Origin of the sequence: Rhizorhabdus dicambivorans, assembly GCF_002355275.1 — a bacterium.
GTDB lineage: Bacteria > Pseudomonadota > Alphaproteobacteria > Sphingomonadales > Sphingomonadaceae > Rhizorhabdus > Rhizorhabdus dicambivorans.
On record NZ_CP023449.1, the window covers coordinates 173015 to 285966 of the forward strand.

The 112952-nt window shown below is 66.8% G+C and carries 112 protein-coding genes and 1 tRNA gene (2 of these 113 running past the window's edge); 37 read left to right on the forward strand and 76 right to left on the reverse strand.

The genetic code is table 11. The annotated features are described in order from the left end of the window. Positions 1-100: the 3' end of a CHASE2 domain-containing protein gene (locus tag CMV14_RS00720; RefSeq protein ID WP_066969078.1), read on the forward strand. Its footprint begins 1778 nt before the window's first position; only the last 100 of its 1878 coding nucleotides appear in the window; its start codon lies off the left edge, out of view; its stop codon occupies positions 98-100. 6 nt (positions 101-106) lie between these two features. Here the strand turns inward: CMV14_RS00720 and CMV14_RS00725 are convergent, their stop codons facing one another. Next, positions 107-433 carry a YciI family protein gene (locus tag CMV14_RS00725; protein WP_066969080.1) on the reverse strand — a complete coding sequence of 109 codons (327 nt, stop codon included), beginning with the start codon at positions 431-433 and terminating at the stop codon, positions 107-109. Positions 434-763: 330 nt separating this feature from the next. Between CMV14_RS00725 and CMV14_RS00730 the strand changes: the two genes are divergently transcribed. After that, the gene (locus CMV14_RS00730; RefSeq protein ID WP_066969082.1) at positions 764-982 is read left to right on the forward strand and encodes a hypothetical protein; all 219 of its coding nucleotides are present in this window, start codon (positions 764-766) and stop codon (positions 980-982) included. 126 nt (positions 983-1108) lie between these two features. Here the strand turns inward: CMV14_RS00730 and CMV14_RS00735 are convergent, their stop codons facing one another. Next, on the reverse strand, positions 1109-2407 hold the full coding sequence (locus tag CMV14_RS00735) for an O-acetylhomoserine aminocarboxypropyltransferase/cysteine synthase family protein (protein ID WP_066969140.1): 1299 nt from the start codon (positions 2405-2407) through the stop codon (positions 1109-1111). Here CMV14_RS00735 and CMV14_RS00740 point away from each other — a divergent pair. Continuing rightward, complete coding sequence (locus tag CMV14_RS00740) at positions 2406-3122, forward strand: glutathione S-transferase family protein (RefSeq protein ID WP_066969084.1); 717 nt, start codon at positions 2406-2408, stop codon at positions 3120-3122. The genes CMV14_RS00735 and CMV14_RS00740 overlap by 2 nt on opposite strands. A gap of 110 nt (positions 3123-3232) precedes the next feature. On the opposite strand, the gene glnT is transcribed toward CMV14_RS00740, so the two are convergent. The 9 genes from glnT to CMV14_RS00785 form a co-directional block, all read right to left on the reverse strand. After that, positions 3233-4531 carry a type III glutamate--ammonia ligase gene (gene glnT / locus CMV14_RS00745; RefSeq protein ID WP_066969086.1) on the reverse strand — a complete coding sequence of 433 codons (1299 nt, stop codon included), beginning with the start codon at positions 4529-4531 and terminating at the stop codon, positions 3233-3235. A gap of 74 nt (positions 4532-4605) precedes the next feature. Then, positions 4606-5934 (reverse strand): FMN-binding glutamate synthase family protein, encoded by a 1329-nt coding sequence (locus tag CMV14_RS00750; protein ID WP_096367654.1) that lies wholly within the window; start codon positions 5932-5934, stop codon positions 4606-4608. 11 nt (positions 5935-5945) lie between these two features. Then, a complete protein-coding gene (locus CMV14_RS00755) occupies positions 5946-6632 on the reverse strand; it encodes a GltB/FmdC/FwdC-like GXGXG domain-containing protein (protein WP_066969142.1) in 687 nt (228 codons plus the stop codon). Next, positions 6632-7507 carry a class II glutamine amidotransferase gene (locus CMV14_RS00760; protein WP_066969090.1) on the reverse strand — a complete coding sequence of 292 codons (876 nt, stop codon included), beginning with the start codon at positions 7505-7507 and terminating at the stop codon, positions 6632-6634. Before CMV14_RS00760 ends, CMV14_RS00755 begins: the two co-directional genes overlap by 1 nt. Before the next feature lie 195 nt (positions 7508-7702). Further along, positions 7703-8560 (reverse strand): formyltetrahydrofolate deformylase, encoded by an 858-nt coding sequence (gene purU / locus CMV14_RS00765; protein WP_066969092.1) that lies wholly within the window; start codon positions 8558-8560, stop codon positions 7703-7705. Between the two features lie 22 nt (positions 8561-8582). After that, complete coding sequence (locus tag CMV14_RS00770) at positions 8583-9095, reverse strand: sarcosine oxidase subunit gamma (protein ID WP_083216106.1); 513 nt, start codon at positions 9093-9095, stop codon at positions 8583-8585. Continuing rightward, positions 9088-12045 (reverse strand): sarcosine oxidase subunit alpha family protein, encoded by a 2958-nt coding sequence (locus tag CMV14_RS00775; protein ID WP_066969094.1) that lies wholly within the window; start codon positions 12043-12045, stop codon positions 9088-9090. Before CMV14_RS00775 ends, CMV14_RS00770 begins: the two co-directional genes overlap by 8 nt. After that, complete coding sequence (locus CMV14_RS00780; RefSeq protein WP_066969096.1) at positions 12042-12293, reverse strand: sarcosine oxidase subunit delta; 252 nt, start codon at positions 12291-12293, stop codon at positions 12042-12044. The genes CMV14_RS00775 and CMV14_RS00780 overlap by 4 nt, the downstream gene beginning before the upstream one ends. A gap of 11 nt (positions 12294-12304) precedes the next feature. Beyond that, positions 12305-13561: a sarcosine oxidase subunit beta family protein gene (locus CMV14_RS00785; RefSeq protein WP_066969099.1), complete on the reverse strand. Its 1257-nt coding sequence runs from the start codon at positions 13559-13561 to the stop codon at positions 12305-12307. A 115-nt stretch (positions 13562-13676) separates the two neighbouring features. Here CMV14_RS00785 and CMV14_RS00790 point away from each other — a divergent pair, with 115 nt between their 5' ends. Continuing rightward, positions 13677-14615, forward strand: a complete 939-nt coding sequence (locus CMV14_RS00790) for a GlxA family transcriptional regulator (protein WP_238147149.1) — start codon at positions 13677-13679, stop codon at positions 14613-14615. 219 nt (positions 14616-14834) lie between these two features. On the opposite strand, the gene CMV14_RS00795 is transcribed toward CMV14_RS00790, so the two are convergent. Both CMV14_RS00795 and CMV14_RS00800 read right to left on the reverse strand, forming a co-directional pair. Further along, positions 14835-15644 carry a trypsin-like peptidase domain-containing protein gene (locus CMV14_RS00795; protein WP_238147150.1) on the reverse strand — a complete coding sequence of 270 codons (810 nt, stop codon included), beginning with the start codon at positions 15642-15644 and terminating at the stop codon, positions 14835-14837. Positions 15645-15896: 252 nt separating this feature from the next. Then, on the reverse strand, positions 15897-16166 hold the full coding sequence (locus tag CMV14_RS00800; protein ID WP_066969102.1) for an usg protein: 270 nt from the start codon (positions 16164-16166) through the stop codon (positions 15897-15899). A gap of 474 nt (positions 16167-16640) precedes the next feature. On the opposite strand from CMV14_RS00800, the gene CMV14_RS00805 reads away from it, so the two are divergent. The 5 genes from CMV14_RS00805 to CMV14_RS00825 all read left to right on the forward strand — a co-directional run bounded on the left by CMV14_RS00805 (position 16641) and on the right by CMV14_RS00825 (position 22419). Then, the gene (locus tag CMV14_RS00805) at positions 16641-16955 is read left to right on the forward strand and encodes a co-chaperone GroES (protein ID WP_066969106.1); all 315 of its coding nucleotides are present in this window, start codon (positions 16641-16643) and stop codon (positions 16953-16955) included. A gap of 41 nt (positions 16956-16996) precedes the next feature. Further along, entirely contained in the window at positions 16997-18613 is a 1617-nt protein-coding gene (gene groL, locus CMV14_RS00810; RefSeq protein ID WP_066969108.1) for a chaperonin GroEL, read from the forward strand. A gap of 974 nt (positions 18614-19587) precedes the next feature. Beyond that, complete coding sequence (locus CMV14_RS00815; protein ID WP_066969110.1) at positions 19588-20583, forward strand: GlxA family transcriptional regulator; 996 nt, start codon at positions 19588-19590, stop codon at positions 20581-20583. A gap of 305 nt (positions 20584-20888) precedes the next feature. After that, positions 20889-21899, forward strand: coding sequence for a trypsin-like serine peptidase (locus CMV14_RS00820; RefSeq protein WP_066969112.1), 1011 nt, complete (start codon positions 20889-20891; stop codon positions 21897-21899). A 1-nt stretch (position 21900) separates the two neighbouring features. Further along, positions 21901-22419 carry a hypothetical protein gene (locus CMV14_RS00825; protein WP_139114787.1) on the forward strand — a complete coding sequence of 173 codons (519 nt, stop codon included), beginning with the start codon at positions 21901-21903 and terminating at the stop codon, positions 22417-22419. Between the two features lie 260 nt (positions 22420-22679). Here the strand turns inward: CMV14_RS00825 and CMV14_RS00830 are convergent. From CMV14_RS00830 to CMV14_RS00840, 3 genes are all read right to left on the reverse strand, one after another. Beyond that, positions 22680-22766 (reverse strand) — tRNA-Leu (locus CMV14_RS00830). A 91-nt stretch (positions 22767-22857) separates the two neighbouring features. Further along, positions 22858-23958, reverse strand: a complete 1101-nt coding sequence (locus CMV14_RS00835) for a 6-phosphofructokinase (protein ID WP_066969114.1) — start codon at positions 23956-23958, stop codon at positions 22858-22860. A gap of 153 nt (positions 23959-24111) precedes the next feature. Beyond that, positions 24112-24894 (reverse strand): zinc-ribbon domain-containing protein, encoded by a 783-nt coding sequence (locus CMV14_RS00840; RefSeq protein ID WP_066969115.1) that lies wholly within the window; start codon positions 24892-24894, stop codon positions 24112-24114. A gap of 139 nt (positions 24895-25033) precedes the next feature. On the opposite strand from CMV14_RS00840, the gene ftsE reads away from it, so the two are divergent. From ftsE to CMV14_RS00865, 5 genes are all read left to right on the forward strand, one after another. Beyond that, positions 25034-25729 carry a cell division ATP-binding protein FtsE gene (gene ftsE, locus CMV14_RS00845; RefSeq protein ID WP_066969150.1) on the forward strand — a complete coding sequence of 232 codons (696 nt, stop codon included), beginning with the start codon at positions 25034-25036 and terminating at the stop codon, positions 25727-25729. After that, a complete protein-coding gene (locus CMV14_RS00850) occupies positions 25729-26640 on the forward strand; it encodes a cell division protein FtsX (protein WP_066969117.1) in 912 nt (303 codons plus the stop codon). The genes ftsE and CMV14_RS00850 overlap by 1 nt, the downstream gene beginning before the upstream one ends. A 241-nt stretch (positions 26641-26881) precedes the next feature. Next, positions 26882-27415, forward strand: a complete 534-nt coding sequence (locus tag CMV14_RS00855) for a YdcF family protein (protein ID WP_066969119.1) — start codon at positions 26882-26884, stop codon at positions 27413-27415. Next, positions 27415-28119 carry a lysophospholipid acyltransferase family protein gene (locus CMV14_RS00860; RefSeq protein WP_066969121.1) on the forward strand — a complete coding sequence of 235 codons (705 nt, stop codon included), beginning with the start codon at positions 27415-27417 and terminating at the stop codon, positions 28117-28119. Before CMV14_RS00855 ends, CMV14_RS00860 begins: the two co-directional genes overlap by 1 nt. A 142-nt stretch (positions 28120-28261) precedes the next feature. Next, positions 28262-28531 carry a hypothetical protein gene (locus tag CMV14_RS00865; protein WP_066969123.1) on the forward strand — a complete coding sequence of 90 codons (270 nt, stop codon included), beginning with the start codon at positions 28262-28264 and terminating at the stop codon, positions 28529-28531. Positions 28532-28561: 30 nt separating this feature from the next. Here CMV14_RS00865 and CMV14_RS00870 read toward each other — a convergent pair whose 3' ends face one another. Both CMV14_RS00870 and hisC read right to left on the reverse strand, forming a co-directional pair. After that, complete coding sequence (locus tag CMV14_RS00870; RefSeq protein WP_066969126.1) at positions 28562-29467, reverse strand: prephenate/arogenate dehydrogenase family protein; 906 nt, start codon at positions 29465-29467, stop codon at positions 28562-28564. Then, entirely contained in the window at positions 29467-30570 is a 1104-nt protein-coding gene (gene hisC / locus CMV14_RS00875) for a histidinol-phosphate transaminase (protein ID WP_066969128.1), read from the reverse strand. Before hisC ends, CMV14_RS00870 begins: the two co-directional genes overlap by 1 nt. Before the next feature lie 210 nt (positions 30571-30780). On the opposite strand from hisC, the gene metX reads away from it, so the two are divergent. From metX to CMV14_RS00890, 3 genes are all read left to right on the forward strand, one after another. Beyond that, on the forward strand, positions 30781-31923 hold the full coding sequence (gene metX, locus CMV14_RS00880) for a homoserine O-acetyltransferase MetX (RefSeq protein ID WP_066969129.1): 1143 nt from the start codon (positions 30781-30783) through the stop codon (positions 31921-31923). Beyond that, entirely contained in the window at positions 31920-32507 is a 588-nt protein-coding gene (metW, locus tag CMV14_RS00885) for a methionine biosynthesis protein MetW (RefSeq protein WP_066969131.1), read from the forward strand. Before metX ends, metW begins: the two co-directional genes overlap by 4 nt. Positions 32508-32656: 149 nt before the next feature. Beyond that, on the forward strand, positions 32657-34309 hold the full coding sequence (locus CMV14_RS00890) for a M28 family metallopeptidase (protein WP_066969133.1): 1653 nt from the start codon (positions 32657-32659) through the stop codon (positions 34307-34309). Positions 34310-34345: 36 nt separating this feature from the next. On the opposite strand, the gene CMV14_RS00895 is transcribed toward CMV14_RS00890, so the two are convergent. The 26 genes from CMV14_RS00895 to CMV14_RS01010 form a co-directional block, all read right to left on the reverse strand. After that, a complete protein-coding gene (locus tag CMV14_RS00895; RefSeq protein ID WP_066969135.1) occupies positions 34346-34615 on the reverse strand; it encodes a DUF1467 family protein in 270 nt (89 codons plus the stop codon). Positions 34616-34756: 141 nt separating this feature from the next. After that, positions 34757-36358: a ribonuclease J gene (locus CMV14_RS00900; protein ID WP_066965531.1), complete on the reverse strand. Its 1602-nt coding sequence runs from the start codon at positions 36356-36358 to the stop codon at positions 34757-34759. Positions 36359-36541: 183 nt separating this feature from the next. After that, positions 36542-37348 carry a type III pantothenate kinase gene (locus tag CMV14_RS00905; RefSeq protein ID WP_066965315.1) on the reverse strand — a complete coding sequence of 269 codons (807 nt, stop codon included), beginning with the start codon at positions 37346-37348 and terminating at the stop codon, positions 36542-36544. Between the two features lie 106 nt (positions 37349-37454). Continuing rightward, complete coding sequence (locus CMV14_RS00910) at positions 37455-38156, reverse strand: biotin--[acetyl-CoA-carboxylase] ligase (RefSeq protein WP_066965318.1); 702 nt, start codon at positions 38154-38156, stop codon at positions 37455-37457. A gap of 157 nt (positions 38157-38313) precedes the next feature. Next, positions 38314-39753, reverse strand: coding sequence for an NADH-quinone oxidoreductase subunit NuoN (nuoN, locus tag CMV14_RS00915; RefSeq protein ID WP_066965321.1), 1440 nt, complete (start codon positions 39751-39753; stop codon positions 38314-38316). Then, positions 39753-41276, reverse strand: a complete 1524-nt coding sequence (locus CMV14_RS00920; protein ID WP_066965324.1) for an NADH-quinone oxidoreductase subunit M — start codon at positions 41274-41276, stop codon at positions 39753-39755. Before CMV14_RS00920 ends, nuoN begins: the two co-directional genes overlap by 1 nt. Position 41277: 1 nt before the next feature. Further along, positions 41278-43344 carry an NADH-quinone oxidoreductase subunit L gene (gene nuoL, locus CMV14_RS00925; protein WP_066965327.1) on the reverse strand — a complete coding sequence of 689 codons (2067 nt, stop codon included), beginning with the start codon at positions 43342-43344 and terminating at the stop codon, positions 41278-41280. Between the two features lie 121 nt (positions 43345-43465). Beyond that, positions 43466-43771, reverse strand: coding sequence for an NADH-quinone oxidoreductase subunit NuoK (gene nuoK / locus CMV14_RS00930; RefSeq protein WP_012049195.1), 306 nt, complete (start codon positions 43769-43771; stop codon positions 43466-43468). Between the two features lie 172 nt (positions 43772-43943). Further along, on the reverse strand, positions 43944-44555 hold the full coding sequence (locus CMV14_RS00935; protein WP_066965328.1) for an NADH-quinone oxidoreductase subunit J: 612 nt from the start codon (positions 44553-44555) through the stop codon (positions 43944-43946). Between the two features lie 32 nt (positions 44556-44587). Continuing rightward, positions 44588-45073, reverse strand: a complete 486-nt coding sequence (nuoI, locus tag CMV14_RS00940; protein WP_066965331.1) for an NADH-quinone oxidoreductase subunit NuoI — start codon at positions 45071-45073, stop codon at positions 44588-44590. A gap of 4 nt (positions 45074-45077) precedes the next feature. Beyond that, positions 45078-46124, reverse strand: a complete 1047-nt coding sequence (gene nuoH / locus CMV14_RS00945; protein WP_066965334.1) for an NADH-quinone oxidoreductase subunit NuoH — start codon at positions 46122-46124, stop codon at positions 45078-45080. A 121-nt stretch (positions 46125-46245) separates the two neighbouring features. Beyond that, a complete protein-coding gene (gene nuoG, locus CMV14_RS00950; RefSeq protein WP_066965337.1) occupies positions 46246-48249 on the reverse strand; it encodes an NADH-quinone oxidoreductase subunit NuoG in 2004 nt (667 codons plus the stop codon). After that, complete coding sequence (locus CMV14_RS00955) at positions 48249-48944, reverse strand: hypothetical protein (protein ID WP_066965340.1); 696 nt, start codon at positions 48942-48944, stop codon at positions 48249-48251. Before CMV14_RS00955 ends, nuoG begins: the two co-directional genes overlap by 1 nt. After that, complete coding sequence (gene nuoF / locus CMV14_RS00960; protein WP_096367655.1) at positions 48941-50260, reverse strand: NADH-quinone oxidoreductase subunit NuoF; 1320 nt, start codon at positions 50258-50260, stop codon at positions 48941-48943. The genes CMV14_RS00955 and nuoF overlap by 4 nt, the downstream gene beginning before the upstream one ends. A gap of 117 nt (positions 50261-50377) precedes the next feature. After that, positions 50378-50527, reverse strand: coding sequence for a hypothetical protein (locus CMV14_RS26650; protein ID WP_176488978.1), 150 nt, complete (start codon positions 50525-50527; stop codon positions 50378-50380). Then, on the reverse strand, positions 50524-51201 hold the full coding sequence (locus CMV14_RS00965) for a complex I 24 kDa subunit family protein (RefSeq protein WP_066965343.1): 678 nt from the start codon (positions 51199-51201) through the stop codon (positions 50524-50526). The genes CMV14_RS26650 and CMV14_RS00965 overlap by 4 nt, the downstream gene beginning before the upstream one ends. Further along, positions 51201-51506 carry a nuclear transport factor 2 family protein gene (locus CMV14_RS00970; RefSeq protein WP_066965346.1) on the reverse strand — a complete coding sequence of 102 codons (306 nt, stop codon included), beginning with the start codon at positions 51504-51506 and terminating at the stop codon, positions 51201-51203. The genes CMV14_RS00965 and CMV14_RS00970 overlap by 1 nt, the downstream gene beginning before the upstream one ends. 35 nt (positions 51507-51541) lie before the next feature. Then, the gene (locus CMV14_RS26655) at positions 51542-51709 is read right to left on the reverse strand and encodes a hypothetical protein (protein ID WP_176488979.1); all 168 of its coding nucleotides are present in this window, start codon (positions 51707-51709) and stop codon (positions 51542-51544) included. A gap of 44 nt (positions 51710-51753) precedes the next feature. Continuing rightward, positions 51754-52974, reverse strand: coding sequence for an NADH-quinone oxidoreductase subunit D (locus tag CMV14_RS00975; RefSeq protein ID WP_066965349.1), 1221 nt, complete (start codon positions 52972-52974; stop codon positions 51754-51756). Beyond that, a complete protein-coding gene (locus CMV14_RS00980) occupies positions 52974-53798 on the reverse strand; it encodes an NADH-quinone oxidoreductase subunit C (protein ID WP_066965351.1) in 825 nt (274 codons plus the stop codon). Before CMV14_RS00980 ends, CMV14_RS00975 begins: the two co-directional genes overlap by 1 nt. Before the next feature lie 10 nt (positions 53799-53808). After that, complete coding sequence (locus CMV14_RS00985; RefSeq protein ID WP_066965354.1) at positions 53809-54360, reverse strand: NuoB/complex I 20 kDa subunit family protein; 552 nt, start codon at positions 54358-54360, stop codon at positions 53809-53811. Further along, the gene (locus tag CMV14_RS00990) at positions 54351-54728 is read right to left on the reverse strand and encodes an NADH-quinone oxidoreductase subunit A (protein ID WP_066965357.1); all 378 of its coding nucleotides are present in this window, start codon (positions 54726-54728) and stop codon (positions 54351-54353) included. The genes CMV14_RS00985 and CMV14_RS00990 overlap by 10 nt, the downstream gene beginning before the upstream one ends. A gap of 255 nt (positions 54729-54983) precedes the next feature. Beyond that, complete coding sequence (locus CMV14_RS00995) at positions 54984-55805, reverse strand: inositol monophosphatase family protein (RefSeq protein WP_066965360.1); 822 nt, start codon at positions 55803-55805, stop codon at positions 54984-54986. A 156-nt stretch (positions 55806-55961) separates the two neighbouring features. Beyond that, positions 55962-56525 (reverse strand): elongation factor P, encoded by a 564-nt coding sequence (efp, locus tag CMV14_RS01000; protein WP_066965364.1) that lies wholly within the window; start codon positions 56523-56525, stop codon positions 55962-55964. Positions 56526-56688: 163 nt separating this feature from the next. Continuing rightward, positions 56689-58659, reverse strand: a complete 1971-nt coding sequence (locus tag CMV14_RS01005; RefSeq protein WP_066965367.1) for an OPT family oligopeptide transporter — start codon at positions 58657-58659, stop codon at positions 56689-56691. A gap of 588 nt (positions 58660-59247) precedes the next feature. Beyond that, on the reverse strand, positions 59248-60465 hold the full coding sequence (locus CMV14_RS01010) for a polyhydroxyalkanoate depolymerase (RefSeq protein WP_066965370.1): 1218 nt from the start codon (positions 60463-60465) through the stop codon (positions 59248-59250). 135 nt (positions 60466-60600) lie between these two features. Here CMV14_RS01010 and CMV14_RS01015 point away from each other — a divergent pair, with 135 nt between their 5' ends. After that, positions 60601-61257 carry a glutathione S-transferase gene (locus tag CMV14_RS01015; protein ID WP_066965537.1) on the forward strand — a complete coding sequence of 219 codons (657 nt, stop codon included), beginning with the start codon at positions 60601-60603 and terminating at the stop codon, positions 61255-61257. Between the two features lie 24 nt (positions 61258-61281). Here the strand turns inward: CMV14_RS01015 and galE are convergent, their stop codons facing one another. From galE to CMV14_RS01060, 9 genes are all read right to left on the reverse strand, one after another. Next, positions 61282-62286 carry a UDP-glucose 4-epimerase GalE gene (gene galE / locus CMV14_RS01020; RefSeq protein ID WP_066965373.1) on the reverse strand — a complete coding sequence of 335 codons (1005 nt, stop codon included), beginning with the start codon at positions 62284-62286 and terminating at the stop codon, positions 61282-61284. A gap of 92 nt (positions 62287-62378) precedes the next feature. Next, positions 62379-63005 (reverse strand): response regulator transcription factor, encoded by a 627-nt coding sequence (locus tag CMV14_RS01025; RefSeq protein ID WP_066965376.1) that lies wholly within the window; start codon positions 63003-63005, stop codon positions 62379-62381. Beyond that, entirely contained in the window at positions 63005-65068 is a 2064-nt protein-coding gene (locus CMV14_RS01030) for a PAS domain-containing sensor histidine kinase (protein ID WP_066965539.1), read from the reverse strand. The genes CMV14_RS01025 and CMV14_RS01030 overlap by 1 nt, the downstream gene beginning before the upstream one ends. A 129-nt stretch (positions 65069-65197) precedes the next feature. Next, positions 65198-66070, reverse strand: a complete 873-nt coding sequence (locus CMV14_RS01035) for an HpcH/HpaI aldolase/citrate lyase family protein (RefSeq protein WP_083215947.1) — start codon at positions 66068-66070, stop codon at positions 65198-65200. Positions 66071-66212: 142 nt separating this feature from the next. Beyond that, entirely contained in the window at positions 66213-67013 is an 801-nt protein-coding gene (locus CMV14_RS01040; protein ID WP_066965382.1) for a LytR/AlgR family response regulator transcription factor, read from the reverse strand. Continuing rightward, positions 67010-68119, reverse strand: coding sequence for a sensor histidine kinase (locus CMV14_RS01045; RefSeq protein ID WP_066965386.1), 1110 nt, complete (start codon positions 68117-68119; stop codon positions 67010-67012). The genes CMV14_RS01040 and CMV14_RS01045 overlap by 4 nt, the downstream gene beginning before the upstream one ends. Positions 68120-68275: 156 nt before the next feature. Next, a complete protein-coding gene (locus CMV14_RS01050; protein ID WP_066965389.1) occupies positions 68276-69553 on the reverse strand; it encodes a dicarboxylate/amino acid:cation symporter in 1278 nt (425 codons plus the stop codon). 171 nt (positions 69554-69724) lie between these two features. Then, the gene (locus CMV14_RS01055) at positions 69725-71749 is read right to left on the reverse strand and encodes a TonB-dependent receptor plug domain-containing protein (protein ID WP_066965392.1); all 2025 of its coding nucleotides are present in this window, start codon (positions 71747-71749) and stop codon (positions 69725-69727) included. Between the two features lie 113 nt (positions 71750-71862). After that, complete coding sequence (locus CMV14_RS01060; protein ID WP_066965394.1) at positions 71863-72648, reverse strand: GNAT family N-acetyltransferase; 786 nt, start codon at positions 72646-72648, stop codon at positions 71863-71865. A 194-nt stretch (positions 72649-72842) separates the two neighbouring features. Between CMV14_RS01060 and zwf the strand changes: the two genes are divergently transcribed. The 5 genes from zwf (at position 72843) to CMV14_RS01085 (ending at position 78761) form a co-directional block, all read left to right on the forward strand. Next, positions 72843-74240, forward strand: coding sequence for a glucose-6-phosphate dehydrogenase (gene zwf / locus CMV14_RS01065; RefSeq protein ID WP_408014384.1), 1398 nt, complete (start codon positions 72843-72845; stop codon positions 74238-74240). Positions 74241-74402: 162 nt separating this feature from the next. After that, on the forward strand, positions 74403-75107 hold the full coding sequence (gene pgl, locus CMV14_RS01070) for a 6-phosphogluconolactonase (protein WP_066965397.1): 705 nt from the start codon (positions 74403-74405) through the stop codon (positions 75105-75107). A gap of 120 nt (positions 75108-75227) precedes the next feature. Further along, complete coding sequence (gene edd / locus CMV14_RS01075; protein WP_066965402.1) at positions 75228-77048, forward strand: phosphogluconate dehydratase; 1821 nt, start codon at positions 75228-75230, stop codon at positions 77046-77048. Positions 77049-77163: 115 nt separating this feature from the next. Continuing rightward, positions 77164-78135: a glucokinase gene (locus CMV14_RS01080; RefSeq protein ID WP_408014360.1), complete on the forward strand. Its 972-nt coding sequence runs from the start codon at positions 77164-77166 to the stop codon at positions 78133-78135. Continuing rightward, entirely contained in the window at positions 78135-78761 is a 627-nt protein-coding gene (locus tag CMV14_RS01085) for a bifunctional 4-hydroxy-2-oxoglutarate aldolase/2-dehydro-3-deoxy-phosphogluconate aldolase (protein ID WP_202820899.1), read from the forward strand. Before CMV14_RS01080 ends, CMV14_RS01085 begins: the two co-directional genes overlap by 1 nt. Here the strand turns inward: CMV14_RS01085 and CMV14_RS01090 are convergent. Beyond that, positions 78751-79422: an MgtC/SapB family protein gene (locus CMV14_RS01090; protein ID WP_066965544.1), complete on the reverse strand. Its 672-nt coding sequence runs from the start codon at positions 79420-79422 to the stop codon at positions 78751-78753. The two genes, CMV14_RS01085 and CMV14_RS01090, sit on opposite strands and share 11 nt — an antisense overlap. A 231-nt stretch (positions 79423-79653) precedes the next feature. Between CMV14_RS01090 and CMV14_RS01095 the strand changes: the two genes are divergently transcribed. Continuing rightward, positions 79654-80205 (forward strand): opacity protein, encoded by a 552-nt coding sequence (locus tag CMV14_RS01095; RefSeq protein ID WP_066965408.1) that lies wholly within the window; start codon positions 79654-79656, stop codon positions 80203-80205. A gap of 86 nt (positions 80206-80291) precedes the next feature. Here the strand turns inward: CMV14_RS01095 and CMV14_RS01100 are convergent, their stop codons facing one another. The 6 genes from CMV14_RS01100 to CMV14_RS01125 form a co-directional block, all read right to left on the reverse strand. Further along, positions 80292-82274, reverse strand: coding sequence for an acetyl-CoA carboxylase biotin carboxylase subunit (locus tag CMV14_RS01100; protein WP_066965411.1), 1983 nt, complete (start codon positions 82272-82274; stop codon positions 80292-80294). A gap of 128 nt (positions 82275-82402) precedes the next feature. Continuing rightward, positions 82403-83419 carry a biotin synthase BioB gene (bioB, locus tag CMV14_RS01105; protein WP_066965414.1) on the reverse strand — a complete coding sequence of 339 codons (1017 nt, stop codon included), beginning with the start codon at positions 83417-83419 and terminating at the stop codon, positions 82403-82405. Then, positions 83419-85572, reverse strand: a complete 2154-nt coding sequence (scpA, locus tag CMV14_RS01110; RefSeq protein WP_066965417.1) for a methylmalonyl-CoA mutase — start codon at positions 85570-85572, stop codon at positions 83419-83421. The genes bioB and scpA overlap by 1 nt, the downstream gene beginning before the upstream one ends. Positions 85573-85582: 10 nt before the next feature. Further along, the gene (gene mce / locus CMV14_RS01115; RefSeq protein ID WP_066965547.1) at positions 85583-86002 is read right to left on the reverse strand and encodes a methylmalonyl-CoA epimerase; all 420 of its coding nucleotides are present in this window, start codon (positions 86000-86002) and stop codon (positions 85583-85585) included. A gap of 2 nt (positions 86003-86004) precedes the next feature. Continuing rightward, positions 86005-87183, reverse strand: a complete 1179-nt coding sequence (locus CMV14_RS01120) for a beta-ketothiolase BktB (protein ID WP_066965419.1) — start codon at positions 87181-87183, stop codon at positions 86005-86007. Between the two features lie 96 nt (positions 87184-87279). Continuing rightward, positions 87280-88812, reverse strand: coding sequence for an acyl-CoA carboxylase subunit beta (locus CMV14_RS01125; RefSeq protein WP_066965422.1), 1533 nt, complete (start codon positions 88810-88812; stop codon positions 87280-87282). Between the two features lie 267 nt (positions 88813-89079). Here CMV14_RS01125 and CMV14_RS01130 point away from each other — a divergent pair, with 267 nt between their 5' ends. Further along, positions 89080-90513, forward strand: coding sequence for a helix-turn-helix domain-containing protein (locus tag CMV14_RS01130; protein WP_066965425.1), 1434 nt, complete (start codon positions 89080-89082; stop codon positions 90511-90513). A 38-nt stretch (positions 90514-90551) separates the two neighbouring features. On the opposite strand, the gene CMV14_RS01135 is transcribed toward CMV14_RS01130, so the two are convergent. From CMV14_RS01135 to CMV14_RS01145, 3 genes are all read right to left on the reverse strand, one after another. Next, positions 90552-92612, reverse strand: coding sequence for a transglycosylase domain-containing protein (locus CMV14_RS01135; protein ID WP_238147151.1), 2061 nt, complete (start codon positions 92610-92612; stop codon positions 90552-90554). A 447-nt stretch (positions 92613-93059) separates the two neighbouring features. Next, positions 93060-93455 (reverse strand): peptide-methionine (R)-S-oxide reductase MsrB, encoded by a 396-nt coding sequence (gene msrB / locus CMV14_RS01140; protein ID WP_066965430.1) that lies wholly within the window; start codon positions 93453-93455, stop codon positions 93060-93062. 288 nt (positions 93456-93743) lie between these two features. Further along, positions 93744-94031 carry a hypothetical protein gene (locus CMV14_RS01145; protein ID WP_066965433.1) on the reverse strand — a complete coding sequence of 96 codons (288 nt, stop codon included), beginning with the start codon at positions 94029-94031 and terminating at the stop codon, positions 93744-93746. A gap of 94 nt (positions 94032-94125) precedes the next feature. On the opposite strand from CMV14_RS01145, the gene CMV14_RS01150 reads away from it, so the two are divergent. Then, positions 94126-94560, forward strand: coding sequence for a VOC family protein (locus CMV14_RS01150; RefSeq protein ID WP_066965550.1), 435 nt, complete (start codon positions 94126-94128; stop codon positions 94558-94560). A 55-nt stretch (positions 94561-94615) separates the two neighbouring features. Here CMV14_RS01150 and CMV14_RS01155 read toward each other — a convergent pair whose 3' ends face one another. Then, the gene (locus CMV14_RS01155) at positions 94616-94801 is read right to left on the reverse strand and encodes a YdcH family protein (RefSeq protein ID WP_066965436.1); all 186 of its coding nucleotides are present in this window, start codon (positions 94799-94801) and stop codon (positions 94616-94618) included. Further along, positions 94801-95016: a hypothetical protein gene (locus CMV14_RS01160; protein WP_066965439.1), complete on the reverse strand. Its 216-nt coding sequence runs from the start codon at positions 95014-95016 to the stop codon at positions 94801-94803. The genes CMV14_RS01155 and CMV14_RS01160 overlap by 1 nt, the downstream gene beginning before the upstream one ends. 246 nt (positions 95017-95262) lie before the next feature. Here CMV14_RS01160 and CMV14_RS01165 point away from each other — a divergent pair, with 246 nt between their 5' ends. After that, complete coding sequence (locus tag CMV14_RS01165; RefSeq protein WP_066965442.1) at positions 95263-95742, forward strand: Hsp20 family protein; 480 nt, start codon at positions 95263-95265, stop codon at positions 95740-95742. A 36-nt stretch (positions 95743-95778) separates the two neighbouring features. On the opposite strand, the gene CMV14_RS01170 is transcribed toward CMV14_RS01165, so the two are convergent. From CMV14_RS01170 to CMV14_RS01190, 5 genes are all read right to left on the reverse strand, one after another. After that, positions 95779-96321, reverse strand: a complete 543-nt coding sequence (locus CMV14_RS01170; RefSeq protein ID WP_066965445.1) for a DUF4199 domain-containing protein — start codon at positions 96319-96321, stop codon at positions 95779-95781. Positions 96322-96411: 90 nt separating this feature from the next. Continuing rightward, the gene (locus CMV14_RS01175) at positions 96412-96852 is read right to left on the reverse strand and encodes a response regulator transcription factor (protein WP_066965447.1); all 441 of its coding nucleotides are present in this window, start codon (positions 96850-96852) and stop codon (positions 96412-96414) included. Between the two features lie 48 nt (positions 96853-96900). Beyond that, positions 96901-97773, reverse strand: coding sequence for an aldose 1-epimerase family protein (locus CMV14_RS01180; RefSeq protein ID WP_066965451.1), 873 nt, complete (start codon positions 97771-97773; stop codon positions 96901-96903). 4 nt (positions 97774-97777) lie between these two features. Beyond that, positions 97778-98038, reverse strand: coding sequence for a DUF3297 family protein (locus CMV14_RS01185; protein WP_066965454.1), 261 nt, complete (start codon positions 98036-98038; stop codon positions 97778-97780). A gap of 147 nt (positions 98039-98185) precedes the next feature. Continuing rightward, the gene (locus CMV14_RS01190; protein WP_066965457.1) at positions 98186-99103 is read right to left on the reverse strand and encodes a LysR family transcriptional regulator; all 918 of its coding nucleotides are present in this window, start codon (positions 99101-99103) and stop codon (positions 98186-98188) included. Between the two features lie 116 nt (positions 99104-99219). Between CMV14_RS01190 and CMV14_RS01195 the strand changes: the two genes are divergently transcribed. The 4 genes from CMV14_RS01195 to CMV14_RS01210 all read left to right on the forward strand — a co-directional run bounded on the left by CMV14_RS01195 (position 99220) and on the right by CMV14_RS01210 (position 101626). Further along, positions 99220-99918 carry a pirin family protein gene (locus CMV14_RS01195; protein ID WP_066965554.1) on the forward strand — a complete coding sequence of 233 codons (699 nt, stop codon included), beginning with the start codon at positions 99220-99222 and terminating at the stop codon, positions 99916-99918. An 89-nt stretch (positions 99919-100007) separates the two neighbouring features. After that, on the forward strand, positions 100008-100622 hold the full coding sequence (wrbA, locus tag CMV14_RS01200) for an NAD(P)H:quinone oxidoreductase (RefSeq protein ID WP_066965460.1): 615 nt from the start codon (positions 100008-100010) through the stop codon (positions 100620-100622). 25 nt (positions 100623-100647) lie between these two features. Continuing rightward, the gene (locus CMV14_RS01205) at positions 100648-100974 is read left to right on the forward strand and encodes a hypothetical protein (RefSeq protein ID WP_066965462.1); all 327 of its coding nucleotides are present in this window, start codon (positions 100648-100650) and stop codon (positions 100972-100974) included. Positions 100975-101104: 130 nt separating this feature from the next. Next, positions 101105-101626, forward strand: a complete 522-nt coding sequence (locus tag CMV14_RS01210) for a DUF1993 domain-containing protein (RefSeq protein WP_238147153.1) — start codon at positions 101105-101107, stop codon at positions 101624-101626. A gap of 11 nt (positions 101627-101637) precedes the next feature. Here CMV14_RS01210 and CMV14_RS01215 read toward each other — a convergent pair whose 3' ends face one another. Both CMV14_RS01215 and CMV14_RS01220 read right to left on the reverse strand, forming a co-directional pair. Then, positions 101638-102108, reverse strand: a complete 471-nt coding sequence (locus CMV14_RS01215) for a hypothetical protein (protein WP_066965465.1) — start codon at positions 102106-102108, stop codon at positions 101638-101640. Next, positions 102108-102464: a DUF6152 family protein gene (locus tag CMV14_RS01220; protein WP_066965467.1), complete on the reverse strand. Its 357-nt coding sequence runs from the start codon at positions 102462-102464 to the stop codon at positions 102108-102110. Before CMV14_RS01220 ends, CMV14_RS01215 begins: the two co-directional genes overlap by 1 nt. Before the next feature lie 87 nt (positions 102465-102551). Between CMV14_RS01220 and CMV14_RS01225 the strand changes: the two genes are divergently transcribed. Then, a complete protein-coding gene (locus CMV14_RS01225) occupies positions 102552-103073 on the forward strand; it encodes an SRPBCC family protein (protein ID WP_238147155.1) in 522 nt (173 codons plus the stop codon). Between the two features lie 7 nt (positions 103074-103080). Here the strand turns inward: CMV14_RS01225 and CMV14_RS01230 are convergent, their stop codons facing one another. From CMV14_RS01230 to recF, 3 genes are all read right to left on the reverse strand, one after another. Further along, on the reverse strand, positions 103081-103539 hold the full coding sequence (locus tag CMV14_RS01230) for a YaiI/YqxD family protein (RefSeq protein WP_083215944.1): 459 nt from the start codon (positions 103537-103539) through the stop codon (positions 103081-103083). A 22-nt stretch (positions 103540-103561) separates the two neighbouring features. After that, positions 103562-106042 (reverse strand): DNA topoisomerase (ATP-hydrolyzing) subunit B, encoded by a 2481-nt coding sequence (gene gyrB, locus CMV14_RS01235; protein ID WP_066965469.1) that lies wholly within the window; start codon positions 106040-106042, stop codon positions 103562-103564. 146 nt (positions 106043-106188) lie between these two features. Next, positions 106189-107262 carry a DNA replication/repair protein RecF gene (gene recF, locus CMV14_RS01240; protein WP_066965472.1) on the reverse strand — a complete coding sequence of 358 codons (1074 nt, stop codon included), beginning with the start codon at positions 107260-107262 and terminating at the stop codon, positions 106189-106191. Positions 107263-107386: 124 nt separating this feature from the next. Between recF and CMV14_RS01245 the strand changes: the two genes are divergently transcribed. Further along, the gene (locus tag CMV14_RS01245; protein ID WP_066965474.1) at positions 107387-108124 is read left to right on the forward strand and encodes a hypothetical protein; all 738 of its coding nucleotides are present in this window, start codon (positions 107387-107389) and stop codon (positions 108122-108124) included. Positions 108125-108144: 20 nt separating this feature from the next. Here the strand turns inward: CMV14_RS01245 and CMV14_RS01250 are convergent, their stop codons facing one another. Continuing rightward, entirely contained in the window at positions 108145-108849 is a 705-nt protein-coding gene (locus tag CMV14_RS01250; protein WP_066965475.1) for a TetR/AcrR family transcriptional regulator, read from the reverse strand. Between the two features lie 126 nt (positions 108850-108975). On the opposite strand from CMV14_RS01250, the gene CMV14_RS01255 reads away from it, so the two are divergent. The 4 genes from CMV14_RS01255 to CMV14_RS01270 form a co-directional block, all read left to right on the forward strand. Next, entirely contained in the window at positions 108976-109452 is a 477-nt protein-coding gene (locus CMV14_RS01255; protein WP_066965477.1) for a nuclear transport factor 2 family protein, read from the forward strand. Continuing rightward, entirely contained in the window at positions 109449-110645 is a 1197-nt protein-coding gene (locus tag CMV14_RS01260) for an amidohydrolase family protein (RefSeq protein WP_066965480.1), read from the forward strand. The genes CMV14_RS01255 and CMV14_RS01260 overlap by 4 nt, the downstream gene beginning before the upstream one ends. A gap of 46 nt (positions 110646-110691) precedes the next feature. Continuing rightward, complete coding sequence (locus CMV14_RS01265) at positions 110692-111579, forward strand: phytanoyl-CoA dioxygenase family protein (protein ID WP_066965483.1); 888 nt, start codon at positions 110692-110694, stop codon at positions 111577-111579. Between the two features lie 145 nt (positions 111580-111724). Continuing rightward, positions 111725-112952: the 5' portion of a TonB-dependent receptor gene (locus CMV14_RS01270; RefSeq protein WP_066965486.1), read on the forward strand. Its footprint extends 1187 nt past the window's final position; 1228 of the gene's 2415 nt are visible here — the first part of the coding sequence; the start codon lies at positions 111725-111727; its stop codon lies off the right edge, out of view.

Consider the following 112952-nt stretch of genomic DNA (forward strand, 5'->3'; position numbering starts at 1 on the left):
CGCGATGGTCGAGGCGGTCCGCGACGCGGTGCGCGCCTTCGAGGACGGCACCGACCCGACCGACGACCTCACCGTGATGGCGGTTCGCTACCTCGGCTGAGCGGCCTCAGTCGAGCCGGCTCGCCGCGTCGGGCTCCAGCCTGGCCGGCATCACCCAGGGCGCGTGCTGTTCGATCTCCCGGATCGGGAAGGATTCGAACAGGTGGTTCTTCACCCAGGGTTCCTCATGGAGCCACGCCTCCGCCTCGGCCATGCTGTCCGCCTCGATGATGTAGAGCGTGCCGATCTGGCGGCCCCGATCGTCGACCAGCGCCGAGGCGAAGCGCAGGTGGGAGACATCCCTGACGATATAAGCGTGGTGCGCGTCGCGATGGCCCTCGCGAATCCGCGCGCCATCGGGAACGTCGAGACCATAAGCGGCATAAAAGGGCATGGATCGCCTTCCTCTCCTTCGCCGGCGCGGCGTGCGCGGGCATCGCGGCTGGCCTTCTCCGCCGCGCGGCGCGGCGAGCCCACTGCGGTTTAGGATAGGATCGCGGCCGGAAAGCGGGGCGGCAGCATCAGCGGCCCGTTCGTCCGTCACCGGCAAGGCTTCCACCTGGGACGATCAGGCTCTAGGATCGGACCATCGTCGGCATCCGTCCATAAGCGCCTTCGGCTGAGAGACCATCGTGCTCCCGCTTATCCGCAGGAGGCACATCTTGTGACCCAGCCATCTTCCCCACCTGGAACCGAGCGAACCAATTCAGCCAGCCGAGGCCAGGTGGCGGCCCGCCCCGGCATTCCGCGCCCGACCGAGGCATTGGCGGTGCGGATGGCCGCCGGCCTCCGGCGAAGCCATGGGGAAAGCTCGATCGCGCACGCCTATCGCCTGTTCGAGCGCGCAGCCGGCCGCCAGGATATCGCCCGTGCCGATCTCTATCATGCGGTCTGGTCGGCGCTTCGCTATGGCGAGAGGGCGCAGGAGCTTCGGCGCAATTGAAGGCGCGAACCGGGAGTTCGCGTAAATGAAGAGCCCCCGCCGAAGCGGAGGCTCGGGCATCGCGCCCATGGCCTGATGAGTGCGGCCGGGCGCCTCGGCTTTGATGGGCGATCCGGGAGAATTCCGCTATTCCCCGGCGCGATCCAGGGCCTGGCCGAGATCGTGCAATATGTCGTCGATATGCTCGAGCCCGATCGACAGGCGCACATAGCCCTCCGACGCGCCGGCGGCGGCCTTCTCTTCCGGCGAAAGCTGCGAATGGGTCGTCGATGCCGGATGGATAGCGAGGCTGCGCGCATCGCCGATATTGGCGACATGGTAGAACAGCTCGAGCGCATCGATGAAGCGCCGCCCCGCTTCGCGCCCACCCGCCAGTTCGAAGCCCAGGAGGCCGCCCTGTCCACCCTGGAGATAGCGGGCGGCGCGCTCGGCCTGCACGCCGGTCTGAAGCGAAGGATGGATGACGCGGGTGACGTCGGCGCGCCCGCTCAGGAAAGCGGCGACCCGCACCGCATTCTCGCAATGGCGCGGCATGCGCAGCGGCAGCGTTTCGAGCCCCTGCAGGATCTGGAAGGCATTGAACGGTGACAGCGCGGCGCCGAGATCGCGCAGCAGCACGGTGCGCACGCGCAACGCATAGGCGATCGGCCCGAGCGGCTTTGCCGCCTCGCTCCACACCGCGCCATGATAGCTGGGATCGGCGGTGTTGAGCAGGGGCTGGCGGGCGCCGGCGGCCTCCCAGTCGAAATTGCCGCCATCGACGAGGATTCCGCCGATCGAGGTACCGTGCCCGCCGATATATTTGGTGGTGGAATAAACCACGACCGCCGCCCCATGATCGAGCGGCCTCGCGATAAGCGGCGCCGCCGTGTTGTCGACGATCAGCGGAATGCCGAGCGGCCGCCCCAGCGCCGCGATCTCGCCGATCGGGCATATGACGAGCTTCGGATTGGGCAGCGTTTCGACATACCAGGCCCGGGTGCGATCGTCGCTGGCCCGCACGAAACCCTCCGGATCGGCGGGATCGACGAACCGGACCTCGATCCCCTGATCCCTGAGCGTGTTCGCGAACAGGTTCCAGGTACCGCCGTAGAGATCGGTGCCGCTGACGATGTTGTCGCCGGCCCGCGCCAGATTCTGCACGGCAAAGGCCGACGCGGCCTGCCCCGAGGCGACCGCCACCGCGGCGGCCCCACCCTCCAGCGCGGCGATGCGCTGCTCGAGGATCGCCGTCGTCGGATTGCCGATCCGGGTGTAGATGTTCCCCAGTTCCTTCAGCGCGAAAAGATCGGCCGCATGCTCCGCATCGCGAAACTGATAGGAGGTGGTCTGATAGATCGGCGGAGCCACCGCACCGGTCGCGGGATCCGCCCGCCAGCCGGCGTGCAGCGCAAGGGTCTCCGCGTGAAGCTTCCGTCCCGTCATGACCATCCTTTACGGCATGGGCAGCCCGAACGTCTCCAAGGTCGTCATCATGCTCGAGGAGCTCGGCTTCTCCTACGCGTTCCGGCGCGTCAACGTCTTCGCGTCCGAGCAGTTCGGTCCCGAGATCGACGCGTTGAATCCCAATCACAAGGTGCCCGTGCTGGTGGACGAGCAGGGCCCGGACGGCGGGCGCCATGTCCTGTTCGAATCGGCGGCGATCCTGATCTACCTGGCCCAAAAGGCCGGCCGGCTGCTTCCCCCGTCGGGAGCCGCCCGTTTCGAGACGTTCAAATGGCTGATGTTCCAGGTGGCGGGCGTCGGGCCGATGATCGGCCAGCTCAATCATTTTCGGCAGGGTGCGCCCGACGGAAACGACTATGCGATCCAGCGCTACACCAACGAAATGTACCGGCTCTACGATGTTCCCGACCGTCATTTGGCGGAGAATGCGTTTCTGGCCGGGGAATATTCGATAGCCGACATCAGCACCCATCCGTGGGTCAATGCCTATGAGCGCTATGGCCTCTACTGGTCCGACCGGCCCAACCTGTCGCGCTGGTGGCACGCCGTCAGCGCCCGTCCGGGGGTCGTGGCCGCCGCCGCGAAGATGGCCCCCTTGTGGGAAGCCGACCGGGAAGCCCGTGCCAACGCGACCCCGGACGATATGGACCGCTTCTACAATCGCAAGGCGAGCGCCACGTCCTCGCCGAAATGACGGCCGCCGTGCCGCGCTCGAACGACAGCCCCGGCATTTCCACGCCTACCCCGCCGCGATGATCTTCCGGGCCGGTATGGAGCGGCGTGGCCGCCCCATACCGGTGACGTTCAGCAATCCAGCGTGTGTTCGCGCTCCCATGCGCTCAGATGCCGGCCATGGTCGTTCCATTCGCCATATTTCAGCTTGGTGTAGGCCGGAACGAAATCGCCCAGCGCCTTCGTGAGGACCTCCGACCCCTCCAGCGCCCGCAGCGCATCGAGGAGGTTGAGCGGCAGCTTCTTGACGTTATCGACCTTATGCCCGTCGACATACATGTTGATATCCAGCCTCGGTCCCGGATCGCGGCCCTGCTCGACGCCATCCAGCCCCGCCGCCAGCACCGCGGCCGGCATCAGATAGGGATTGGCGGCGCCATCGGCCAGGCGAAGCTCGAAACGGTCGCCTTCCGGCACCCGGATCATGTGGGTGCGATTATTCCCGGTCCATGTGACCGAATTGGGCGCCCAGGTCGCGCCCGAGGTGGTACGCGGCGCATTGATGCGCTTGTAGCTGTTGATCGTGGGATTGAGGATCGCGGCCAACGCATCGGCCGAATGCACGATGCCGCCGATGAAGTTCAGCGCCAGCTTCGTCAGGCCGTCGCTGCTGCCTTCATCCGCGAACGCATTCTCGTCGCCCCGCCACATCGATATGTGCATGTGGCAGCCATTGCCGGTCAGATCGACGAATGGCTTGGGCATGAAGGTGGCGCGCAGGCCGTGCTTCTCGGCGATCGACTTCACCATGAACTTGAAGAAGGCCTGCCGGTCCGCGGTGACGAGCGCGTCATCATAATGCCAGTTCATCTCGAACTGGCCGTTCGCGTCCTCATGGTCGTTCTGATAGGGCTTCCAGCCCAGTTCCAGCATGCAGTCGCAGATTTCGGTGATGATGTCGTAGCGCCGCATCAGGGCCTGCTGGTCGTAGCAGGGCTTGGCCTGCGTATCGGCGCTGTCGGCGATCGACGATCCATCGGGCTGGATCAGGAAGAATTCGCATTCCACGCCGGTCTTCATCTGCAAACCCTGCTCGGCGGCGCGCGCCATCTGCTGCTTCAAAAGATTGCGGGGGCCGTGCGCGACAGGCTGGCCGTTCATCCAGAGATCGGCGGCCAGCCAGCCCACCTCCGGCCGCCAAGGCAGCTGGATCAGGCTGGCCGGATCGGGCCGCGCGAACAGATCGGGGTCGGCGGGCGTCATGTCCAGCCAGGTGGCGAAACCGGCGAAACCCGCTCCGGCCTTCTGCATGCCGCCGATCGCGGCGGCGGGAACCAGCTTCGCCCGCTGATTTCCGAAAAGGTCAGTATAAGAAATCAGGAAATATTTTATGGATTTTCTCTTGGCGATTTCCGCGAGATCCAGCGTCATAGGTAGTCCCCTTCGAATAAGCCATCAGCGGCCTTCCGCTAACCTTCCGCCTGCGAGATCATGTTTTATTCTTGTTAAAACCGTTGGCCGGGAATCCAGTCCGTTCCCGCCAGAGGAACCCGCGCCATCGCGGCCGCCTCTATCGTCAATGCAACGAGATCTTCCGGTTCAAGATTATGGAGGTGACTCTTTCCGCACGCCCGCGCGATCGTCTGCGCTTCCAGCGTGAGGACCGCGAGATAGTTGGCGAGGCGGCGCCCCGCCGCCACGGGATCCAGCCGCGCGGCAAGGACGGGATCCTGCGTCGTGATACCGGCCGGATCGCGGCCTTCCTGCCAATCGTCATAGGCCCCGGCGGTGGTGCCGAGCTTGCGATATTCCTCTTCCAGCGCCGGATCATTGTCACCCAACGCCACCAGCGCGGCCGTGCCGATCGCGACCGCGTCGGCACCCAGCGCCAGGGCCTTCGCCACATCGGCACCGTTCCGGATGCCGCCCGACACGATGAGCTGCACCTTGCGATGCATGCCGAGATCCTGAAGCGCCTGGACGGCGGGACGGATGGCCGCGAGGATCGGAATGCCGACATGCTCGATGAACACATCCTGCGTGGCCGCGGTGCCCCCCTGCATGCCGTCGAGCACGACCACGTCGGCGCCGGACTTCACCGCGAGGGCGACGTCATAATAGGGCCGGGTGGCCCCCACCTTGACGTAGATCGGCTTCTCCCAATCGGTGATTTCGCGCAGTTCCTCGATCTTGATCTCGAGATCGTCCGGACCGGTCCAGTCCGGATGCCTGCACGCCGAGCGCTGGTCGATCCCGAGCGGCAGGTTCCGCATCCTCGCCACGCGATCCGAAATCTTCTGGCCGAGCAGCATGCCGCCGCCGCCGGGTTTCGCCCCCTGGCCGACCACGACCTCGATCGCGTCCGCCTTGCGGATATCGTCGGGGTTCATGCCATAGCGCGACGGCAGATACTGATACACCAGCGTGCTCGACTGGCCGCGCTCCTCGGGCGTCATGCCGCCGTCGCCGGTCGTGGTGGAGGTTCCCGCCGCGCTCGCCCCACGGCCCAGGGCTTCCTTGGCCTGGGCGGACAGCGAACCGAAGCTCATCCCCGCGATGGTCACCGGAATCTTCAGATGGATCGGCTTCTTGGCGAAGCGCGTGCCGAGCCAGACATCGGTCGAGCATTTCTCGCGATACCCCTCGAGCGGATAGCGGGAGACCGACGCGCCGAGGAAAAGAAGATCGTCGAAATGGGGGAGCGCTCTTTTGGTGCCGGCGCCCCGGATGTCGTAGATCCCCGTTGCCGCCGCGCGGCGGATTTCCGACATCGTATAGGGATCGAATGTCGCCGATTGACGCGGCAACGTCTGCGGAATCTTGGTCACGTCCATGATGGACTTCCTCAGTAGGCCGCGGCGTTGTCGACGTGGAAATTGTAGAGCGTCCGGGCCGAGCCATAGCGCTTGAACGCCGCGATATCGGCGTCGTCGACGCCCGCCGCGGCGAGGAGCGACCTGAGTTCCTCGCGATGCTCGTCGCGCATTTCCTTTTCGATGCAGTCCGCCCCGAGGCTCTTCACCGCGCCCCGGACGAACAGCCGCGCCTCGTAGATCGAGTCCCCCAGCGCATCGCCCGCGTCGCCCAGCACGACGAGCGTACCGGATTGGGCCATGAACGCGCTCATCGGGCCGATCGAGCCCTTCACGACGATGTTGATGCCCTTCATCGAGATACCGCAGCGCGCGGAGGCGTTGCCGTCGATGACGAGCAATCCGCCATGGGCGGTAGCCCCCGCCGACTGGCTTGCGTCGCCCTTAACATGCACCGTTCCGGACATCATGTTTTCGCCGACGCCGACGCCGACATTGCCTTCGACGACGACTGTCGCCTGCTGGTTCATGCCCGCGCAATAATATCCCGCATGGCCGGCGATCTCGACCGTGATCGGCGCGTCCAGGCCCACCGCCAGCGAATGCTCGCCTTGCGGGTTTTCGACCCGCCAATGTGTCTCGTTGCTGTTCCGCGCCAGCCCGTGAAGCCGGCTGTTGAGGTCACGCCGGCTGGTTACGGCAAGATCGACCACGGGCATCAGTTGCGCTCCCATACATAGACGCGGGCGGGTTCGGGCTCGAACACCCGAGCCTTCTCGATCCCGGGCAGGCCCACCAGGGCCCTGTATTCGGAGCCGAAGGCGACATATTGGTCGGTTTCGGCCATCACCGCCGGCTTGCAGGAGATGGGATCGCGCAGCACGGCGAAGCCGCTCTCGGTACCGATGACGAAGGTGAAGAAGCCGTCCAGATCGGACAGGCTGTCCTGCAGGGCGGTCGCCAGGGTCGCGCCTTCCTGCAGCTTCCAGCTCAGATAGCCCGCCGCAACCTCGCTGTCATTGTCCGTCGCGAAGGCGATGCCCTTCGGCTCCAGCATCCGGCGCAGGCTGCGATGGTTGGAAAGCGAGCCGTTGTGGACAAGGCATTGGTCCGCCCCCGTCGAGAAGGGATGGGCGCCGTCGGTGGTCACCGCGCTTTCGGTCGCCATCCGGGTGTGGCCGATGCCATGCGTGCCGGACATCTTTTCCAGGCCGAATCGACGCGCCACATCGGCCGGAAGCCCGACCTCCTTGTAGAGCTCGATCCGCTCCCCGGCGCCGATGATCCGCAGATCCGGACGATGCGAGGCGAGCCATTCCCTGACGTGCGCCTCCTCGGTCGCCGGGATGGACAGCACCAGATGGGTATCCCGTACCTCGCCGCGAACATCCCCGCCGATATCGGCGGCGACGCTGTCGAGCGCCTGTCCGCGAACGGTGAGCTTCAGCCGGCCCGCTCCGCCCGATCCGTAGACGGCAAAGCCCGCGCTGTCGGGGCCACGGCCGGTCATCGTCTCAAGCATGTCGGCCAGCAGGCTTCCCAGCTGCGGCTCCAGCGAGCTGTCCTTCAGGAACAGCCCCACAATTCCACACATCGCGACAACTCCTGTTTCGATCGCCAGCAGGATTAGGGGTTTTGTAAAATTTTAGCAATTTGGAAGAATAAATTTTTCCTGTGAGGAATATGCGTCGCCGCACGCCCCCTTGCCTGCCGGGCGAGCCCTGACCGGCGGCGGCGGCGCGATGCGCGCGCCTCCGAACCGGAAGCGTCGTGCGGCCGGCGGCCGCGATCAGTCCCTGAAGACGATCGTCTTTGCCCCGCTCATGAAGGCGCGCCCTTCGAGATGGAAATTGACTGCGCGGGCCAGCACGCGGCGCTCGATATCGCGCCCCTTGCGGACCAGGTCGTCAGGGCTGTCCTGATGGCTGATGCGCTCGACATCCTGTTCGATGATCGGGCCCTCGTCGAGATCGGCGGTGACGTAGTGGGCGGTGGCGCCGATCAGCTTCACCCCGCGCGAATGCGCCTGGTGATAGGGTTTGGCGCCCTTGAAGCCCGGCAGGAAGCTGTGATGGATATTGATGCAGCGGCCGGACAGATAGGCGGCAAGGTCATCCGACAGGATCTGCATGTAGCGGGCAAGGACGACCAGCTCGGCCCCGGTCCGTTCGACGATCAGCTTGATCCGCGCCTCCTGCTCCGCCTTGGTATCCTTCGTGACGGGCAGGTGATGGAAGGGCACCGATCCGAAATCGGTGGTGCCATAGGTCTCGCGCGGATGGTTCGACACGATGCCGACCACGTCCATGGCCATTTCGCCGATCCGCCAGCGATAGAGAAGGTCGACCAGGCAATGATCGAATTTGGAGGCGAGGATCAGCACCCGTCGCCGCTCGTCACGGCGCCGGAGCGACCATTCCATCGAGAATTCCCGCGCGATCGCCCCGAAACCCTCGTTCAGTTCGCGAAACCCCGCTTCCGGCATGTCGAACCGGATGCGCGTGAAGAAGCGGTTCGTTTCCGTGTCGTCGAACTGATGGGCTTCGAGAATATTTCCGTTCTGCTCGAATATCTTCGCAGTAACGCGCGCAACGATGCCGGGTCGATTGGGGCAGGACAGGGTAAGAAGATAGACAGAGGCGGACATGCGGATTCCTGGTCGCTGAACTTCAGGCTTCGATGAGGTGGGCTGCCGTTGCCGTGGCCCACTGCCTGAAGCTGGTGGCAAAACTTCTGAAAATAGCGACATCGAAAGCATCCCTGGCGGCGCACCGCCACAGGATGACGCCGATATGCGCGATCATCGTCACCGCCACCCGATGGGGCGGGAAGACTTCGGGATCGAGATCCAGGGCGACACCTTGCTGCAGCAGCCGGCGTGCCCGCGCGCCGCCGAGGCGGAACACGACATAGGCACCGCTTTGATCGGACAGCGACGCCAGCCCATCCAGCTTCGCCGCAAGGCCGTCCGCCCAATCCTCCCCGGGCTTCTCGCACAGGGCCAGCCAGCTTCCGGGGCCGGTGCCGAGCAGCGACATATCGACGCCGGTGCTCTCGAACGGGCCATCGGGCATCGGCATGCCCAGGGCGCGCCCGATATCGGCAGCGGAGATATCCTTGCGGGCCATGACCGTCGCCAATCCCAGCGACGACCGCTCGACCAGGGCGAAATCATCAGCCACGGACGCGCGCCCCTTCCGGATCGATGAAGACGGGATGGCAAATCTCGACGGCGATATCCGCGCCGCGAACCGGATCGTGCATCACCATCTCCTCGCCGATCCGCTCGGGCCCGTTTCTCAGCAACGCCAGGCCGATCCAGTGGCCCAGCGAGGGAGACCAGGCCGCCGAGCTGACATGGCCCTGGTCGTTCGCGGCGACCGCCGCCGCGCCGGCCGGCAGGAGATGGGCGCCGGCCCGCACCTTGTCCCCCAGCGTCAGCGGACGCACGCCGACGAGCCTCGGCCGCGACGGATCGGAGAGAGCCGGGCGATTGCCCAGTACACGGCCGATGAAGTCCTTCTTCCTGGACATCATGCCGCCCATGCCCAGATCCCACGCCGTCGTCTGGCCATTCAGCTCGTTTCCGGCCGCATGCCCCTTTTCGATGCGCATCACGCCAAGCGCCTCGGTGCCATAGGGCGTGACGCCGAACGCCTCCCCCGCCTCGAAAAGCGCGTGGATCAGCAATTCGCCATGGGTGGCGGGAACCGCGATCTCATAGGCGAGCTCGCCCGAGAAGGAGAGCCGGAACAGCCGCGCCGTCACCCCGCGCCAGCGGAACTCGCGCGCGCCCATGAACGGCAAGGCTTCGTTCGAGATATCCTGATCGGGCAGGAGCCGCTGCAGCAGATCGCGCGACCGGGGGCCCGCCACTGCATAGGTCGCCCATTGCTCGGTCACAGAAGTCGCCTGCACATCCAGTTCCGGCCACAATATCTGCCGGGCATAATCGATATGCTGCATCACCTTGGCCGCGTTCACGGTGGTCGTGGTGACGAAGAAGCGGTCCTCGGCCAGGCGCGTGGTGGTGCCGTCGTCCATGACGAAACCGTCTTCGCGCAGCATCACGCCATAGCGCGCCTTCCCGATCGGCAAGGTCGAGAACATGTTGATGTAGAGCCGGTCGAGCAGCGTTCCAGCGTCACGGCCCTGCACGTCGATCTTGCCCAGCGTCGAAACGTCGCAGATGCCCACATTCTCGCGGGTCGCCCGGACTTCGCGGCTGACCGACTCGAGCCAGTCGCCTTCGCCGGGCAGGGGATACCATTGCGCGCGCTTCCACTGGCCGGCATCGACGAACACGGCGTTCCGCCTGGCGGCCCATTCATGGCTGGCGGTGCGGCGTTCGGGCCGGAAATGTTCATCGCGATGGTGCCCCGCCAGCACGCCGATCGCGACAGGCAGATAGGGCGGGCGCGACAGGATCGTCCCCGTCTCGGCCAATGAGCGGCCGGTGGCGGCGGCGAGCAGCGCGTGACCATTCAACTGGCTCGTCTTGCCCTGATCGGTCGCCATGCCCAGCGTCGTGTACCGCTTGAGATGCTCGATCGAGACGAAGCCCTCGCGCGCAGCCAGCGACACGTCGCTGTCCGTCACGTCATGCTGGAAATCTACGAACGCCTTTCCGCCATGTTCCCCGACATGCCAGAGCGGCGCGGCCCGGCCGCTATCGTCGCTCGTCGGGGGAATCGGGAAGGCCACAGCCTTGAAGCCCAGATCCTCCACGACGCCGCCGGCCTTGGCGACGCCATCGGCCAGTGCCGCCGCAAGGGACAGCTCCCCCGCCGCCGCGCCTGTCGCAGCCAGGCCGGGTGGAGCATCCTCCAGCAGGAAGCTGTCGATCCGATCGGACCAGACGGGGCGGGCGCCGAGATTGCTGCCGATGCCGATCGCCGGATTCCATCCGCCGGACATCGCCAGCAGATCGGCCTTAACGGTGACGGTGCCACCGTCGGACGTGCGGATGTCGACGGCCTTCAACGGCGCCCCGCGCGCGTTCGTGACCATTGCACCCTGCAGGATGCGGATCCCAGCCGCCCGGAGCCGATCGGCTGCGCCCCCCGCTTCGCCGCGCGGATTGACCACGGCGGCGATGTCAGCCCCCGCCAGCATCAGGTCCTCGGCCGTCCGCCAGCCGCTGTCGGTGGTGGTGAACAGGACGGCGCGGCGCCCCGGCAGCGCCGCGTGACGGTTGACATAGGTCGATACCGCCGATGCCATCATGACGCCGGGCCGATCATTGCCGCCGAACACCAGCGGGCGTTCGATCGCACCGGTCGCCAGAAGGGCGCGACGGGCCACGATCTTCCAGAGCCGCTGACGCGGCCCGCGCCTGTCCTGGTTCGGAAGATGGTCGGTCAGCCGCTCGACCGCGCCATATTCGCGGCCGTCATAGGCCCCGAAGACCGTGGTGCGATCGAGGACGGTGACGTTGGGCATGGAGGCAAGTTCGGCTGCCTGGTCCGCCGCCCATTCGGCCGCCGCAACACCGTCCACCTCGTGCCGTTCGGCCAGCAGCCGGCCGCCCAGCCTGGCATCCTCGTTCGCGATGATGACGCGCAGGCCGGCGCGGCCCGCGACGAGGGCGGCGGCAATGCCCGCGACCCCGCCGCCGATGACCAGCAGGTCGCAAAAGCCATGGTTGCGATCATAGCTCGACGGATCGGGCAGGCCCGACAGCGCGCCCAGGCCGGCCGCCCGGCGGATCAGCGGCTCATAAAGCTTCTCCCACAGCGCCGCCGGCCACATGAACGTCTTGTAGTAGAAGCCGGCGACGAAGATCGGCGCGGCCAGCTGGTTCACCGAAAGAAGGTCGAAGGACAGGCTCGGCCAGCGATTCTGGCTGGTCGCGCGCAGCCCGTCGAACAGGGTGATCGTCGTCGCCCGGCTGTTCGGTTCGGCCTCGGCGCCACTGCCGAGGGTGACGAGCGCGTTGGGCTCCTCGCTGCCCGCCGTCAGGATGCCGCGCGGCCGGTGATATTTGAAGGATCGCCCGACCAGCCGGACGTTGTTGGCGATCAGCGCGGAGGCCAGCGTATCCCCCGCGAAGCCCGAATAGCGCCGGCCGTCGAAGCTGAAATCGAGGGTGCGGGAGCGGTCGATGAGCCCGCCCGAGGCCAGCCGGCTCATGCGGTGCCTCCCCTGGCGAGCCGTGCTCCGGAAATGGCATGGCTGCAGCTGTCGCGATCGACCGTCAGCCAGTTGCGGCAGCCCTGGGCATGATACCAATGCTCGCGCATCGGCCCCGCGATATTGTCCCGCAGATAGACATAGTCCTCGAAACCGTCGTCGCCGGCCGGCCGCACGGGGGCCGCATCGCCGCGATAGACGAATTCCTGGGCGTCTCGTTCACCGCAATAGGGGCAGGGGATGCGCATGGCTGGATCTCTCAGTGGAGATTGGGTTGGGCGCCCTGGCCCTTTTCATCGATCACCTCGCCACGGGCGAAGCGATCGAGCCGGTAGGGCGCGGCAACATGGTGCGGCTGGCCGGTGGCGAGGAGATGGGCGAAGCACCAGCCGGAGGCGGGCGTCGCCTTGAAGCCGCCATAACACCAGCCGGCGTTGAGATAGAGGCCGTCGACCGGCGAGCGGTCGATGATCGGCGATCCGTCCATCGACATGTCGGCGACGCCGCCCCAGCTGCGCAGCAGCCGCGCGCGGCCGATCATCGGCATCAGGGCCATGCCGCCTTCGCAGACATCCTCGACGACGGGCAGGTTGCCGCGCTGCGCATAGCTGTTGTAGCCGTCGATATCCCCGCCGAACACCAGACCGCCCTTGTCGGACTGGCTGATGTAGAAATGACCGGCACCGAAGGTGATGACACCGGGCACGACCGGCTTGAGCGCTTCGGTCACGAACGCCTGCAGCACATGGCTCTCGATCGGCAGGCGCAGTCCCGCCATCGCCGCCAGGCGCGAGCTGTTGCCCGCCACCGCCAGCCCCACCTTCCTCGCCCGTATCTGCCCGCGGCTGGTATCCACGCCCGTCACCCGGCCGGTCGCGTCGCGCAGGAAACCCAGGACCTCGCAATTCTGGACGATATCGACCCCGCGGTCGGACGCGCCCCGCGCATATCCCCAGGCGACGGCATCATGGCGCGCCGTGCCGCCGCGCGGCTGAAGCAAGCCGCCCATGACCGGAAAGCGCGCATGATCGAAATTGAGGAAGGGCGCCATGCGCCGCACCGCCGCCGCGTCGAGCAGCTCGGCATCGATGCCGTGAAGCCGCATGGCATTGCCGCGCCGCGCAAAAGCATCGCGCTGGGCATCGCTGTGGAACAGGTTCAGCACCCCGCGCTGGCTGACCATCGCGTTATAGTTGAGGTCCTGCTCGAGCCCCTCCCACAACTTCATCGACCATTCGTAAAATGGCGCATTCCCGTCCAGGCCGTAGTTGGACCGGATGATGGTGGTATTGCGGCCGACATTGCCGCCGCCGATCCAGCCCTTCTCGATCACCGCGACATTGGTGATGCCGTGGACCTTGGCCAGATAATAGGCCGTCGCCAGGCCGTGGCCGCCGCCCCCGACGATGATCATGTCATAGTCGGTACGGGGAGCCGCATCGCGCCAGGTCGGCCGCCAGCGGCGATGGCCGGACAAGGCGTTCCTGGCCAGACCGAAGATCGAAAAGCGCGCCATGCGATTCCAGCCCCGTGGAGATTGCTCTCCACAGACGTACAGACTTCTGGGCGGCACGATGATACAAGGGCGACAAATGCCAGCAGAATTACGACATCGCAGCGAAAATCCGCCGGTGCGCACCGTGGGGCTGCTCCTGACCGACGGTTTCGCGCTGATGTCCTATGCCTCGATCGTCGAGCCCTACCGCGCCGCGAACGTCCTAGCGGGACGGGAACTGTACCGCTGGCGCCATATCTCGATCGACGGAAACCCGGTCCGCGCATCGAACGGTGCCAGCATCCTGGCGGATCAGGCGGTCGGCGAGGCGCTGTCCTGCGATATGCTGTTCGTCTTCGCCGGCGGCGAGCCGGCCCGGTTCACCCACCGGCCGACCTTCACATGGCTGCGGCGCATCGCGGCCATGGGCACGACGATCGCGGGAATTTCGGGGGGGCCGTTCCTGATGGCCCGGGCCGGACTACTCGATGGCTATCGGGCCACGATCCACTGGGATCATATGCCGTCGTTCATGGACAGCTTCCGTGACCTGACCATCGAGCCGGGCCTGTATGTGATCGACCGACGGCGCGTGACCTGTGCCGGGGGAACCGCGGGGCTCGACCTTGCGATAGAGTTCATCGCGCGGGAACAGGGCCATGCGCTGGCGTCCCAGGTGAGCGAATGGTTCATCCGCACCGAAGCGCGTGGGGCGGACAGGCCACAGCGGCTCAACCTGCGCGAACGCTATGGCGTGACGGACGACCGGGTGGTCCGCGCGCTCGCTCTGATGGAAAGTTCGGTGGAAGATCCGTTGACCGCCGGGACGCTGGCGAGCAGCGTGGGCGTGTCGCTGCGTCAGCTTGAACGGCTGTTCGCGACCCAGCTCCAGACCAATATCGGCCGATGCTACGCCGCCATCCGGCTGGAGGTCGCGCATGACCTGCTCCACAAGACCGGCATGTCCGTCACCGACGTCGCCGTCGCCACGGGCTTTCGCAGCGGAAGCTATTTCGCCCGTGCCTATCGAAGCCATTTCGGCGAGCCGCCGAGCGCAACGCGGAGATCGCGGTAAAAGAAGCCGCGTCAGCCCTGTCCGGTGAGCGGGCGCGAACGAGCGTCCGATGCACGGGGCCAGAACCGCCGTGGCGTGAAACGCCCGACGGCATTCCAGGGGGTCGGCAGCGCGCCAAACCCCCGGAAGAATTCTTTGCTCTCAAAGGATGATCGTGCAGTTGAGGAGACTCGAACAACTGCACGCGCGGAACTCAACGCTCGGACATCAGCTCCTCGATCAGATCGCCCTTTTCGCCTGGCGCAAGACTTGGCGTACGACGCTCGCCGGCACCGCGAAGCCAATGCCGATGTTGCCTTCTCCGCCCGGCGCGAGGATCGCTGTGTTGATGCCGATCACCTCACCGCGCATGTTGATCAGCGGTCCGCCCGAGTTACCGGGATTGATGGGCGCATCGGTCTGGATCAGCCCCATCCCGCTCTGCGGCGTCAGCCCGCGACCCAGTGCGCTGACGATGCCGGCGGTAACAGTTTGCCCAAGACCGAACGGATTGCCGATCGCTACCACATAATCACCGACCTCCGCGGTGTCGGAACTGGCCAGAGGAGCTGCTACCAGCCTCTCGGGCGGAATCCGCAAGACTGCCAAGTCCGTGCCTGGGCTCGTACCGACGAGCTCTGCCGTAAACTGCCGCTTGTCCTGAAGGACGACCAGAATAGCCGAGCCCTCACCCACGACGTGGTTGTTCGTCAGGACGAGCCCGCGGGTGGCATCTATGATCACGCCAGATCCGGCGGATAGCCGGGGCTGCATCGCGGCATCCGGTACCCCCATGAAGCGGCGGAAGTAAGGATCGCGGAGCAATGGATTTTGGGCGTACGGGGAGGGATAGGCGACAGCGATATTGACCACGGCTGGGGCAACCCGTCTTACCAGAGGCGCGACGCTCAATCGCTCCAGCGGTATCGGCTCGCCCGACGCGGCGACCGCCGCACCGTCGGCCAGGGAACGATCCGGTCGCTGCATCACGGCGGGGGCGAGAAGCAACGCTCCCATTAACAGCATAAGTGCCGCTACCTCTCGTCGCATAAAATCGGTCCTTTATGCGCTTGTCCCAAGCCCCCGTGCCAAGGCTCGGATCAACCGGGCAGAAAAGCTGCGCGGATCGGCCTCGAATGCGCGTGCTTCGGGGGCTGCTTCAGTGTCTGTTCCCATGGTGGAACTTCTCTCTCCCTGGTTCGCCGACTTTGAAATGGATCGCTGCCCCGGAGCTTTCAAGTTTGTGACGATCGTCGGTCGCGCCGCCTACCGACCCCCGCCAGAGCTGATCCAGCCCCCGGCTCAGTCGATCGAGATCACCCCGTTGACTGCGCGCCACTCGCTCGGTCGTATCAATTGATCGTGTGCGATGCGGACAGAGTGGAGCGCAGCGTCGATCTCGCTGCGCCAATGGTCGAGGAATTCGAACAGCACCGGAAAATCCGGAGCCAAGTCATATTCCTGCCAGACGAAAAGCTGGAGAAGCGACGGAGCGTCGGGACGATAATAATGGATTTCCGCAATCGTCAGCCCGTAGCCCTGCAGCTGCCGGATGAACGCCCTGTCGACCATTTCAGTGCAAGGTGGGCCTCGAGCCGGCAGGAATGCCGGCCACTCCCAGCATATGGATCCGTACGATCGTCGGCTGGAGCTGCTCGCCTTCGTGCCCGGGCGAGCCGGGACCGTGCCCATTTGCGGCCGCTTGTGCCGCTGCGATGGCGCGCTGAACCTCGGGTTCGTGCCGGGGTCCCACCCGCCGGGGGTGGATGAAGATTCGTCTGAAAATTGGCTGCGACAAGCCCGCCTCCCTTTCACGTGTCGCCACGCGGCCACAACCGGCCGCGGGCAAAAACTGGGTTCCCATCGGCGGTCCGTCAAGTCTCCCAAGACGCGGCTCCGACAAATTTTGGCACTCGACCGATCCGAGTGCCAAAATTTTTCGTTCCGCCTCTTGAACGGAAAAAACAAGCTTCCTAGCTCGGCGCCGCCTGTCGCTGGAAGCAGTGAGAGGAACGATACAAACGCTTTTGCAACCGGAGGTTATGCATGCATTTCCGTCCCTTGCACGACCGCGTGGTCGTCCGCCGCATCGAAGCCGAGGAAAGGACCTCGGGCGGCATCATCATTCCAGACTCCGCCAAGGAAAAACCGCAGGAAGGCGAGGTTGTGGCCGTTGGCCCCGGTGCCCGTGACGAGCGTGGCCAACTCGTTGAACTGACCGTCAAGCCGGGCGACCGCATTCTGTTCGGCAAATGGTCCGGGACCGAGGTTAAGATTGCCGCCGAGGATCTCCTCATCATGAAGGAGAGCGACATCCTCGGCGTGGTCGAAACCGTCACCGAACTCAAGCAGGCGGCCTGAGCCGCTTAACATCAGGAAGGAACAGAAAGGAGTATTCCATCATGGCTGCGAAGGAAGTCAGGTTCGCCTCGGATGCGCGCGACCGCATGCTGCGCGGCGTCGACACCCTCGCCAATGCGGTGAAGGTGACGCTGGGGCCGAAGGGTCGCAACGTCGTCATCGAGAAGAGCTTCGGCGCGCCGCGCATCACCAAGGACGGGGTGACGGTCGCCAAGGAAATCGAGCTCGCCGACAAGTTCGAGAATATGGGTGCGCAGATGCTGCGCGAGGTGGCGAACAAGCAGAATGACAAGGCGGGCGACGGCACGACGACCGCGACCGTGCTCGCCCAGGCGATCGTTCGGGAAGGCTCGAAGGCGGTTGCGGCCGGCATGAACCCGATGGACCTCAAGCGCGGGATCGCCCTCGCCGTGGGCGCCGTCGTCCAGGATCTGCAGGCGCATGCCAAGAAGGTCAGCGCCAATAGCGAAATCGCGCAGGTGGCGACGATCTCAGCCAATGGCGACGCCGAGGTCGGCCGCATCCTGGCGGAGGCCATGGAGAAGGTCGGCAATGAAGGCGTGATCACCGTCGAGGAGGCAAAAAGCCTCGAAACCGAACTCGAGACGGTCGACGGCATGCAGTTCGACCGCGGCTATCTCTCGCCCTATTTCATCACCAATGCCGAGAAGCTCAAGGTCGAGCTCGACGACCCATATATCCTCATCCATGAGAAGAAGCTTTCGAACCTGCAGGCGCTGGTGCCCCTGCTCGAGAAGGTCGTCCAGTCCGGCCGACCGCTGCTGATCATTGCGGAGGATGTCGAAGGCGAAGCGCTCGCGACGCTGGTGGTGAACAAGCTACGGGGCGGCCTGAAGGTCGCCGCCGTCAAGGCACCGGGCTTCGGCGATCGACGCAAGGCCATGCTCGAGGACATCGCGGTCCTGACCGGCGGCGAGGTAATCAGCGAAGAGCTCGGCACGAAGCTCGAGAACGTCACCATCGACATGCTCGGCCGCGCAAAGAAGGTGACGATCGACAAGGACAACACGACGATCGTCGACGGCGTCGGTGCGAAGCCCGACATCGAGGGCCGGGTGGCGCAGATTCGCCAGCAAATCGAGACCACGACGAGCGACTATGATCGCGAGAAGCTGCAAGAACGCTTGGCCAAGCTGGCAGGTGGCGTTGCGGTTATCCGCGTCGGCGGCGCGACCGAGGTCGAGGTTAAGGAGAAGAAGGACCGTGTCGACGACGCCCTGCATGCAACTCGCGCGGCGGTCGAGGAGGGTATCCTTCCAGGCGGCGGGATTGCGCTGCTACGTGCCTTGAAGGCTCTCGAAGGGCTGAAGCCTGCGAATGACGATCAGCAGTCCGGCATCGATATCATCCGCCGAGCCCTGCGCGCACCCGCTCGTCAGATCGCGGAAAATGCGGGTGAGGATGGATCGTACATCGTCGGCAAACTGCTCGAGCATCAGGATTATGCGTGGGGCTTCAACGCCGCCACCGGCGAATATCAAGATCTCGTCAAGGCCGGCGTGATCGATCCTGCCAAGGTCGTGCGGACGGCGCTGCAGGATGCCGCTTCGGTTGCATCGTTGCTCATCACCACCGAGGCCCTCGTTGCCGAGGCGCCCAAGGACGAGAAAGTAGCCGCCGCAACGTCCGATTATTGAGTTCGGGGGAGGGCGTCGCGTCCGCGCGCCCTCCCTTCGCCGGATCAGCCACAAACCATCCGCAATATGTCCGCACGTATATGGGCTTGAACTCCTCATCGAATGACCGGCGCCCCATGCCGCCTCCGTCCTGGCTAATTGCGCCGCATTTGCGGCGACCGGGGTCTGTGGCGGCCGCACGCACTTCGCAATCATTGGAGGCGTCGATGAAATTTGCGGCTGCTTGTCGCCATGCCACGGGAGCGCGCCGCCGAATACCGTTCCCGGACTGGCGAGCGGATGACGGCCGACCGCTTGCCATACTTCTTTCGCCGCAGGGTTGCGGGCAAAGGGAGGCACGCCTCCTCAGCTAAGTTGCACGTCAATGATCGTGGAGCCGGCGCGCCGAACACGATTTAGTGGGAGTGCTCATGCGGGTAAGGATTTGGATAGCCGGCACGGATAATTCTGGCCTGTCCCCGAAGGGAAACGCAGTTATTACAAGAATTTACGGACTGTTTGGTGCAGTCGACGAGACTCGAACTAGTCTCTCCAGCTCACCACAACCGCCAAAATCTGGGAAATTAATGGCGTAACTTCCGTAAGTTACATGTGTCGAATCTGCAAATTAGGATGGAGAGATAAGTTCGCTCGCGGACGGAAAGGTCGGCACGCTACTTTGCAATGGCGCTCGCGCCTTCCTACGGCCCCGTCCGCATAACAATGCACTCGCCTCTAGGGACATCTCCGCGGCCTAACAGCTGGAGGGCGTTTTGGGCGGGTAGCTCAACAGCTATCGATTGGCACCGCCACAGTCCGAACACTCACTCGGCGTTCCGGCGACAATCTGCGCTCTCCAGTTTCTCGAAGGGTCGGCGGCGACGGTATCGGGGATACCCCACGATCGTCTCCGATCACTCTAGGTAATCGGAACAAGGAGGCGTATTCTGGTGATCGATCCGGGGGTATCACGCCGCCGCTGAGCGAGACGAGCTGTGCTCATCACGATCTTTGCCCCCGCCAATGTACATTTGCTTGAGATCGCCGGGGTGCGCGATGCGCTTTTCGAAGCAAACTGCAAGATGCGATCGGGGGAGCCATATCGCGTTCGGTTGGTAACCGAGGACGGGACTCTTGCGGAGAGCTCGTGCGGCGTCAGGTTCATGCCCGATGTAGGTATGCGAGATGCGACTCAGCCATCCGATACGTTGATCGTTGTCGGGCCTTATGGGTCACCAGGTCGCTCAAGCGAAAAGGTTACGCGCTGGCTGCGGGAACAGGCCATGCAGTCGCGGCGCTACGGCTCGACTTGCACGGGCGCCTTTCTGTTGGCTCAGGCAGGACTATTGTCGGGGCGCCGCGTCACCACCCATTGGCAATATGCTGAACGGCTTGCCGCTGAATATCCCGAAATCCGGATCGAACCCGACCGAATCTTCGTTCGGGACGGACCAGTGTTCAGTTCCGCCGGGGTGACCGCGGCAATCGACCTCACCTTTTCGTTGATCGAGGAGGATCATGGAAGCGCTCTGGCCTTGTGGGTGGCACGCCGGCTCGTTGTTTTTTTAAAGCGACCAGGCGGACAATCGCAGTTCAGCGCAACGTTGACCGCACAGTCCGCCGTCACCAGTCCTATCGACAGGATCAGGCTTCAAGTCCTGGAAAATCCGCGTGCGGACCTGCGTCTCCCGGCAGTTGCCAAAGCGGCCGGCGTCAGCCCGCGACACCTTTCCCGGCTGTTCCACGCGGAACTCGGCATAAGCCTGGCCGCATATGTGGAAAAGACTCGCATCGAGATCGCCCGCGGCCTCCTGGAAGACAGCGCATCACCGATCAAGATGATCGCCTACGCCGCAGGCTTCGGTTCGACGGCGACCCTCCGACGAGCGTTCTCACGGAGGATCGGCGTTACGCCTCTGCAATATCGCCTGCGCTTTCAAACCGTTTCGGAAGATGCGGGCAATGACGAAAGTGACGCTGATTTGTCCTGAACCGTCGCTTGGCCGAACTTGTGATGGCCGGCGTGCCGCCGCATGTTGGCACCATGGAGGTCATATCATGCGACTCACTCCTACCCCGGCCATGCTGCCCACTGCTCCAAACGTGCATCGCGTCGCCCCGACGTACAGAGCTGATGAACAGCTCGACAGATACCATCATCCGCCGGTCTCCAGCGCGGCGTAACGTCCAGGCGAACGCGGCGGCAGCGCGCCAGGTGCGCGAACGCTGATATCATTCAAATAAGAGCCGGTGCCATGCGGGTTTGACGCAGGGCTACCGGAACCCTGCATCGGACATGACCATGGCTTTTCGATCTCTATCGAACGGCGGGGCGCTGTACGCCCTTGCCCGGCGCCCCCTGCTCGTCCCGGCGATGGCGATGATCCTATCGAGTGGCACGGCCGCCAATGCCATCATCCTCAGCGGAAATAACCCGACCGGTGGCCCGGTCATAATGTCCGCCGACGACATGGGCTGGTTAGCGGGTGTCGGTCGAGTTGAATGCCACGATCCTCGAACGCCCGGCATCGCCAATATGGCCACGGGCTGGGTGCTGGGCAGCGCCGACACGGTGGTGACGGCCGCCCATATATTTTTCCGTGGCCCCCGATCGGTTAAAGCGACCGGTGCCACCGACCCGACCAACTGCACTTTCGCTCTATATGACCCGAACGAGCAGATCCGGGAGAAAACCCACATTCGATATGCCCTGTCTCCCTGGGCAGACATTAGCGTCCGCAATGACAGCTCGTATGACGTCGCGATCCTGAAACTCGATCGGCCGGTCAAGATCGGTGCCCTTCCAGTGGCGATGCCTTTGAAAGGTTCCGAAAAGACGCTGGTGAATCTTATCGCTTTCCATTCTGGTGTCAGCGCGATCCAGCGCGCCTTAGTCACCAGAGGCCGGTTGCGCGACTTCCCGGCGAGCCAGTTGCGCGATGACACGACCGGCTTGCGCGTCACCAATCCGCAGCGGCTATTTTCGACATCGGCGGACTCGAGTCCGGGGTCATCGGGCGGCATGTATTATGACGAGCGCCTGCACGTCGCGATCGGCGTGCATCTGGGCGCTGTCTGCGATCAGGCCCGACCTCGATACGATCCCAATCTGTGCTTCAACTACGGGCTGCGTTTCACACCGGCGATCGTAGCGATGGTCGATATGGTCGTGCGTGATCAGCCAGTGCTCAGCAGACTGATAAAAGCTGATGGCAAGCCGGCTAGCATCGTCCCGGCACGCCATGGGCTCCTCGCGAATGACCAGGGCGAGCACCAATCCGACTCTCACGCGCTGAGTGGAGATTGAAGTGACTGAGAAGACGGAATTTGCGTGGGTCGAAGCACCGGATTGCGCGGACAGATTTTCGCTGGGCACCACCACCTTCCTGACCGGCCGTCCACCGGTCGCCGGTAGTGTCCCGGTTGAGATAACAGCCGAGGAGCTGACGGGCTTATGGTCTTTACGGTTCGGTATGTTCGGTTGCACCGAGAGTGAAACGCGAGGCGGCGTAATCCATCTCGGAGAGGGACTGCTCGGTGGCGGTGATGGCACATTTGCCTATTTGGGCCGCTGGACGCTTACCGGTATCGAATTGCGCGCCACACTCGATGTGGCCCGGCACCGGTGGAACGACATCTCGACAAGCATCTTCGGCATCCACGAAGATGTTTATCATGCCAACTGCATCGCGCATGCGATCACCGCCGACCTGTTCGAAGGCCGCATCCGACGCCTGGGTCATCCCGATGCACGGTTGACCATGCGCCGGATAGCGGTCCGTCAGGGACGGATACTGAACGCTGCATGTGTCCCGCAACTGGGTTGAAAGCGGACCTTCCGCTTTTAGCGAGTCAAATCCTTTAGCGCTGAGTCCAGAACGGAATCTCTGACCATAGCATGACCATCTTGCAGTCACCTTTTTGTCGACCGGAGACGGAGGCGAGAAGGGCCCAGAATTGAGGCGACGATCAGAGACCAAACCGACTTCAAGACCACCCGCACAAGCGCGAAAACGGCGCGGAACTGCGCCATTCCAGCCGGACCCCGAAGGGAAAATTGAGCTATTACAATGGCTTAAGGACTGTTTGGTGCGGTCGAGAAGACTCGAACTTCCACGGCCTTTCGGCCACAACGACCTCAACGTTGCGCGTCTACCAGTTCCGCCACGACCGCACATCGAGTAGGATCCCGGCGGGCCGGGATGCTGGCAGGCCCGCGCCACTAGCAAAGCGATGGGCGGGGCGCAACGGCTATTTCCCGCTGCTCAATAGAGAAACATCGGCATGCCTTCGACATGGGTGAGCTTGGGCCGGTAGCGCGCGGGATCGTAGAGCTTGTCGACATCGACCGTCTTGGTGCCACCGAGCAGCGTGTCGATCGGGACATGGCAGTAATTGCCGTCGCGCAGCGCCAGCATCCGCCCGGTCTCGCCCGCCTCGATCTTCTGGATCGCCATGCCGCCGAAGGCGAAGCCGACCATCCGGTCGAGCGCGTCGGGATCGCCGGAGCGCATCAGATAGGCGAGCTGCTGGACAATCGTCCCTTCCTTCGCATGATCCTCGATCATCAGCGCCAGCCGCCGGCTGACCGCCGTCTCGCTTCGCTTGGTGTTGGAGAGCTTGCGCTGCTCGTCGCCGGCCTCGTCGCCGAGCAGCTTCGCCCCCTCGGAGATCACGCACATCGCATAGGCGCCCGGCCGGCTCCTGCGGTCCGCCACCAACAGCGGCAGCAGCACGTCGGGATCGGCCGGCACCTCGGCAATCACGGTGCGGTCGACCTGGGCAAGGAAGCCGGCGAGCAGGGCCGTCTCGCCCGAACGCCGTCCGAACAGCTCGACGATCGCGATCCGCTCATGGCTCTCGGCGGTGGTGCGCAGCGCGTTGATCGCATCGACGGAGCGGGTGATCGCGGTCGAGAAGCCGATGCAATAATCGGTGCCGAACACGTCATTGTCCATCGTCTTGGGGATCGAGACGACCGGAAAGCCTTGCGCCGAGAGATGCGCCGAGAAACGCAGCGTGCCGTCCCCGCCCAGGGTGATCAGCGCGTCCACCCCCAGCCTGTCCAGGACATGGAGGACGTGATTCGTCCGGTCGCCGCCCTCGACGGTGCGCGGATCGGTGCGCGAGGTGTGGAGCATGGTGCCACCGGCCCGGTCGATCCCGCGCACCGCCTCGCGATCGAGCCGGATGCTGTGCGCGGAGACGCTGTCCGGATCGGCCGGATCGATCTCGAGGAAGCCCTGCCAGCCGCGCTTGAAGCCGATCGCCTCCCAGCCGCGATCGAGCGCCGACAGCGCGATCGATCGGATGCAGGGATTGAGCCCGGGAACATCGCCCCCGCCGGTCAGCACGCCGATGCGCATGAATCCTTGCCTCCGCTTATCCGTCACCCCAGCGAAGGCTGGGGTCCATGTCTCTCATCATTCGAGATGGCATCTGAGAAGACAACAGACATGGATGCCAGCCTTCGCTGGCATGACGTTCAAAAGGGTCGTTCGATCCCTCTGCTGGGCCGATCAGCTCCCCGTCGGCCCGATGAATGCCAGATGGAGGTTCTTCGCCCCGCGCGGGATATCCACCGCCGCGCTGTCGAACTCGGCCGATCCGCCGGGGGCGAGCATCGGCACCGGCCGGGTGATCGTCCAGCTGTAGACGGTACGGCCCGAGGTGTCGCGCAGCTCGGCGCGGATGTCGCGGACGGTCTGCGGCTGGTCGGTCGGGTTGACGATCCGGCCCGTCACCGCGAGCAGTTCGTTGCCGCTCGCGGTCTCACGCCGCTCGGGCTTGCTGGTCATCTCTATCACCAGCGGCACCGGGGCCGGGACGAGGTCGAGCCGCTCGGCGAGCTTGTCGGGGCCGACCGCGACGACCGCCCCGATCGTGGCGAGCACGACCAGCGCGGCGATCACCAGCACGATCGTCAGCAGCCGGCCGATGCGGCGGCGCGGGCGCGGATGGGCGGGCAGCAGACGATGGTCGTGAACCGGCGCCACCTCGCCCGGCGCGTCGTAGCGCGCCTGGACATCGGCTTCGGGCGCCTCGCTGTCGGCGGCGGCAGGCGGCGGAACCGGCTCCACCGTCTGCGGCGGGGGAGGCGGCCATGCGCCGGCGGGGGGCGGCGCGGCCGGCGCCTGGACCTGAGCCGGCGCAGGCACAGGGGCAGGCTCGGCCGTCTCGGCCACGCCCTCCTGGAACCAGCTATGCTTGCAGCTCGCGCAGCGCACCTGCCGGCCGGAGGCTCCGATCGCGGCGTCGGGGATCAGGTAGCGGGTCTGGCAGGCGGGGCAGATCAGTATCATTGGCACCCATCAGTAGCGCCGAGACGAGTCCGGCTGCAAGCAGGCTTTTGGGCATCAGCGGCGTTCCGCCCTTTGCGGGAGGCCCATTGCTGTGCCATGGCTCGGCCATGATCGGCGCCATGACGGGGAAATGGATCGGATGAGGCCGGGTGCCGCCAACATCGTCCAGTTCGAGAATGTCGGCCTGCGCTACGGATCCGGCGCGGAAACGCTGAGCGATCTGAGCTTCGGGCTGGAGGCGGGCGCCTTCTATTTCCTCACCGGCCCGTCGGGCGCGGGCAAGAGTTCGCTGCTGCGGCTGATCTATCTGGCGCAGCGGCCGAGCCGCGGGCTGATCCGCATGTTCGGCGAGGATGTCGTCACCCTGCCGCGCGGGCGCATGCCCGGCTTCCGCCGCCGGATCGGCACCGTCTTCCAGGATTTCCGGCTGATCCCGCATCTGTCGGCCTATGAGAATATCGCGCTGCCGCTGCGCGTGAACGGCGTGACCGAGGCCGACATCGACACGCCGGTACGCGAGATGCTGGAGTGGGTCGGCCTGTCGGGCCGCGCCTATGCCAAGCCCGCGACGCTGTCAGGCGGGGAGCAGCAGCGCGTCGCCATCGCCCGCGCGGTGATCGGCCGGCCCGAGATCCTCGTCGCCGACGAGCCGACCGGAAACGTCGATCCGGAGATGGCCGGCCGGCTGCTCTACCTGTTCGAGGCGCTGAACAAGCTTGGGACCACGATCCTGGTCGCGACCCACGATCTCCACCTGATCCCCCGCGTCCACCACGCCCAGACCATCACCCTCGACAAGGGGCGGCTCGTCACCCCCATGGCGGGCGCGCACTGATGGCGCTGTTCGGACGCGGATCGGGCAACTGGCTGACCAGCGCGGCGGGCCGGCGGCTGCTGCCCGAGGGCTGGCTGTCGGGGCCGATGCCCTGGGTGATAGCGATCATGATGTTCCTGATGGTGCTGGCGGCGGCGGCCGGGCTGGCGCTGGGCTTCGCGGCGCGGGGACTGGACAGCCATATGTCGAGCCAGATCACCATCCAGATCGTCGATGCCGATCAGCCGCGCCGCGATGCCACCGCCGACAAGATCGTCGCGGCGGCCTCCGCGCTGCCGGGCGTCGCGTCGGTGCGGCGGATCGGCGACCGCGAGATCGCCGAGCTGCTCCAGCCCTGGCTGGGGGCGGGCCTGGCCGAGAACGACCTGCCGGTGCCGGCGATGATCGACGTCGCCTTCCTGCCCGGATCGGAAGGCGGCATCGCCGCCGCCGAGGCAGCGGTGCGCGCGATCAGCACGCGGGCGCGGGTCGACGCGCACGCCCAATGGCTGGCCCCGCTCGCCGGGCTGATCGCCTCGCTGCGCTGGCTGGCCGGCGTGCTGGTGCTGCTGATGGCGGCGGCGGCCGCCTTCACCGTCGTCCTGGCCGCGCGATCGGCGCTCAACACCCATCAGGCGACAATCGACGTGATGCACCATCTGGGATCGAGCGACGCGCAGATCGCCCAGCTCTTCCAGCGCCGCATCGCCACCGATGCGCTGTTCGGCGGGCTGGTCGGGCTGGCGATGGCGAGCCTCGTCATCTTCGCGGTGGGGGATCGCATCACCCGGGTCGGATCGGACCTGATCGGATCGGTCGAACTGCCCTTCGCGGCCTGGGGGATATTGGCGATGCTGCCGCTGGCCGGTACGCTGCTGGCGATGATCGCGGCAAGGCTGACGATCGTCATGGCCCTGAGGCGACGGCTGTGAGGGCGCCAGCGACATCCGGCCCGGCGGCGGCTGTGACGCCGCCAAGGACAGTGGGCGTGGCGGCTATGAACGAAAAACTGTCTGCACGGCGCTGCTCCCAACAATCGTCATTCCCGCAAAAGCGGGAATCCACGGTCATGGCACGCTTTTGGCTGGACGTTCCGCCGTCCATGGATTCCCGCTTTCGCGGGAATGACGCAGCGGGATTGCGTGACGTGTCCGTCATCGGAACTGGCAGGCCATGATCGTCCGCACCCTGGCGCTCGCGCTGCTCGGCTGGATCGCCGGCTTCATGGCCTTCGCCTTGTTCCTGCCGCAGCCCGCCCCCGACGGGATCACCACCGAGGGCATCGTCGTGATGACCGGCGGGCGCGGGCGCGTGGAGCGGGGGCTGGCGCTGCTCGAGGCGAAGCGGGCGAAGCGGCTGCTGATCTCCGGCGCAGACCGGCGGGTGCGCCCGCACGAGCTGGCCGTCCAGTTCAAGGCTCCGGTCGCGCTGGTCGATTGCTGCGTCGACCTCGGCCATGAGTCGGTCGACACACGCTCCAACGCCACCGAGGCGGCGGGCTGGATCGGCCGCAACCGCTACCGTTCGATCCGGCTGGTCACGTCCGACTGGCACATGGTGCGCGCGCGTTACGACCTGGAAACCATGATCGGCGACGATATCCAGATCGTCACAGACGCGGTGCCGACCGAGCCGGGGCTGGTCGATCTGGTGCGCGAGTATAACAAATATCTGCTGCGGCGGGTGGCGGGGCTGATCGGCATATGATGGTGGCGCTGCGCTCGACCCTGTTCGCATTGCTCTTCTATCCCGGCACGGTGATCGCGGTGCTGAGCGCCTTCGTCAGCGCGCTGTTCGGCAACGCCGCCTTGCGCCGGCACGCCCTGGGCTGGGCTGTGTTCCATCGCTGGTGCGCGCGCTGGATCCTGGGAATCCGCACCAGGGTAGAGGGGCGGTTGCCGCCGGGGCCGCATCTCTATGCCGCCAAGCACCAGTCGATGTACGAAACGCTCGAGCTGCTGCTGGTGCTCGACGATCCGGCGGTGGTGCTGAAGCGCGAGCTGGCGGACATCCCGCTGTTCGGCCGGATCGCGAAGATGGCCGGGGTGATCCCGGTCGACCGGGCGGGATCGGCGAAGGCGCTTCGGCGGATGATGCGTGCGGCGGCGGCGGCGCGGGATGAACAGCGCTCGATCCTGATCTTCCCCGAAGGCACCCGGGTGCACCCCGGCGAACAGCCGCCGCTCCAGCCGGGCTTCGCCGGCCTCTACAAGCAGCTCGGGCTGGCGGTGGTGCCGATCGCGCTCGACAGCGGGCTGATCTGGCCCCGCAACAGCTTCCGCAAACACCCCGGCATCGTGACGATCCGGCTTGGCGAGCCGATTCCGCCCAGCCTGCCGAGGGCCGAGATCGAAAACCGGGTCCATGCCGCCATCAACGCTCTCGAACGGCCCCGGAACGAGTCGTTTTAAATCGCCTTGCCGCAACGGTTTGCCCGGAAATTAGACGGCGTGGCGGGTCCATGGTATAAGATTGGCAGCGGCGCCACTTCTTTCCCAAGCAGGACGCCGTGACAGCTTCTCCAGGGCTGCGCTTGCAAAGCCGGACAGTCCCATGAAATCGCAGATCGTACTGAACCGCTATGATGGCGGTACTCCCCCCGCCTTTTCGGGTTACTGGCAGGACATACCGCTCAACGTCACGCTCGATCTGAGCGCGGTGCTGAAGCTCGCCGGCCATGTCCAGATAGACGAGCGCCACGAACTGCTCGCCGCCAAGCGCGATACCGTCATCGCCGCGCTGAGCCGCCTTGCCGAGATGGGGCAGATCGAGACCCGCTCCGGCCGTGCCGAAACCATGCTGTCGGCGCTCGATCTGGATTGATCATAGGCCCTCCCTGCCAATGCAGGGGGATCAATGGCTACGGCCGAAATCGGGCTTGGCGTCGTCCTGGCCCTGCTCGATGATCGAACGGCGGACCGCGCGGGTGCGGGTGAACAGCTCGAACAGCGTGTCGCCATCGCCCCAGCGGATCGCGCGCTGCAACGCGGTCAGGTCCTCGGTGAAGCGCTGCAGCATCTCCAGCACCGCATCCTTGTTGTTGAGGAACACGTCGCGCCACATCGTCGGGTCCGAGGCGGCGATGCGGGTGAAGTCGCGAAAGCCGCCCGCCGAATATTTGATCACCTCGCTCTGCGTCACTTCCTCCATGTCGGACGCCGTGCCGACGATGGTGTAGGCGATCAGGTGCGGCAGGTGGCTGGTGACGGCCAGCACCAGATCATGATGCTTCGGGTCCATCACATCGACATTGGCGCCGATCCGCCGCCAGAATTCGGCGATCCGCTCGGCCGCCGCCGGCTCGCTGCCCTCGGGCGGCGTGACGATGCACCAGCGGCCGTTGAACAGCGTCGCGAAGCCCGCGTCCGGGCCGCTATTCTCGGTCCCGGCGACCGGATGGGCCGGGATGATCGTGGCACTCGGCAGCACGGCGCGCAGGGCGGTCAGCACGCTTTCCTTCGACGAACCGACATCGCTGACGATCGCGTCGGCGGGCAGGTCGTCGGCGATTTCCGCGCCGACCGCGCCCATCGCGCCGACCGGCACGCACAATATGACGAGATCGGCATCGACCACCGAGGCGCCCGCCGTGTCGGTGACGTCGTCGCAGAAGCCGAGCTGGCGGACCCGCTCGCGGACGTCCGCGTCGGCATCATGGCCGGTGATGCGCACCGTCGGCATCGTCGCCTGCACGGCGCGCGCGATCGACGAGCCGATCAGCCCCAGCCCGATGATGGTGACCCGTGCGAAAGGCAGCATCAGCCGGCCGCCTCGACCAGCGTGCGCAGCGCCGCGGTGAGGCCGCGAATCTCCTCTTCGGTGCCGATGGTGATGCGCAGCGCATGCGGCAATCCCTGACCCGGCAGCCAGCGGACGATATACCCCGCCTCCATCAGCCCTTCATAGGCGGCTTCGGCGGTCAGCCTGCCCTCGAACAGCACCAGCGAGAAATTGGCCTTGGACGGCACCGCGCGCAGGCCCTTATTGCCCATGCTGGCGATCTCGCCTTCGAACCAGCCCCGCCACTTCAGATTGTGGGCGCGGCTCTTCTCGACGAAGCCGGTGTCGCCAAGGCCCGCGATCGCGGCGAGCTGGCCGGCGGTGGTGACGTTGAACGGTGCGCGGATCTTGTGCATCGCCTCGATCACCGGCGCGCTGGCATAGCCCCAGCCGATCCGCTCGGCGGCGAGGCCGTAGATCTTCGAGAAGGTGCGGGTGACGAGGACATTGGGCCTGTCCTGCGCCAGCGCGAAGGCGCCGTCATCGTCGGCCGCTTCCAGATATTCGGCATAGGCCTGGTCGATCACCAGCAGGCAATCGGCCGGAGTCGCCGCATAGAGGCGGGCGATGTCGGCGGCCGGCGAATAGGTGCCGGTCGGGTTGTTGGGATTGGCGAGGAAGATCACCCGCGTCCGGGGCGTGATGTGCGCGATCAGGCTGTCGATGTCGGTGGCATAATCGGCATCGGGTGCCTCGACCGGCACCGCGCCGACCCGACGGGCCGCGATCGGATAGACCGAGAAGCCATAGCGGACATAGAGGACTTCATCGCCCTGACCGGCATAGGCGCCCGCCGCGAGATGGAGGATCTCGTCCGATCCGGTGCCGTAGATGACCCGCGCGGGATCGAGCCCGTGCGCCTTCGCGATCGCCTCGCGCAGCGCCGCCGCCGAGGCGTCGGGATAGCGATCGAGCGAGGATACGCCCGCGAGGAAGCCGGCCTTCGCCGCCTCGCTGGTGCCGAGCGGATTCTCGTTCGAGCTGAGCTTGGCGACCTTGCGGCCGTCAGCGGTGGTCGACCGGCCCGGAACATAAGGCGCGATCGCATCGATCCAGGGCTTGGGTGCGAGGGTGCTGGTCATGGGCTGCGCTTTAGGAGCCAAAACGCCTTGTCGCAATGCTCCCCCTTTGACCGTCATGCCAGCGCAGGCTGGCATCCATGTCTGCCTCCTCGCGAGATGCCATCTGGCCGGTGAGAGACATGGACCAGCCTGCGCCGGGGTGACGACCATTTCCTGGCCTCACCTCCACCATTGCAGCCTGCCCGCACAGGCCTTATTGCCGCTGCTCCCATGACCGACGACACCCGCTTCGGCCTAGCCCGTTCCGTGACCTTGGCCGGCCCGCTGCGGCTGGATGGCGGCGCGCGGCTGTCGCCGGTGTCGGTGGCCTATGAAACCTATGGCCAGCTCAATGCCGACGGCTCCAACGCGATCCTGATCTGCCATGCGCTGACCGGCGACCAGCATGTCGCCTCCGCGCACCCGATCACCGGCAAGCCGGGCTGGTGGACGCGGATGGTGGGGGCGGGCAAGCCGATCGATCCGGCCCGACACTTCATCATCTGCGCGAATGTGCTCGGCTCCTGCCTCGGCAGCTCGGGGCCCGCGACGATCGATCCGAAGACCGGCGCGCCCTATGCGATGCGCTTCCCGGTCATCACCATCCGCGACATGGTCCGCGCCCAGGCGCTGCTGCTCGATCATCTCGGCGTGGACACGCTCGCCGCCGTGGTCGGCGGGTCGATGGGCGGGATGCAGGTTCTGCAATGGGCCGCGACCTATCCCGATCGGGTGCGATCGGCGGTGGTGATCGCCAGCGCGGCGCGCCATTCGGCGCAGAACATCGCCTTCCACGAGGTCGGCCGCCAGGCGATCATGGCCGATCCGAAATGGAATGGCGGTGACTATTATGCGGCCGGCGATCCTCCCGCCGCCGGCCTTGCGGTCGCGCGGATGGCGGCGCACATCACCTATCTGAGCGAGGCCGGGCTGACCGAGAAGTTCGGCCGGCGCCTGCAGAAGCGGCCGGGCAAGGAGAACGGGGCCAAGAGCTTCGGCTTCGACGCCGATTTCCAGATCGAGAGCTATCTGCGCCACCAGGGGATCAGCTTCGTCGACCGGTTCGATGCGAACTCCTATCTCTACATCACCCGGGCGATGGATTATTTCGACCTGGCCGAGGAGCATGGCGGGCTGCTCGCCACCGCCTTCGCGGGCTGCAAGCAGACCCGCTTCTGCCTCGTCAGCTTCGACACCGACTGGCTCTATCCCACCGCCGAATCGCGCGCGATCGTCCATGCCCTGAACGCCGCCGGGGCGCCGGTCAGCTTCATGGAACTGTCGTCGCCGTTCGGCCATGACGCCTTCCTGCTCGACGTGCCCGAGCTCAACCGGGTGGTCGATGGCTTCCTGCGCGCGGGCGAGACAAGATGAGCGAATTGCGGCCCGACCTGGCGATCATCGCCGACCATGTAGCACCTGCTTCACGCGTGCTCGACGTGGGCTGCGGCGATGGCGAGCTGATGGACGTGCTGCGCGCGCGCGGCTGCGACGCGCGCGGGATCGAGATCGACCCGCGCAACGTCAGCCTCGCCGTGACGCGCGGCCTGTCGGTGGTGCAGGGCGATGCCGATACCGATCTGGTCAACTATCCCGACAACGCCTTCGACTATGCGATACTGAGCCAGACGCTGCAGACCGCGCGCGCGCCCGACCAGGTGCTGACCGAGCTGCTGCGGATCGGCCGCCGCGCCTTCGTCTCCTTTCCCAATTTCGCCTATTGGCGGGTGCGGCTGAGCCTCGCCTGGGGCGGGCGGATGCCGGTGACCCCGGCGCTGCCGGTGAGCTGGTACGAGACCCAGAACATCCACCAGCTGACGATCGACGATTTCCGCGCCTTCGTGAAGGAGCGCGGTATCACGGTCGAGCAGGCCTGGTTCCTGACCGGCGCGCGGCGGCGCGGCGAAGCGGCGGCGAACCTGCGCGCCGAACATGCGGTGTTCCTGCTGCGACGCTGACCCCGTCGCCCCGGCAGAGGCCGAGGCCGCAAGAGATGTGATCGGGGCAGGAGCCTGTTACGGCCCCGGCCTCCGCAGGGGCGACGACATGGGACTGTCTTACATGCCTAACACTGGACATCGCCCCACCCGCTGATAAGTCTGGCGTCATGATCATCAGCCGCCTCGCAGCGCTCGCCCTGCTCGCCACCCCGATCGCCATCACCGCCGAACCGCCGGCCGATTCCAGCTTCAGCGCCGATCGCTTCCGGGCGACGGTCGGCTTCCTGGCAGACGACCTGCTCAAGGGCCGCGACACCGGCAGCGAGGGATATGAGATCGCCGCGCGCTATGTCGCCAGCCGCTTCGCCGAGCTGGGCCTCAAGCCCGGCGGCGACGATGGCGGCTGGTATCAGCGCATCACCTTCCAGCAGACCGACTTCGCCGAAACACCGGGCCAGGTGACGATCACCGGCCCCGGCGGCGCCAGCCAGAGCTGGACGCATGGCACCGACGTGCTTGTAGGGCTGAGCGCCAACGAGCCGCATCTCGACCTGTCGGCGCCGCTGGTGTTCGTCGGCTACGGCATCGAGAACAAGCTGCTCGGCATCAATGATTATGCCGGGCTCGACGTGAAGGGGAAGATCGTCGTCACCCTGCGCGGCTTCCCGCAGGGCATGCCCAGCGAGGAGGCCGCCCATGCCGCGGCGACCAAGGCCCAGGCCGCGCAGGCGCATGGCGCGATCGGGATGCTCTCGGTCGGCACCAACCTGACGATGAAGACCCGGCCCTGGGCGCAGATGGTCCATTTCGCCGACGAGCCCGCCTTCGCCTGGGTCGGCGCCGACGGCAAGGCGTATGACGAGGCGCCGGGCATCCGCATCACCGCCGCGCTGAACGAACCCGCCGCCCAGGCCCTTTTCGCGGGTGCGCCGCAGAAGCTGGCGGCGATCCGCGCGATGGCCGACAAGGCCGGCGGCCGTCCCAAGGGCTTCGCGCTGAAGACCAGGGCGCGCATCCGGAGCGACAGCGTCACCAGGCGCGTCACCAGCCCGAACATCATCGCGATCCTGCCCGGCAGCGATCCGAAGCTGAAGGCCGAATATGTCGTCCTCTCGGCGCATCTCGACCATATCGGGGTGACGCCGGCCAGGCCCGGCGACAAGCCCGAGACCGACCGGATCAACAATGGGGCGCTCGACAACGGTGCCGGCATCGCGACGATGCTGGAGGTCGCCCGCGCCGCCGCGACCGCGCCGGACAAGCCGCGCCGCTCGCTGATCTTCCTGGCCTCCACCGCCGAGGAGAAGGGGCTGCTCGGCGCCGATTATTATGCGCGCCACCCGGGCGTGCCGATCAGGGCGATCGTCGGCAATGTCGATCTCGACATGCCGTTGCTGCTCTATCCCTTCACCGACGTCACCGCTTTCGGCGCCGACCATTCGACGCTGGGGCCGATCGTCGCGAAGGCGGTCGAGCCGATGGGCATCACGCTGTCGCCCGATCCGATGCCGGCGCAGACCATCTTCGTCCGCTCCGACCATTATATGTTCGTGAAACAGGGCGTTCCCGCCGTCTTCCTCGCCACCGGCTTCGCCAATGGCGGCGACAAGCATTGGGGCGCGTTCCTGAACGGCGCCTATCATCACCCCGACGACGACATGAACCAGAAGATCCTGTGGGATCAGGGCGCCCGATTCTCGGAGGCGAACTACCGGATCATGCGCGCCATGGCGGACGCCGATGTGCCGCCGCGCTGGTATGCGAAGGATTTCTTCGGCGACACCTTCGCGCCGAAGGCGGAAAAGGCGAAGCGGCCTTAAATAAAGATCCTCCCCATCGCAGATGGGGAGGAACTTTCAGTGTGCCCGGTAGCGCGTCAGATCGAACAGGTCGGCCGTGACCCAGCCATTGACGTAGTTCACATAGAACAGCGCGAACAGGACGGTCGCGACCACGGTGGTCCACAGCACCGTGCGCCACACCGAGAAACGCGGCGTGGCGCTTTCGGCCTGGCCGGGGACATGCGCCTCAGGCTCGGCGCTGCTGCGCAGCCGGAAGGGCAGCACCAGGAACAGGCAGCCCCACCAGAACAGCAGGTAGATCGCGATGATCGATGTGATGCGCATGATCGGCTTGCCTGCTCCGAGCCTGTGTCTCCCCTCCCCTTCAGGGGAGGGGATGGGGGTGGGGCCTATCCCCAGGAGTGGCGCCCGATCGGAGGCCCCACCCCAACCCCTCCCCTGAAGGGGAGGGGCTTATGCCGAACCTCATATCCGGATGATCGCCACCTCTACCACCGGCTTCTTGCCGGTCCAGGCGGTGGCCCGGCGGCGGACGGCGAGGCGGACGGCTTCCTTGAGCTTCGCCTCGTCCCCGCCGTTCCTGGCACCACCCTTGCCGGCCTTGGCCACCGCCCCAGCCGCCGCCTCGCAAGCGTCGGCGAGGAAATCCTCGCGGTCTTCCTCGACCGGCACGCCCTGCAGCTGGAGCGACGGCTCGCCCCGCAGCTGGCCCTTGCCGTCGAGCGCTATGGTGACGCCGATATAGCCGTAGAGACCGGTACGGCGGCGCTCGTTCATCGTCGAGCCGTCGGCGGGCAGGATCACGTCGCCGTCGAGGACGAGACGGCCGACCCGCTCATGGCCGATCGCCGCCGGCCCGTCGGGGGCGAGCCGCACGACCGTGCCGTTCGACTGGACGATGCCGTGGGGCACGCCGAGCCCCTTGGCGAAGCGTGCCTGCTCGGCCATGTGGCGCAGCTCGCCATGGACCGGCAGGATGATCTCCGGCCGGATCCACTCGTACATCGCCCGGAGCTCGGGGCGACCCGGATGGCCCGAGACATGGACCTCGGCCTGGCGATCGGTGACCATGTCGATCCGCTTGGCGGCGAGCGCGTTCTGGATGCGGCCGATCGCTATCTCGTTGCCGGGGATCTGCTTCGACGAGAAGACGACCGTGTCCCCGGCCGACAGCTTGATCGGATGGTTATCGAAGGCGATCCGCGACAGCGCGGCGCGCGCCTCGCCCTGGCCGCCGGTGGCGATGATCATCACCTCACGCGGCGGCAGGCTCATCGCCTCGTCGACATCGATCAGCGGCGGAAAATGCTGGAGATAGCCGCTGGCCTTGGCGACGCGGATGATCCGGTCGAGCGAACGGCCGGCGACGCACAGCTTGCGGCCGGTATCCTGCGCGACCTCGCCCAAGGTCTGGAGCCGCGCCGCGTTCGAGGCGAAGGTGGTGACCAGCACGCGCGCCTTGCAGGCGGCAATCACCTCGTCGAGGCCCTTGCGGACGTCCGCCTCGGAGCCGGAGGCTTCTTCGTTGAACACATTGGTCGAATCGCAGACCAGCGCCAGCACGCCCTTGTCGCCGATCGCGGTCAGCTCCGCGGCGGTGGAGGGTTGGCCGAGCAGCGGCTCCTCGTCGATCTTCCAGTCGCCGGTGTGGAAGATTCGGCCGTGCGGCGTGTCGATCAGCAGCGCATTGCCCTCGGGGATCGAATGGGCCAGCGGGACATAGGTGAAGCCGAACGGGCCGAGCTGGAAGCTGCCCTCATTCTCGATGACGTTGAGGGTCACCTTGTCGGCGATCCCCTCCTCGTCGAGCTTGCCCTGGATCAGGGCGGCGGTGAAGCGGGTGGCGTAGAGCGGCACGCCGAGATCGGCGGCGAGATAGGGGATCGCGCCGATATGATCCTCATGCCCATGGGTCAGCACCACGCCGAGCAGATCTTCGGCTCGCTCCTCGATGAACGAGAGATCGGGCAGGATCAGCTCGACCCCGGGATAGCCGGGATCGGCGAAGGTAAGGCCGAGATCGACCATCACCCATTTGCCCTGGGTGCCGTAGAGATTGACGTTCATGCCGATCTCCCCGGAGCCGCCAAGCGCCAGGAAGAGCAGTTCGTTACCGGGAGTAGTCACGTAGTAATTTGTCCAATCTGATATGTCGTCGCCCCGGCGGAGGCCGGGGCCGCCATCATCCGGGATGGCGTTGCGTTCTTATCCGTTGCGGCCCCGGCCTCTGCCGGGACGACGTGAAATCCTCTACTTCGCCGCCTTGTACCGATCGTACATCAGCCCCAGCCCCTGGATGGTCAGGTCAGGCTCGATGCTGTCGAACAGCTTCACATGCCGTTCGAACAGCGGGGCGAGGCCGCCGGTCGCGATCACCTTGGCCGGGCGCCCGACCTCGGCCTTCATCCGCGCCACCAGCCCCTCGATCATCGAGACATAGCCGAAATAAATGCCGATCAGCATCTGATCGGTGGTGGTGCGGCCGACCACGCTGGGCTTCTCGGGCGCCTCGATCGCGATGCGGGGCAGCTTGGCCGCCGCCGCCACCAGCGCATCGAGCGACAGGTTGATGCCCGGTGCGATGATCCCGCCCTTATAGGCCCCCAAATAATCGACCACGTCAAAGGTGGTGGCCGTGCCGAAGTCGATCACGATCAGGTCGCCGGGATGGCGGGTGTGCGCCGCGATCACGTTGACCGCGCGATCGGCACCGACATTCTGCGGCTCGTCGACATCGAGGACGATCCCCCAGTCGACCGGCGGGCGCCCCGCGATCAGCGCGTCCACCCCGAAATATTTCGATGCCAGCACCTCTAGATTGTGGAGCGCGCGGGGCACCACCGTCGCGACGATCACCGCTTCGATATCGCTGCGGTCATAGCCTTCGAGCTGGAGCAACTGGTGCAGCCACACCGCATATTCGTCGGCGGTGCGACGGGGATCGGTGGCGATGCGCCAGCGCGCCCTGATCTCGCCGCCCGCCTGGCCCGGACCCGATCCGGGCTCGACCAGCGCGAAGACGATATTGGTATTCCCGGCGTCGATCGCAAGCAGCATGTGCGGTCCCGTCCCTTTCCGGCAGGGGCTATAGAGGGATTTCGAGACAGATGGAAATCATCTGCCGGCTCCGAAATCACGCCACGAGAAGCCTGTGTAGCGACAGCTACAGCAGGAAGACGTCGCCGGCATGCACCACATGCACCCGGCCATCGGCGCTTTTGAGACGGAGCGCACCGTCGCTTTCCAGTCCCTCATAGAGGCCTTCCAGCACCCCCTCGGGCGCGTTCACCCGCAGTGCCGATCCGGGCGGGTGCGCGCGCGCCTGCCAGCGGGCGAGCACCACGCCCAGCCCCTCGTTGCGCCACCGCGCGAGCCAGGCGGCGAAGCTCGCCGCCAGGTCCTGCGCGAAATCGGCCGGGTCGGGCGCCGACAGGCCGAGCACGGCAAGGCTGGTCGCCGGGCGATCAGGCAGATCGGGATGGTGGGCCAGGTTGACGCCGATCCCGACCACCACCGCGTCGCCCGTACCTTCGAGCAATATGCCCGAGATCTTGGCGCCATCGGCCAGCAGGTCGTTGGGCCATTTGATCACCAGCCGGTCAGTCGACAACCAGCCTTGGAGCAGCGCGTCGAGCGCGACCGCCGCGACCATGGCGAGGCTGGGCGCCGGCGGATCGCCGGACATGCGGCGGACCAGCGTACTGGCGTAGAGATTGCCGGGCGGCGACACCCATTGCCGGCCCTGCCGCCCGCGCCCGCCGCTCTGCGTGCCGGCGCGCAGCCAGCTTCCCTCGGGCGCGCCGTCGCGGGCCAGCGCCAGCATATCCTCGTTGGTCGAACCGGTGGAGGGGATGTGGTGGATCACTGGAAAGATCCTCCCTGCGCGAAGCGTGGGGAGGAGGACCGTCCGCGAAGCGGATGGTGGAGGGGTCGGCGCTGCAAGCACCGCTGCGCGCCGCACCCCTCCACCACGCCTTCGGCGCGGTCCCCCTCCCCATCTGCGATGGGGAGGATCTTGAAGGTCAAAACAGCGACCGGGCCGCCGCCATGCTGGTGGCATCGAGCAGCGGGATGGCGAGATAGCCGAGCGGTGAGACGGCGAGTGCCGCCAGCGCGATCAGCCCGCCCTCCAGCGGCGAGGCCTGCGGCGCATAGTTGGCGGCGGGCTCGTCGAAGTAGATCGTCTTGACGATCTTCAGATAATAGAAGGCGCCGATCACCGAGGTCGCGATGCCGATCATCGCCAGCGGCCAGAAGCCCGCCCGGACCAGCGCGTCGAACACCAGGAATTTCGGCCAGAAGCCGAACAGCGGCGGAATGCCGGCGAGGCTGAACATGAAGATCGCGAAGGCGGCGGCGAGACCGGGGCGGCTGCGCGACAGGCCCGACAGCGACGCGATCGTCTCGATCGGGCGGCCATCGGCATCGCGCATCTGCAGGGCGCAGATGAAGCTGCCCAGCGTCATCGCGACATAGACCGCCATATAGGTGAGCGTCGCGGCGACGCCCTCGGCGGTGCCGGCGGCGAGGCCGAACAGCGCGAAGCCGACATTGTTGATCGACGAATAGGCGAGCAGCCGCTTGAAGTTGCTCTGCCCGATCGCGGCGACGCCGCCGAGGATCGTCGAGGCGAGCGCCGAGAAGATCACGATCTGGCGCCAGGAGTCGGTGGCCGACCCCATCGCCTCGACCGCCACCCGCATCAGCAGCGCCATCGCCGCGACCTTCGGCGCCGAGGCGAAGAAGGCGGTGACCGGGGTCGGCGCGCCTTCATAGACGTCCGGGGTCCACATGTGGAACGGCACCGCCGAGATCTTGAAGGCGAGGCCGGCCAGCACGAACACCAGGCCGAACATCGTGCCCGTGCCGATCTCCTTCGACATGGCATCCGACAGACCCGCGAACAGCGTGGTGCCGGTGAAGCCATAGAGCAGCGAGATGCCGTAGAGCAGGATGCCCGAGGCCAGCGCGCCGAGCACGAAATATTTGAGCCCCGCTTCGGCCGAGCGGGTGTCGCCGCGCAGGAAGCCCGCCAGCACATAGGCCGAGAGCGACTGCAGCTCGAGACCGACATAGAGCGTCAGCAGGTCGCCCGCCGACACCATCATCCCCATGCCGACCGCCGAGAAGAGGATCAGGATGGGATATTCGGCGCGATAGCCGCCCGCCCGGCTGAAGAAGCCCGGCGCGACCATCACCGATACGGCGGCAGCGATATAGATGAGCAGCTTGGCGAAGGCGGCGAAGCTGTCGGCGATGTAGAGGCCGTCGAAACCCGGGCCGCCGCTGCCGGCGGGGCCGGTGAGCGAAAAGGCGGCGGCGCCGAACAGCGCGACCGCGCCCCAGCCGATGGCGCGCGACAGGCCGTCGCCACCGAAGGCCGCGACCATCAGCAGCAGCATCGCGCCGATCGAAAGGATCAGCTCGGGAACGGTAAGGGCGAGCGATGCGGTCATCGACATCAGTGGTGCGCCTCCGCATGCGCAGATACGGTTGGGGCCTTGCCGACGGCGACCTTGGCGTCGCTTTCGGGTGCAGCGGGGGCGAGCCGGGCGAGGACCGCGCCGACATCGTTGCGCATCGGCGCCAGGAAGCTTTCGGGATAGATGCCCATCCACAGCGTGGCGAGCGCGATCGGCACGAGCATCAGCATCTCGCGCGGGGTGAGATCGGTCATCGCCGCGGCCTCCGGCGTCCGGGGCGCGCCATAGGCGATCCGGGCGTAAAGGTAGAGCATATAGGCCGCGCCGGTGATGATCCCCGTGGTGGCGACCAGCGCCACCCAGGAGGAGATCGCATAGGCGCCGACCAGGCTCAGGAATTCGCCGACGAAGTTGCTGGTGCCGGGCAGGCCGACCGACGCCATGGTGAACAGCAGGAACAGCAGCGCATATTTGGGCATATTGTTCGAAAGGCCGCCATAGCGGCTGATCTCGCGGGTGTGCATCCGGTCGTAGATCACGCCGACGCACAGGAACAGCGCGCCCGAGACGAGGCCGTGGCCGAGCATGACCATCAGCGCGCCCTCGATCCCCTGCCGGTTGAAGGCGAACAGGCCGATGGTGACGAAGGCCATGTGCGCGACCGACGAGTAGGCGATCAGCTTCTTCATGTCCTCCTGCACCAGCGCGATCAGCGAGGTGACGACCACCGCGACCATCGACAGGCCCATCACCAGCCACATCAGCTCGGCGCTGGCGATCGGGAACATCGGCAGCGAGAAGCGGATGAAGCCGTAGCCGCCCATCTTCAGCAGCACGCCGGCCAGGATCACCGAGCCCGCGGTGGGCGCCTGGACGTGCGCGTCGGGCAGCCAGGTGTGGACCGGCCACATCGGCATCTTCACCGCGAAGCTGGCGAAGAAGGCCAGGAACAGCCAGGTCTGCGCCGAGGCCGGGAAGTCATAGGCCATCAGGGTCGGGATGTCGGTGGTGCCCGCCTCGTTCACCATCCACAGCATCGCGATCAGCATCAGCACCGATCCGAGCAGCGTGTAGAGGAAGAATTTGTAGCTGGCGTAGATGCGGTCCGCGCCGCCCCAGATGCCGATGATCAGGTACATCGGGATCAGGCCGGCTTCGAAGAAGATGTAGAAGAGGAACAGGTCCTGGGCCGCGAAGACGCCGATCATCAGCGCCTCCATCAGCAGGAAGGCGGCCATATATTCGGGCACGCGCTTCTCGATCGCCTCCCAGGAGGCGAGGATGCAGATCGGCATCAGGAACACCGACAGCACGATCAGCAGCAGCGCGATGCCGTCGATGCCGAGCGCCCAGGCGAAGCGGCCGAACAGCGCGACGCTTTCGGTGAACTGCCATTGGGGCCCGCCGATCTCGTAGCGGGTCCACAGCAGGATGCCGAGGATCAGATCGAGGACGGTCGCGGCGAGCGCGATCCAGCGTGCACCCCTGGCACCCGCGAACAGACAGGCCAGCGCCGCCACCAGCGGCAGCGCGATCATCAGGGTTAGGATCGGAAAGCCCATATCAGCCCACCATCGCCCAGGTCGCGGCGGCGGCCAGGCCGAGCAGCATCACCAGTGCATAAGTATAGAGATAGCCGGTCTGCGCGCGGCGCGCCCAGGCCCCGGAGCCCGAGACCAGAGCGGCGATGCCGTTCGGCCCGAAGCGGTCGATCGTGCCCTGGTCGCCCTTCTTCCAGAAGAAGCGGCCGAGCCAGAAGGCCGGGACCACGAACAGCACATGGTACAGCTCGTCGAAATACCATTTCCGCAGCAGGAAATCGTAGAGCACGCTGAACTGCGCGGTGAAGCGCGCCGGCACCGTGCGGTCGAGCACATAGGCCCACAGCGCGATCAGGAAGCCGGTGATCATGACGATGGTGGCCGACCATTTCACCCACCACGGCACCTCGTGCATCGCGTGCATCAGATGCTCGTCGAAGGCCAGGCTGCCCGCCCAGAAGGCGCCGCCATGGTGCGAATCGATGAAATAGGGCGCCCAGAGGAAGCCCGCGAAGATCGCGCCGACGCTCAGCACCGCGAGCGGGATCAGCATCGTCGCCGGGCTCTCGTGCGGATGATAGCCCGCGTCACCCTCGGCCGGATGGCCGTGGTCATGCGCGGCATGTGCATGCGGGTCATGGCCGGCATCTTCCTGTGCGGGCTCGTCATGATGGTCATGGCCATGCGCGTCATGGACGGCGTGCTGGATATGCTCCGAGCCGGCCCAGCGCGGCTTGCCGTAGAAGGTCAGGAAGACGAGCCGCCACGAATAGAAGCTGGTCAGCAGCGCCGCGAACACCGCCACCGCATAGGCGACACCACCCGACGACGAGCCGTTGGCGAAGGCCGCCTCGATGATCGCATCCTTCGAGTGGAAGCCCGCGAAGCCCGCCACGCCGACGATGCCGACGCCGGTGATCGCGAGGGTACCCGCCATCATCGCCCAATAGGTGAAGGGGATATGTTTCCTGAGGCCGCCATAATAGCGCATGTCCTGCTCATGGTGCATCGCGTGGATCACCGAGCCGGCGCCGAGGAACAGCAGCGCCTTGAAGAAGGCATGAGTGAACAGGTGGAACATCGCCGCGCCATAGGCGCCGACGCCCGCCGCCATGAACATGTAGCCGAGCTGCGAGCAGGTCGAATAGGCGATGACGCGCTTGATGTCGGTCTGGGTGGTGCCGACCGTCGCCGCGAACAGCGCCGTGGCGGCGCCGACATAGGTGACGACATGCATCGCCGTCTCGCTGACCTCGAACATCGGCGACAGGCGGCAGACCATGAACACGCCCGCGGTCACCATCGTCGCGGCGTGGATCAGCGCCGACACCGGGGTGGGGCCTTCCATCGCGTCGGGCAGCCAGGTGTGCAGGCCGAGCTGGGCCGACTTGCCCATCGCGCCGACGAACAGCAGCAGGCAGAGCAGGGTCATCAGGTCGACGCGCGCGCCGAGGAAGCCGATCGAGGCATTGGCATAGCCGGGGGCCGCCGCCAGGATCTCGGGGATCGAGACGGTGCCGAACACCAGGAAGGTGCCGAAGATGCCGAGCGAGAAGCCGAAATCGCCGACCCGGTTGACCACGAAAGCCTTGATCGCGGCGGCATTGGCGCTGGGCTTGTGATACCAGAAGCCGATCAGCAGATAGGAGGCGAGGCCGACGCCTTCCCAGCCGAAGAACATCTGCACCAGGCTGTCCGACGTCACCAGCATCAGCATCGCGAAGGTGAACAGCGACAGATAGGCGAAGAAGCGGGGCTGGCTCGGATCCTCCGCCATATAGCCCCAGCTGTAGAGATGGACGAGGCTGGAAACCGATGTCACCACCACCAGCATCACCGCCGTCAGCGTGTCGACGCGCAGCGCCCAGTCGACCGAAAGGTCGCCCGACTGGATGAAGGTGAGCACCGGATGGACGTGCGCGGTCAGCTCACCGGTCATGAAACCCATGAACACGGGCCAGCTCATCGCGCAGGAGGCGAACAGCGCGCCGGTGGTGACCAGCTTGGCCGGCACATTGCCGATCAGGCGGTTGCCGAGGCCCGCGACGATCGCGGCGAGCAGGGGCAGGAAGACGATAAGCGTGATCACCGCTGCGGGACCCCTTCCACAGGCGTCGCCCCGGCGGAGGCCAGGGCCGCAAGAGAGTCGGACGCGCCCAGCAGCATGGCGGCCCCGGCCTCCGCCGGGGCGACGAGGAGGAGAGCCATGATCACCCCTTCATCCGGTTGATGTCGTCGACCGCGATGGTGCCGCGGCCACGGAAATAGATGACGAGGATCGCCAGGCCGATCGCGGCTTCGCCCGCCGCCACCGTCAGCACGAACATCGCGAAGACCTGGCCGACCAGATCGCCGAGATAGGCCGAGAAGGCGACGAGGTTGATGTTCACCGACAGCAGGATCAGCTCGATCGCCATCAGGATGATGATGACGTTCTTCCGGTTGAGGAAGATGCCGAACACCCCCATCACGAACAGGATCGCCGAGACGACGAGATAGTGCTGCAGCCCGATCATTCTCCGATCCTCGCTATGCGCAGCATGGGAAGGGGGACCGCCCGCAGGGTGGTGGAGGGGTAGGGCAGAACCGATTGGCCGGCGATGGCGCAGAGGTCGGAAGACCCCTCCACCATGCTAGGCATGGTCCCCCTCCCCGCGCTACGCGCAGGGCGGATCTTAAGGTTGGCGATCACAGCTCCACCCCCTGGCCGACGGCCGGCTTGACGTTGCGGGTCGCATCCTCGGGCCGGCGCATGTTCTGCGCGCTGACATTCTGCGCCTTCACGCCGCCGCGCACCCGGTGGGTCAGCACGATCGCGCCGATCAGCGCGACGAGCAGGACAAGGCCGGCGCCCTCGAAGATGTAGAGATAGCGGGTGTAGAGGAGCGTGCCGAGCGCCTCGATATTGGGCACCTCGTCCGGGGTGGGCGCGATGCGCTGGGCCATGTCGATGCCACCCGCGTGCCAGGCGCCGACCGCGAAGATCATCTCCGCCGCCAGCACGATCACCAGCAGCACGCCGAACGGCAGATATTGGGCGAAGCCCGCGCGCAGTTCGGCGAAGTCGATGTCGAGCATCATCACCACGAACAGGAACAGCACCGCGACCGCGCCGACATAGACGATGACGAGCAGCATCGCGATGAACTCGGCGCCGACGAGAATCATCAGCCCCGCCGCGTTGAAGAAGGCGAGGATCAGCCACAGCACGCTGTGCACGGGATTGCGCGCCAGGATGGTGAGCGTGCCCGAGGCAATCACCAGCGAGGCGAACAGATAAAAGGCTATGGTCTGGATCACGGCTTTATCAGCTTCCCATCTCGGCGGCGGCGTTACCGGTACGGCGCATCGGCGGCAAGGTTGGCGGCGATGGCGGGTTCCCAGCGGTCCCCGTTCGAAAGCAGCTTTTCCTTGTCGTAGATGAGCTCTTCGCGCGTCTCGGTCGAATATTCGAAGTTCGGGCCCTCGACGATCGCATCGACCGGGCAGGCTTCCTGGCAGAAGCCGCAGAAGATGCACTTGGTCATGTCGATGTCGTAGCGCGTGGTGCGGCGCGAACCGTCGTCGCGCGGCTCGGCCTCGATCGTGATCGCCTGGGCCGGGCACACCGCCTCGCACAGCTTGCACGCGATGCAGCGCTCCTCGCCGTTCGGGTAGCGGCGCAGCGCATGCTCGCCGCGGAAGCGCGGCGACAGCGGGTTCTTCTCATAGGGGTAGTTGATCGTCGCCTTGGCCTTGAAGAAATATTTCAGGGTCAGCCAGTGCGCCTTCACGAACTCCCAGAGCGTGAACGACTTGATGATGTGCCCGAGGCTCATCGGATCAGACTCCGTAGCGGGTGAGCATCAGCCACCCGGAAACCAGGAACACCCAGAACAGCGACAGCGGCAGGAAGACCTTCCAGCCCAGCCGCATCAGCTGGTCGTAGCGATAGCGCGGCACCGTCGCCTTCACCCAGGAGAAGACGAAGAAGAAGAACATCAGCTTGGCGAAGAACCAGACGATACCCGGCACCATGTAGAGCGGCGCCCAGTCGACCGGAGGCAGCCAGCCGCCCCAGAACAGGATGGCGTTGAGGCCGCACATCAGGATCACATTGGCATATTCGCCGAGCCAGTAGAGCGCGAAGGCCATCGACGAATATTCGGTCTGGTAGCCGGCGACGAGCTCGCTTTCAGCCTCGGTCAGGTCGAATGGCGCGCGCGCCGTCTCCGCCATCGCCGAGATCAGGAACACCACCGCCATCGGGAACAGCAGCGGATTGAAGCCATAGCCGTTGATGAAGCCGAAGATATGGGCGCGCTGCCCCTCGACGATCGCCGACATGTTGAAGCTGCCGGTCCACAGCACCACCGAGATCAGCACGAAGCCGATCGAGACCTCGTAGCTGACCATCTGCGCGGCCGCGCGGAGCGCCGAATAGAAGGGATATTTGGAGTTGGACGCCCAGCCCGCGATGATCACGCCATAGACGCCGATCGACGAGGCGGCGAGGATGTAGAGCAGGCCGATATTGATGTCGGCCAGCACCACGCCCGGCGCGAACGGGATCACCGCCCAGACGATCAGCGCGACCGTGAAGGTGATGATCGGCGCGAGGATGAACAGGCCCTTGTTCGCCGCCGCCGGGATGATGGTTTCCTGCAGGAAGACCTTCAGGCCGTCGGCAAAGCTCTGCAGCAGGCCCCAGGGGCCGACCACGTTCGGGCCGCGCCGCAGCGCCATCGCCGCCCAGATCTTCCGATCGGCATAGATGATCATCGCCACCGCCAGCATCAGCGGCAGCGCGATCACCAGGATGCCGATGATCGTCGAGGCGAGCCACGCCCATTCGAAGGGCAGGCCCCAATGCTGGAACAGCGCGGTCAAGCGACCCCTCCCTCAACCGTCGCCCCGGCGGAGGCCGGGGCCGTCAGAAGCATTTTGCGACCGTTTGCCATCCCGATGGCGGCTCCGGCCTCCGCCGGAGCGACGATGGAGGTCCGGACGCTCATTCCGCCGCCTCCGCGAAGCTCTGCCCGTGGATCAGTTCGGCCGAGCAGCGCTGCATCGTGTCGCTGGCACGGGCGATCGGGTTGGTCAGGTAGAAGTCCTTGACCGGATAGCCGACCGGGCCCGAGGCGGCGGCCGGGAGCGCCGGCGGCGCCCATGGGTAGGCCGCGAGGCCTTCACGGCCGAGATCGGGCACGTCGGCGGCCATCGCCGCGCGCAGCGCATCGAGGCTGTCGAACGGCAGCTTGTGGCCCAGCACCTCGCTGAGCGCACGCAGGATCGCCCAGTCCTCGCGCGCGTCGCCGGGCGGGAAGACCGCGCGGTCGCCGCGCTGGACGCGCCCTTCGGTGTTCACATAGGTGCCCGGCTTCTCGGTATAGGCGGCCCCCGGCAGGATGACGTCGGCCGCAGCCGCGCCCGCATCGCCATGATGGCCGATATAGACCTTGAAGCTCTTGTCGAACTTCGCGACGTCGACATCGTCGGCGCCGAGCAGGAAGAGCAGCTTCGGCGCGGCGGCGGCGAGATCGGCAATACCGCCCTTCGCGCCATAGCCGAGCATCAGCGCGCCCATGCGGGCGGCGGCGAGATGGACGACATTATAGCCGTTCCAGCCGTCCCGGATCAGCCCGAGCGGACCGGCCAGCGCCAGCGTCGCGCCCTGCGCGCCCGCCTTGAGCCCGCCGCCGCCGAGGATCAGCGCCGGGCGCTGCGCGCCGGCAAAGGCATCCGTCACCGCCTGCGGCAGGCTGCCGAGCAGGCCGAGATCGTTGCCGAGCCATTCGACCTTGTAGCTGAGGTCCAGCGCCTCGCCGATCGCGAACACCTTCGCCCCGCGCTTCACCGCCTTGCGGACGCGGGTGTTGATCAGCGGCGCTTCCCAGCGCAGGTTGGTGCCGACCAGCAGGATCGCGTCGGCGGTCTCGATGCCGGCGATGGTGCTGTTGAAATTGACCGCCGCCAGATTAGTGACGTCATAGTCCATGCCGGTCTGGCGGCCTTCGAGCAGGGTCGAGCCCATCTGCGCGAGCAGCGCCTTCGCGGCATACATCGTCTCACAGTCGAGTTGGTCGCCCGCGACCGCCGCCATCGAGGAACCGGCCTTGACCGCCTTGATCGCGGCGAAGGCATCGGCCCAGCTCGCCTCGACCAGCTTGCCGCCCTTGCGGACATAGGGCCTGTCGAGACGGCGGCGGACCAGCCCGTCGACGGCGTGGCGCGTCTTGTCCGACGCCCATTCCTCGTTCACGTCCTCGTTGATGCGCGGCAGCACGCGCAACACCTGCCGGCCACGGCTGTCGAAGCGGACATTGGTGCCGACCGCGTCCATCACATCGATGCCGTAGCTCTTCTTGAGCTCCCACGGCCGCGCCTCGAACGCATAGGGCTTGCTGGTCAGCGCGCCGACCGGGCAGAGATCGACGACATTGCCCGAAAGCTCGCTGGTCACCGCCTGCTCGAGATAGGAGGTGATCTGCATATTCTCGCCGCGATAGAGGGCGCCGATCTCCTCGACCCCCGACACTTCCTCGGCGAAGCGCACGCAACGGGTGCACTGGATGCAGCGGGTCATCGTCGTCTTGACGATCGGGCCCATATATTTGTCGGTGACGGCGCGCTTGTTCTCGTGGAAGCGGCTCTGCCCCTTGCCATAGGCGACCGACTGGTCCTGCAGGTCGCACTCGCCGCCCTGATCGCAGATCGGGCAATCGAGCGGGTGGTTGATGAGCAGGAACTCCATCACCCCCTCGCGCGCTTTCTTCACCATCGGCGACTGGGTGAACACCTCCTGGTTGTCGCCGGCCGGCAGCGCGCACGACGCCTGCGGCTTGGGCGGCCCGGGCTTCACCTCGACCAGGCACATGCGGCAATTGCCGGCGATCGACAGCCGCTCATGATAGCAGAAGCGCGGAATCTCCTTGCCGGCCGCCTCGCACGCCTGGAGCACGGTGGCACCGGCGGGGACTTCGACCTCGATCCCATCGACTTTGAGCTTGGGCATCAGGACATTCCTGCAGAAGAAGCTTGGGAGGGCGCGGCCGAGAGGCGGTACAGCGCCTCGGCGAGCAGGCCCGACAACATGGTGCGGCCGGCCTTGATCGAGGAACCCTGCGGCAGGCAGGGGCCAAGGCTGGGCGCGAGCGCGCGGAACGCCTCGTCCTCGGCCTTGCTGCCGATCGGGCCGATCACGACCGCGCGGCTCTCGGCCGGCGCCGCGCGGACGACGCATTCGGCGAACTCGCGCAGCACCACATATTGGTTGGCGCGGGCGGGGTCCTGGCCGGTGGTGTCCGCCTTATAGTCGATCGGCGTCGCCGAAAGCGCGGGCGCCGAACGGCCGAAATCCTGGAGGTAGAGCGCGGTATAGACGCTCGCGCGCAGGATGCCGGTGTTGAAGGAGAGGATGCCGTCGCCGATGCACTCGTCGGTCGACAGGCGCTTGGCACGCGACTGATAATCGAGCGTGTCGGGGAACACCGTCGCGAAGGCGCGTACCCGCGTCTCGTTCGATCTGATCAGGCAGCGCGCATAATCGAGCATCGTCTGGCGGGCGCGATCACCCTCCGACATGGCGATGTCGTTGCTCTGCCAGGCCTTGGGATAGCGGTTGATGCGGGTGCCGGTGTCCTGCGCCGCCGCCAGTGCCGGGCTCAGCGCCAGCGCGCCCGCGATCAGGGCATGGAATGCGCGCGTCATTCGGCCGCTTCCATCATCGTGCCGCCGGCATTGCCGCGCTCGGCGATGCGGCGCTCCACCTCGGGGCGGAAATGCTTGAGCAGGCCCTGGATCGGCCAGGCGGCGGCGTCGCCCAGCGCGCAGATGGTGTGGCCCTCGACCTGCTTGGTGACGTCGAACAGCATATCGATCTCCTCGACCGCCGCGTCGCCGGTGCGCAGCCGCTCCATCACCCGCCACATCCAGCCGGTGCCCTCGCGGCACGGGGTGCACTGGCCGCAGCTCTCATGCTTGTAGAAATAGCTGAGGCGGCTGATCGCGCGGACGATGTCGGTGGACTTGTCCATGACGATGACGGCGGCGGTGCCGAGGCCGGAGCCGAGCGCCTTCAATCCGTCGAAATCCATCGGCGCGTCCATGATCTGCGCGGCGGGAACCAGCGGCACCGAGGAGCCGCCCGGGATCACCGCGAGCAGATTGTCCCAACCGCCCTTGATGCCGCCGGCGTGGCGGTCGATCAGTTCCTTGAACGGAATGCCCATCGCCTCTTCGACGACGCAGGGCTTGTTCACATGGCCCGAGATCTGGAAGAGCTTGGTGCCCTCATTGCCCTTGCGGCCGATGCCGGCGAACCAGGCCGGGCCGCGACGCAATATGGTCGGCGTCACCGCGATCGATTCGACATTGTTGACCGTGGTCGGGCAGCCATAGAGGCCGGCGCCGGCCGGGAAGGGCGGCTTCAGGCGTGGCTGGCCTTTCTTGCCCTCGAGGCTCTCGATCTGGGCGGTCTCCTCGCCGCAGATATAGGCGCCCGCGCCACGATGGACGAAGACGTCGAAATCATAGCCGGAGCCCGCGGCGTTCCGCCCAAGCAGCCCGGCGGCGTAAGCCTCCTCCACGGCGGCGAACAGCACCTTCGCCTCGTAGATGAACTCGCCACGGATATAGATATAGGCGGCGCGCGCGCGCATCGCGAAGCCGGCGACCAGCGCGCCTTCGATCAGCTTGTGCGGATCGTGGCGGATGATCTCGCGATCCTTGCACGAACCGGGCTCGGATTCGTCGGCGTTGATCACCAGGAAGCTCGGCTTGCCGGGCTTGGGTTCCTTGGGCATGAAGCTCCACTTCATGCCGGTCGGGAAGCCGGCACCGCCACGGCCGCGCAGGCCCGAGGCCTTGATGTCCTCGATGATCTGATCCGGGCCGCGCTCGAGCAGCTTCTTCGTCTCGTCCCAGTCGCCACGCTTGCGGGCGGCGTCGAGGTTCCACGGCTGGAAGCCATGGACGTTGGTGAAGATGCGATCCTTGTCGTCAAGCACGGAGGCCACCCCCAACAACAACCGTCACCCCAGCGGAGGCTGGGGTCCATGTCTCTATCCGCGAACGGCACCGCATGTCGGGAGAGACATGGATGCCAGCCTTCGCTGGCATGACGGGAAAGGGAATGGCGAAGCTCATGCCGACTTCCCGAAGAATTTCGCCGCGATGAAATAGACCGCCACGCCCACCGCGATCGCGATGATGATGCCCAGCAGCTTGAACGCCAGCTTGAGCAGGATGACGGCCACGACGATCGTGACGATGATGGCGAGCAGGCCGCTCATGCCGGAGCATCCCAGCGGCTCCTATAGTCATGATTCTCGGAGACCATTTCCTGCAGCGTGGTCGGGCCGCCCTCGGGGCAGCTCGTCTGCCGGTCGATCTGCGGGCCGACCCTGGGGCTCTCGCCCTTCGCCAGCGCTTCGAGGATCGCGGTGGTCGTTTCGAAGGTCAGGTCCTCGTAATTATCGTCGTTGATCTGGACCATCGGCGCGTTGGCGCAGGCGCCCAGGCATTCGACCTCGGTGAGGGTGAACAGCCCGTCGGCGGTGGTCGCGCCCTTTTTCAGGCCCTTCTTGTAGCAGGCGTCGAGGACATCGTCCGACCCGCGCAGCATGCACGGCGTCGTGCCGCACACCTGGACATGGTAGCGGCCGACCGGCGCCAGATTGTACATGGTGTAGAAGCTCGCCACTTCCAGCACGCGGATATAGGCCATGCCGAGCTGCTGGCCGATATATTCCATCACCGGGATCGGCAGCCAGCCCTGGGTCTGCGTCTCGGCACCCACCTGGCGCTGCGCCAGATCGAGCAGCGGCATCACCGCCGACTGCTGGCGGCCCGGCGGGTAGCGGGCGATGATCTTCTTCGCCTGCTCGGCATTTTCCGGCGTCCAGGCGAAAGCGCCCCAGCGCGCGCGGGTCTCGGCCTCGTCGGGGATATGGGCTGCGTCAGCCATCAGCGCACGAACTCCACGCGCGACACCTTGTCGCCTTCGAAACTGTAGATGCTCATCACCTCGAACGGCTCGGACGCGTTCGAACGCCACACCTTCTCGTGCAGCACGACATAGTCGCCGAGCTGGTGGCCGGTGAGGATTTCGGCGCGGTTCTCGGGGAACTCGGCGAACATCGCCTTGAGGCCCGAACGCACCCCTTCCTTGCCGTCGCGCACCACCGCGCCACGATAGCCGGCCTCGGCCGCGTCGTCGGTCATCAGCGCGACATAGGCGTCGGCGTCCTGCGCATTGTAATGCGCGATCATCTGCTCTGCGGTAGCGAGTTTGGAAGCGTCAGACACTAGGAGACACCTCGCGACGTATAAAAATTCAACCGCTGTTTGCGAAGATACAAGCCAATACCGACAAGGGCGGCGATGATCAGCGCGGCAATGGGGGCGCCCCCGATATTCCCATCCCAATTGGTGATGAGAGCAAAAGCCCAAGACACGCTCATCAGCGCCGCCATGCCGAAAAGCAAATATTCCAACGTTCGCGATGGAGGGTGCCTTCTCACCGGTCGCACTCCCCGAACACGACGTCGATCGCCGAGAGGATGGCGGTGGTGTCGGCGAGCATATGGCCCTTCATCATGAAGTCCATCGCCTGGAGGTGGCTGAACGCGGTCGGGCGGATCTTGCAGCGGTAGGGCTTGTTGCTGCCGTCCGAGACCAGATAGACGCCGAACTCGCCCTTCGGGCTCTCGGTGGCGACATAGACGTCGCCGGCCGGCACGTGGAAGCCTTCGGTGTAGAGCTTGAAATGGTGGATCAGCGCTTCCATCGAGCGCTTCATCTCGCCGCGCTTGGGCGGCACCACCTTGCGGTCGAGGCTGGCGATCGGCCCCTCGGGCATCTCGCTGAGGCACTGGCGCATGATCCGTGCCGATTGGCGGACCTCCTCGACCCGGACCATGAAGCGGTCGTAGCAGTCGCCCTTGGTTCCGACCGGAATCTCGAAATCCATGCGGTCATAGACGTCATAAGGCTGCGACTTGCGGATATCCCAGGGGATGCCGGCGGCGCGGATCATCGGGCCGGAAAAGCCCCAGGCGATCGCGTCGTCGCGGCTGACCACGCCGATATCGACGTTGCGCTGCTTGAAGATGCGGTTGTCGGCGACCAGGCTGATCGCGTCCTCGAACAGGCGCGGCAGGCGGGTGTCGAGCCAGTCGGCAATGTCGGTCAGCAGCTTGAGCGGCACATCCTGATGGACGCCGCCGGGGCGGAACCAGGCCGCGTGCATGCGCGCGCCCGAGGCCCGCTCGAAGAAGTTGAGGCAGTCCTCGCGCACCTCGAACAGCCACAGGTTCGGCGTCATCGCGCCGACGTCCATGACGTGGCTGCCGAGGTTGAGCATGTGGTTGCAGATGCGGGTCAGCTCGGCGAACAGCACGCGCAGATATTGGGCGCGCAGCGGCACCTCGATCTGGAGGAGCTTCTCGATCGCCAGCACATAGCTGTGTTCCATCGCCAGCGGCGAGCAATAGTCGAGCCGGTCGAAATAGGGCAGCGCCTGGAGATAGGTCTTGTACTCGATCAGCTTCTCGGTGCCGCGATGGAGCAGGCCGACATGCGGATCGACGCGCTCGACGATCTCGCCGTCGAGCTCCATCACCATGCGCAGCACGCCGTGCGCGGCCGGATGCTGCGGGCCGAAGTTGATCGTGTAGTTCTGGATCTCCGTCTCGCCCTGCTGGGCTTCGGGAGTCAGCGTCTCGTAGGTCGAGGCCATTATGCCTTGCCTCCGTTATCCTTCGACGTTTCCGCCTTGGGCTTCGCCTTCGCCCTGGGCTTGGCGGCCGCCTTGTTGGCGGCTTCGCCGGCACCGGTCTGGGCCGGGCTGTCGGTGGTTTTGGGCGTCGGCGGCGGCGCCTGGGCGACCACCGGCTCCGGATCCTTCTTGGCCGGCGCGGGGCTCGGCGCGCCCGGCTCGGTCGGCGAGACCTTCTCGTCGCCGGGCAGGATATAGTCGGCGCCTTCCCACGGGCTCATGAAATCGAAGCTGCGGAAATCCTGCGCCAGCTTGACCGGCTCATAGACGACGCGCTTGTGCGCTTCCGAATAGCGCAGCTCGACATAGCCGGTCAGCGGGAAGTCCTTGCGCTGCGGATGGCCGCGGAAGCCGTAATCGGTGAGGATGCGGCGCAGATCGGCATTGCCGTCGAACAGCACGCCGTACATGTCGAACACCTCGCGCTCCAGCCAGCCGGCGACCGGCCACAGGCCCGTCACGCTCGGCACCGGCTGGACCTCGTCGGTCGCGACATGGACGCGGATGCGGTGGTTCTTCGTCAGGCTGAGCAGGCAGTAGACCACCTCGAACCGCTCGGCACGGTCGGGATAGTCGACCCCGGCGATCTCCATGAGCTGCTGATAGGCCAGTTCGTCACGCAGGATGCGCAGCGCATCGACGGTGGCGTCGCGGCGGACGTGCAGCGCCCATTCGCCGACACACTCGCGCGCCTCGATCAGCCGGTCGCCCAGCGCGGCCTTCGCCGCCTCGGCAAAGCCTTCGACGGCCGAATAGCGCGGAAAGGTGAGGGAGGACTCGCTCATCGTTCAGCCCTTACCGTTCCAGCGTGCCGACGCGGCGGATCTTCCGCTGGAGCTGCATGATGCCGTAGAGCAGCGCCTCGGCGGTCGGCGGGCAGCCCGGGACGTAGATGTCGACCGGCACGATCCGGTCGCAGCCGCGCACCACCGAATAGCTGTAGTGATAATAGCCGCCGCCATTGGCGCACGAGCCCATCGAGATGACATATTTGGGCTCGGACATCTGGTCATAGACCCGCCGCAGCGCCGGGGCCATCTTGTTGCACAGCGTGCCGGCGACGATCATCACGTCCGACTGGCGCGGGCTGGCGCGCGGCGCGGCGCCGAAGCGCTCCAGATCGTAGCGCGGCATGTTGACGTGGATCATCTCGACCGCGCAGCAGGCGAGGCCGAAGGTCATCCACCACAGCGAGCCGGTGCGCGCCCACTGGAACAGCTCCTCGGTCGAAGTGACGAGGAAGCCCTTGTCGTTGACCTCCGCCTGAAGCGACGCGAAGAATTCGGGATCGGGCGCGACATTTTCCGTCGGATGCGGATTGCGCGCCGGGTCGAGGATCACTCCCATTCCAGCGCTCCCTTCTTCCATGCATAGATATAGCCGATCGTCAGCTCGACCAGGAAGATCATCATCGACAGCCAGCCGACGAAGCCGATCCCGCCCAGCGACACCGCCCAGGGATAGAGGAAGGCCGCCTCCAGATCGAAGATGATGAACAGAATCGCGATCAGGTAGAAGCGGACGTCAAACTGCGCGCGGCTGTCCTCGAAGGCGGGGAAGCCGCATTCATATTCGGCCAGCTTCTCGGGCGTCGGCTGGTGCGCGCCGGTCAGGCGGCCAACCGCCATCGGCAGGAACACGAAGGCGCTCGACAGCACGAGCGCTATGCCGAGGAAGATCAGGATCGGCAGATATCCGGCGGCGACTGACGCCATGAGGGACTCCGAGCAAGAGGGCCGGGAATCCGGCCTTTGGGCGACCGTTTAGGCGTGCCGCACATGCGAAGCAAGCCATCGGGGCAGTGAGAATGATTCGCAACAAGGGCGCCGGATTTCCGTGGGTTTATCACGCCCTGATCCGTCGCCCCAGCTAAGGCTGGGGCCCATGTCTTTCCACACCCGAAATGGCACCTGAGAAGGAAACAGACATGGATGCCAGCCTTCGCTGGCATGACGATCCATGGGAGCGGCCTAAAGCCCCTTCACGCCCTGCGCCACCAGCTTGTGCAGCTTGGTCGCCAGCCCGTCATTGGTCGCGAGATATTCGTTGCGCTCGTGCATCCGGTCGCCGCCACGGAAATCGCTGACGAAGCCACCGGCCTCGCGGACCAGCAGGATGCCCGCCGCGACGTCCCAGATGTTGAGGCTGGCTTCCCAGAAGGCGTCGTAGCGCCCCGCCGCGACCCAGGCGAGGTCGAGCGCGGCCGAGCCATAGCGGCGGATTCCCGCCACCTCGGGCGCGACCTGCGCGAAGATCGCCGTCCACTGGCGGATGTCGCCATGGCCGAGGAAGGGGATGCCGGTCGCGACCAGCGCCTCGGACAGGTCGCGCCGCGCCGATACGCGCAGCCGCTGGCTCTGCAGCCAGGCGCCGCGCCCCTTTTCCGCCCAGAAGCTCTCGTCGGTGAGTGGCTGATAGACCAGCCCCTGCGTCACCTCGCCGCGCTTGCTGCCGACGCGCGGCTCCTCGACCGCGATCGAGATGGCGAAATGGGGCAGGCCGTGGAGGAAATTGGTGGTGCCATCGAGCGGATCGATGATCCAGCGCGGCTTCGACGGATCGCCCGCGATCTCGCCGCCTTCCTCGAGGATGAAGCCCCAGTCGGGCCGGGCCTTGCGCAGTTCCTCGACCAGCGTCTGCTCGGCGCGCTTGTCGGCCATCGACACGAAATCGGCGGGCCCCTTGCGGCTCACCTGAAGCTGCTGGACCTCGTTGAAATCGCGCCGCAGCCGGGGCGCCGCCTTGCGCGCCGCGCGGTCCATGACGGTGATGAGGCCGGAATGAGCTACCATATTCTTCTCCCCCTCCCTTTCAAGGGAGGGGCCAGGGGTGGGTGACGAAGCCGAGGGGTCGATCCCCTCGGCGAAGTTCTGCGAAAGGCCGGAGAGGCTCGCTGACGCTCGCCACCCACCCCTCGATCCCCTCCCTTGAAAGGGGGGGGAGGCTACTCAATCCGCGCGGCGGACATATTCCTGGCTGTAGACGTCGACGACGATGCGGGTGCCGCTGGCGATATGCGGGGGCACCATCACGCGGACGCCATTTTCGAGCAGGGCCGGCTTGTAGCTGGACGAGGCGGTCTGCCCCTTCACCACCGCATCGGCCTCGACGATCATCGCCTCGACGGTGTCGGGCAGCTGCACCGAGATCGGGCGCTCGTCATACAGCTCCATCACCACGTCCATGCCGTCGTTCAGGAAGGCGGCGGCATCGCCGAGCAGGTCGCGCGGCAGGGTGATCTGCTCGTAGGTATCCTTGTCCATGAAGGTCAGGTCGTCGCCCTCGGCGAACAGGAACTGGAAATCCTTGGTGTCGAGGCGGACGCGCTCGACGGTCTCGGCCGAACGGAAGCGGACATTGTTCTTCCGCCCGTCGATCAGGTTCTTCATCTCGACCTGCATATAGGCGCCGCCCTTGCCGGGCTGGGTATGCTGGATCTTGACCGCGCGCCAGATACCGCCTTCATATTCGATGATATTGCCGGGACGGATGTCCACGCCGCTGATCTTCATGGTTCACCTGAGACTGTGAGGATTTGAAAGAGCCGGCGGGCGCCATAGCGATACTGCGCTGAATTGGCAATGCGGCCCGGTGTCGCCCCGGCGGAGGCCGGAGCCGCAAGAGGCGGGCGCGGAACCATTTCGTGGCGGCTCCGGCCTCCGCCGGAACGACGGGTTACGCCACCCGCGCCGCCTGCCTCGCCGTCCAGCGATAGAGCGCGACGAGCAGGCCGATCACCATCAGCGTTCCCACCGCCATGCCCAGCCCTTCATGCCCCTCGCCGATCAGCGCGAGCGGGGCGCCGCTGCCGGTGGCGACGATCAGACCGGCAAGAAGGACGCCGAACAGGCTTTCGCCGACGATGAAGCCCGAGGCGAGCAGCACGCCCATGCGCTGCGAGACCGGATCGGGGCGGCGGCGATCATAGCGCCAGCCGATCAGCGCGCCGATCACCACCGGCAGGGTCGCCGACATCGGCAGGTAGATGCCGATCCCGACCGCGAGCGGCGGCAGGCGCAGCCAGTTGCGCCGCCCCATATAGGCATCGAGCGCGACCAGCAGCAGGCCGGTGACGGCGCCGAGGCCGATCATCTTCCAGTCGAGCCCCTCCCCCAGGATGCCGCGCGCGAGGCCGGCGATCAGCGTCGCCTGCGGCGCGGGCAACGGATCGGCGGGGGTGGGCAGGCCGGTGCCGGGCAGCGGCGCGAAGCCATAGGCGGCGTTGAGCAGGTCGAGGATCGGCGGGATCACCGCCGAGCCCGCCAGCACGCCGACCATCAGCGCTACCTGCTGCTTCCACGGCGTCGCGCCGATCAGCTGGCCGGTCTTGAGATCCTGGAGATTGTCGTTGGCGATCACTGCGCAGGCGAGGACGAGCCCGGTGACAAACAGCGCGAAGGCGACGAGGTGCGGCCCCGCACCCGCCCCGGCGATCGGCTGCACCGCCACCGCCAGCAGCAGCGCCGATCCCAGCACGCCCAATATGGCGAGTCCGGATACCGGGCTGTTCGACGAACCGATCAGCCCCGCCATATAGCCGCAGATCGCCGCGACGAAGCCGCCCATCACCAGCACATAGAGATAGAAGCCGAGTGACAGCGGCAGCGCATGGACCGCGAGCGGGCCCTGACCCGCGAAATACCAGAGCAGCGCCACGATCGGCAGCGCCACCACCGCGACGATGATGCCGAGCCAGCCGACGCCGATATCCTGCTCCTCGATCGGCAGCGCCGCGCCCTCCGCCTTGCGCGCCTTCGACGCCGCGATCGCGCCCGCCATGCCCTGCCAGAGCGGCCGGGCGAGCTTGCCCATCGTCCAGATCGCCGCCGCGCCGATCACGCCCGCGCCGAAAAAGCGCACCTGGCCACCGAACACCGCCAGCGCGGCCTCTTCGGCCGGACCCGGCGACGCCGCGATCCAGGACAGGATCGGCGTCGCGATACCGAAGGCGATGACCAGGCCGAGCCCCATCGCCATGCCGACCGACAGCCCGACCAGATGGCCCGCGCCGAGCAGCGCGAAGGAGAGCGAGGCCGAGATGCCGGTCGCCGCATAGCTGCCGCCGAGGCGGAACCAGGTCGCCGCCTCGGCGGTGGCGAGCCGGGTAGCGGCGAAGATCGCAAAGCCCATCGAGGCGATCGATCCCGCCAATATGGTGCGCAGCCCGGCCTGCGCCTCGGCCGCACCCTCGCGCGTTCCGGTGCCGACCTTCAGCACTTCGGCAGCCGCGACCCCTTCGGGATAGGGAAGGTCCGATCCCGTCACCAGCGCGCGGCGCAGCGGCACCGACAGGACCACGCCCATCATCCCGCCGGCGGCGCACAGCAGGAAGCTCTGCCAGAAGGGAAAGCCCTGCCACCAGCCGACCATCACCAGACCCGGCAGCACGAAGATGATCGCGGCGATGCAGCCCGCGGCCGAAGCCACCGTCTGGACGATGTTGTTCTCATGGATGGTCGCGCCGCGCACGAAGCGCAGCACCGCCATCGAAATCACCGCGGCGGGGATAGAGGTGGCGAAGGTCAGGCCGACCCTGAGACCGAGATAAACGTTCGCCGATGTGAAGATGAAGGTGATCAGCGCGCCAAGGACGAGACCCCGGATCGTCAGTTCGCGCCCCTTCGCCCCGTCTGCCCGTGCCGCCATCGCCGATCCTCCAGTCCTGTCCGCAGCATGGCGGCCCGATCAGGGGCTGGCAATCCATCGCAGCCGCGCCTTGCACTTGCGAGCAAGATTCGACGCAAGTGCAGCAGACTTACAGTGGTGAAGATAAAAACATGTTGTAATTCAATGGGATATAAAAAATCCTGTGCGCGCATAAAATTTTGTCTTGCATTTTCTTGTTCGCACTTGCACAAAGAATGGGCCTTTCAGGCATCCTCTCCTAAAACTTTCAGGGCCGATCCCTCCGGGGATTGGCCCTTTTTTTGGCTTTTCGTTTGGCCCTCAAGCGCCGGCACGAGCCATCCGGCTCGCTTGGCTATCCTCGCAACAAGCTCGGGCGGCCGCCACGGCTCGCTATGCGAACCGATCTCCGTCTACGGACTGCCCCCGGCACTCCGCGGACCGGCTACGATCCTTGCCGGACACTGGCGTGTGCCGACGCTGAACTCGTCGTCGGAGCCTGCCAAGGCTCCGCAAGCGCGAACGCGCGCCCGAGCTTATTGCGAGGATAGCCAAGGCCGCGGCGGCGGCCGCCGGCGCCTGAGGCGAAACAAACAATATACTTGGGCGCTATTCAGCTCCGAGTATGAAGCTGCGCACCTGCGGGTAGATCTGGCTTTCCCACTTGCGCCCGCTGAACACGCCATAATGGCCGACGCCGGCCTGGAGATAGTGCTGCTTCATATGCGGGCGCAGCCCGGTGCAGAGGTCGTGCGCGGCGGCGGTCTGGCCGACCGCGCAGATATCGTCGCGCTCGCCCTCGACGGTCAGCAGCGCTGTGCGGCGGATCATTCCGGGGTCGATCCGCCGGCCGCGATAGTCGAGCTCGCCCTTGGCGAGCAGCGCGCGCTGGAACACCCGGTCGATCGTCTCGAGATAGAATTCGGCGGTGAGGTCGAGCACCGCGAAATATTCGTCGTAAAAGTCGCGGATCGCCCGGGCCTGCTCGGCTTCGCCATCGGCGAGATGCTGGTAGAGCGCGCGATGCTGGTCGAAATGGCGCCCCGAGTTCATCGACATGAAGGCGGTGAGTTGGAGGAAGCCGGGATAGACTTTCCGCCCGCGCCCTTCATAGCGCCATGGCACGCTGTGGATCAGATTATCCTCGAACCACGCAAAGTCGTGGGAATTGGCGAGATCGTTGACGACGGTGGGGTTGACCCGCACGTCGACCGGCCCGCCCATCAGGGTCAGGCTGCGCGGGGTCGCAGGGTTGGCGTCGGTCGACATCAGCGCCACCGCGGCGAGCGCCGGCACGCAGGGCTGACACACCGCGACCATATGCGCTGGCGGGCCGATCTCCTCCAGGAAGTGGACCAGATGGTCGACATAGTCGTCGAATCCGAAACGACCGGCCGACACCGGCACATCGCGGGCATTCTTCCAGTCGGTGATATAGACGTCGTGATCGCGCAGCAGCACCTGCACGGTGTTGCGCAGCAGCGTGGCGAAATGCCCCGAGATCGGCGCCACCAGCAGCAGCTTGGGCTGGCGCGCCGAACCTTCATCCTTGGCGAAGTGGAGCAGGTCGGCGAACGGCGTCGCCGCCACCACCTCCTCGCGCACCGCCACGTCGCTGTTGCCCGAAACCACGCGGTCGATGCCATAAGCGGGGCGGTCGGCGGTCAGCCGGGTGTGGGCGACCATGTCGAGAGCGGCGAACAGGCTGTCCGCCACCGGCTGCTCGCCGAACCGGCCCAGCGCCGGGCGCGCCCGCAGTCCGGCCGCCGCGAACATCCGCATCGGCGCGGCCATGTCGGTCATTGCCTGGTAGAACTGGTACAACATCCGCGGCACAAACCCCCGAAGCCGGAAGACTAACGACGCTTTCGGGCGGCGGCCAGCCTTTTTATGTTGCACTGCGCCATAATATTTTGACGCGACCGCACATCTGGTGCCATGGTCCTCCCCAAGGGGGTGCCCATGCCGCAAGCCGTCCTGACGATTTCAAGCCGCAACTATGGTTCCTGGTCGCTGCGGGGCTGGCTGCTCTGCCGCCTCGCCGGGCTCGACGTGATCGAGGAGATGGTGCCGATCGACGCGCCGGGCCAGCGCGCCGAGCTGCTGCTGCTCTCGCCATCGGTGCTGGTGCCCCGGCTGACCCATGAGGGGGCGAGCGTGTGGGACACGCTCGCCATCGCCGAATATTGCAACGAGCGCTTTCCCGAGGCGGGGCTCTACCCCGCCGACACGCTGGCCCGCGCCCATTGCCGCTCGATCTCGGGCGAGATTCATTCGGGTTTCCACAATCTGCGCTCGGCGCTGCCGATGAACCTGAGGGCGCGACACGAGAGCTTCCGCATCTTCGCGGGGGCAAAGCCCGATATCGAGCGCATCCAGGCGATCTGGCGCGACTGCATGGAACGCTATGGCGGCCCCTGGCTGTTCGGGGCCAAGCCCACGGTCGCCGATGCGATGTTCGCGCCGGTCGCGGCCCGGTTCACCAGCTATGCGGTGCCGCTCGATCCGGTCTGCCAGGCCTATGTGAAGACGATTCTCGACTGGCCGCTGATGCAGGAGTGGACGAAGGCCGCATTGGCCGAGCCCGAGGAAGTCGAAGAGCTGGACGCGGAGTTCTAAAAATGGGCTAGGCATGGAAAGACGCTAACCCCGCTCCCCCAGCCCCCGCTCCCACGCCAGCGCGTGCGCGACGATCGTGTCGAGATCGTCCAGCTTCGGCCGCCATGGGGTCGTCGCCAGGATGCGGGCATTGTCGGCGATCAGCGCGTCGGGGTCGCCGGCGCGGCGCGGTTCCATGCGGCGGACGATCGAGCCACCGGAGATGCGGTCGACCGAAGCGAGCACCTCGAGCACCGAGAAGCCCCGGCCATAGCCGCAGTTCATGACATGGCTGCGCGCCGGATCGGCGATCAGCGTGTCGAGCGCGTGGAGATGCGCGTCGGCGAGGTCGGTGACGTGGATATAGTCGCGCACCCCGGTGCCGTCGGGGGTCGCATAGTCGGTGCCGAACACCGCCACCTCGGCACGCTTGCCCAGCGCCGCCTCGACCGCGACCTTGATCAGATGGGTGGCCCCGGCGGTCGACTGGCCGGTGCGGCCCTGCGGATCGGCGCCCGCGACGTTGAAGTAGCGCAGGGCGCAATAGTTGATCGGATGGGCGAAGGCGACGTCCTTGAGCATCGCCTCGGTCATCAGCTTCGACATGCCATAGGGATTGATCGGCACGGTCGGCATGTCCTCACGCACCGGGATGCTGTCGGGGATGCCATAGGTCGCGGCGGTCGAGGAGAAGATGAAATGCCTGGCCCCGCCCTTCACCGCGCTCTCGATCAGGCTGCGGCTGTTGGCGGTGTTGTTGCGATAATATTTGAGCGGGTCGGACACCGATTCGGGCACCACCACCGATCCCGCGAAATGGAGGATCGCGCCGATCCCGTCCTCCGCCAATATCCTCGCGACCAGCGCCTCGTCGGCGATGTCGCCTTCATGGAAGCGCGCGCGGGCGTCGACCGCCCAGCGGAAGCCGGTGACGAGATTGTCGATCACCGAAACGTCCCAGCCCGCATCGAGCAGGGCCAGCACCGCATGGCTGCCGATATAGCCCGCGCCACCGGTGACGAGGACGGCGAAGGGTTTCGCTGTGGTCATGAGGCTGATTATCCCCGAGGCTCGTTACGGGTCAAACCATGGTGCGCCCGAAAGGCGCCCGACCGTCCCATAAATCCGTCGCCCCGGCTGGCTCAGCGCGGGAACACCGGCACCAGCCCGGCCGCGAAGGCGATCCGCACCGCTTCCGCCACGCTGCGCACGCCGAGCTTGTCCATCAGATTGGCCCGGTAGATCTCCACCGTGCGCGGCGAGATATCGAGCTCGAAGGCGATGATCTTGTTGGCCTTGCCGTCGATCAGGCCAAGCAGCACGTCCTTCTCGCGCGGGGTCAGCCGCTCGATGCCGTCGCGCGCCTGCTGGATCGCGCTCGCCTCCTTCTCGCGGTCCTCGATCCGCGCGAAGCCGTTGGAGAGCGCGTTCAGCAGCATGCGATTGTCATAAGGCTTCTCGATGAAGTCGATCGCACCCGATTTCATCGCCTCGACCGCCACGCCGATATCGCCCTGGCCGGTGAGCAGGATCGTCTCGAAGCGGTCGTCGAGCTGCTGGAGCTGGCGCAGCACCTCCAGCCCGTTCAGCCCGGGCATGTTGAGGTCCAGCAGCACGCACCCCGTCTCCAGATGGGGCAGCTGGTCCAGGAAGGCCTCGCCCGAGGCGAAGGACCGGGTGACGAAGCCGCCCGCCACGTCGAGCAGCACCTCCACCGACTGGCGCAGCGCATCGTCATCGTCGACGATGTAGATGTTCCGGCTTATCATCACGCCGCTTCCTCCATCACCGGCAGGGTGAAGCGGAAGACCGCGCCGCCATCGGGCGCCGGGCCGGCCGCGAGCTGGCCGCCATGCGCCTCCACGATCCGCCGCGATATGGCGAGGCCGAAGCCGAGCCCCTCGCGCTTGGTGGTGGCGAAGGGGCTGAACAGACGCTCCAGCATCTCTGCCGCGATGCCCGGCCCCGAATCCTGCACTTCGATCTGGATCAAATTGTCTCTCGCCATCTGGGTGGAAATCAAAAGCTCGCGCCGGCCGCCGCCCTGCGCCGCCATGGCATCGGCGGCGTTGCGGATCAGGTTGACCAGCACTTGCTGTATCTGGATGCGATCGCACAGCACCAGCCGCGATTCGCTCTCGAAATCATAGCTGAGGCGGATGCCGAAACTGCTGCTGTTGAACAGCGCCAGCGCCGCCGCCTCGCGCACCAGGCTTGGCAGCGCCTCACCGCGCATGTCGGCCTCGCCGCGCAGGATGAAGGCGCGCAGCCGGCGGATGATCTCCCCCGCGCGCGTCGCCTGCTCGCTCGCCCGCTGGAGCGCGTGGCGGAGCCGGTGCGGATCGGTGGCGTCGCCGGCGTCGAGCATCAGATCGACCGCGCCCAGGAAATTGACGATCGCCGAAAGGGGCTGGCTCAACTCATGCGCCAGCGCGCCCGCCATCTCGCCCATCATGCCCAGGCGGGAGACCTGGGCAAGATCGTTGCTCAGCCGGTGGAAGCGTTCCTCGGTGGCGATGGTCGGCCGCATGTCGCGTCCGAACACGACATAGATGCGCGTACCCTCGACCAGCGCATCGCCAACCACGAAGGAGACCGGGACCAGCTCGCCATCGGCGCGGCGCACGGTCACGGGGACCGGCCAGCCACGCTGCCCGGTGCCCGTGCTATAGTCCTTCAGATCGCGCCGTACCGCGCCGCGGCCGCGCGGATCCTCGATCAGGTCGCCGATCCGGGTCCCGACCAGCGCCTCGGGCGCGTAGCCCAGCATCTCTCCGGCGGTGGCGCTGCAGGCGCGCACCACGCCGCGCTCGTTGCACACGAACATCGCATCGGGGACGGTGGCGAGGATGGCGCGCCGCTCGGCCTCGCCATCACGCAGCGCCTCTTCGCGCTCACGGCGCTCGGTGACGTCGAGATGGGTGCCGAGCAGCCGGATCGGACGCCCCGCGGGATCGCGGATGATCCGCGCCCAGCCTTCCGCCATGCGCGGCGAGCCATCGGGATAATGGAAGCTGAAATCGAAATGGAGCCGGTCGTCACCACCCTCCACCGCACGATCGACGACCTTGCGGATCTGCCGGCTATGCTCGTTCTGCCAATGGTCGGAAGTGGCGCCCTCGGCCGCTCCGCCGAAGAAGCTTTCGCCGGGGGTCGTCCAGATCGTCCGCCGCTCGATCAGGTCGACCTCATAGATGAAGATGCCCTGGACCGAGACGGCGGTGGCCAGCCGGGCCTCGCTGAGACGCAACGCATCCTCGGCGTGGCGCTGCTCGGTCACGTCGGTCACCGCGATCACCGCCGAGCAGCGGCCACCCTCATGCTGGACCAGCTTGACATGGTCGTTGACCACCAGCTCATGCCCGTCGCGGTGGCACTCGACCATCTCCTTGCTGATCCGGCCCTCGGCCTTCAGCTGGCGCCACAGGTCGTCGGGCGATTCGCCGGCCTGGGTGGCCAGCAGATCGCGCCGCATCCGGCCCACCGCCTGGGCGGCGGTCCAGCCGTACAGCTCCTCGCAGCCGCGCGACCAGTGGCGGATCACCCCCTGGTCGTCGACCACCATGACCGCCGCCAGCTCGACGGCGTCGACCAGCTCGTGCTGGTCGGCCTTCTCGCGCGCGGCCGGGCGGACCCGCCACGACCAGACCAGCGCGGCCGCGGCGCCGAGCACCGCGAACACCAGCGCGGCGATCTGCGCCGCATCGGCCGCGTCGATCGGCGACGAGATGTAGGCGGCCTCGATGATCGCCCAGACGATGATCACGACGAACAGCGCCGAAAGACCAAGGGTTCGACGATCGAGCGCCATACGCGGCTGGCCGCGCGGCATCACAGGTTCGGCCCGCGTCTGCGTATCCCCCCCTTTCGGGAACCAGCGGTGTGCAGGGCGCAGAGTAGCATCGCGCTAAATATCGGAAAAGTTGCAGATTTACGGCCTTGAAGCCGCGGCCGGAGAGCCTTAGCTTGGGCGATCCACCGATATCGGCGCACCCGCCATCGCCAGGATCCTGTGCGCCTGGTCGAGATGCAGGCGCTCGACCATCTCGCCGCCGACCCGGATCGCGCCCTTTCCCGCATTTTCCGGTGCCGCGAAGCCTGCCACCGCCGCCTCGGCCCAGGCGATCTCCTCCGCGTCCGGGCCGAAGCCGCGATTGGCGATCTCGATCTGGCGGGGATGGATCAGCGTCTTGCCGTCGAAGCCATAGGCCCGCGCCTCCACGCATTGCCGCGCCAGCCCCTCCTCGTCGTCGAAGGCGTTGTACACGCCGTCGAGGATGGCGAGCCCATGGCCCTTGGCGGCCGCTACCGCGAGCGCCATCATGCCCAGGAAGGGTGTCCGCTCGACCGTGAGCCTCGCCCCCATCTCCTTGGCGAGGTCGTTGGTGCCCAGCACGAAGGCGCCCGGCCGTGCCGCCATCGCCTCGGCGATCGCGTCGAGGCGGAAGATCGCCCGGCTGCTTTCGACCATCGCCCAGAAACCCATGCCGGCCGGCGCATTGGCCATCGCCGCATGATAGCGGCCGACCATGTGGGCATCGCCGACCTTGGGCGCAAGGATCGCATCGGCGCCCGATGCAGCGGCGGCCTTCAGGTCGTCCTCGGCCCAGGGCGTTCCGAAAGCATTGACCCGGATCACGACCTCCCGGCCGCCGAAGCCGCCGTCGCGCACCGCCGCCACCGCATTGGCGCGCGCCTCGGCCTTGGCCTCGGGCGCGACGGAATCCTCAAGATCGAGGATCACCACGTCGCACGGCAGCGACCGCGCCTTCTCGATCGCGCGCGAGTTCGATGCGGGCATGTAGAGTGCGCTGCGGCGCGGGCGGATGGTCATCATGCTTCTCCAATTCCTCCCCGGAACGGGGGGACCGTTCGCGAAGCGGATGGTGGAGGGGAATGCGGAACGATGGGCGCTGCGCGCCGCCCCTCCACCGGCTACGCCGGTCCCCCTCCCCTGCATGGCAGGGGAGGAATTATCAATGCACGAAGCGCGCGACGACCTCGCGGTAGGAGCGGCTGACCTTCACCTGCGCGCCCGAATCGAGCACCAGGAAACATTCGCCATTGGTGTGCGGCTTGACCTGGCGGACCAGATCGAGATTGACGATGGTCGAGCGGTGGACGCGCTGGAAGCGGCGCGGATCGAGCCTTTTCTCCAGATCCTTCATCGTCTCGCGCAGGATCAGCGTGTTGTCGCCGGTGTAAATGCACATATAGTCGCCGGCGGCGTCGATCCGCTCGATCGTATCGACGTCGACGCGGAAGATCTGCCCGCGATCCTTGATGTTGATCATCTTCTCGAAACGGTTCGAGGCGGGCGCGTCGTCGCTTTCGGAATAGCTGTCGGCCGCGTCGGGTGCGACCTCGGCAAGCACCTCCTTGAGCCGCCCGACCTCCTCGACGCCCTTCTTCTCCGCCAGCCGCTGGCGGACCCGGTCGAGCGTGTCGGCCAGCCGCTGCTCGTCGACGGGTTTCAGCAGATAGTCGAGCGCCTGTGCCTGGAAGGCGCGGATCGCGTGATCCTCATAGGCCGTCACGAAGACGAACAGGGGCGGCTCGACCTCCATCAGCCCCTGGATCACGGAGAAGCCGTCGAACCCCGGCATCTGGATATCGAGGAAGACGAGATCGGGCTTGTGGGTCTTGATCGCCCGGATGGCTTCGCGGCCGTTCAGGCAGGTTTCGATGATTTCGACATCCTCGTGTGCGGCAAGCCTGAGACGGAGCCCTTGAATGGCAAGCGGCTCGTCGTCGACGAGAATGGTGCGGATCGTCATGCAATGTCCTTGCGCTGTTTCGCGGTCTGGAAGGGGATGTCGATCACGACTCCGAACCCTTCCTGTCGCTCAGTCTGGACCTCAAATCGCTGGTCCGTTCCATAAGCCTGCGCCAGTCTGTCGCGAATATTCGCCAAACCGACGCCTGTCGAATAGGTGGGGCGCATCATTCCATCGGTCAACCCCGGTCCAGTGTCCGTGACCGTAATGACCAGCCGGCGATCCGGTTCCATGCCGGTCAGCCGTGCCTCGATGCGGATATCGGCGCCCTCCTCCAGCGGCGTGACCGCATATTTGATCGCATTCTCGACCAGCGGCTGGAGCAGCAGCGAGGGCAGCCGCGCTTCGGATGCCGCCGGGTCGACCTCGAACTCGGTGCGCAGCCGTTCCTCGAACCGCATCTTCTCGATGTCGAGATACAGCTTCAGCGTCTCGATTTCCTGGGCAAGGCTGACCGTGCCCTCGGGCTCGTTCGCCAGCGTGTAGCGCAGGAAGGAGGAGAGCCGCGACAGCATCGCGTTGGCGCGCTGGGTCTCCTTCAGCAGCACCAGGGTCGAGATCGAATTGAGCGTGTTGAACAGGAAATGGGGGTTGAGCTGATAGCGCAGCATGGCGAGCTGGGCCGACGAGGCCTGGCTTTCCAGCCGCTCGACCCGGTCCGACTGCTGTTCCAGCAGCAGGTAGAAGTTGATCCCGTAATAGAGCGCCGACCAGGCCGCCAGCAGCGCGAAATCGAGCAGGATCGCCCCGAAGAACTGGATGCCCTTGGGCATTTCCTGCGGCCGGTAGAAGGTGGCATGCGCCCAGGTCTCGATCGAGGAGAAGACCGCCGCGGCAAGGACCAGGATCAGGATCGACACCGTCCAGGTGATGATCGGCTTGAGCGTGATCAGCCGCCGATAGGCCGAGGCCATCAGCAGGGTTAGCGAATAGCCGGTCGCGGTGGTGAGCGCGGTCGGCACGATGAACAGCAGGCCCATATTGTTGGCCAAACCGCCGAGCGTCCGGAGCACGAAATAGCCGGTCCACCCCGCCGACTGGAGCACCCAGAAGGCATGGTTCTTGTCATCGAAAAAGGGTTTGGAGCCGAGGAAGGGTATCGCCATCGGCTCAGGGTCTTACTGGAAAGGGGCGGCGGGTAGAAGGCTTTGCGCGCCAGCCACGAACGTCGCCCCGGCGGAGGCCGGGGCCGTACCAGCTAAGAGGCGACGGTGTACCATATGCTCGTGGCGGCCCCGGCCTCCGCCGGGGCGACAATGGGCTCAGCCCAGGGCTTCCTTCAGCTTCTCCTGGTCCAGCGCGCCCTCCCAGCGGGCCACCACCACCGTCGCCACCGCGTTGCCGACGAAGTTCGTCAGGCTGCGGCATTCGGACATGAAGCGGTCGATCCCCAGGATCAGCGCCATCCCCGCCACCGGCACCGACGGCACGATCGACAGCGTCGCCGCCAGCGTGATGAACCCCGCGCCGGTGACACCGGCGGCGCCCTTGGACGACAGCATCGCCACCAGCAGCAGCATGATCTGCTCGCCCAGCGGCAGATCGACGTCGCAGGCCTGGGCGATGAACAGGGCGGCCAGCGTCATATAGATGTTGGTGCCGTCGAGGTTGAACGAATAGCCGGTCGGCACGACAAGGCCGACGATCGGCTTGGCGCAGCCTGCCCGCTCCATCTTCGCCATCAGGTTGGGCAGCGCGCTTTCCGAGGAGGAGGTGCCGAGCACCAGCAGCAGCTCGTCCTTCAGATAGGCGATCAGCCGGTAGATCGAGAAGCCCGCGATCCGCGCGATGAGGCCCAGGACCACCAGCACGAACCCCAGCGAGGTGAGGTAGAAGCACAGGATCAGCCCGCCCAGATTGGCGAGCGCATCGATCCCGAACCTGCCGATGGTGAAGGCCATCGCCCCGAACGCGCCGATCGGGGCCACCTTCATCAAGATGCCGACCAGCCGGAACACCACCAGGGTCAGCCGCTCCAGCAGGTCGGTGACCGGCGCCGCCCGCTCGCCGACCAGCGACAGCGCAACGCCGAACAGGATCGCGACGAACAACACCTGCAATATCTCACCCTCGACCAGCGCCGAAACCGGCGTGGTCGGGATGATCCCCATCAGGAAGCCGGTCAGCGTCTGGTCATGCGCCTTGGCTGCATAATCGGCGATATGACTGGTATCGAGCTGGGCGGGGGCGATGTGCATCCCCGCGCCCGGCTGGACGATATTGGCGACCACCAGGCCGACGACCAGCGCCAGCGTCGAGACAGCCAGGAAATAGCCGAAGGCCTTGATGGCGACCCGGCCGAGATCGCCGAGATGGCTCAGCCCCGCAATACCGGTGACGACGGTAAGGAAGATCACCGGCGCGATGATCATCTTGACCAGCTTGATGAAGGCATCGCCCAGCGGCTTGAGCTGCGCGCCGATGTCGGGCGCGAGCCAGCCGAGCAGGATGCCGAGCGCGACCGCGACGAGGACCTGGGCATAGAGCGAGCGCCAGAAGGGCGGTCGCGTGGCCGGCGCAGCGTCGCTGTCGATGATCATGGCTCCCCCTTTATCGTCGCCCCAGCAAAGGCTGGGGTCCCTGTCTCTCCGCACCCGAGATGGCATCGCGTGGAAAGACAGACATGGATGCCAGCCTTTCGCCTTCGGCGAAAGTTTATCCCGAGCGCCTGCCCTGCAGGCAGTCGAGGGGCTGGCATGACGAAGACATATTTATCGCTGGAGGCGCAGCGCCACCCACAGGGTTCGGGGCGTCGCGCGTTCGACCACGCCATCGGCGCCGATCGTCGCCTCGACCCGCTTGTTGGCGATATTCTCGGCCCGCAGCTCGACGCTCACCCCGCGCACGACCACCACCGACGCCACCGCATCGAAGGTCAGCGCGCCGTCGAGGCGGCGGCTGTTCTGGTCGTCCTCATATTGACCCGCGACATAGCGGCCGGTGACGCCCAGCCGCGCCACGCCGGGGCGGTTCCATTCGGCGGTGACGCTGATCTGGTCGCGCGGTGTCTGCGCCGGCCGCAGCCCGTCCAGCGCCAGCGCGGCGCCGCTGGCCCGCACGCGCGGGGAGATATGCGTGTAGCTGCCAATCATGCGATATTCGCCGACGGTCGCCATGCCGTCGATCTCGATGCCCCGGCTGCGGATCGCGTCGACATTCCGGCGCTGGCGGGTGTTGGCCGCGATGGTGACGTTCGAGATCGCGTCGTCGAGCCGGTTCCAGAAGACCGTCCCGCCCAGATGCCAGCCGGGCAGCGGCGCATATTCCAGCCCCGCCTCGATCCCCTTCACCCGCTCAGGGTTCAGCAGCGGATTGGCGACGGTCGAATCATTGCCGGCCCGGAACGGACGGTACAGCTCGTTGAGCGTCGGCAGCCGCCAGCAGCTATAGGCCGCCGCACGCGCGGTGATCGCCCGCGCCTCCAGCGGGCTCCAGGCGAGGCCGACTCGCCCGGTGGTCTCGGTGCCCGAGCGGTCCGGATAGAGCGCGCTGTTGGCGGCGACCAGGGCGCCCGTGGTGCGGCTGATCTCGGTGCGCCGGCCGTCGCGCAGCCGCCAATGGTCGATCCGGCCGCTCGCGGTGGCGGTCAGGCCCGGCACCGGCAGCAGGGTCAGCTCGGCGAAGCCCCCGGCGATACTTTGCTCGCCCCCCGCGATCCGGCCGATGTTGGTGGCGATCACCAGCTCCTCGGTCCGCCCGGTGACGTGGCGGACGTCGCCGCCGATCCGGAGCGTCCGCCCCTCGCCGAGCGGCGGGCGCAGCTCGATCCGCGCGCCCAGCCCGTTGGCGGGGACATTATACTGGTCGAGCGACTGGCTGACCGTCGCCCGCCGCGCGCCGATGCTGGCGAAGCCGCTCGAGAATTCGCGATGCTGGAGCCAGGCGGTCGCCTCCCAGCCCCATTGTCCGCGCCCGACCAGCCGCAGCGACGCGTCGACCGCGAGATTGGCGTTGCCGGTGAAGGGCACGCCGCGATCGCGCTGGTCGAGCAGTAAGGAGCCGTTCGCCTGCAATTCGGTGTCCGCGCCGACCGGGATCACCGCGCGCGCCGCCGCCCGGCTCTGCCGGTAGCGCGCCGGCCGGTCGATCGGCCCGCGACTGGCCGCGACGATGGGGATGAAGCCGTCGCCGCGCGCATGGCCGGCCGAAAGCATCGCGAAGCCGCCGCCCAGCCGGGCCGTCAGCGTCGCATCGGCGTCGATCGATTCACGGCTGCCATAAGCCAGCCCCGCGCTAAGGCCCGGCGCCTGCTCGGGCCCGATACTCGACAGCTCGATCGTGCCCGCCAGCGCGCCCGCGCCCAGCACGCCGCTGCCGCCGCCGCGCGTCACCCGGACATGGCCGATCCGCGCCGGATCGAGCGCCGCCCAGCTCACCCAGCCGCCGAACGGATCGGTCACCGGCACCCCGTCGAGCAGGATCAGCGCGCGGGTCGAGGCATTGCCGCCCAGGCCGCGCAGGGTCGCGCCCTGGCTGGTGGGGTGCGCCGAGCGCGCGTCGGAGCGGCGGAACTGCTGGAAGCCGGCGGCATCGCGCAGCACATCCTCCATCCGCCCGCTCGCCGACATCTCCAGCCGGCGGCGGTCGATGCTGATCACGTCATAGGCGGCGTCGCCGGGCGAGCGCTGAAGCCCTTGGCCGGTGACGACGATGTCGGCGTCCTCGGCAAGAGCCGGAGACGAAAGGACGCCAAGGAAAGCCGCACTGAACAGGAACCTGACTTTCGACACCGCCATCCCCTTCCGGCCCTTCGGGGCCGCCGATGAAGGGCACCGCGAGCGGCGTCAATCGGAAATGACGCAGGACAGACAGACCCGGAGCCTGCCAAGGCTCCGCAAGCGCGAGCAAACTAAGCCGCCACCTCGAAGCGCTGTGCGTAGCGCGAGGCGATGCGGGTGACCGGCATCAGCACGAAGATGTCGATGGTGTTGAAGGCGCGGTCGATATAGGCGCCCTCGCCCACTTCGGCACCGACGCGGAGATAGGCCTTGATCAGCGGGGGCAGGCGGCGCAGCGCCAGACGCGGATCATAGCCGCCGATCGGCAGGGTGCCGAGCGGGATGGCGTCCGGCCCGATCGCGCGGGCGCGCAGCTCGGGCGGGGCCATATGGTCATGGGCGAGGAAGGACAGGCCCTCGGCATGTTCGGCGGGATCGATCCCGGGAAAGCTCGCGCAGCCGAACATATATCCAATGCGGTGCCGCTGGAGATAATCGGCGATGCCCCGCCAGAGGAGCTGGATGGTACCCGCATCGCGATAGGCGGGATCGACGCAGGATCGGCCGAGCTCGAGCAGTTCCATTCCCTCGCGCCGGCCATGGGCGATGACCTGCGCCAGATCGAACTCGTCCGCCGAATAGAAGCCGTCATGCGCTTCGGCGACGCTCTGGCGAAGCAGCCGGTAGGTTCCGACCACGGGGCTGCCCGGGCGGGCATGGTCCTCGACCAGCAGATGATCGCACAGCATGTCATAGGGATCGGCATCGCGTCCGCCGGTCTGGCCGGCGCAGGGCGCGGCGCCCATGTCGCGGAAAAAGATGTCGTAGCGCAGTCGCTGCGCCGCAACGACGTCCGCCTCGTCCCTCGCCAGCCGAACCGCGAGCCTGCGCTCGGCCATTTCGAACGTCTGTGACATGGGATCGTCCCCCCGCTGTAACGGTGGGACGGCAATAATGCGGCAATGCGACATGGCAGCTACCGCGATGCGATGCATTTGCTACAAGATGGTTCCAGCGCCGTGACGGCCGGGGCGATCGAGGGAGACATTTGGTGACGGCACCCAGCGAGAAGCTCCTGTTGTTCGGCGCGACGGGGGACCTGTCGCAGCGCATGTTGCTGCCGTCGCTCTACGGTCTTGCCGCCGACGGCCTGCTTCCCGCCGACCTTGCGATCGTCGCCACCGCGCGCAGCGAGCATGACGATGGCGCCTTCCGCGCCTTCGCCGAGACGGCGTTGCGCAGGTTCGTTCCCTCCGAACGGCTCGACGAGGAAGCGTTGGCGAGCTTCCTGAAACGGGTGAGCTATGTGCCCGTCGATGCGTCGAAGGAAAGCGACTTCGCCGCGCTCGCCGAGGCGGTCGGCTCTACCGACAAGGGGCTGTCGATCTTCCTGTCGACCGCGCCCTCGCTGTTCGAGGCGACGATCCAGGGCCTCGCCAAGGCGGGCCTGGCCGGCGACGGGGTGCGTATCGGCCTGGAAAAGCCGCTCGGCTACGACATGGCATCAAGCCGCCACATCAACGACGCGGTCGCCGCGGTCTTCCCCGAGGACCGCACCTTCCGCATCGACCATTATCTGGGCAAGGAGACCGTCCAGAACCTGCTGGCGCTGCGCTTCGCCAACAGCCTGTTCGAGCCGCTGTGGAACGCGGGCGGGATCGACCATGTCCAGATCACCGTTTCGGAGACCGTCGGCCTCGAAGGCCGGGTCGGCTTCTATGACGGCGCCGGCGCGATCCGCGACATGGTGCAGAACCACATGCTCCAGCTGCTTGCGCTGGTGGCGATGGAGCCGCCCGCCCAGTTCAACGCGACCGCGGTGCGCGACGAGAAGGTGAAGGTGCTCCGCTCGCTGCGCCCGATCGACCGTGCCACCGTCCAGGCGCAGAGCGTGATCGGCCAATATGGTGCCGGCGCGGTCGCTGGGGGCGCGGTGCCCGGCTATCTCGACGAACTCGGCAAGCCTTCCGACACCGAGACCTTCGTCGCGATCAAGGCGCATATCGACAATTGGCGGTGGAACGGCGTGCCCTTCTACCTGCGCACCGGCAAGCGCCTGCCCAGCCGCCAGTCGGAGATCTTCATCCAGTTCAAGGGCGTACCGCACTCGATCTTCGACGGACGGGGCGCGGTGCTGCAACCCAACAAGCTGATCATCCGTTTGCAGCCCGACGAAAATGTCCGCCTGCTGCTGATGTCGAAGGAGCCCGGGCTCGACCGCGACGGCATCCGCCTGAGGGAAGTACCACTCGATATCTCCATGCCCAATGCCTTCGCCGATACCCGCCGCCGCATCGCCTATGAACGGCTGCTGCTCGATCTGGTCGAGGGCGACCAGACCCTGTTCGTGCGGCGCGACGAGGTGGAGGCGCAATGGGAATGGGTCGATGCCATCCGCGACGGCTGGGCCGCCAATGCGATGCGGCCCAAGCCCTATACCGCCGGCACCTGGGGGCCCTCCGCCGCGATCGCGCTGACCGAACGGGATGGCGTGACATGGCATGATTAGGAGTGAAACCTATACGATCCTCCCTACGCGAAGCGTGGGGAGGGGGACCATCCGAAGGATGGTGGAGGGGTAGGGGGGTCGCAGACCCCTCCACCGCGCTTTGCGCGGTCCCCCTCCCCGCGCTAACGCGCAGGGAGGATCTTGAAGAAGGAAGAGGAAGCGATGATCGAAGCCGAATGGTGGGACTATGAGGACTCGTCCGAACTGATCGAGGCGGTGGCGGGCGATGTCGGCTTCATCATCGAATCGGCGCTCGACGCGCGCGGCAGCTGCCTGATCGCGCTGCCCGGCGGCCAGACGCCGCTGCCGATCTACGAGAAGCTCGCCAAGGCGAAGCTCGACTGGAAGAAAGTGACGATCATCCCGACCGACGAGCGGATTGTGGCGATGACCGATCCGCTGTCCAACGCCGCGTCGATCGCCAGGATCTTCCTGCCCAAGGGCGCCCGCGTGATCCCGGTGATCAGCGAGAAGGCCCCCGACTACAAGAGCGCGGGCGTCGCCGCCGACGCGCGGCTGCAGGATTTCCCCTGGCCGCCGGATCTGGTCTGGCTGGGCGTCGGCACCGACGGGCACACCGCCTCGATCTTCGCCGGGCCCGATCTGGACGATGCGCTCAACGCGCCCAAGGGCCGCCGCATGGTCGGGGTGATGCCCGATCCGCTGCCGCCCGAGGCGCCGGTGGCGCGGGTGACGCTGACCAAGAACGCCATCCTGTCGGCGCGCACCCTGATGCTGGTGCTGACCGGCAAGGAAAAGAAGAAGCTGCTCGAAAAGGCGATCAAGGAGGGGGCGGGCTCGAGCCTGCCGGTGGGCCGCGTGCTTGCTGATGCCGAACAGGCGATCGATATCCACTGGAGCGCGTGACGGCCTTCTGACACGTCGCCCCGGCGGAGGCCGGGGCCGCCATGAAGGGCGCGCCATGTCGCCCCAAGACGCCAGCGGCCCCGGCCTCCGCCGGGGCGACGATATTATCGGGAGCTATCCATGACCCTGCACCCCGCCGTCGAAGCCGTCACCGCCCGTATCATCGAGCGGTCGAAGCCGGGGAGGGCCGCCTATCTCGACCTGATCGCGCGCGAGCGGGAATCGGGGGTCGACCGGCCCAACCTGTCCTGCGGCAATCTCGCCCATGGCTTCGCGGCATCGGGCGAGGACAAGCCGGCGATCCGGGACGGGTCCGCCATGAACATCGGCATCGTCACCGCGTATAACGACATGCTGTCGGCGCATCAGCCCTATGGCCGCTATCCCGACCAGATGAAGATCTGGGCGCGCGAGGCGGGCGCGACCGCGCAGGTGGCCGGCGGCGTGCCGGCGATGTGCGACGGCGTGACGCAGGGCCAGCGCGGCATGGAGCTGAGCCTGTTCAGCCGCGACACCATCGCGCTCTCCACGGCGGTCGCGCTCAGCCATGGCATGTTCGAAAGCGCCGCCCTGCTCGGCATCTGCGACAAGATCGTGCCGGGCCTGCTGATCGGTGCGCTTCGCTTCGGCCATCTGCCGACGATCCTCGTGCCGGCCGGGCCGATGCCATCGGGCCTCGCCAACAAGGAGAAGCAGCGCGTCCGCCAGCTCTATGCCGAAGGCAAGGTCGGCCGCGCCGAGCTGCTGGAGGCCGAGAGTGCCTCCTATCATGGCGCGGGCACCTGCACCTTCTACGGCACCGCCAATTCCAACCAGATGATGATGGAGGTGATGGGCCTCCACATCCCCGGTGCCGCCTTCGTCAATCCCGGCACCAAGCTGCGCCAGGAGCTGACCCGCAAGGCGGTCCATCGACTCGCCGAGATCGGCTGGGACGGCGACGATTACCGCCCGCTGGGGCACTGCGTCGACGAGAAGGCGATCGTCAACGCGGCGGTCGGCCTGCTGGCGACGGGAGGCTCGACCAACCATGTCATCCACCTGCCCGCCATCTCCCGCGCGGCGGGCATCACGATCGACTGGGAGGATATCGACAAGCTCTCCGCCGCCGTGCCGCTGATCGCGCGGGTCTATCCCAACGGCTCGGGCGACGTGAACCATTTCCAGGCGGCGGGCGGCATGGCCTATGTCATCGCCACGCTGATCGACGGCGGCCTGCTCCATCGCGACATCCTGACCGTCGCGGGCCGCGATCTGGCCGACTATGCCCGCGACCCGAAGCTGGATGGCGACGGCCTCGCCTGGGTGGATGCCCCCGCCGCCCCGCTCGACGAGGCGATGCTCCGGCCGCATTCGAACCCCTTCCAGCCCGATGGCGGCATGCGGCTCGTGCAGGGCAATCTCGGCCGCGGCACCTTCAAGACCAGCGCGGTCGACCGGGAACGCTGGACGATCGAGGCGCCGTGCCGGGTGTTCGACGACCAGGACGACGTCATCCGCGCCTTCAAGGCGGGCGAGCTGGACCGCGATGTGGTGGTGGTGGTCCGTTTCCAGGGGCCCCGCGCCAATGGCATGCCCGAACTGCACAAGCTGACCCCGCCGCTCGGCGTGCTGCAGGACAAGGGGTTCAGGGTGGCACTGGTCACCGATGGCCGCATGTCGGGCGCCAGCGGCAAGGTGCCGGCGGCGATCCACCTGACCCCGGAGGCGATCGGGGGCGGCCCGATCGGCAGGCTGCGCGACGGCGATCCGGTGCGGCTGTGTGGCCATGACGGATCGATCGAGGCGCTGGTCGATCCGGCGGAATGGGCGGCCCGCGAGCCTGCCGCTCCGCCGGCCGCGCAGCAGGGCACCGGCCGCGAGCTGTTCGCCTTCATGCGCCAGGGCGCCGACACCGCCGAGCGCGGCGGTTCGGCGATGCTGGCGGCGGCGGGGCTGTGAAGGGCGTGGTGCCCCAGCCAATTCGTCGTCCCGGCGGAGGCCGGGGCCGCAAGAGTTTGCGCGGCGACGTGGCGACAAGAACCTATGGCGGCCCCGGCCTCCGCCGGGACGACGAATGGAAATGACCGAGCTCGTCGCGGTCGATCTGGGTGGGACCCATGCCCGCTTCGCGATCGCCGAACTGCACGGCGACCGCCGCCCGTCGCTCGGCCCGGTCGCCAAGTACAGGACCGCCGACTATCCCGGCCTCCCCGCCGCCTGGGCCGCCTTCGCCGAAGCGCAGGGCGGCGCCCTGCCCAAGGCGGCCAGCATTGCCATAGCGGGGCCCGTCGAGGGCGAGCTGATCCGCTTCACCAACAATGGCTGGACGATCCGCCCCGCCACCCTGGCCGCCGAACTGGGGGTGGAGCGGCTGTCGCTGCTGAACGATTTCGCAGCGATGGCGGCGGCGGTAGGGGTGCTGGACGAGGATGAGCTGATCCATCTCGGCGGGCCGCAAGGGCCGCTCCCGGCCGAGGGCGTCACCACCGTGATCGGCCCCGGCACCGGCCTCGGCGTCGCGCAGCTGCTGCGCCGCAGGGGCCGCCGCATCGTGCTGGCGACCGAGGGCGGACATATCGATTTCGCGGCACTCGACGGCTTCGAGGAGAAGCTGCTCGCGCGGCTGCGCGAGCGGCACCGCCGCGTCTCGGTCGAGCGGATCGTCTCCGGCCCCGCGCTGGCCGACATCCACGAGACGCTGGCGCTGCTCGGCGGCCGCGCGATCGTCCCGCGCGACGATGCCGCGCTGTGGCAGGCCGCCACCGACGGGAGCGACCCGCTCGCCGCCGAGGCACTGGACCGGCTGGTCATGGCGTTCGGCGCGGTCGCGGGCGATCTGGCCCTCGCCCATGGCGCCCATGCCGTCGTCATCACCGGCGGTCTCGCCAACCGGATCGAGGAGCGACTGCGCGGCCCGCTGTTCCACGACCGCTTCCGCGCCAAGGGCCGCTTCGAACACCGAATGGCGACCTTCCCGATCCGCCTCGCCCGCCATGCCGAGGCCGGGCTGCTCGGCGCCGCCGCCGCTTTCCAGGAGGACCAATGATGCTCGTCGACCAGATCATGACCCTCGCCCCGGTCATCCCGGTGCTCGTTATCCATGACGTCGCCCATGCGCGACCGATCGCCGAGGCGCTGGTGGAGGGTGGCCTGCCCGCGCTGGAGGTGACGCTGCGTACCCCCTGCGCGCTCGACGTGATCCGTGAGATGGTCAAGGTCGAGGGCGCGGTGGTCGGCGCGGGGACGGTGCTCAATCCGGACGATGTCCGGGCCAGCGTCGATGCCGGCGCGCGCTTCCTGGTCTCACCGGGGCTGACCGATCCGCTCGCCAACGCCGCCATCGCCAGCCAGCTTCCCTTCCTGCCCGGCACCGCCAATGCCGGCGACATCATGCGCGGGCTCGACATGGGGCTGACCCATTTCAAATTCTTCCCGGCCACCGCCAATGGCGGCATCCCAGCGCTGAAGGCGCTCGCCGCGCCGCTATTCAACGCCCGCTTCTGCCCGACCGGCGGCATCACCGAGGCGACCGCGCCCGACTGGCTGGCGATCGACGCCGTGCTCTGCGTCGGCGGCAGCTGGGTGGTGCCGGCGGGGAAGCCCGACACGGCCGAGATCGTCAGGCGCGCGAAGGCGGCGGCGGCGCTGGGCGGGGCGCCGATCAGCGCGTGATGAACGCGTAGCCGATCACCTCGGCATCGTCGCGCAGCGCCGCGGTGAGCGCGGCCTGGCTCACGTCCGAGCTCCAGCCCACCATCGTCTCCAGTTCCAGCACCGAGCCGTCGACCCGTTCCGATATCGCGTGGGGACGCATGCCGTGCGTTCGGATCAGGTCGGCCAGGCGCTGGCGGCCCTGGGGGATGGTGCGGCGGTAGCGGACGGTCAGCTCGGCGAAGCTGCGCTGCGGTATGGCCCGCTCGCTCAGATGGACGGCGGCCAGCACGATCAGCGTCGCCAGCGTCGCGCCGATCGCCAGCATATAGAAGCCCACCCCGAACAGGATTCCCAGCGCGGAGGTCATCCACAGCGACGCCGCCGTGGTCAGGCCCCGCACCGTCATGCCTTCGCGGAAGATCACCCCGCCGCACAGGAAGCCGATGCCCGTCAGCACGCCATGGGCCATGCGCACCGGATCGATGCGGACGATGTCCTGCGGCGTGTCGCTGAGCCAATGGATCTGGTGGACGGCCCCCAGCATCAGCAGAGCCGAGGACAGGCTGACCAGTATATGGGTGCGGAACCCCGCCGGGCTCGCCCGATATTCCCGCTCGGCCCCGATCAGCGCGCCGGCGATCACCGCACCCAGCATCGGCAGAAACAGATCGAGAAACATGCGGCCGTCGCTCCCTTGGAGATGCGGGATCAACCGACGGATGAAAGGATGGTTCACGGCCAGCGGAAATGATTATGGGGCGAAGCGAGTCAATCTGTTGCCGATATACCACGGATAATATTAGATTTTTTCAAAGCGCAACCTCTCCCGGCCGGTCGGGTTCTGCTGGCCGTCCCCATGCCGTGATGGCGGGGATGCCCCTTTACCGGGCGGTTCCAGTGGAGAGTATCAATGAAGTTTGCCCTCATCGCCGTGCTCGCGGCTTCGATCAGCACCGCCGCGATGGCGCAGGACAGTTCACCCGACGGCAGCGAGCCCGCCTTCTCGATCGAGCCTTATGTGGGCGTGCTCGGCGGCTATCATAATTTCGATCGCCGCAGCGAGTTCGGCACGGTCGGCCCGCGCGGCAAGATGGACGGCGCGCTGATCGAAGGCGTGGCCGGCGTGAACATGCCGTTCGGCCCGGTCTTCGTCGGCGTCGAAGGCAATGCCGCCAAGGGCTTCAAGGATATCGACTGGGAATATGGCGTGAAGGGCCGGTTCGGCGTGCGCGCGGGCCAGAGTGGGCTGATCTTCGCATCGGCCGGCTATCAGTGGGTCAACGGCCGGCGCGGCTTCTCCGATCAGAAGGGCTGGTCCTACGGCATCGGCACCGAGATCGGGCCGAAGGATATCGGCCTCGGCGGAGTGTTCGGCGAGGCGGGCCCGCGCCTGCGGTTCCAGGCCGACACCTATGATTTCGACAGCATCCGCCCGATGGCGGGCCTCGTCTTCGCCTTCTGAGCTAGAGCCGACGAGCCGATGCAATCGGATCGTGAAAGGCTCTAAGGGCCGGTTCCCCTCCCGTCGCCGGGAGGGGAACAGCCGGATCATTCGAACTCGAGGATCACCGCGTCGACCGCCAGGCTATCGCCCGGCTTGGCGGCGACGGCCTTGACCGTCCCCGCCTTCTCGGCGCGCAGGATATTCTCCATCTTCATCGCCTCGACCACCGCCAGCGGCTGGCCGGCCTCGACCCTGGCGCCCTCGCCGACATGGATCGCCGTCACCAGGCCCGGCATCGGGCAGAGCAGGAAGCGCGACATGTCCGGCGGGATCTTTTCGATCATGTGGTGCGACAGCGCCGCGACACGTGGGGTCAGCACACGCAGATTATGGCTCGCGCCGCGCGCGGTGAAGCGCCAGCCGGTGCGCTTGCGCTCGACCCGCACCGACAGCGCCTCGCCGTCGACCACCGCCTCGACGAGGCGCTGGCCGGGCACATAGGGCGCATCGACCACGATCGGCACGCCATCGACGGTCACCGCATCGCCCGCGATCTCGATCTGGCGCTCAACCCCGTCGAGCGTGACCACCCAGCTGGTGGAGGGATCGGCCGGACCGTTGAGCCGGCCCTCGATCTGCCCCGCGCGCGCCGCATCGATGCTGGCGAGCACGCCGGCGATCGCGGCGAGGCGGCGGCTGAGCAATTCATCGGCAGCCGCGCCGGTGAAGCCCTCGGGGAATTCCTCGGCGATGAAGCCGGTGGTGATGTTGCCCGAGCGGAACCGCTCATGCTGCATCAGCGCGGAGAGGAAATCGATATTATGGCCGATGCCGTCGATCTCGAAACGGTCGAGCGCCGCTACCTGCTTGTCGATCGCCTGCTCGCGGGTCTGGCCCCAGGTGATCAGCTTCGCGATCATCGGATCGTAGAACATCGAGATTTCGGAGCCTTCATAGACGCCATCGTCGACGCGGACATTGTCGGCCTCGGCCGGCGGGCGATAGCGCACGAGGCGGCCGGTCGACGGCAGGAAGCCGCGATAGGGATCCTCGGCATAGACGCGGTTCTCGACCGCCCATCCGTTGATCTTCACATCGGCCTGTGTGAAGGCCAGCTTCTCGCCATAGGCGACGCGGATCATCTGCTCGACCAGATCGAGCCCGGTGATGCATTCGGTGACGGGATGCTCGACCTGGAGACGGGTGTTCATCTCGAGGAAGTAGAAGCCCTGGCCGGTCTTGTCGGCGCCCGAGACGATCAGCTCGACCGTGCCGGCGCTGTAATAGCCCACGGCCCGCGCGAGCGCGACGCACTGCTCGCCCATCGCCTTGCGCATCTCGGGGGTGACGAAGGGCGACGGCGCCTCCTCGACCACCTTCTGGTGGCGGCGCTGGATCGAGCATTCGCGCTCGTTCAGGTAGACGATGTTGCCATGCTTGTCGCCGAGCACCTGGATCTCGATGTGGCGCGGGCTCTCGATGAACTTCTCGATGAAGACGCGGTCGTCGCCGAAGCTGTTGAGGCCCTCGCGCTTCACGCTGTCGAAATTCTCGCGGACGTCCTTCTCGCTATAGGCGAGGCGCATGCCCTTGCCGCCACCGCCGGCCGAGGCCTTCATCATCACCGGATAGCCGATGTCGTTGGCGATGCGGACGGCATGGTCGGTATCGTCGATCTCGCCGACAAAGCCGGGGACGACGTTGACGCCGGCCTGCATAGCCAGTTTCTTCGATTCGATCTTGTCGCCCATCGCGGCGATCGCATTGGCCGGCGGGCCGATGAACGCGATATTCTCCTTGGCCAGCGCCTCGGCGAAACTGGTCCGCTCCGACAGGAAGCCATAGCCGGGGTGGACCGCCTCGGCGCCGGTATCCTTGCACGCCTGGATGATCTTGTCGGCGACCAGATAGGATTCGGACGCGGGCGAGGCGCCGATATGGACCTTCTCGTCGGCCATCTCGACATGCGGCGCGCGCGCGTCGGCGTCCGAATAGACCGCGACCGTCTTGATGCCCATGCGCCGGGCGGTCTTGATCACGCGGCAGGCGATTTCGCCGCGATTGGCGATCAGGATCTTCTTGAACATACGGTCCCTAGTCTTCCCTACCCGATCGTCGCCCCGGACTTGATCCGGGGCCCATTCACGCTCCGCTGATCATCAGGCGTTGCGCGTCTGGATGCCGACTTTCGTCAGCATGACGGATGTTGTTGTGATTACTCCGCCGCCAGTTCCGCCTTGCACTCGGCCCGCATCGGCATGACGCCGAGCTTGGCGAAAAGGGCGGCGTCGCGATCGTCGCCGGCATTGTCGGTGGTCAGCAGCTTGTCGCCGGTGAAGATCGAATTGGCGCCCGCCATGAAGCACAAGGCCTGCGCGGAGTCGGACATGCTCTCGCGCCCCGCCGACAGGCGGACCATCGAGGCCGGCATGGTGATGCGCGCGACCGCGACGGTGCGGACGAACTCGATCTCGTCGATCTTCGCCAGCGGCGTATCGGCCAGCATGTCGCCCAGCACCGTGCCCTTGACCGGCACCAGCGCGTTCACCGGCACGCTTTCGGGATGGACCGGCAGGGTCGCCAGCGCATGGATGAAGCCGACCCGGTCGGCGCGGGTCTCGCCCATGCCGACGATGCCGCCGCAGCAGACGTTGATCCCCGCCTCGCGGACATGCTCGAGCGTCTCGATGCGGTCCTCGAAGGTGCGGGTGGTGATCACCTCGGCATAGCGCTCGGGCGAGGTGTCGATATTGTGGTTGTAATAGTCGAGACCGGCATCGGCGAGGGTCTTCGCCTGATCCTCGGTCAGCATGCCCAGCGTCATGCAGGTTTCCATGCCCATCTGGCGCACGCCCTTCACCATCTCGACGATGGCGGGCATGTCGCGGTCCTTGGGGTTGCGCCAGGCGGCTCCCATGCAGAAGCGGGTCGAGCCGTTGTCCTTGGCCTGCGCGGCGGTCTGCAACACCGCGCGCACGTCCATCAGCTTGGTGGCCTTCAGCCCGGTCTCGGCATGGACCGACTGGTTGCAATAGCCGCAATCCTCGACACAGCCGCCGGTCTTGATCGACAGCAGGGTGGAAAGCTGCACCTCGTTCGCCGCGTGATTGGCGCGGTGCGCCGCCTGCGCCTGCCACAGCAGATCGTTGAACGGCAGATCGAACAGGGCCGCTATCTCCTCGCGCGTCCAGTCGGAACGGACGTCGGGGCGTGGATTGGCATGGGCATTCATTATTCGGCGGCCTCCTCGAAGCCTTCAGGCGGCTGGTTGTGACCCAGCAGCCGTAGCACTTCGGTGGCCGCGCTGACCAGATTGGTGCCCGGGCCGAAAATGCCCTGCACGCCCGCGTCGCGGAGAAACTGGTAATCCTGCGCGGGAATGACGCCGCCCGCGATCACCTTGATGTCGCTGCGGCCGGCATCGCGCAGCAGGCCGATCAGCTCGGGGATCAGCGTCTTGTGGCCGGCGGCGAGGCTGGAGGCGCCGACCACGTCGACATCGGCCTTGATCGCCAGCTCGGCGGCTTCCTTCGGCGTCTGGAACAGCGGCCCCGCGACCACCTCGAAACCGAGATCGCCGAACGCCGAGGAGACGAGGTTGGCGCCGCGATCATGGCCGTCCTGGCCCATCTTGGCGACGAGCATGCGCGGCTTGCGACCCTTGCGCTGGGTGATGGTGCCGACACCCTCGATCAGGCCCAGCCAGCGCGGATCGTCGCCATAGGCGCCGCCATAGATGCCCTTTACCGGGGTCGGGTTGGTGCCGAAGCGGCCGAACACCTCTTCCATCGCCGCGCTGATCTCGCCCAGCGTGGCGCGGGCGCGGGCGCATTCGACGGCCAGTTCGAGCAGGTTGGCGGAGCCGCGCGCGCCCTCGGTCAGCGCCGCCAGTGCCGCCTGGCACTTGCCCTCGTCGCGGCCGGCCTTGACCTTCTGGATGCGGCGGATCTGCGCCTCGCGTACCGCGACATTGTCGACGTCGAGGATGTCGATCGGGTCTTCCTGCGCCAGCTTGTACTTGTTGACGCCGACGATCACCTCTTCGACCCGGTCGATCCGCGCCGCCTTGGCGGCGGAGGCCTCCTCGATCATCGCCTTGGGCCAGCCGGCGGCGACGGCCTTGGCCATGCCGCCCTCGGCCTCGACCTTCTCGATGATCGCCCAGGCCTTGTCGACCAGCTCCTGGGTCAGCGCCTCGACATAATAGGAGCCGCCGAGCGGATCTACGACCTTGGTCATCCCGGTCTCTTCCTGGATGACGATCTGGGTGTTGCGGGCGATGCGCGCCGAGAAGTCGGTCGGCAGCGCGATCGCCTCGTCGAGGGCGTTGGTGTGGAGCGACTGGGTGCCGCCCAGCATCGCCGCCATCGCCTCGATCGTGGTGCGCATGACGTTGTTGTACGGGTCCTGCTCGGTCAGCGAGACGCCCGAGGTCTGGCAGTGCGTCCGCAGCATCTTCGAGCGCTCGTCCTTGGCGCCGAGCTGGGTCATCACCCGGTGCCACAGCACGCGCGCGGCGCGCAGCTTGGCGATCTCCATGAAGAAGTTCATGCCGATCGCGAAGAAGAAGGACAGGCGCCCGGCGAACTTGTCGATGTCGAGGCCGGAGGCCACGCCATATTTCACATATTCCATGCCGTCGGCGATGGTGAAGGCCAGCTCCTGCACCTGCGTCGCCCCGGCCTCCTGCATGTGATAGCCGGAGATCGAGATAGAGTTGAACTTCGGCATCTCGCGGCTGGTGTAGCCGAAGATGTCCGAGATGATCCGCATGCTCGGCTCGGGCGGGTAGATATAGGTGTTGCGGACCATGAACTCCTTGAGGATGTCGTTCTGGATGGTCCCGTCGAGCTGGGCGCGCGGCACGCCCTGCTCCTCGCCCGCGACGATGAAGAAGGCGAGGATCGGGATCACCGCGCCGTTCATCGTCATGCTGACCGACATCTGATCGAGCGGGATGCCGTCGAACAGGATCTTCATGTCGTCGATCGTGTCGATCGCAACGCCCGCTTTGCCGACGTCGCCGGTCACGCGCGCATGATCGCTGTCATAGCCGCGATGGGTGGCGAGGTCGAAGGCGACCGAAAGGCCCTTCTGCCCGGCCTTCAGGTTGCGATGATAGAAGGCGTTCGATTCCTCGGCGGTCGAGAAGCCCGCATATTGGCGGATCGTCCAGGGGCGCCCGGCATACATCGAGGCGCGCACGCCGCGGGTGAACGGCGCGAAGCCGGGCAGGCCGGGATCGATATCGGCCACGTCCTCGGCGGTGTAGAGCGGCTTGACCGCGATCCCTTCCGGGGTCTGCCAGGTCAGGTCCTTGCCCTTCACCTCCTTGGCGGCGGCGGCTTCCCACTGGGCCAGATCGGGCTTCTTCACGTCGCTCATCGCAGATTCCTCAATGGTCGCCCTTGGGTGTTTCCATGATCTCGGTCAGCACCCCGCCCATGTCCTTGGGATGGACGAAGAAGATCAGGGTGCCATGCGCGCCGATACGCGGCTCGCCGAGCACCTTGGCGCCCTTGCCTTCGAACCACGCCTTGGCGGCGTGGATGTCCGGCACTTCATAGCAGAGATGATGCTGGCCGCCCGCCGGGTTCTTGGCGAGAAACCCGTGGATCGGGGAGGACTCGCCCAGCGGCTCGATCAGCTCGATCTGGCTGTTGGGCGTGTCGACGAAGCACACCTTCACGCCCTGCGCGGGCAGGTCGAACGGCTCGCGGATCACCTCCGCGCCCATAACGTCGCGGTAGAAGGAGATGCTCTTCTCGATCGACGGGGTGGCGACCCCGACATGGTTCAGACGGCCAAGCTTCATCATCAGACCCTTTCGATGACCATGGCGATGCCCTGGCCGCCGCCGATGCACATGGTGATAAGGCCATAGCGGCCGCCGGTGCGCTGCAGCTCATAGGCGGCCTTGACCGTCAGGATCGTGCCGGTGGCGCCGACCGGATGGCCGAGCGCGATGCCCGAGCCGTTCGGGTTCAGCTTCTCGCGGTCGAAGCCGAGTGCCTTGGCGACCGACAGCGCCTGCGCCGCGAACGCTTCGTTCGCCTCGATCACGTCGATGTCGGACAGCTTCAGCCCAGCCCGCTCCAGCGCGACCGGCACCGCCTTGATCGGGCCCTCACCCATATATTCGGGTTCGACCCCGGCATGACCCCAGCTGACGATCTTTGCGATCGGCTTGAGCCCGCGCTTCTCGACCTCGCCCGCGGTCGCCAGCACCACGGCGGCGGCGCCGTCGTTGATGCCCGAGGCGTTGGCGGCGGTGACGGTGCCGTCCTTCTTGAACGCCGGCTTCATCCCCGCCAGCGCCTCGGCGCTGGTATCGGCGCGGACATGCTCGTCGGTGTCGAAGACGGTGACGCCCTTGCGGGTCTTGATCTCGATCGGGAGGATCTGGTCCTTGAACCGGCCTTCCTCGATCGCGCGCGACGCACGCTGATGGCCTTCGACCGTCAGGGCATCCTGCTCCTCGCGGGTGATCTGGTGGCGCTCGGCGCAATTCTCGGCGGTGATGCCCATATGATAGCCGCCGCCGGCATCCTGGAGACCCTGGATCAGCGCGTCGGTCAGCGTATTGTTACCCATCTTCACGCCCCAGCGGATGCCATGGTCGTGATAGGGGACGTTCGACATCGATTCCGCGCCGCCCGCGACGGTGATGGTCGCTTCGCCCAGCTGCATCATCTGCGCCGCCGACACGATCGACTGGACGCCCGATCCGCACAGGCGGTTCAGGGTCATCGCCGGCACCTGATAGGGAATGCCCGCGTCCAGCGCGATGGTGCGCGCCAGCATGCCATCCTTGGCGCTGGTCGGCATCACCTGGCCGATCACGACATGGCCGATATCGGTGGGCGCCAAGCCAGCGCGGCCGATCGCCTCACCCACCACCTTCGCGCCCAGTTCGGACGGATAGAAGCCCTTGAGCGAGCCGCCGAAGTCGCCGATCGCGGTGCGGACGCCGCTGACGATGTAGATGTCTTCCATAATCACTCACTCCTTGTCCCGCGCGTCCGCGGGAGGCTTTGACAGGATCTTTTCAAACCGCCCCGCTGCGGACGGGACGGCCGGGGAGGAAAAGCGTCAAAGCGGGATATTGTCGTGCTTCTTCCAGGGGTTTTCGAGGCTCTTGTTCTTGAGCTTGCGCAGGCCCAGGGCGATCCGGCGCCGGGTGGAATGCGGCATGATCACCTCGTCGATGAAGCCCTTCGACGCCGCCACGAACGGGTTGGCGAAGCGGTCCTCATATTCCTTGGTGCGCGCGGCGATCTTCTCGGCATCGCCGATATCCTTGCGGAAGATGATCTCCACCGCGCCCTTGGCGCCCATCACCGCGATCTCGGCGGTCGGCCAGGCATAGTTGAGATCGCCACGCAGATGCTTCGAGCTCATCACGTCATAGGCGCCGCCATAGGCCTTGCGGGTGATGACGGTGATCTTCGGCACGGTCGCCTCACCATAGGCGAACAGCAGCTTGGCGCCATGCTTGATGATGCCGTTATGCTCCTGCGCGGTGCCGGGCAGGAAGCCGGGCACGTCGACGAAGGTGATGATCGGAATGTCGAAGGCGTCGCAGAAGCGGACGAAGCGCGCCGCCTTCTTGGACGAGGCGATGTCGAGACAGCCGGCCAGCACCATCGGCTGGTTCGCGACGATGCCGACCGGGCGGCCCTCGACCCGGCCGAAGCCGACGACGATGTTGCCGGCGTGGTTCGGCTGGACCTCGAAGAAGTCGCCCTCGTCGACGACCTTCGCGATCAGCTCCTTCATGTCATAGGGCTTGGTCGCGCTGTCGGGGATCAGCGTGTCGAGGCTGGGCTCGGCGCGGTCCCAGGGATCGTCGGTCGGGCGGGTCGGCAGCTCGTGCCGGTTCGACAGCGGCAGGAAATCGACGAACTCGCGCACCGACAGCAGCGCCTCGATGTCGTTCTCGAAGGCATTGTCGGCGACCGAGGTCTTGGTGGTGTGGGTGACGGCGCCGCCCAGCTCCTCCTGGGTCACCACCTCGTTGGTGACGGTCTTCACCACGTCGGGGCCGGTCACGAACATGAAGGACGAGTCCTTCACCATGAAGATGAAGTCGGTCATCGCCGGCGAATAGACCGCGCCGCCCGCACAGGGGCCCATGATCACGCTGATCTGCGGCACCACGCCCGACGCCAGGATGTTGCGCTGGAACACTTCGGCATAGCCGCCGAGCGAGGCGACACCCTCCTGGATGCGGGCGCCGCCCGAATCGTTGAGGCCGATCACCGGGGCGCCGACCTTCATCGCCATGTCCATGATCTTGCAGATTTTCTGCGCGTGCCGCTCCGAAAGCGCGCCGCCATAGACGGTGAAATCCTGGCTGAACAGGAAGACGAGCCGGCCGTTGATCGTGCCCGATCCGGTGACGACGCCGTCGCCCGGAATATGCTCCTGCTCCATGCCGAAGTCGGTGCAGTTATGCTCGACATACATGTCATATTCTTCGAACGAGTCGGCATCGAGCAGCACCTCGATCCGCTCGCGCGCGGTGAGCTTGCCCTTCTTGTGCTGCGCGTCGATGCGCTTCTCTCCGCCGCCCAGCCGGGCCGCGGCGCGCTTTTCCTCGAGCTTCTGCAGGATCGCCAGCATGCGGGTACAATGCTCCCTAGGGATTCGTGAACGCGCCCCCTTTTCAAGCTTTGCCGGATAAGGCAAATGTGAAATTGCGGAATTGCGAATAGGGTATTTGCAAATACCGTCATGCCAGCGGAGGCTGGCATCCATGTCTGTCTCCTTCCCAGATGGCACCGAGGATGGGAGAGACATGGACCCCAGCCTTCGGCTTTGCCGAAGTTTATCCTGAGCGCCTGCAAGGCAGTCGAAGGGCTGGGGTGACGGTGGAAGGAAGGAAGGCATGTGGCCCGACGCACCGGGACCCGCCTGTTCGCGGGACATGAACTGAAGGCGCTGCGCCAGCGGGCGGGCCTGGGCCAGGCGGCGATGGCAGCGCGGGTGGGGCTGTCGGTTTCCTATCTCTCGCAGCTCGAGAATGACGACCGGCCGATCACCCCGGCGGTGAGCGAGGCCTTCGCCCGCACCTTCCCGATCGACTGGAACGGCGATGCGGCCGGCGACAACGAGCGGCGGCTGGCCGGCCTGCGCGAGGCGCTGGCCGATCCGCTGTTCGCCGCGTCGGAGATCACTCCGCAGACGCTCCACCGCATGGTCGAGCAGCAGCCGCTGTTCGCCGACCAGTTCGTCCGCCTCCACGACGCCTGGCGCCGCACCGAGGAACGGCTCCAGCTGGTCGACGACCGGATCGCCAGCGGCGTGCCCGGCGATGACCGGCTGCCCTGGGAGGAGGTGCGCGACTGGTTCCACGACGAGGGCAATTATGTCGACAGCATAGACCGCGCCGCCGAGGCGCTGGCCGGCGAGCTCGACGCCGAACCGCTGCCCGAGGCGCTGCTCGCCCATGCGCTGAAGCATCGCCACGGCGTCGACGCGGTGATCGCCGCCAGCGACGGCACCGGCGAGGATGGCGGCCTGCTGCGCCGCTTCGACCGGGCGCGCGGATTGCTCACCATCGGCGCCGCCCAGCCGCCCGAGACGCGGCGCTTCATGATGGCGCACCAGCTTGCCCAGCTCGAATTCGCCGATGCGATCGGCGCGGTCGCGGGCGCGGCGCAGCTGCGCGCGGCCGAGGCGCGGCCGCTGCTCTCGGTCGGGCTCGCCAACTATGCGGCGGGGGCGCTGCTGATGCCCTATCGCCGCTTCCGCGACACGGCGCGCGCGCTGCGCCACGACATAGACCGGCTCTGCCAGCGCTTCGGGGTCAGCTTCGAACAGGCCTGCCACCGTCTGTCGACCCTGCAGCGCCCCGCCGAGCGCGGCATCCCCTTCTTCTTCTGCCGGGTCGACATGGCGGGCAACATCACCAAGCGTCATTCGGCGACGCGGCTGCAATTCGCCCGCTTCGGCGGCGCCTGTCCATTGTGGATCGTCCATGAGGCGGTGGCGATCCCCGACCGCATCCTCGTCCAGCTCGCCGAGATGCCCGATGGCGTCCGCTATGTCTCCATGGCCAAGGGCCTGGTGAAGCCGTCGGGCAGCTTCACCCGCGCGCCGCGCCGCTATGCGGTGGCGCTGGGCTGCGAGGCCGATCATGCCCGCGACTTCATCTATGCCGACGCGCTCGACACCCGCAATGTCGAGGCCGCCACGCCGATCGGGGTTTCCTGCCGGCTATGCCCGCGCCGCCATTGCGACCAGCGCGCCTTCCCGCCCGCCGGCCGCGCTATCGCGGTCGACGCCGATCGCAGGGACGTCGTACCCTACCGCCTTGCCTGATCAGGAATCGACGCCGCGTTGGGAAGGTCCGGACAGCCTTATTGCCGCCGGGCGGGGCGCTGCTGATCGACCCCGCTCAGGAAATCGGACCCAAGGCTGGTGCGCGGTTGCGGCGGTGCGGGAGCGGCGCCGCGGGTCGCCACCGGCGGCGGCGTGACGCGCGGCGGCGCGGCGGCGGGCGACGCGGCCTGGGGCTCGAAACCGTCGCCGGGATCGGCCTGCGGCTCGCCCTGGTCGATCGGCATGCCGTCGGCGTCGACCATGCCCTCGTCGGGCATGTTGAGATAGGTCTCGTCGTCGGGCTCAAGCTGGAATTCGGGCAGGGTCACCGCCGTCTCGAACTGCTCGACCGGGCGCTTGGCGACCGCGACCTTCATGAAATCGGCAAAGGCGCGGGCGGGCGCGCGTCCGCCCTGCAGGCCGGCGATCGGCTTGGCGTCGTCGCGGCCCATCCACACGCCTGTGGTGATGCCACTGGAGAAGCCCAGGAACCAGCCGTCCTTGTTCGAGGAGGTGGTGCCGGTCTTGCCCGCCACCGGCCGGCCGATCTGCGCGGCACGCGCTGTGCCGGTGTTGACCGCGGTCTGGAGCAGGTCGGTTACCTCCGCCGCCACCCAGGGGGCGACGAGCACGCGGTTGTCGTCGGCGCGATGCTCGTAGAGCAGGTCGCCCTTGGCGGTTGTCACCTTGACGATGCCATAGGGCACCACCGCGACGCCCTTGCGCGCCACTGCGGCGAAGGCGCGGGTCATGTCGATCAGCCGCACGTCGGAGGTGCCGAGCACCATCGACGGATGGGTGTTCAGCTTGGTGCCGATGCCGAAGCGGTGCGCCATGTCTGCGACCGTCTCGAACCCCACCTGCTGGCCGATCTTGGCGGCAACCGTGTTGATCGAGAAGGCGAAGGCCGTCCGCACGTCGATCTCGCCGGCATATTCGCGATTCGAATTGCGCGGGCTCCACCCATTGATGTCGACCGGCTCGTCGACCACCGGCGTATCGGGCTTCATCCCCGCTTCCATGCCGGCCAGGTAGACGAACAGCTTGAAGGCGGAGCCGGGCTGCCGCTCCGCCTGGGTGGCGCGGTTGTAGATCGAGCTGACATAGTCGCGCCCGCCGACCATCGCCCGCACCGCGCCGTCACGGTCGAGCGCGACCAGCGCGCCCTGTGCTCCCGGCGGGGCATTGGCCCGGATCGCGGCATCGGCGGCTCGCTGCATCGCCGGATCGATCGTCGTCCACACGTCGATCGGCTCGATCTGCTCGTCCACCACCTCGTCGAGCTGCGCGAGCGCCCAGTCGGTGAAATAGCGCACCGCATTCTGGTCGCGCTCGGGAGCGAGGTTGACCTTGTCGAGGTCCACCTCTTCCGCTTCCGAAGGCGTGATCGCCCCGGCGTCCTGCATCACCTCCAGCACCACCTTGGCGCGGCCGATCGCGGCCTCCCGGTCGGCGGTGGGCGAATAATGCGATGGCGCCTTGACCAGCCCGGCGATGATCGCGCTCTCACCCAGGCTCAGCTTCGTCCCCGAATGATCGAAGAATTTGCGGGCCGCCGCATCGATGCCATAGGCACCACCGCCGAAATAGACCCGGTTCAGATAGAGCTCGAGAATCTGTTCCTTGGAGAATTTGCGCTCCATCGCCAGCGCCAGGATCACCTCGCGGAACTTGCGGCCGAAGCTGTAGGCATTGGTGAGGAAGATATTGCGCGCGATCTGCTGGGTGATGGTGGACGCACCCTGGAGCCGGCGCCCCTCGCCCTTGCGCTGGAAGGCGACATAGGCGGCGCGCGCCATGCCGATCGGATCGATGCCGGGATGCATGTAGAAGCGCCGGTCCTCGACCGCGACCATCGCCTTGGTCATGGTCTGCGGGATTTGGCCGATCGGTAGCCAGTCGCCGTAGCTGGGGCCCAGCGAGACGATCACCGATCCGTCGGCGGCGCGCACGCGGACCATCTGGCCGTTGGGGCTCGACTTCAGCTCCTCGAAGCTCGGCAGCGAGGCCATCGCGATCAGCACCGCGATGATGAGCGCGCCGAGCCCCGCGAGCAGGCCGAACAGCGAAAGCTTCAGGAAGGTCTTCAACCAGCCCATGTGGCGAGGCTTATCCTTGGGTGTGGGCGCGGTCGGCATGAACGATTGCCGGATTAGCGGTTATGACTGTGCCTGCCAAGCGGATCGCCCCCGATTTCGATCGACCGGACATCGGTATCGACGAGCAATGATGACGCGGTGATGAATGGGGCAGTCATATATGATCGTCATGCCAGCGGAGGCTGGCATCCATGTCTGCTTTCTTCCCAGATGCCATCGCGGTTGAAGAGAGACATGGACCCCAGCCTTCGCGGAACCTTTGCGTAAAGCGCGTCCGCTCCCCAACACGCGCCATCCTCGCGGATGCGGGGATCCATAACCCCTTCGCCCAAGAGGTTCGAGCTTCAGAGAATATGGATTCCCGCCTGCGCGGGAATGACAGATCAGGAGGGGCGGGATTAATTCAAAGGTCCCGCCTTCGCTGAGGTGACCAGGGGTCACGCCCCCTTACCTCTTGCCCTCGAAATCGATCGACGCCGAATTGATGCAGTAGCGCAGCCCGTCCGGCCCTGGCCCGTCAGGGAAGACATGGCCGAGATGGCCGTCGCATTTCGCGCAGCGGACCTCGGTGCGGATCATGCCGTGGCTGGCGTCGCGATGCTCGGTGATCATCTCTTCATCAGCGGGGGTGGTGAAGCTCGGCCAGCCGCAGCCCGAATCATATTTGCTGCCGCTGTCGAACAGCAGTTCGCCGCAGCCGGCGCAGCGATAGTCGCCGTCTTCCTTATTGTTCCAATATTTGCCGGTGAAGGCGCGTTCCGTGCCGGCCTGGCGGAGGACATGGTACTGCTCGGGGCTGAGCCGCCGGCGCCACTCCTCATCGGGAAGATCAAGCTTGTCCATGGCCGGAATGTGGGCGCGCCACCCCGGCAGGTCAAGCGCGCGGGGAGGGCCGATCAACCATGTCCGGCCAAAAAAATCACGCGTCGGTCCGCTCTGTGACGCGCGTCACTGCGCCATGCCCTTAACCATCCTAGAGCGGGGATCGGCGTTGCATGGCGTCCGTGTGGTTGCGTTGGCGTGCGGGGGCGCAGGGGAATCGCCCCCATCCTTTTTCTGGAAGTGGCTTCAGTCTTGTCCGGCCCGGCGATCACGGTCCCGATCGCCGGGCCGGCGTGCTTCCGGGCCCGGTCAGCCCTTGCGCAGCCGCCGCCGGTTGCGCCCCACCGCCTTTCGATAATGGGCGATCGTCGCCTTGGCCTGCCGCGCCGGGGTGGCGCCCAGCCGGCCGGTCATGGCGCGCATCTGCAGCGCGGCGGCGGCCTCGATCTTCTCGCCGACCATCAGCTGCGCCTCGGCCAGGGCGGCGGCATCGCCTGCGGCGAGCTTCGCCAGCCGCATCGTCACCACCGACGAGGCCTCGACGCCGAGGCGCCAGCCGTCGAAGGCAAGGGTCATCCAGTCGGTAGCGCGGATCATCGCCGATCAGGACGCATCGGACGCAGGCCGGTTCCCGTTGGTGGAACCGCCGCGCCACGATCCGGTTGAGACCGTCGACCAAGCGGAGGATGTGATGGAAACCCAGACCCTGCACCGTGGCCGGCTGATCGACCATATCCAGCTCGTCGTCGCCGATATCGAGGCGAGCCGGCGTTTCTATGCGGCCCTGTTCGATGTGCTCGGCATTCCCATCGCGGGCAGCGCCGAGGATTATTTCTGGGCCGACGAACTGTTCGTCTCCACCGCCGACAGCGAAGCCGCCCAGGGCAGGCTCACCGGCCGCCACCACCTTGCCTTCCAGGCGCGCGACCGGGCGATGGTGGACGCCTTCCACCGCGCCGGGCTGGCGGCCGGCGGGCGCGACAACGGCGCGCCCGGCGAACGGCCCTATCATCCCGGCTATTATGGCGCCTTCCTGATCGATCCCGACGGCAACAATATCGAGGCGGTCTATCACGGCCCCGCCGGGCGATCGGCGGACAGCGTCACCGTCAGCTTCGCCGCCTGATCGCGGAAACGGGGGAGGCCCGCCCGTCCCCGGAGACGGGGCGGGCGGGGCCGCTTCAGGCCACTTCGCTCCGGCTATGCTCGGCCTGCCATGCGGCGATCTGATCGCGGACCGCCAGCTTGGCCTTCTTGAGCCGGGCGACCTCCAGATCGTCGGGCCGCAACCTCGCCAGCTGCTCGGTGATCGCTGCTTCGAGCCGGGCATGTTCCTTTTCGAGATAGTGGAGGAAACGTTCGGACATCAGTGCGCCTCCTTGCCATCGAGCGATCGAAGCGCGGCCATCACCTCGTCGATCGGGACGGGACGCGCGCGGGGGGTCGGACGGCGCAGCGCCGGCCTGCCTTCCACGGCGGCGGCATCGGATGCCCAGGATGCGAGGATCGCCCGCTTCACCTCGGGTTCGAGGGTGGGGTGCCTGGCAACGTCGAACGGGCGTCGAAAATCGGAGAGGGACATGGTTCTGCCTCCTTTCTTCCTGTCGCTCCCTGCGATCTCGGGGATCGCTGCCCGATAATCTGGAAGCGCGAAGCGAGTCGTCAAGCCCTTGATAAGAGGCACCTAAAAAATTTTTAGAGCGGGCTTGAAGTGGTGGAAGGCAAAATTATCTAGCCGTCCGCCGGGTGCCTTGCGGGCCCGGCGACCGAGAGCGCCGGCGCGTTCCGGCGCCTCTCATGCTCAGATTGCTCACAGGAGGATTTGGATATGAGAAGGATCGATTTCGCCCCCTATCGCCGCTCCACGGTCGGCTTCGACCGGCTGTTCGACATGCTGGAAACCGGCCCGCGCGGCGACGGTGGCGAGGGCTTCCCGCCCTATGACCTCGAAAAGATCAGCGAGGACAGCTACCGCATCACCCTCGCCGTCGCGGGCTTCCGCCCGGACGAGATCGAGATCACCGCGCAGCAGAACCAGCTGATCGTCAGCGGCCACAAGGCCGACAATGCCGAAGCGGAGCCGGATCGCTACCTGCACCGCGGCATCGCCACCCGCGCCTTCGAGCGGCGCTTCCAGCTGGCCGATTTCATCGAGGTCCGCTCGGCGAGCTTCGAAAATGGCCTGCTCAGCATCGCGCTCCAGCGCGAGGTGCCCGAGGCGATGAAGCCCCGCCGCATCGAGATCGGCGCGCCCGCCAACGACCGGGGGCTGCTGCCGAAGCTCCGGGGCAAGGTGAAGGCGGCCTGACGGGACGGCGCCGGCGGGTTCCCGCCGGCGCCTGCCTCATGACCGGTCGGCACCTCTCGCCGGCAGGAAGCGGGGATTGCGCAACAGCCCCGCCGAGACCAGCGAGACGAGCAGCCCGACCGGCAATATCTCGCTGACCGTATAGGGGATGCGGACGAGCGGGTTGCGATATTCGGCCCAGAAGCCGTTCCAATGCATGCGGATGCGCGCCTGCTCGGCGGCACTCGCGCCCTTGGCGGCGGCCTCGGCGACCATCGCGTCGGTGTAGGACTGGAGGAAGGCGGTGCCCTTGATCGCGAAGACCAGTTCCCAGGCGGCGATATAGAAGAGCGTCGCGATCAGGCTGATCGCCAGCCCCAGCCCCAATGCCGGCCAGAAGCCGATCGCACCGCCCAGCGCGCCATCGCGCCGCCGCTTCACCGCGACGAACACGGCGCTGAGCGCGACCAGCATGATCAGATAGCCGAGCGTGACGCTGTGAAGCTGCTGCCCGTCGCCGGAGGCCAGCATCAGGACGATGTTGGGAATGCCGACGATCAGGCCGGCGATCGTGCCATAGGTCAGGATGGTGCGGAACATGGTGCCTCCCCGTTCTGGAGCGGCGAGTGAAGGCCCGAAACCCCGCCGATGCAATCGCCCATTAGGGTGATTCGGGGCGGTTCCAACCGATCAGGGCAGGATTCCCAGTTCGCGGGCGCGGGCCAGCGCATCGGTACGCCGCGCCGCACCCAGCTTCTCGTAAAGACGCGCGACATGGGTCTTCACCGTGTTCGGCGAGATGGCGAGCAGGCGCGCGATCTGCTTGTTCGAATGCCCGGCCGCAAGTTCGCGCAGCACCTCCAGTTCGCGCGCCGATATACCGAGTGAGGCGAGCGCGGCCGGATTCCCGTCGAACGGCACCGGCGCGCGCGGCGCGAAGGCGCGGATGCCGATGACGATCCCGATCACGAGGAAGGCGCCCGCGATCAGCGCGATGGCGATTTCCTCGACATGGTCATGCGCCAGCCGCCGATAGTCGAGCCATTGCAGCGCCAGCGTCCCGGCCGCCAGCAGCACGCCATAAGCGGTCGCCTGTTTCCAGATCGGGGGATGGGATCGGCGCCGGGGCATTCGAGCCATCGTCCGCCTAGCGGAGGCGGGAGTCCAGCGACAAGGCAATCATCCGATCGTGATCGCCATGCTGAACAGCCGCTGTCCGCCCGGCGGGATCATCACCATGCCGGGCTTCTCGCCGATCTCGCCATGAAAGCCGGCCGGGTCGCTATGACCCTGCCACGGCTCGATGCAGATATAGCCGGCCCCCGGCTTCGTCCACAGGCCGAGGTGCGGCATGCCCTGGAAATCGATCGTCGCCCGCGTGCCGGCAGGGCCCTCGAAGGCCAGACGGCGGCTTTCCAGCCGATCGAGGATCAGCGCATCCTCGGCGAACAGGCCGTCGTCGAGGCGCAGCGTGTCGCCCTCGATCGGAGTCGGGCGCGGCTCGGGATCGAGCAGGCCGTCCGCGTCGAGGCGGCGGACCAGTGCGGGCTCGGGCCGGTCGAAGCGGATGACATGGCCCGCCTTGCCCTGTTCCCCCGGTAGCGGCCAGCGCAGCGCCGGGTGAAAGCCGAAACTGGCCGGCATCGGATCGGCGCCGCTGTTCGTCACCCGCGCCGTCATCGTCAGGGTCGCCGCCCGGATCGTGAAGATCATCTCCAGCGAACAGTCGAAAGGCCATACCGCGCGAGTCGCCTCGTCCGGGTCGAGCCGCAGCACCAGCGCGTCGCCATCGCGTTCGGCAAGGGTGAAGTCACGCCGCCGCGCGAAGCCGTGGCGCGGCAGGCCATGGCTTTCGCCGCGCCAGCGGAAGCGGTCGCGGTTCAGCGTGCCGACGATGGGGAAGAGGATCGGCGCCCGGCCGGTCCAGAAGGCAGGATCGCCGTCCCACAGCCAGTCGCGCCCGGCGGCGTCGGTCAGCCGCTGCAATTCGGCGCCGGTTTCGCAGATCTCGGCGGTCAGGCGGTCCGATCCGATGCGATGAACCGCCGCCACCGCGTCAGCCCTGCGAGGCTTCTTCGGCGGGTGCGTCCTTCAGATAGGGCTCGACCGGGCCGCTGAGCTTGATCGTCAGCGGGTTGCCCTTGCGATCGCGGGTGTTGCCGACCGAGACGCGGATCCAGCCCTCGCTGACGCAATATTCCTCGACATTGGTCTTCTCGACGCCCTTGAAGCGGATGCCGACGCCGCGCTCGAGCAGCTCGCCATTATAATGCGGGCTGTTGGGATTGATCGAAAGACGGTCGGGCATGTCGGTCATGGGATAAGGTCCGGATAAAGAGGATGCGCGCCTTTAACCCAAGCCGTCATTCCAGCGAAAGCTGGAATCTCATTGGAATGGCGAGCGCGCCTGCCGCGCGAGATTCCAGCTTTCGCTGGAATGACATAGGGGATGGGCAAGCGGCGCTCAACTCGTCGTCCATGGCGGTTTCAGGAATGCCGCCGCCAGAAAGTCGATCAGCACCTTGACCCGGGCGGGGCGCAGCGGGGTGGGCGGGGTGACGACATGCAGCGCGGCGGTCCGCCCGATCGACCAGTCGGCAAGCACCTCCTCCAGGCTTCCGGCGGCAAGGCATTTCCAGGCGAGGAAATCGGGCAGCGGGGCGATGGCGGTGCCGGCCAGCAGCGCGTCGAGGATGACGTCGCCATTGTTGGTACGGATGGGGCCCTTCACCTCGACGGTGAGGTCCCCCTCCGACCGGTGGCTGAAATACCAGCGGCCGGGTGCGCGGACATGGGTGTAGATGATCGCGGGATAGCGCGGGATATCGCGCGGATGCTCCGGCCGGCCGAGCCGGTCGAACAGGGCGGGCGCGCCGACCAGCGGCAGGCGCACCGGGAACAGCCGCCGCGCCTTGAGCGCCGAATCCTCGAGCTGGCCGATGCGCAGCGCGATATCGAACCCCTGCTCGATCAGGTCGATCCGCTCGTCCGAAAGGTGCAGGTCGATCGCCACCTCAGGATAGGCCTGGAGGAACAGCGGCAATATCGGCCGGAGATGGGCGATGCCAAACGACATCGGCGCGGCCAGCCGGACAAGGCCGCGCGGCACCGCGCCGCGTTCGGAGATCGCCTCCTCGATCGCCTCTCCTTCGGCCAGCAGGAAGCTGGCGCGCTCCTGCGCGGCCGAGCCGCTCTCGGTCAGCGACAGCTTGCGCGAACTGCGGTGGAAAAGCGGCGTTCCCAGCCGTTCCTCCAGACGCGATACCGCCTTGGACACCGTGGCCTTGGACAGGCGCAACTCGGCCGCCGCACCCGAGAAACTGCCCAACTCGGCCACCTTGGCAAAGACCGCCCAGGCTTCGAAATCGGGTAGGCGTGCCATCGGCCCTCCGGTACAAAAATGGAAACGATCAGTTTCGATCATCTCCGTTTATTTGTACCAGCACAAGCCTATCTTGCTCCCAACAGCCGCTCATGCGGCAAAGAGGAGTGCAGCAGATGATCGAAGTCCGTCCTTTTGCCTCGCTCGGCCATGCCGACCATGGCTGGCTCGACGCGAGCCATCATTTCTCCTTCGGCGGCTATCGCGATCCGAAGCGGGTCCACTGGGGCGCCCTGCGCGTCTGGAACGACGACACCATCGCCCCGCACACCGGCTTCGCCCCGCATCCGCACAACGACATGGAGATCATCACCTATGTCCGCACCGGCGCGATCAGCCATCGCGACAGCCTGGGCAATGCCGGCCGCACCGAGGCAGGCGACGTCCAGGTGATGTCGGCCGGCACCGGGATCGTCCATTCGGAGAAGAATGAGGAGGATGTTCCCACCACCCTCTTCCAGATCTGGATCATCCCCGATCGCCAGGGCGAGAAGCCCGGCTGGGGCACCCGCCCCTTCCCCAAGGGCGAGCGCGCCGGCCAGTTCGTGACCCTGGCGAGCGGGATCGCCGGCGACGAGGAAGCGCTGCCGATCCGGGCCGATGCCCGGGTGCTGGGCGCTACCCTGAAGGCCGGCGAGAGCGCGATCCATGCGATCGGCCGCGACCGCAAGGCCTATCTGGTCGCGACCCAGGGCCGGATCGAGGTCAACGGCGTCGCCGCCGAACCGCGCGATGGCGTTGCCATCGCCGACCTCGACGAAGTGACGATCACCGCCCTCGACGATGCCGAGATCGTGCTGGTCGACGTAGCGTAACCCCAACCCTTTCCCGTCATGCCGGCCATCGCTGGGGTGACGGGAAAGGACCTGTGACAAGCAACCACCCCCTTTTCGGAGCAACCATCATGTCCAAGACCCCCAGGATCCTCGTCCTCTATTATTCCACCTATGGCCATATCGAGACGATGGCCGACGCCATCGCCGACGGCGCGCGTGAGGCCGGCGCCCAGGTGGACGTCAAGCGCGTGCCGGAGACGGTGCCGCTGGAGATCGCCCAGAAGAATCATTTCAAGCTCGACCAGAAGGCGCCGGTCGCCACCGTCGCCGAGCTGGAGGATTATGACGCGATCATCGTCGGCACCGGCACCCGCTTTGGGCGCATGTCCAGCCAGATGGCGGCCTTCCTCGACGGCGCCGGGGGCCTGTGGGCTAAGGGCGCGCTGAACGGCAAGGTCGGCGCGGCCTTCACCTCCTCGGCGACCCAGCATGGCGGGCAGGAGACGACGCTCTTCTCGATCATCACCAACCTGCTGCACTTCGGCATGACCATCGTCGGCCTGCCCTACAGCTTCGCGGGCCAGATGGGTGTCGACGAGGTCAAGGGCGGCGCACCCTATGGCGCCACGACGATCGCCGACGGCGACGGATCGCGCCAGCCTTCCGCAACGGAAATCGAGGGCGCAAAATTTCAGGGGCGCCATGTGGCGGAGATCACAGCGAAGCTCGTCCGCGAATCGTAAACAAGCGTTAATTCAGGAGGAAGCGATGACCGCCGCCAGTGATGTTCGAGCCGATACCAAGACCCAGGTCCCGCCGCTCTCGGCGCTCGAATGGAAGGTCGTCAGCCTCGCGATCCGCGAGGCGGGCGAGATGGGCTGCGGCGCGGGCAAACGCAGCCGGCTCGCCCGGCTGTTCGGCGGGGTGAGCGGGTTCCGGCCCAAGCTCCCCCTCGCCGACCCGCGGCTCGAGACATTGCGGCGGTTCGTCTGCACGCTGCGCGACGGCGCCGAGCTTTCCGAGCTCAAGCGCCGCCTGATCGAGTTCGGCTTCCATCCCGGCCAGCTTTCGGCGGTGGCGATGCTCGCCCGCTGACCGGTTCTGAAAAGTCATCCGCTGCGGGTATTCAGCCCCCCGCTCGCAGCGTCCCGCCCGTCCTCCTTTCAGGGGGGCGGGCGGTTTGCTATCCGCCCTCCCGCGCACCATGCGAAGGAGAGCAGAGACCGTGACCAGCCTGTACGAAGCCGCGATCCCACCGGTACGCCGGGCACTGGTCAATCTGGGCGCCATCCTCGACAAGGCCGCCGCGCATTTCCAGGCGGAAGGGGTGGCCGAAGCCGACTGGCTGGGCGCCAGACTCGCCCCCGACATGTTCAGCCTCATCCGCCAGGTCCAGTCCGCCAGCGATGCCGCGCGTTTCCTGGCCAGCCGCCTGTCGGGCGGAACCGCACCCTCCATGGCCGATGAGGAGAAGAGCGTCGCCGAACTGCGCGACCGCATCGACCGGACCATCGCCTATCTCGACAGCCTGGCGCCCGCAGCGATCGACGGACGCGAGGCGGAGCCGGTGGTCGTCACCCTGCCCAAGGCCGAGATCCGCTTCACCGGGGCCAGCTATCTGCGCGACTTCGGCCTACCGAACTTCTTCTTCCACATCGTTACCGCCTACGGGATCCTGCGCCACCGGGGCGCCCCGATCGGCAAGCTCGACTATCTGGGCCCGCTGGACATGGTTCGCTTCGAATAAAGCAGCCGCCGTCAGTCGCCGCTGAACGCCAGCAGCCGGCCCAGCGACAGCGCCCCCGCCCAGCAGAGCAGGGATGTGGCCCCGGCCAGGCGGAGCGCGGCCGGCGAAGCCCGGTCGAGCAGCCGGCCATTGCGCAGGTGGTGGCCGATCGCCGACAGCGTGCCCGCCGCGATCAGTGCCAGCTTCGCGGCGAACAGGGGCATCGCCGCATAGTCGGGCGCCCGCACCGCGAACAGCGCGAGGCCGGTCGCCATGGCCAGCGCCAGCCCGGCGCCCGCCACCGGCACCAGCGGCCGGCTGAGATGGACGAGGGGAATCGCCCGCCACGCGCCCAGCAGTCGCAGGTCGAGCGCCGCCACCGCGCCGACCAGCAGGCCAATCCCGAGGATATGGAGCGCGTTGACCGCCGCATAGGACCAGCGCCCGTGCCGCAGATATTGGGCCAGATCGGTCGCGGCGAGCGCGGCCGTCCACTCCTCCATCAGTCGCGCTCGGGATAGAGATCGAAGCGGCGATCGCCGATGAAGATGCGTTCGGCCTTGATCAGCCTTGCCTTGGGATCGGCTGATGGCTCGCCCGCGATACGCAGCCGGACGCCGGCCGCGAAATCGCGGTCCTTGAGGCCGGCACGCTCGTTGCGCCAGGGCTGGCCGACCTCGACCGTCCAGCGCGCGCCCTGCACGTCGAGGATCACCACGCCGTGCGGATTGCCGAGCTTCGCTTCGACCACCCGGCCGGCGATCTCGATATTCTTGCCCGTCGTCCAGGCCCAGCCATGATGGGCCGGCACGGCGGCGGGCAGGGAGAGGAGCAGGACGCTCAGCGCGAGTCGCTTCATCGGCGGTCTCCTTCGATGTCGGGCCAGTCTAGCATCAACGGGCCGGGACGGCATAGGATGCGGGCGGGCCAATCGAAGGAGATGGGGATGAGGCGAACGATGATCGCACTGGCGGCACTGCTGCCCGTGATGCCGGCACAGGCGGAAGTGAAGGTGGCCGATACAAACGGATTGGCGGTGCGCCAGGTGGTGACGATCGCCGCCCCGCCCGAAAGGGTCTATGCCGCGCTGCTGACGCCGGGCCGCTGGTGGGTTTCCGAACATAGCTGGTCGGGCGACGCCGCCAACATGACGCTGGAGCCCAGGGCGGGCGGCTGCTTCTGCGAGAAGATGCCGAAGGCCGGGGGCGAAGCAAAACATGGCGAGGTCGTCTTCATCCTCCCCAACAAAGCCGTTCGGCTGCGCGCCGAACTCGGCCCGTTCCTGACGATGGGGGTTTCGGGTGCGCTGAGCTGGGAACTGAAACCGGTCGAAGCGGGCACCGAACTGACCCAGAGCTATGCGGTCGGCGGCCATGTTCCCGGCGGCTTCCAGGCGCTGGCGCCGATAGTCGATGGCGTGATGGCCGGTCAGACGGCACGGCTGAAGGCCTTCGTGGAGAAGAAATAGGAAGGGCTCAACGCCCCCGCTTCCTCCGTACCAGCGCCTCGTCGAGCGCCGACAGGAAGCGCGACCGATCGGCCTTGGAGAAGGGCGCCGGGCCGCCGATGCCCTCGCCCACCGCGCCGGCGCGCAGATCGGCCATGATCGCCCGTGTCGCCACGGCCGAGCCGATGGAGTTGGCGGTGAACGGCTTGCCCGCCGGGCTGATCACCGCCGCGCCCGCCTTCAGGCAGCGATCCGCCAGCAATATGTCGGCGGTGACGACGATGGTCGCCGGGCCGCTCGCCTCGGCGATCCAGTCGTCGGCGGCGTCGAAGCCCGCACCGACCACGACCCTGTCGAGCAGCGGATGGGCGGGAATGCGCAGATGCTGGTTGGAAACCAGGGTGACCGGCACCTCATGGCGCCAGGCGACCTTGTAGATCTCCTCCTTCACCGGGCAGGCATCGGCGTCGACAAGGATGCGGATCATGTCGGCCGTCGCGACGATGGGATCACACGTCGAGGTTCGCCACGCTCAGCGCATTCTCCTGGATGAACTCGCGGCGCGGTTCGACCACGTCGCCCATCAGCCGGGTGAAGATCTCGTCGGCGACATCGGCCTGCGCGACCTCGACCTTGAGCATCGAGCGGTTGGCGGGGTCCAGCGTGGTCTCCCACAGCTGCTCCGCGTTCATCTCGCCAAGGCCCTTGTAGCGCTGCACCGACATGCCCTTGCGGCCCGCCGCGAGGATCGCCGCGAGCAGCTCGGACGGCTGGTTGATCGCGGTACCGCGGGTGTCGGCCGCAGGCTCGTCCTCGTCTTCGGCCGGCGCCGCGGCGGCGCTCTTCAGCGCCACCAGCCGCGCGGTCTGGCGATAGCTCTCGGCCTGCTCGGCAGCGAGCGCGTGGAGCTTGCGCGCCTCGGCCGAGCGGATGAAGCCCGGATCGATGATGTGATGATCGGTCACGCCGCGCCACAACCGCCGGAGATGATAGCCGCCATCCTCCGACAGGTCGCCCGACCAGGCCGCCTCCGGATCGATCCGGCCCATCCACTGGGCGACCGCCTGCGCGGAGGCGCGATGGCCCTCGTCGCCGGCCGCCGGATCGAGCGCGCCGGTCAGCGCCAGCGCCTCGACGATCACCGGATCGTAGCGCTTGGGAACGAAGTTCATCAGCGCCTTCATCCGCCGGGCATGCTCGACCAGGACGCGCAGATCGTCGCCGGAGCGGGCGCCGCCGGGGGTCTCCAGCATCTTCGCTGCAAGGCCGCCGGTGACGAGATATTCGTCGAGCGCGGCATCATCCTTCAGATAGACCTCGGACCGGCCCTTCGCGACCTTATAGAGCGGCGGCTGGGCGATGTAGAGATGCCCGCCCTCGATGATCGGCTTCATGTGCCGGTAGAAGAAGGTGAGCAGCAGGGTCCGGATATGCGCGCCGTCGACGTCGGCGTCGGTCATGATGACGATCTTGTGGTAGCGCAGCTTTTCGAGGTTGAAGTCGTCGCGGCCGATGCCGGTGCCGATCGCCTGGATCAGCGTGCCGACTTCCTTCGACGACAGCATCCGGTCGAAGCGGGCGCGCTCGACGTTGAGGATCTTGCCCTTGAGCGGCAGGATCGCCTGATAGACGCGGTCGCGGCCCTGCTTGGCCGAGCCACCGGCCGAGTCACCCTCGACCAGGTAGAGCTCGCATTTGCTGGGGTCGCGCTCCTGGCAGTCGGCCAGCTTGCCGGGCAGCGAGGCGATGCCCATTACCGTCTTGCGGCTTGCCTCGCGCGCCTTGCGCGCGGCCTCGCGCGCGGCGGCGGCGTCGATGACCTTCTGGATGATCGAGCGGGCGTGGCCCGGATTCTCCTCCAGCCATTCGGCCAGCTTGTCGGCCATCAGGCTTTCGAGCGGCTGGCGGACTTCCGACGAAACGAGCTTGTCCTTGGTCTGCGACGAGAATTTGGGATCGGGCAGCTTGACCGAGACGATCGCGGTCAGCCCCTCGCGCATGTCGTCGCCGGTCAGCGTCACCTTCTCGCGCTTCATCATGCCCGACTTGTCGGCATAATTGTTGAGCGTGCGGGTCAGCGCCGCGCGGAAGGCGGCGAGGTGGGTGCCGCCGTCGCGCTGCGGGATATTGTTGGTGAAGCAGAGGACCTGCTCATAATAGCTGTCGTTCCACTCCAGCGCGACATCGATGCCGACATCGTCGCGCTGGCCCATGATCGCGACCGGATCGGGCATCAGCGGCACCTTGGTGCGATCGAGATATTTCACGAAGGCGGCGATCCCCCCTTCATAGAACAGCTCGATCTCCTTGCGCTCGGCGTGGCGCTCGTCGGCCAGGAACAGGCGGACGCCCGAGTTGAGGAAGGCCAGCTCGCGATAGCGATGCTCGAGCTTCTCGAAGTCGAACTCGGTGATCTTGAAGGTCTCGGCCGAGGGCAGAAAGGTGACCTTGGTGCCCTTCTTGCCCGCCGGCGCGGGACCGACGACCTTGAGCGGGGCGACCGCGTCGCCCCGGCGGAACTGCATGTAATGCTCCTGCCCGTCGCGCCAGATGGTGAGGTCCAGCACGTCCGACAGCGCGTTGACCACCGACACGCCGACCCCGTGCAGGCCGCCCGACACCTTATAGGCATTCGCATCGTTGGTGTTGTCGAACTTCCCGCCCGCGTGGAGCTGGGTCATGATCACCTCGGCCGCCGACACGCCCTCCTCGGGGTGGATGCCGGTGGGAATGCCGCGGCCATTATCCTCGACCGAGACCGATCCGTCGGGGTTCAGGGTGATGACGATCCGGTCGCAATGCCCTGCCAGCGCCTCGTCGATGGCGTTGTCCGACACCTCGAACACCATATGGTGGAGGCCCGATCCGTCGTCGGTGTCGCCGATGTACATGCCGGGGCGCTTGCGCACCGCATCGAGGCCCTTGAGGACCTTGATCGACTCGGCGCCATAGCTGTTCTGGTTGGGGGTATTGTCGGTTTCGTTCGTCATGCCCAGCCTATAGCGGCGGCTGTCCGAAATGCCAAAAAAATCTGGCCCGAATCATTGTCGCCCCGGCGGAGGCCGGGGCCGTTACCGGCTCTTGCGGCGAGGTGCCCGCACCACCTCCTGCGACCCCGGCCTCCGCCGGGGTGATGCTATCGGGTGGGTTCGACGACCCCGCCCCTGACCGCCAGCCAGCTCGCCTCGCCGATCCCGTCGAACAGCGCGCGTTCGGTGCCCGTCAGCCAGATCTGGCCGCCGCTCCGCCCCAGCCGCTCGAACAGCGCCGCCCGGCGGACCGGGTCGAGATGCGCCGCCACCTCGTCCATCAGCAGCAGCGGCCGGGTGCCGCGCCGCTCGGCGACGAGATCGGCATGGGCGAGGACGATGCCGAGCAGCAGCGCCTTCTGCTCGCCGGTCGAGGCGCGCGCGGCCGGCTGCGCCTTGGCCGCATGGGTGACGGCGAGGTCCTGGCGGTGCGGCCCCGCGAGGGTGCGCCCGGCGGCGATGTCGCGCGGGCGGCCCTGGCGCAGTTCGTCGGCCAGCGGGCGGGCGCCCGGCAGCCAGCCCTCGATCGCGAGATGCGCGCGGGCGAAGGGGGCGTCGGGCTCGGCGGCGATGCGCTGCGCCAGCGCGATCACGGTACGGGCGCGGGCCTCGGCGATCGCGGCCCCATGCTGGCCCAGCTGGGCCTCCAGCGCGTCGAGCCAGGCGAGATCGGGCGGCCCCTCGGCCGCGAGCAGCTTGTTGCGTGCGCGCATCGCGGCGTCATAGCGGCTGACATGATGGGCATGGCCCGGCTCGATCGCCAGCACCAGCCGGTCGAGGAAGCGGCGCCGCGCCTCGGCGCCCTCGGTGAACAGCCGGTCCATCGCCGGGGTCAGCCACAGCAGCGACAGCCATTCGCCAAGCGACGCGGCCGATGCCGCCGCGCCGTTGATGCGCACCTGACGGCGCTCGGGCGCCTGCGGCGTCGTGCCGGTTCCGAGGCGGATGTCGCCCGCCAGTTCGGCCGCCACCGCGAAACCGCCCGGCCCGCCGCTGCGCGCCATCTCCGCCAGCGAGGCACCGCGCAGGCCGCGCCCCGGCCCCAGCATCGACACGGCTTCCAGGATGTTGGTCTTGCCCGCCCCATTCTCGCCGGTCAGCACGACGAAGCCGGGCCCCGTCTCGATCACCGCCGAGGCATAGCTGCGGAAATCGGTCAGCATCAGGCGGGTGACGGTCATCAGGGCTTCTTGCCCACCTCGTCATTCCAGCGAAAGCTGGAATCTCCCTTCTCTTCCGTTTTACGGGCCTTAAGGTCACAAGGCAGTGAGATCCCGGCTTTCACCGGGATGACGGGAGATAACGATGCGCCGTATTCTGGGCCTCTTGATCACAGGTGCGGCGATGCTGCTGGCAGCGAACCCCGCCGCCGCCGGGCTGCGTGCCGTCTATATCGACGTGGCCAAGGCCAAGCAGCTCCAGATCGACGTTTACGACAATGGCGACGCGCGGATCGCCGAGGTCGGCAACGAGGATTATGGCCTGCTGATCGGCGGCGAATTCTACATCGTCGATATCGAGGGCGGAAAGCCCACCGTCGCCCGACTCAACGATGTCGCGACCGCGATGGACCGGGTGCTGCCGCCGATCTTCAAGGGGCTGTTCGACATGGCGGCGGACAAGACGCCCAGGGCCGAGCTGAAGATCGAGCCGGGCGAGGCGGGGAGCGCGGGCGGGCGCGAGGGGCGGGTCTATCATGTCCGCGGCCTCGACAGCGCGAAGCCCGAAAAGGCGACCGACTATCTGATCAGCGCCGATCCCGATCTCAAGCCGGTCGGCGCCGCGCTGGAGGCGTTCATGAACGCGGCGATCGTGCCCGCCGCGCCGCTGATCGGGGCCGGCGCCGCCGAACTGATCGCGGAGACCCGCACCATCTTCGCGCTCGGTACGCCGATCGACGTCGGCGGGCGCTTCCGGCTCAACCTCGCGGGCAAGGCCGCCTTTCCCGCCGCCTATTTCCGGCTCCCCACCCGTCCCCAGTCGGTCGACCAGCTGGTCGCGGCGATGAAGCTGTCGATGGAGAAGGGCCCCGGCCCCCAATAGCGCCCCGCACCGGGAAGCGATCAGCCCTGCCCGGCCGGCGGGCCCGGCCCCTCGACGGGTAGGGCGGCAGCCGATGCCAGCAGCCGATCGCCGAAGCGCTCGATCAGGCTCCCCAGATAGGCCTGGTGTTCGGGAATCGCGATCGCCTTGACCAGCATCGCGAAGCCCAGGCCGATCTCCTGTTCGAGAAGATCGACCCCCGTGCCGCGCAGGCACCAGCGCATATGCGCGGCGAGGAAGATATTCTCCAGCTGGCTGGTCAGCAGATGCGGATCGACCGGGATCGCGAACAGGCCTTCATCGGCCATGCCGCTGACGATGCCGTGCCACAGCCGGTGGCGGCCGGGATCGAGGATCTCTCGGATCTCCACCCCCCCGGCCGAGAAATATTGCTGGAAGACCGCGCGGTAGAAGCTCTCCTTGTCGCGATAGAGGTCGCAGGCGAGGGTCAGCAGGCGGAAGATGCTGTCGATGCCATGGCCAACGCCGGCCCGGTCCATCATCACCGCGAAGCGGGCCCGGTCCTCCTCGACGATCGCGCGCAATATCCCCGCCTTCGAACCGAAGATCGCATAGGCGGTCACCGCGCTGATCCCCACGCTTGCTGCCAGCGCCCGCATCGAGAGGCCGGCGGCCCCCTGCTGCTCGACCAGATGGCGGGCCGCCTCCAATATCCGTCGCCGCCGATCCTGGCGGGAGAGTTCGCGCTTCGACATCACCGTCATGCCCCGGCTTCTGGCGCCGCTGCCTGCCGGCGCCGCCTATGACTTAGGACAGCTTTCCCCTGCTACGCCACCGGCATACCCCATCAAAAGCTTAACGCGTTAAAGTTTCTGGAGGGGAACGACAGGATGAACGCTGCGCCATCATCGGCGGCGCCGTTTCGCGGCGGCGGCACGATCGCGGACCAGATCGCCATCCGCGAACTGATCGAGCGCTACGCCGACGCCTGCTGCACCCGCGACGCCGACATGCTCGCCTCGCTCTGGGCCGAGGACGGCCGCTGGGGCGTGGAGGGGATGCCCGACCTCGACGGCGTCGACCGCGATGCGGTTATGGCGGGCTGGAAGCGCGGCATGGGCCAGCTCAGCTTCGCCTTCGTCTCCTTCATGCCGGGCCGGATCGACATAGACGCCACCGGCACCAGCGCCGAAGGGCGGACCTACAGCTACGAGATCATCACCTCGCCCAACGGCACCGGCCGCACCGCGGTCGGCCTCTATCGCGACCGCTTCGCCAGGATCGGCGGTCGCTGGCTGTTCACCGAGCGCCTCTGGTCGATGCTCCACGCGCAGGGCGACTATATCCACGCCGGAGAAACCGCATGACCACCATCGCCGACCCGATCGCGGACATCATGGACCTCGACAGCCATGAGATGGTGCCGATGCACATGTGGGCCGACATGTTCGGCCAGCGCGCGGCCGATCTGGTGGCGCCGCTCGCCGGTGGGCTGATCAGCCGGGCGGGCGCCAACGCCACGGTGCGCGACGACATCAAGGCCGACGACGCACCGATCGACTATGACAGCGTCTGGAACCGCAAGGGCGCCGACACCCCTTCCGCGATCGACCTCCGCCGCCGCCCGGCGGTGATGGACATGATGGGGGTGAAGCGCCAGTTCGTCTTCCCGACCTTCGCGCTGATCGGGCTGAACCTGTATCACAACCCCGCCGCCGCGCAGGTGTTCGGCTTCGATCCCGCCAAGGTCGACGCCAGGGAAGCCGGCCAGGCCGCGATCGACGGCTATAATGACTGGGCGATCGATCTGGTGAAAAGCGTGGACGGCAGCCGGATGCGGCCCGTCGCGGTGGTCCGGGGCGATTCGGTGGACGATCTCCTGGCCCAGGCGAAGCGTGCCATCGCCGGCGGCCTGCGGGGTCTCTGGATCCCCACCGTACCCCCCGCCGGGCTGTCGCCGGCCCATGCCGCGCTCGACCCCTTCTGGGATCTCGCCCAGGCCAGCGACGTGCCGGTGCTGCTCCATCTCGGCACCGAGTTCGCCTTCGCCAGCCCGGCCTGGTATTCGGATGTCCCGCTCTTCTCCTACGGCGCCAAGAGCTCGCTCGAATTCCCGGTCGAGCCGTTCCGCGCCTCTACCCTCCATTTCGCGGTGGAGGCCTTTCTCGGCGCGATGATCCTGGGCGGGGTGTTCGAGCGCTTCCCGCGGCTGCGCTTCGGGGTGATCGAATGCGGGTCGCACTGGGTGGCGCCGTTCGCCGACGCGCTCGACATGTGGTGCACCCAGTTCGACAGGCGGCTGACCGACGTGCTGAAGCTGAAGCCGTCCGAATATCTGGCGCGCAGCGTACGGGTGACGCCCTATCATTTCGAACCGGTGGACGAACAGATCGAACGCAACCCGCATCTCGCGCCGGTCTATGCCTATGGCAGCGACTTTCCCCATCTCGAGGGCGGGCAGGACAGCAAGCGGGTCATGGAAGAACGGATTGCCCGGCTCGGGCGCGACGCGATCGAGCGCTTCTTCGTCACCAACGGCGCGCTGCTGCTGCCGGACTGACGCCGGACCGAACCCCGCCCCTTCCCTTCATCCGAAAGGACTCCCCATGCCCCTTCCCGACGCCAGGACCCTGGCCGAGGCCCGCGAAGATTATGAGCGCGACGGTGTCGCCTGCCTGCGCGGGGTGGTCGATCCCGCCTGGATCGAAAGGCTGCGCGACGGCGTCGACCAGGCCTATGCCGACCTCAGCGAATATGCCGTGGACCTGACCGCCGCAGCACCCGGCGACGATGCCGATGCGGCGCCGAAGCGCGCCTTCTGGGGCGATTTCTCGCTGTGGCAGCGTTTCGATCCGTTCGAGAGGTTCATCCTCGATTCGCCGATCGGCCCACTCACCGCCGCCGCCGTCGGGTCGGAGCGCATCCGCCTGTTCTACGATTATCTGCTGGTGAAGGAGGCGCTGCCGGGAACGAAGACCCCCTGGCACCAGGACTTCCCCTATTATCCCGTCACCGGCGAGGCGATCTGCTCGATGTGGGTGGCGCTCGACCGGACCACGCTCGACAATGGCGGGCTCGAATATGTCGCCGGATCGCACAAATGGGGGATGCGGCTCGACCGCAAGTCGTTCACCGGGGTGAAGTCGAAATTCACGCCCGAGGAGCAGGCGGAGATCGACGCCTTCGAAGCGGGTGTCGAGGAGCTGCCCGACATCGAGGCGCATCGCGACCGCCATCGCATCCTTTCCTGGGACCTCGAACCCGGCGACGTGCTGATCCATCATGCGATGGCGGTGCATGGCGCCCCGGCCAACAACGCCAGCAGCCGGCGGCGCGGCTATGCGATCCGCTGGATGTATGACGACATCCTCTACACGCCCCGCGTCAATCCGTCGCGGCACCTGCGCGCGATCATCGAGGGCGGCGAGCCCGGCGTGGCCAGGGGCGAGGTGATCCGGGGCAGCAATTTCCCCGAATTCGCCGCCGCCGGCTAGCGACGCCCAAATATTTCGGCTTTCGCCTAGGCAAATCGCTAGGCCGTGGCCCGCCCGCGGAGCCGCTAGGGGGGAGCCGCCATAAACGAGCCAGCCGCCAAGGGGGCGAGCAGCCGAGACAAGCACATTTCAGAAGGGGACTCCTGTGAAGCCATCGTTCCTGCTCAAGAGCGGCGCCGCGCTGCTGCCGATCGCCCTGCTCGCCACGCCGCTGCAGGCGCAGACCGAGGGCCAGGCGCCCGCCGCCGCCGAGGAAGCCTCGGCCCCGGCCGACACCTCCGACATCGTCGTCACCGCCCGCCGCCGCGAGGAACGCCTGCAGGACGTGCCGATCGCGGCCACCGCGGTCAGCCAGGGCGAGCTGCGCCGCTACAGCGTCAACAGCTTCTCCGACCTCAAGGTGCTCGCACCCAACATCAGCTTCGACAAGGGTTTCTCCGGAGCCGGCGCCTCGCTGACGATGCGCGGCGTCAGCGCCTCGAACCTCGACGCCTCGCTGGAGCAGGCAATCCTGTTCGACATCGACGGCATGCCGATCAGCCGCGGCCGCATCGTCAGCGACGCGATCTTCGATCTCGCCGGCGTCGACGTGCTGAAGGGGCCGCAGTCGCTGTTCTTCGGCAAGAACTCGCCGGGCGGCGTGATCTCGGTCAAGAGCGCCGGGCCGACCGACACGCTGACCGGCTATATCCGCCCCGCCTATGAGTTCAGCGCGCGCCAGGCCTCGGTCGAGGCGGCGATCAGCGGCCCGCTCAGCGAGACGCTCGGCGCCCGTCTCGCCATCTATGCGAGCAATTCGGACGGCTATTTCAAGAACACCTCGCCCGGCATCGCCAATCCCTATGGCCCGGCCGGCGATCCGTTCATCCCTGCCGCGCCGAAGCGGCTGGGCGCCGAGCAGAAGGTCGCCGGCCGACTGACCCTGAAATATGACGGCGGCAACGGCTTCGATGCGACGCTGAAGGTGCTCGGCTCGCGCTATCGCGGCGACGGCGCCAGCAGCCAGCTCGAGAATATGGGCTGCCCGGCGGGCCAGACCACCTCCTTCTCGCTGGGCTTCGCCGACCCGTTCGGCGACTGCCGGGCCGACAATCGCGGGCCGCAGGGCTATATCCCGCAGAATGTCGTGCAGCCGTGGAAGCAGCTCGACGTGCTCGATTTCTCGAAGACCGTGCCCGACAGCTACAACGACACGCTGCTGCCGATCCTGACCATGAACTACAAGCTCAGCGACATCACGCTGACCTCGGTCACCAGCTATTATTATTACCGCTTCGGAACGATCGGCAGCCAGGGCGCCAGCTCCACCTCGCCCTTCTGGTCCTATTCGGCGGAGCGCAACCGCAGCTTCTACCAGGAGTTCCGCGCGGTCT

Bases quoted from the DNA above. Each gene is read 5' to 3' on its own strand.
- CMV14_RS00725 (WP_066969080.1), bottom strand. From the start codon at position 433: ATGCCCTTTTATGCCGCTTATGGTCTCGACGTTCCCGATGGCGCGCGG.
- CMV14_RS00740 (WP_066969084.1), top strand. From the start codon at position 2,406: ATGACCATCCTTTACGGCATGGGCAGCCCGAACGTCTCCAAGGTCGTC.
- CMV14_RS00735 (WP_066969140.1), bottom strand. From the start codon at position 2,407: ATGACGGGACGGAAGCTTCACGCGGAGACCCTTGCGCTGCACGCCGGC.
- glnT (WP_066969086.1), bottom strand. From the start codon at position 4,531: ATGACGCTGGATCTCGCGGAAATCGCCAAGAGAAAATCCATAAAATAT.
- CMV14_RS00750 (WP_096367654.1), bottom strand. From the start codon at position 5,934: ATGGACGTGACCAAGATTCCGCAGACGTTGCCGCGTCAATCGGCGACA.
- CMV14_RS00755 (WP_066969142.1), bottom strand. From the start codon at position 6,632: ATGCCCGTGGTCGATCTTGCCGTAACCAGCCGGCGTGACCTCAACAGC.
- CMV14_RS00760 (WP_066969090.1), bottom strand. From the start codon at position 7,507: ATGTGTGGAATTGTGGGGCTGTTCCTGAAGGACAGCTCGCTGGAGCCG.
- purU (WP_066969092.1), bottom strand. From the start codon at position 8,560: ATGTCCGCCTCTGTCTATCTTCTTACCCTGTCCTGCCCCAATCGACCC.
- CMV14_RS00775 (WP_066969094.1), bottom strand. From the start codon at position 12,045: ATGAGCCGGCTGGCCTCGGGCGGGCTCATCGACCGCTCCCGCACCCTC.
- CMV14_RS00780 (WP_066969096.1), bottom strand. From the start codon at position 12,293: ATGCGCATCCCCTGCCCCTATTGCGGTGAACGAGACGCCCAGGAATTC.
- CMV14_RS00785 (WP_066969099.1), bottom strand. From the start codon at position 13,561: ATGGCGCGCTTTTCGATCTTCGGTCTGGCCAGGAACGCCTTGTCCGGC.
- CMV14_RS00795 (WP_238147150.1), bottom strand. From the start codon at position 15,644: ATGCGACGAGAGGTAGCGGCACTTATGCTGTTAATGGGAGCGTTGCTT.
- CMV14_RS00800 (WP_066969102.1), bottom strand. From the start codon at position 16,166: ATGGTCGACAGGGCGTTCATCCGGCAGCTGCAGGGCTACGGGCTGACG.
- CMV14_RS00805 (WP_066969106.1), top strand. From the start codon at position 16,641: ATGCATTTCCGTCCCTTGCACGACCGCGTGGTCGTCCGCCGCATCGAA.
- groL (WP_066969108.1), top strand. From the start codon at position 16,997: ATGGCTGCGAAGGAAGTCAGGTTCGCCTCGGATGCGCGCGACCGCATG.
- CMV14_RS00820 (WP_066969112.1), top strand. From the start codon at position 20,889: ATGACCATGGCTTTTCGATCTCTATCGAACGGCGGGGCGCTGTACGCC.
- CMV14_RS00835 (WP_066969114.1), bottom strand. From the start codon at position 23,958: ATGCGCATCGGCGTGCTGACCGGCGGGGGCGATGTTCCCGGGCTCAAT.
- CMV14_RS00840 (WP_066969115.1), bottom strand. From the start codon at position 24,894: ATGATACTGATCTGCCCCGCCTGCCAGACCCGCTACCTGATCCCCGAC.
- ftsE (WP_066969150.1), top strand. From the start codon at position 25,034: ATGAGGCCGGGTGCCGCCAACATCGTCCAGTTCGAGAATGTCGGCCTG.
- CMV14_RS00850 (WP_066969117.1), top strand. From the start codon at position 25,729: ATGGCGCTGTTCGGACGCGGATCGGGCAACTGGCTGACCAGCGCGGCG.
- CMV14_RS00855 (WP_066969119.1), top strand. From the start codon at position 26,882: ATGATCGTCCGCACCCTGGCGCTCGCGCTGCTCGGCTGGATCGCCGGC.
- CMV14_RS00860 (WP_066969121.1), top strand. From the start codon at position 27,415: ATGGTGGCGCTGCGCTCGACCCTGTTCGCATTGCTCTTCTATCCCGGC.
- CMV14_RS00865 (WP_066969123.1), top strand. From the start codon at position 28,262: ATGAAATCGCAGATCGTACTGAACCGCTATGATGGCGGTACTCCCCCC.
- CMV14_RS00870 (WP_066969126.1), bottom strand. From the start codon at position 29,467: ATGCTGCCTTTCGCACGGGTCACCATCATCGGGCTGGGGCTGATCGGC.
- hisC (WP_066969128.1), bottom strand. From the start codon at position 30,570: ATGACCAGCACCCTCGCACCCAAGCCCTGGATCGATGCGATCGCGCCT.
- metX (WP_066969129.1), top strand. From the start codon at position 30,781: ATGACCGACGACACCCGCTTCGGCCTAGCCCGTTCCGTGACCTTGGCC.
- metW (WP_066969131.1), top strand. From the start codon at position 31,920: ATGAGCGAATTGCGGCCCGACCTGGCGATCATCGCCGACCATGTAGCA.
- CMV14_RS00890 (WP_066969133.1), top strand. From the start codon at position 32,657: ATGATCATCAGCCGCCTCGCAGCGCTCGCCCTGCTCGCCACCCCGATC.
- CMV14_RS00895 (WP_066969135.1), bottom strand. From the start codon at position 34,615: ATGCGCATCACATCGATCATCGCGATCTACCTGCTGTTCTGGTGGGGC.
- CMV14_RS00900 (WP_066965531.1), bottom strand. From the start codon at position 36,358: ATGAACGTCAATCTCTACGGCACCCAGGGCAAATGGGTGATGGTCGAT.
- CMV14_RS00905 (WP_066965315.1), bottom strand. From the start codon at position 37,348: ATGCTGCTTGCGATCGACGCCGGGAATACCAATATCGTCTTCGCGCTG.
- nuoN (WP_066965321.1), bottom strand. From the start codon at position 39,753: ATGTCGATGACCGCATCGCTCGCCCTTACCGTTCCCGAGCTGATCCTT.
- CMV14_RS00920 (WP_066965324.1), bottom strand. From the start codon at position 41,276: ATGGGCTTTCCGATCCTAACCCTGATGATCGCGCTGCCGCTGGTGGCG.
- nuoK (WP_012049195.1), bottom strand. From the start codon at position 43,771: ATGATCGGGCTGCAGCACTATCTCGTCGTCTCGGCGATCCTGTTCGTG.
- nuoI (WP_066965331.1), bottom strand. From the start codon at position 45,073: ATGAGCCTCGGGCACATCATCAAGTCGTTCACGCTCTGGGAGTTCGTG.
- nuoG (WP_066965337.1), bottom strand. From the start codon at position 48,249: ATGCCCAAGCTCAAAGTCGATGGGATCGAGGTCGAAGTCCCCGCCGGT.
- CMV14_RS00955 (WP_066965340.1), bottom strand. From the start codon at position 48,944: ATGACGCGCGCATTCCATGCCCTGATCGCGGGCGCGCTGGCGCTGAGC.
- CMV14_RS26650 (WP_176488978.1), bottom strand. From the start codon at position 50,527: ATGAGCGGCCTGCTCGCCATCATCGTCACGATCGTCGTGGCCGTCATC.
- CMV14_RS00965 (WP_066965343.1), bottom strand. From the start codon at position 51,201: ATGGCTGACGCAGCCCATATCCCCGACGAGGCCGAGACCCGCGCGCGC.
- CMV14_RS00970 (WP_066965346.1), bottom strand. From the start codon at position 51,506: ATGATCGCGCATTACAATGCGCAGGACGCCGACGCCTATGTCGCGCTG.
- CMV14_RS26655 (WP_176488979.1), bottom strand. From the start codon at position 51,709: ATGGCGGCGCTGATGAGCGTGTCTTGGGCTTTTGCTCTCATCACCAAT.
- CMV14_RS00975 (WP_066965349.1), bottom strand. From the start codon at position 52,974: ATGGCCTCGACCTACGAGACGCTGACTCCCGAAGCCCAGCAGGGCGAG.
- CMV14_RS00980 (WP_066965351.1), bottom strand. From the start codon at position 53,798: ATGAGCGAGTCCTCCCTCACCTTTCCGCGCTATTCGGCCGTCGAAGGC.
- CMV14_RS00985 (WP_066965354.1), bottom strand. From the start codon at position 54,360: ATGGGAGTGATCCTCGACCCGGCGCGCAATCCGCATCCGACGGAAAAT.
- CMV14_RS00990 (WP_066965357.1), bottom strand. From the start codon at position 54,728: ATGGCGTCAGTCGCCGCCGGATATCTGCCGATCCTGATCTTCCTCGGC.
- CMV14_RS00995 (WP_066965360.1), bottom strand. From the start codon at position 55,805: ATGGTAGCTCATTCCGGCCTCATCACCGTCATGGACCGCGCGGCGCGC.
- efp (WP_066965364.1), bottom strand. From the start codon at position 56,525: ATGAAGATCAGCGGCGTGGACATCCGTCCCGGCAATATCATCGAATAT.
- CMV14_RS01005 (WP_066965367.1), bottom strand. From the start codon at position 58,659: ATGGCGGCACGGGCAGACGGGGCGAAGGGGCGCGAACTGACGATCCGG.
- CMV14_RS01010 (WP_066965370.1), bottom strand. From the start codon at position 60,465: ATGTTGTACCAGTTCTACCAGGCAATGACCGACATGGCCGCGCCGATG.
- CMV14_RS01015 (WP_066965537.1), top strand. From the start codon at position 60,601: ATGCCGCAAGCCGTCCTGACGATTTCAAGCCGCAACTATGGTTCCTGG.
- galE (WP_066965373.1), bottom strand. From the start codon at position 62,286: ATGACCACAGCGAAACCCTTCGCCGTCCTCGTCACCGGTGGCGCGGGC.
- CMV14_RS01025 (WP_066965376.1), bottom strand. From the start codon at position 63,005: ATGATAAGCCGGAACATCTACATCGTCGACGATGACGATGCGCTGCGC.
- CMV14_RS01030 (WP_066965539.1), bottom strand. From the start codon at position 65,068: ATGCCGCGCGGCCAGCCGCGTATGGCGCTCGATCGTCGAACCCTTGGT.
- CMV14_RS01035 (WP_083215947.1), bottom strand. From the start codon at position 66,070: ATGACCATCCGCCCGCGCCGCAGCGCACTCTACATGCCCGCATCGAAC.
- CMV14_RS01040 (WP_066965382.1), bottom strand. From the start codon at position 67,013: ATGACGATCCGCACCATTCTCGTCGACGACGAGCCGCTTGCCATTCAA.
- CMV14_RS01045 (WP_066965386.1), bottom strand. From the start codon at position 68,119: ATGGCGATACCCTTCCTCGGCTCCAAACCCTTTTTCGATGACAAGAAC.
- CMV14_RS01050 (WP_066965389.1), bottom strand. From the start codon at position 69,553: ATGATCATCGACAGCGACGCTGCGCCGGCCACGCGACCGCCCTTCTGG.
- CMV14_RS01055 (WP_066965392.1), bottom strand. From the start codon at position 71,749: ATGGCGGTGTCGAAAGTCAGGTTCCTGTTCAGTGCGGCTTTCCTTGGC.
- CMV14_RS01060 (WP_066965394.1), bottom strand. From the start codon at position 72,648: ATGTCACAGACGTTCGAAATGGCCGAGCGCAGGCTCGCGGTTCGGCTG.
- zwf (WP_408014384.1), top strand. From the start codon at position 72,843: ATGTTGCTGCCGTCGCTCTACGGTCTTGCCGCCGACGGCCTGCTTCCC.
- pgl (WP_066965397.1), top strand. From the start codon at position 74,403: ATGATCGAAGCCGAATGGTGGGACTATGAGGACTCGTCCGAACTGATC.
- edd (WP_066965402.1), top strand. From the start codon at position 75,228: ATGACCCTGCACCCCGCCGTCGAAGCCGTCACCGCCCGTATCATCGAG.
- CMV14_RS01080 (WP_408014360.1), top strand. From the start codon at position 77,164: ATGGAAATGACCGAGCTCGTCGCGGTCGATCTGGGTGGGACCCATGCC.
- CMV14_RS01085 (WP_202820899.1), top strand. From the start codon at position 78,135: ATGCTCGTCGACCAGATCATGACCCTCGCCCCGGTCATCCCGGTGCTC.
- CMV14_RS01090 (WP_066965544.1), bottom strand. From the start codon at position 79,422: ATGTTTCTCGATCTGTTTCTGCCGATGCTGGGTGCGGTGATCGCCGGC.
- CMV14_RS01095 (WP_066965408.1), top strand. From the start codon at position 79,654: ATGAAGTTTGCCCTCATCGCCGTGCTCGCGGCTTCGATCAGCACCGCC.
- CMV14_RS01100 (WP_066965411.1), bottom strand. From the start codon at position 82,274: ATGTTCAAGAAGATCCTGATCGCCAATCGCGGCGAAATCGCCTGCCGC.
- bioB (WP_066965414.1), bottom strand. From the start codon at position 83,419: ATGAATGCCCATGCCAATCCACGCCCCGACGTCCGTTCCGACTGGACG.
- scpA (WP_066965417.1), bottom strand. From the start codon at position 85,572: ATGAGCGACGTGAAGAAGCCCGATCTGGCCCAGTGGGAAGCCGCCGCC.
- mce (WP_066965547.1), bottom strand. From the start codon at position 86,002: ATGAAGCTTGGCCGTCTGAACCATGTCGGGGTCGCCACCCCGTCGATC.
- CMV14_RS01120 (WP_066965419.1), bottom strand. From the start codon at position 87,183: ATGGAAGACATCTACATCGTCAGCGGCGTCCGCACCGCGATCGGCGAC.
- CMV14_RS01125 (WP_066965422.1), bottom strand. From the start codon at position 88,812: ATGCTGGCGATCCTGCAGAAGCTCGAGGAAAAGCGCGCCGCGGCCCGG.
- CMV14_RS01135 (WP_238147151.1), bottom strand. From the start codon at position 92,612: ATGGGCTGGTTGAAGACCTTCCTGAAGCTTTCGCTGTTCGGCCTGCTC.
- msrB (WP_066965430.1), bottom strand. From the start codon at position 93,455: ATGGACAAGCTTGATCTTCCCGATGAGGAGTGGCGCCGGCGGCTCAGC.
- CMV14_RS01145 (WP_066965433.1), bottom strand. From the start codon at position 94,031: ATGATCCGCGCTACCGACTGGATGACCCTTGCCTTCGACGGCTGGCGC.
- CMV14_RS01150 (WP_066965550.1), top strand. From the start codon at position 94,126: ATGGAAACCCAGACCCTGCACCGTGGCCGGCTGATCGACCATATCCAG.
- CMV14_RS01155 (WP_066965436.1), bottom strand. From the start codon at position 94,801: ATGTCCGAACGTTTCCTCCACTATCTCGAAAAGGAACATGCCCGGCTC.
- CMV14_RS01160 (WP_066965439.1), bottom strand. From the start codon at position 95,016: ATGTCCCTCTCCGATTTTCGACGCCCGTTCGACGTTGCCAGGCACCCC.
- CMV14_RS01165 (WP_066965442.1), top strand. From the start codon at position 95,263: ATGAGAAGGATCGATTTCGCCCCCTATCGCCGCTCCACGGTCGGCTTC.
- CMV14_RS01170 (WP_066965445.1), bottom strand. From the start codon at position 96,321: ATGTTCCGCACCATCCTGACCTATGGCACGATCGCCGGCCTGATCGTC.
- CMV14_RS01175 (WP_066965447.1), bottom strand. From the start codon at position 96,852: ATGCCCCGGCGCCGATCCCATCCCCCGATCTGGAAACAGGCGACCGCT.
- CMV14_RS01185 (WP_066965454.1), bottom strand. From the start codon at position 98,038: ATGACCGACATGCCCGACCGTCTTTCGATCAATCCCAACAGCCCGCAT.
- CMV14_RS01190 (WP_066965457.1), bottom strand. From the start codon at position 99,103: ATGGCACGCCTACCCGATTTCGAAGCCTGGGCGGTCTTTGCCAAGGTG.
- CMV14_RS01195 (WP_066965554.1), top strand. From the start codon at position 99,220: ATGATCGAAGTCCGTCCTTTTGCCTCGCTCGGCCATGCCGACCATGGC.
- wrbA (WP_066965460.1), top strand. From the start codon at position 100,008: ATGTCCAAGACCCCCAGGATCCTCGTCCTCTATTATTCCACCTATGGC.
- CMV14_RS01205 (WP_066965462.1), top strand. From the start codon at position 100,648: ATGACCGCCGCCAGTGATGTTCGAGCCGATACCAAGACCCAGGTCCCG.
- CMV14_RS01215 (WP_066965465.1), bottom strand. From the start codon at position 102,108: ATGGAGGAGTGGACGGCCGCGCTCGCCGCGACCGATCTGGCCCAATAT.
- CMV14_RS01220 (WP_066965467.1), bottom strand. From the start codon at position 102,464: ATGAAGCGACTCGCGCTGAGCGTCCTGCTCCTCTCCCTGCCCGCCGCC.
- CMV14_RS01225 (WP_238147155.1), top strand. From the start codon at position 102,552: ATGAGGCGAACGATGATCGCACTGGCGGCACTGCTGCCCGTGATGCCG.
- CMV14_RS01230 (WP_083215944.1), bottom strand. From the start codon at position 103,539: ATGATCCGCATCCTTGTCGACGCCGATGCCTGCCCGGTGAAGGAGGAG.
- gyrB (WP_066965469.1), bottom strand. From the start codon at position 106,042: ATGACGAACGAAACCGACAATACCCCCAACCAGAACAGCTATGGCGCC.
- recF (WP_066965472.1), bottom strand. From the start codon at position 107,262: ATGACCGTCACCCGCCTGATGCTGACCGATTTCCGCAGCTATGCCTCG.
- CMV14_RS01245 (WP_066965474.1), top strand. From the start codon at position 107,387: ATGCGCCGTATTCTGGGCCTCTTGATCACAGGTGCGGCGATGCTGCTG.
- CMV14_RS01250 (WP_066965475.1), bottom strand. From the start codon at position 108,849: ATGACGGTGATGTCGAAGCGCGAACTCTCCCGCCAGGATCGGCGGCGA.
- CMV14_RS01255 (WP_066965477.1), top strand. From the start codon at position 108,976: ATGAACGCTGCGCCATCATCGGCGGCGCCGTTTCGCGGCGGCGGCACG.
- CMV14_RS01260 (WP_066965480.1), top strand. From the start codon at position 109,449: ATGACCACCATCGCCGACCCGATCGCGGACATCATGGACCTCGACAGC.
- CMV14_RS01265 (WP_066965483.1), top strand. From the start codon at position 110,692: ATGCCCCTTCCCGACGCCAGGACCCTGGCCGAGGCCCGCGAAGATTAT.